Here is a 113,274-nt window from a genome sequence, read left to right on the forward strand (position 1 = left end):
CGGGCACGAGATCCGCCGTGGCGACGGAACCACCGGTGGCGCCCGCCGCGACGAGCTCACGGTCCTGGACCGCGCGGGCGCGCATCGAGGCGTACCGGGCGATGAGCAGCACCGTCGCGAGCGCGTAGATCGCGAAAGCCGACTCGAACGACCAGTCGCTGTAGCGAGCGAGTGTCTCGTTGATCGTCATATTCATCTCCTGCGCGTCGCGCGCTCGTCGTCCAGCAGTCGGGTGCACAGTCGATCGAACTCGTCGCCCCAGCCGGCCTGATCGGTCCGGGCGAGTCCACCGAGCTCTACTACGGTACGTCGTTCACCCTCGGCCAATGTAGCCGACACGGTGTCGGCATCCTTGCCGGGGCCGGTCGCGGGATAGATCCGGACCCACACACGACGTCTCTTGATCACCAGGGAGACCAGCAGGCCCGCCATCATCACGATCGACGACACCAGCACCCACTGCTGCGCGGGGTCGTGCGAGACCTGCAGATTCACGAAGTCGACGGCACCGTCGAACCGCACCTGCGTGCCGTCCGCGAGGGTCTTCGACTCGCCCGGGAACAGGTTCACGCGCTCCTGCTTGACCAGCCGACCCTGGTTGATGAGCTCCTTGTTCAGCGAGAACAGACTCTGCGGGTTGCCGGTGTCGAGACCGGTGTCGCCCTTGTAGATGTCGATCGCGACGGCCGGATCGTTCATCGCCGGATAGCCCGACGACAGCAGATTCCCGTGGAACACCGCGGTCGGGGCGAACAGACCCTCGATGGCGATCTGGTTCTTGCGGCGTTCGTCCTCGTCGGCGTACATGCCGCCGGGCGGGTCGAAGCGCATGGCACCGCTGGACAGGAACGTCGTCGCGTCGTCCGGACGCCACTGCAGCGTCTCGGTCCGGGTCTCACCGTTCGGGAACGTCACGGTGAACGTCGGCGCGTAGCCGTGGCCCTGCAGGTAGACGCGGTCGCCGGCGACCCGCAGCGGGTGGTTGACCTTGAGCTGCGCGTCCCGCCAGGTGTTCGACTCGAGGTCGTCGCCCGACTGGTAGGAGATGTTCGACGTGAACATCTCGGCCTGGCCGTTGTCGAGGTAGTCCGCGGTGAAGTCCTTCACTCGCACACACAGCGGGGTCATTCCGGTGCCGTCGCGCTCGTTACCGGCGCGGAAGGAATCGAAGACCGCGGGTGAGGTCGTGCAGAGGCCGGCTCCGTCGTTGGCGATGACGATCACGTTGCCCTCGTAGCTGTTGAGCTTGCCGACGGCCAGCGAGACCAGCAGCGCCACGAGCGAGAGGTGGAAGACCAGGTTGCCCGCCTCGCGCAGGAAGCCCTTCTCCGCGGAGAGGGTGATCTCCTCGGGGTGCTTGGCGCGGGCGCCGCCGACGCGCTGGACGACGCGCCATCCGCGCAGTTGCCCCCGCACCCGCTCGGCAACCGCTTCCGGATCCTCGTCGACGGTCTCGCTGCGGTGGTGCGGCAGCCGGCCGAGGTTGCGCGGCGCCGCCACCGGCTGCGTGCGCAGCGCCTTGGCGTACTCGACGCATCGCGGCAGGATGCAGCCGACCAGCGAGATGAACAGCAGCACGTAGATCGCGGTGAACCAGTAGCTGCCGAACACGTCGAACAGCTCCAGCTTGTCCATGATCGGACCGAGGGTGGGCCGGGCCGCGATGTAGTCGTTGACCTTCCCCTCGTTGAGGCTGCGCTGCGGCAGCAGCGCGCCCGGGATGGCCGCGAGCGCCAGCAGGAACAGCAGCACCAGCGCGGTCCGCATCGACGTCAGCCCGCGCCACGTGTTGCGGGCGAGAGCGGCGGCGCGGCCACCGGCCGACTGCCGCGGCGGGCGAGGCGGATTCGTCGGGGCGTCGGCGGGTGTGCCGCCGTCGCTCACTGTGTCTCGAACCGTCATATCGGCAGGGTCACCTCCGAGATAAATGCGTCACGGACCCAGCCGACGAACTGGTCCCACGCTCCGGTGACCAGCGCGATGCCGACAGCCACCAACATGATTCCGCCGATGATCTGGATGGTCCGGGTGTTTCGACGCAGCCAGCCGACGCCGCGCAGCGCGCGCGCCGAACCGAGCGCGACGATCACGAACGGCAGTCCCAGACCGAGGCAGTACGCCACGATCAGCGCGACACCCCGGGCCGCGGTCGCGCCCTCGGTGCCGGACGCGACCGAGATGACGCCCGCGAGCGTCGGGCCCAGGCACGGCGTCCAGCCGAGGGCGAACACACCGCCGAGCAGCGGGGCGCCCGCCAGGCTCGAGATGCGGCGCGGCTCCATCCGCGTGTCCTTCTGCAGCGCGGGGACCAGGCCGATGAACACCAGGCCCATCACGATCGTCACGACACCGCCGACCCGCTGCAGCACGTCGCGGTTGAGGGCGAGCGCCTCGATCGCGCCGAACACCGACACCGTGGCCAGCACGAACACGACCGTGAAGCCCGCGACGAACAGTCCCGCCGCTCCGGCCACCCGCAAGCGTCCGTCGCGCAGCGTCCTGGTGCGGGTGGCGGCTTCCGCTTCCGACACGGCGGGAGCGTCGGCGCCGACGACACCGGCCAGGTACGACAGGTAGCCGGGCACGAGCGGGACGACGCACGGTGATGCGAACGACACGAGGCCCGCGAGCACGCACGCGCCCAACGCGAGCAGGAGCGGTCCACTCGCCGCCGCCGACTGGAAGCTGTCGCCGACACCTGCGAGGAGGACGGTATCGGCGGTCATCCCTGGTCCTGCGGTTCCTGTGCGATCCGCTCCACGACCGGTTGGAGATCCTCGACCAGCAACTCCTTGAGGAACACCGCGGCCACCCGGTGCTCGCGGTCGAGCACGATCGTGGTGGGGATGACGCTGGTCGGGTAGTTCTTGCCGAGGGTGAGGAGCGTCCTCATCTCGGGGTCGTAGATGGACGGGTAGCCCACCTTGTTGTTGACGACGAAGTCCTGCGCCTTGTCCTTGGTGTGGTCCCGCACGTTGATCCCGAGGAACTGGACGCCCATGTCCTTGGTGTTCTCGTAGACCTTCTCGAGATCGTCGGCCTCACCACGGCACGGTCCGCACCACTGGCCCCACACGTTGAGCACGACGACCTGGCCCTCGTAGTCGGTGAGCGACGTGGTCTTGCCGTCCGTCATCAGGTCCTCGCCGGACACCTTGCCGACGGCGCCGCGCTCGGACGGCGGATCGTAGAACAGTTCGGTCTTGCCGCCGGGCGAGACGAAGACGAACGTGCCGCCCTGCGCGACGGCGTCGTCACCGGTCGCGCAGCCCGCGACGGTGGCCGCGACAACCAGCGAGCACGCCGCGGCCGCCAGTCGGAGGGACGGGAACTTCATGCTCCGGTCACCCTCGGGTCCGACGATCCGGCCGGCTCGGAGTAGACGATGTCGACGAGGGTGTCGCCCTCGTAGACCAGGGACGTCAGGGATGCGAGACCGCACTGACGGTTGCGGGGGTCGTGCCAGAGGCGCTCGCCCTGCAGGAAACGCCGCAGCGTCCACACCGGCAGCTGGTGGCTCACGCACACGGCCTCGTGGCCGACCGCGGCGACACGCGCGGTGTTGACCGCGGCGAGCATGCGGTGCGCGATCTGCAGGTAGGGCTCGCCCCACGACGGCGTGAACGGGTCGCGCAGCTTCCACCAGTGCCGCGGGCGGCGCAGCGCACCGTCGCCGACGGCCACCTTGAGGCCCTCGAAGTCGTTGGCGGCCTCGATGAGGTTGGCGTCCGTCGCGATCTGCAGGCCGTGCTTCTCCGCGATCGGCGCAGCGGTCTCCTGTGCGCGCTGCAGCGGCGACGCGACGACGTGGGTGATGTCGTGGTCCGCGAGCGCCGACGCGACGGCACGGGCCTGCGACTCGCCGTTCTCCGACAGCCGGAAGTTCGGGAGGCGTCCGTAGAGGATGCCGCTCGGGTTGTGGACCTCGCCGTGCCGAAGCACGTGAACGATGGTCCGGGTCTCGGAGTTGTCGGAGGTGTCGGCAGCGCTCGCGTTGTCGGCGTCGGTCACGGTGGTGGTCCCTGCGTTTCGGTCGGTCGGCCGGTGTCCGGTCGATCCGGGTCTGGTCAGTTCTGGGCTGCGGCGGCGGCCTTCGCCGCGTGCGGTGCGGCGTCGGCGATCTTCGAGAAGGCGTCGTCGTCGAGGGCCGACGAGACGAACCATGCCTCGAACGCGCTCGGCGGCGCGTAGATGCCGCGCGCGAGCAGAGCATGGAAGAAGTCCGGGAAGCGCCACGTGTCCGCGGCCTTGGCCTCGGCGTAGTTGGTGACGGGGTTCTCGGTGAAGAACACGCTGACCAGCGTCCCGGCGTACTGCACCCGGTGCGGGACGCCCTCGGCGGTGAGCGCGGCACCGAGCAGCGTGCCCAGGGTCTGCGCGTTGCGCTCGAGCGCGGCGTAGACGGCGTCGTCGGCGGCGCGCAGGTTCGCCAGGCCCGCGGCGACGGCGACGGGGTTACCGGAGAGCGTGCCGGCCTGGTAGACGGGGCCGGCCGGGGCGAGCTTGGCCATGACGTCGGCGCGACCGCCGAACGCGGCGGCCGGGAGGCCACCGCTCATCACCTTGCCGAACGTGTAGAGGTCACCGGCGACGCCGTCGCGGCCGTACCAACCGGAACGGCTGACGCGGAACCCGGTCATGACCTCGTCCATGATCAGCAGCGCACCGTGCTCGGAGGTGAGTGCGCGCAGGCCCTCGTTGAAGCCGGGCAGCGGCGCGACCGCGCCCATGTTGCCGGCGGCGGCCTCGGTGATGACGCACGCGATCTCGCCGGGATTCGCGGCGAACGCGGCGCGCACCGCCTCGAGGTCGTTGTAGGGCACGACGATGGTGTCCTCGGCCTGCGCGCCGGTCACACCGGGCGACGTGGGCAGCCCGAACGTGGCCAGGCCCGAACCGGCGTCGGCGAGCAGGGCGTCGACGTGGCCGTGGTAGCAGCCGGAGAACTTGACGATCTTGGACCGGCCGGTGAAGCCGCGGGCCAGCCGCACGGCGCTCATGGTGGCCTCGGTGCCCGAGTTGACCAGGCGGACCTGCTCGACGGGCGCGACGCGGGAGACGATCTCCTCCGCGAGCGCGATCTCGCCCTCGGTGGGGGCACCGAACGACAGACCGGTGGTCGCGGCCTTCTGCACGGCCTCGACGACGGCCGGATGCGCGTGTCCCAGGATCATCGGACCCCACGAGCACACCAGGTCGACGTAGTCGTTGCCGTCGACATCGGTGAGGGTGTAACCGGACGCCTTCTCGATGAACCGGGGTGCGCCGCCGACCGAACCGAACGCCCGAACGGGGGAGTTCACGCCGCCCGGGATCACCCTGGACGCCCGGTCGAAGAGTTGGGCGGAACGGGCGTCACGAAGATCGGGTCCGAGGCCGGACCCGCTGGAGGCAGCAGTCACGGTTTCCAGTGTCCCAGTTCTGTCGAATTTGCCAACGACAGGGTGTAGGAGGTGGCCGGAATCACATCGGCTCGATGTGTCCGTTCACGCAGGTCGGGTGCCGGGCAGTTCCCGGGCAGGACCCGCCGGACCGCACTACCGTCGGGTCATGGCGACCACTGCGGATCATCTGCGAAGCACCCTCGACGGCCGATGGGCGGAGGTGCGCGAGAAGGCCCGGATCGACCTGTCGACGGACGAGTTCCGGCCGCACTACACCCCCGACATCGCGCAGGCTCGGGCGAAGACACTCGAACAGATGCGGGTCCTCGCGACCGGCGGCTTCGTCGACCGAGGCTTCGGCGTCGAGATCGGTAGCGGCGCGGACCCGGGCGCGGCGGTGACCGCCATCGAGATGCTCGCGATGTCGGATCTGTCGCTCATGGTGAAAGCCGGCGTGCAGTGGGGTCTGTTCGGCGGCGCGATCGAGAACCTCGGCACCGAGGACCATCACGCCGAGTTCCTGCGCCCGATGATCGACCTCGAGTTACTGGGCTGCTTCGCGATGACCGAGACCGGGCACGGCAGCGACGTGCAGAGCCTCGAGACCACCGCCACGTACGACGCCGCCACCGACGAGTTCGTGGTCCACTCCCCCACCCCGTCGTCGCGCAAGGACTACATCGGCGGCGCGGCCGAGCACGCCCGCGTGGCGGCGGTGTTCGCGCAGTTGGTGGTCGGGGACGAGTCGCACGGCGTGCACTGCCTGCTGGTGCCGATCCGCGACGCCGACGGCAACGACCTGCCCGGGGTGACGACGTCGGACTGCGGCCTCAAGGGCGGTCTGCCCGGAGTCGACAACGGGCGCATCATGTTCGACCACGTCCGGGTGCCGCGGACCAACCTGCTGAACCGGTACGGGTCCGTGGACGCCGACGGCGTGTACTCGTCGCCGATCGAGAACGAGAACCGCCGCTTCTTCACGATGCTCGGCACGCTCGTGCGCGGGCGGATCACGGTGGGGGGATCGGCGGCCGCAGCGGCGCGGGTCGCCCTCACGATCGCCACCCGGTACGCGTTGCAGCGCAAGCAGTTCAGCGCGCCGAGTGGGGACGACGCGACGCCGGATTCCGAGGTGCCGATCATGGACTACCTGGTCCACCAGCAACGCCTGCTCCCGCACATCGCCCGCGCCTACGCACTCGGGTTCGCGCAGAACGAACTCGTCGCGAAGATGCACGACATCCAGACCGCCGACGAGGTCGACTCCGCCGAGCAGCGCGAACTCGAGTCGCGGGCCGCGGGGCTCAAGGCCGCGAACACGTGGCACGCCACGCGGGCGATCCAGGAGTGCCGGGAGGCGTGCGGCGGTGCCGGTTATCTCGCCGAGAACCGCCTCACGGCCCTCAAGGCCGACACGGACGTGTTCACCACCTTCGAGGGCGACAACACGGTGCTCACCCAGCTGGTCGCGAAGGAGCTGCTCACCAAGTACGCCGACGAGGTGCGCGGGATGAGCCCCGTCGAGTGGATGGCGTTCGCCGCCAGCGCTTTCGGTGACGCGGTCCGCTCTCGCACGGCAGCGCAGCAGATCATCCAGACGATTCTCGACACCCGCCAGGACAACGAGGAGGACGGCAGCCTCTTCAACCGCGGCACCCAGTTGACGATGTTCGAGGACCGCGAGGAGTATCTGCTCGCGACCGCCGCGCGGCGCCTGCAGGCGGCCCGCAAGCGTGAGGACGACCCCTTCGACGCCTTCAACTTCGTGCAGGACCATGTGCTGCACGCGGCCCGCGCCCACATCGACCGGGTGGTGCTCGAGGCGTTCATCGCGGGCATCGACGAGTGCGAGGACGAGGCCGCGCGCGACCTGCTGAGCGAACTGTGCGACCTGTTCGCGCTCACCGTGATCGACGACGACAAGGCGTGGTTCATGGAGCATCGCCTGCTCTCCGTCGAACGCGCCAAGGCGGTCCGCCGCGGCATCAACGAACGCTGCCGGACGCTGCGCCCGCACGCGGCCACCCTCGTCGACGGCCTCGGTGTGCCCGACGCCCTCGCGGGCGCCGCCATGCTCGACGGTCAGTAGTCGGCCGGCCGGATTCCCACGACCACGGTGGCGTCCAGCTCGTCTGAATGGACGATCTGCGCGAGAAGTACTGCGCGCGTGAATATCCCGACCGAGCTGGACGCCTGGTGGATGCTGGTCTCCACCAGCAGACGCCCGCCGGGGCTCAGCCAGCGCGGCGCCGCTTCCGCGACGGCCCGCTGAACGTCGAGGCCGTCGGGGCCGCCGTCCAGCGCCGCACGCGGTTCGTGATCGCGCGCCTCCGGCGGCATCAGCGCGATCGCATCGCTGGGCACGTACGGGACGTTGGCGACCACGACGTCGACGCGCCCCCGCAGTTCCTCGGGCAGTGCGTCGAACAGGTCTCCCTCGTGCACGTGCCCGCCGACCGGTTCCACGTTGCGGCGCGCGCACCTGACGGCGACGGGATCGAGGTCGGCGGAATGGAGTTCGACACCGGGTGAATCGGCAGCGATCGCGACTCCCAGCGCGCCGGACCCGCAGCACAGGTCGACGACGACGTCACCCTGATCCACCAGTGCCGCAGCCTCTTGCACCAGAAGTTCGGTCCGTCGACGCGGCACGAACACGCCCTGTTCGATGTCGATTCGCCGGCCGCAGAACTCGACCCAACCGAGGACGTGCTCGAGGGGCACACCGGCGGAGCGACGTTCGACCATCCGAGCCAGGTCTCCGGCGCGCGCCGCTTCCGCGACCAGAAGGCGCGCCTCGTCTTCGGCGAACACGCATCCGGCCGCGCGCAGCGTCGCAACGACCGTCGCCGGCGCGAGATGCGGAAGGTCGGGTTCAGGAGTTCGCACGAAACGCCTTTCGAGATACCGAAGAGGCTCGTCCGGCGAGACTACCGCGGCTCGCGGCGCTTCTCCCTACGATTCGGCCCAGCCCGGCCCGCCTCGACCCACCCCTCCCGTCCCGCGTTTTGCGCACTTATCGCGGGTTCCCGGGCGCAGGTTCCCGCGTTTCGCGCACTTGTCGCGGGATTCCGGGCGCAGGTCCCGCGTTTTGCGCACTTATCGCGGGCTTCCGGGCGGGGTGAGCTACCGGGCCTGCTGCCCGTCCGGTCAGTCCACGAACGCCAGCACCCGGCACGGCCCGCCGGATCCGCCGCGATGCTTGGGCGCCCCGACCACCACGGTCGCCCCTGCCGGCGGCAGCGCGGACAGGTTCGCGAGGGATTCGATGCCGTACTTGCCCGCGCCGAGGGCCGCCACGTGGGCGCCGTAGGTGCGGCTGCGCGCGGCGTCCAGGCTCAGTGTGTCGACGCCGATCGCCACGATGTCGCGTTCCTCGACGAGGAAGGAGACCGCGTCGGGGTCGAATCCCGGCGAGTGCGGGGTCCCGGTCGCATCCAGGCCCACGTACTTGCGCGGGTTGGCGACATGCGCCGCCCAACCGGAGTTCATCGCAATCAGTGATCGGGCGGGCAGCCGCCCGTGTGCGCGTTCCCACGCCTCGATGTCGGCAACCGTCAGCACCGCGTCAGCGTCGGTGCGGGCTCGCTCGGAGATGTCCACGACGGCGATGGGCGCGACGAAGTCCTCGATCGGTAGTTCCTCGACCGTGCGACCGCCCACGATTTTGTGGGCGGGCGCGTCGATGTGGGTTCCGACGTGTTCGCAGTACGAGACGCGGTTGACGTGGAACTCGCCGCGCGCCGGGCCGGACGATCCACCCAGTACACCTGCGACGGAGCCGAGCGGGCTCGGATCGATCACGACGACCGGTGCCATCGTGAAGGCCTCGCTCCCCGGCCACACCGGGAAATCGGGAGTGAGAGTATGCGTGAGATCGACCACCGAGCGCGCCCGGATCGAGATCGCAGGCTCTGCGGGCGTGGCCACAGCGGCGCGCGGAGCCAGTACCCCGCCCAGTGCCGCCAGGCCTGCGGCGCCCAGGAGTCCCCGTCGGGTCACCCTCGGCCCGCCCTCCCCGATCGTCCGGTGCACATGCGTCATCACCTCGGGAGCACACACGACCTACTGCTCCTACGACGTGGTGGGAGCGACGCGGAGCACCTTGTCGCCGGTGCCGTTGTCGGTGGTCACGAGCAGGCTGCCGTCGGGCATCCGGGTGGCCGACCGGAGGCGCCCCTGATCGGTGAGCACGGAGTCCGTCTCCGTCACCGCTGTTCCGTCCGCGGTCAGCTTCAACAGCAGCATCTCCCGGCCCTGCTGGGTGGTCACGGCCAGTGCGCCGTCCCACTCCCCCCATGCGGCGCCGGAGACGAAGGTGCCGCCCGGGGTGGCGAGAGTGGGCGCGCCCGAACTCCACACCGCGGCGACCGCGCCGGGAACACGGACCGGATCGGTCATCGGAACGCTCTCGTCGTAGATGAACGGCGCCCGATCGGGTCGATAGCCGTAATTGTTTCCGGCATCGAGCAGGTTCACTTCGTCGTCCCGGCTGGTGCCCTGCTCGATGCCGTAGATACGCCCGGTGCCCGGCTGCAAGGCCAGGCCCTGCACGTTCCGATGCCCGAGCGTGAAGACCGGACTGTCCGGGAACGGGTTCCCCGCCGCGGGTGAGCCGTCGGCGTCGACGTGCAACACCTTGCCGCCCAGCGAGTTCCGATCCTGCGGGACCGTGGGGCTCGCAGTGTCCCCCGTGCCGATGTAGAGCGTGCCGTCCGGATGCGCGAGGATTCGGCATCCGCCGTGGCGACCGCCCGCACCGGTCGGAATCCCCGTGAGAACAACCCCGGTGCGGGTCAGCGTCGTCCACTCCGGGTCTGCCGTCCACGACACGACGCGGATGTCGGTGCCGGCGTCCGCGCTCCCGAGCGAACCGGCCCCGAGCGAACCCCCGCCCGCTTGCCGGTGTCCCTGACACGTGTAGACGGTGCGACTCGTCGCGAAATCCGAGGCGAGCGCGATACCCATCAGCCCGGTCTCGCCCTCCGCGTACAGGTCCGACAGGTCCGCGGTCATCTCCCCGACGGTGCCGTCGGGACGCTTGACGACGAAGCGTCCGGCACGTTCACCTGTGAGGATCGCGCCGTCGGGCGCGACCACTACGTCCCAGGGCTTCGCGAGGCCGTCCATCACCGTGGTGACCTGAAGTGGCGGCGCCGGTTCGGCACACGCTGTCGGCGCGACCCCGATTCCGATGATCGCTGCCGCGACGGCAGCTCCTGCTCCGAGCGTCGACCTGCGCACGAAAGACCCCTCCCTGTCTGCCGGTGATGTGCTGCTCACCCTACGCGGAGTAACCGACGAGTCGGTCCGAAGCCGGCAGACGATCCGACGGCGGCCGCAACGAGCGGGCGATCAGGAACAGGCGGCCACAGCCATGTCGAGGATGCGCGAGGCCTGCTCGTCGGACGGAACCGTCGTGCCGTTGGCCGCGAGACCCTTGACCGCTTCCTTCAATTCGTCGTCGGTCGCACCCTTCTCGCGGAGCGCGCACGTGTCCTCGGTGATCGCCTTGATCGAGTCGTCGTCGCGATCGGTCGCCAGGTCCGAATACGAGGCACGGAAGGTGGCGACGAACGCCGCCTGCTTGGCACTGTCGACGGCGTCACCGGCCTGGGAGGCCACGCTGGACGCAGCACTCGACGCCGAGCTCGCCATCTCGGAAGCCTTGTCTCCGAGGTCGTCCGACGCCGACGAGGCGGTCGTCGTGGCCGACGCCGTCACCGATGCGTCGGTCGAGTCGTTGTCGTCGTTGCTGCACGCTGTGGCGAAACCGACTGTGGCAGCGGCGATCATGATTGCGGAGGCGATCCTGTTCCTGTTCATGACGTCGAGTCTCGCACCGCTGGGGCATTTCTGCCGGGCAACGGACCCCGACGCTCGATCGACCCGTAACAGTCTGCACCGCAACCAATTCCGAAAACGGCCGAACGTTCAGCGGGAGGGCAGCAGGAGTGCCGACGCTGCGACGACAAGGGCGGTGAGCGCGACGACGGTGACGGCTTCGAGGACCGAGCGCCCCAGCAGCATCGTCACGGCGCCGGGCACCACCGACGCGGCCACACCGAGCAGCCAGCCCGGCGTGGACGCCGGATCCTCGTCCGTGGCCGAGTCCTCGGCCCACGACAGCCCACGACTCGCGGCGACCTGCGTTCTCACCGAACTCATCGGCGGCAACCTCCCGAACGGACGACGACGGTCCCTGGCGACCACTGCGGTCCGGGACCCTGCACAGGTTCGGTACCCACTGCCGACCGGTTCCATACCTGTGATGTCGTCCGGACCGGTCTCGGTCAGCGGAAACGCCGCAACCGCAGACTGTTGCCGACGACGAACAGCGACGACAGCGCCATTGCCAGGCCTGCGATCATCGGGTTGAGCAGTCCCGTCGCCGCCAACGGGATCGCCGCGACGTTGTAGGCGAACGCCCAGAACAGGTTTCCCTTGATGGTGGCGAGTGTGCGCCGAGACAACCGGATGGCGTCGGGCACCGACCGCAGGTCGCCGCGCACGAGTGTCAGGTCGCTCGCCTCGATCGCCGCATCGGTGCCCGTACCCATCGCGATCCCGACGTCTGCAGTGGCGAGCGCTGCGGCATCGTTGACGCCGTCGCCGACCATCGCCACGGCGCCGTCCTCGCGCAGTCGGGCGATCGTCGCCGCCTTCCGGTCGGGCAGCACCTCGGCGATCACCCGGTCGATGCCGACCTCACGCGCGACGGCGGTCGCGACGGCCTCGCTGTCGCCGGTCAACAGGACCGGTGTCATCCCGAGACCGCGGATCTCGCGGATCGCCTCTGCGCTGGTGGGCTTGACGGCGTCGGCGACCACCAGCGCGCCCCGTACCCGGCCGTCCCACGACACGATCACCGATGTCCGGCCGTCGGGCAGCCGGCTCTGCACCTCCGCGGGAACGGCGCCCTGGGCACGTCCGACACGGACGTCGTGACCGTCGACGACACCCTCGACGCCGACACCGGGGCGGTTCACGAATCCGGTGACGGTCAGCGGTGCCGGCACCGCGCGCACGATCGCCTGCGCGACCGGATGCTCCGACCCGGATTCGACAGCGGCGGCCAGCGCCAGCACCCTGTCCCGATCCTCCCCCCGTGCCGCGATCACGTCCTCGAACTCCATCCGGCCGGTGGTGACGGTGCCGGTCTTGTCGAGGACGACGGTCTCGATGCGTCGGGTCTGCTCGAGCACCTCGGGGCCCTTGACGATGATTCCCATCTGGGCGCCGCGCCCGGTGCCGACGAGCAGCGCGGTGGGTGTCGCCAGACCGAGCGCGCACGGGCACGCGACGATCAGGACCGCGACCGCGGCGGTGAACGCCTCGGTGGCCTGATGTCCGAGGAGCAGCCACACCGTGAGGGTCGCCGCCGCGACGGTCAGCACTACCGGCACGAACACCGCCGAGACCCGGTCCGCGAGACGCTGCGCGTGCGCCTTGCCGCTCTGCGCCTCGGTCACCAGTTTCGCGATGTGCGCCAATCGGGTGTCGGATCCGACGCGGTCGGCCCGCACCGTGAGCAGGCCGTCGTTGTCGAGCGTGCCCCCGACGACGGTGTCGCCTTCGCCGACCTCGACGGGTACGGACTCGCCCGTGAGCATCGAGGTGTCGACGGCCGCGCGACCGCGCACGACTTGCCCGTCGGTGGCGATCTTCTCCCCCGGCCGCACCACGAACTCGTCGCCGACCCGCAACGCCGACACCGGAATCCGCTGTTCGACGCCGTCGCGCAGCACCGACACGTCCTTGGCGCCCACCTCGAGCAGGGCGCGCAGCGCGGCTCCGGAACGACGTTTGGCCCGCGACTCGGCGTACCTGCCGGCGAGCAGGAAGGTGGTGACCCCGGCGGCGACCTCGAGGTAGATCTGTCCGGAGGGATCGTGCGCGCCGGGCCGGAACGTGAACGCGTGCGTCATCCCGATGCGCCCGGCGGTACCGAACACCAGCGCCCACGTCGACCATCCGTACGCGGCGAGCGTGCCGAGCGAGACGAGGGTGTCCATCGTCGCCATCCCGTGCCGGGCGGTGACGGCGGCGGCACGGTGGAACGGGTAGCCGCACCAGAACACGACCACGGTGGTGAGGGCGAACGCGATCCACTGCCAGTAGTCGAACTGCAGCGACGGGATCATCGACACCACGACCACCGGCACCGATGCGGCGGCCGCGATCGTGAGCCTGGCCCCGAGGCGGTCGCGACCCTCGTCCGTCTCGGCCGGCTCCTCGGGAGCCGCCACCGCGGCCGTGTATCCGGTCTTCTCGACGACGTCGATGAGATCCTGCAACGGCATGCCGTCGGGATACTCGACGTGCGCCTGCTCGGTGGCGTAGTTGACGGTGGCGGTGACCCCGTCGAGTTTGCCGAGCTTGCGCTCGATTCGTGCCGCGCACGACGCGCACGTCATGCCCCCGACGTCGAGTTCGACGGTGCGCGGTGCGGTGGTGGTCACTACAGGACCAGTTCGTAGCCCGCCTCGGTCACTGCCGCGGCGACGGCGATGGTGTCCAGCGGGGACTCGCTCTCCACCACGACCCGGCCGGCGTCGACGTCCACGTCGACGCTCGTGACTCCGGACAGTTCGCTGATCTCCTCGGTGACCGCGGCCGCGCAGTGCTGACAGGTCATGCCCTTGACGAGGTACGTGTGTTCCATCGAAGACCTCCCGATGTTCAGAATCGCATCGGACTCAGGATCGCACCAGGCGCGCGATGGCGTCGGACGCTTCCTTGACCTTGGCGTCCGCCTCCGGGCCGCCCTTCTTCGCGGCCTCGACGACGCAACCCGCGAGGTGCGCCTCGAGCAGCTTGAGCGAGACCGACTGCAGAGCAGACGTCGCGGCCGACACCTGGGTGAGGACGTCGATGCAGTAGCGGTCGTCCGCGATCATCCGCGAGATGCCCTGCACCTGGCCCTCGATGCGCCGCAGGCGCTTGAGCAGGTCTTCCTGCTGCGGGCTGTATCCGTTCATGTCAGCCATGATACCCCCTACGGGTACTCGCGCGGCGACGACGGCGTGCGACGTCGCACACCAGCAGTCCCGCCACCAGTACCGCGACGAACGCTGCCGCGATCCAGGGACCCGAATAGTCCGTGGAGGTGAAGGCGGGCCCATCCGGCACGACGGGCGCGAACTCGTGGTCCGTCACGCCGCGGGCCCAGCACCACACCGCGACGGCGAGCAGCGCGAGGACCCCCACCGACTCTGCGACCGGCACCAGGGCAGCCCGGTTCACGACCCGGCGCCCTTCGCACGCGCGACAGCCGCGGTCAGAGCGGCTCGCAATCCCTCGTCGTCACGCGCCCACGCCTGCGCGAGGCTGCCGTCCCGCAGGCGCAGGCCGATGCCGGTGCGGCGGCGCGGCACCGCGGACAGTTCGCCGAGGCTGCGCGCGCTCTCCCACGGTTGCGGTTCGTCCGCATACGGATCCGCCTCCGGGAGCACCTCGTCGATCTCGTCGAGTGGCACCTCTTCGGCGCCCTGTCGCAGCAGCGAGTCGGTCAAGAGCACGCTCACGTGCCGCCGCGCCGCGGCCACCTGCACCGAGACGATGCCGGCCAGGATCGCGGCGAACAGTGTCAGCGCGAACCAGTGCACCACCGGCCCGGTCGCCAGTTCGATCACGAGCGCGATCACACAGAAGACGGGGCCGTACGCCACCGTCCGCCAGCGGGCGCCCTCCTCGAGGAACAGCGGCGTCACCGCGTCGCCAGCCTCGGGCACTTCGTTCGGCTCAGGCACTCCGTTCGATTCAGGCACTCCGTTCGATTCAGGCACTGTGCTCGAACCACTCACGCGCACCCTCCCGGTAAACCAGCACAGTCGCCACCGTCAGCAGCACCGGAATCGTCAGCAGCACCGGGGCGACGACACCGATCGCCACCATCGCGACGACGGCCAGCGCGAACACGCCACACAACACCGCGACAACCGTCCGCAGGCGGCGATCTCCCGCGCGCACGGGCGCTGCGAGGAACCCGATGGCGACACCGAACACGACGGACCCGATGCCGATGCCGCGCAGCAACCAGACGAACGAGTCGACGTCGGAATCGAGACGACCGCGGATCGCGTCGGCGGACGTCGTCGCCGCGAGCAGACCGAGCAGCACCATCACGGCGGCGCACAGCACCCAGATCCAGTAGGCGACCGACACCGGGCGCGGGGAACGTTCGATCACGACCCCATCCTGGGGCAGCGCGCAGGCCGGCGCATCACCGAGGTCGCGCGAGCGGCCGAGGACGTCATGCAGCGAGGACGCCCGGCACGATCAACAACAGCAACGTCGCGATTCCGAACAGTGCGACCAACGCGATCCACACCAGTTCCCGTCGCCCACCGGTCCGATGTTCGACGCGCATTCCAACCCCCTGGAGCCTGACCCGACACCCTGTTCATGTGACTCGATTCACACTACAGCGGAGGGGCTGGAAGACCGAATCGGGCGAACCGCTCAGCGCGCGGGCGGAGCGGGCGGCAGGTTCAGGAAGTATGCGTTGGATTCCTTGCGGTGCATCAGCACGATCGCGCCGATCGCGGCCACCGCCTGCAGGATTCCCGCGCCGCCCATCAGCAGCGCGGCGGTCCCGCTCCCCTGCCCGGCGCCGAACACCGTCGGCAACGCGGAGAAGACCGTGAACACGCCGGCCATGGTGAGCAACATGCGGGCCCAGTTCTTGCCCTTGCGCATCTTGAAGGCGAACAGAATCGTCAGCCCGCCGAGTACCAGCGTCAGGATGACGCCCGTGGCGACGAGGCCCAACGTCAGGAGTTGATCGACCTCCGCGCGCGTCGGCAGCGGATCGATCTGCTGCTTGGCGAACTCGTCCATCAGCTGGTCGACGAACGACGCCCGGTCGCTGTGCACGAACAGCAGTGCCGCGACCAGGTACACCACGCCCAGCGCCGCGACGACGAACCACAGCTGGAACGCCGTCAGGACGTCGGCCGGGACCGGGCGCTTCTCCTGCTGGACCGGCGGCATCGGGTACTGCCCCTGCGGCTGTCCCGGGTACTGGGGCGGGCCCGACGGGTACTGCGGGGTGCCGGGCCACTGGTCGGGCTGACCGGGCTGCTGCGGCGGCGGCCACTGTCCGGTCATGCCAGCCACCCCGCGGCCTCGGCCGCCCAGTAGGTGAGCACGATGTCGGCGCCCGCGCGGCGGATGCTCAGCAGCGACTCGAGCACCGCGGCGTCCCGGTCGATCCAGCCGTTCTGCGCGGCAGCCGTGATCATCGCGTACTCGCCGGAGATCTGGTACGCCGCCACCGGGACGGTCGAGCGGTCGGCGACCTCGCGCAGCACGTCGAGATACGACATCGCGGGCTTGACCATCACCAGGTCGGCGCCCTCGGCGAGGTCGAGGTCCACCTCGAGCAGCGACTCGCGGCGGTTCGCCGGATCCTGCTGATAGGTGCGGCGGTCGCCCTCGAGCGAGGAGCCGACGGCCTCCCGGAACGGGCCGTAGAAGGCCGACGCGTACTTCGCCGAGTACGCCAACTGCCCGACGTCGGTGTGGCCGGCGGCGTCGAGCCCCGCACGGATCGCGGCGACCTGGCCGTCCATCATGCCGCTGGGGCCGAGCAGGTGGGCGCCGGCGTCGGCCTGCGCCACCGCCATGTCGACGTAGCGAGCCAGCGTCGCGTCGTTGTCGACGCGGCCGTCGGAGGTCAGCACACCGCAGTGCCCGTGCGAGGTGAACTCGTCGAGGCACGTGTCCGCCATCAGAACCGTCGCGTCACCGAGCTCGGCCTTCAACGCGGCCAGACCGCGGTTGAGGATCCCGTCCGGATCGGTGGCACCCGAGCCGTCCGGGTCCTTGTCCTCGTCCCGCGGAACGCCGAAGAGCATGAGCCCGCCCACGCCGGCCGCGACCGCGTCGGTCGCCGCGTTCCGCAACGAGTCCAGCGTGTGCTGGACGACGCCCGGCATCGACGAGATCGGACGCGGCTCGTCGATGCCGTCGGCCACGAACATCGGGAGCACGAGATGCCGTGGCTCGAGCGACGTCTCGGCGACGAGGCGACGCAACGCGGGCGTGCCCCGCAGACGACGAGGACGGTGAACTGGAAACACGGCTCTCCCGAGGTGGATCAGCGGCGGGCGCGGGACTTCTTACGCGGAGGCGGCAGCGCGCCCTCGGCGCGCAGTCGGGCCGCATGCTCGGCCAGTGCCTCGACGAGCGGTCCCATCTGCGCCGTCTCCGGCTGGACGTCGACGCGCAGACCGAACTCGATCGCGGTCTCCGCGGTCTTGGGCCCGATGCACGCGACGATCGTGCGGGCGTGCGGCTTGCCGGCGATGCCGACGAGGTTGCGCACGGTCGACGACGACGTGAAGCACACCGCGTCGAAGCCACCCGTCTTGATCATCTCGCGGGTCTCGGCCGGCGGCGGTGCCGCCCGGACGGTGCGGTACGCGGTGACGTCGTCGATCTCCCAGCCACGCTCGCGCAGACCCTCGGCGAGCGTCTCGGTGGCGATGTCGGCGCGGGGCAGCAGGACGCGGTTGACCGGGTCGAACACCTCGTCGTACGGGGGGAAGTCGGCCAGCAGGCCCTCGCTGGACTGCTCACCCGACGGGACCAGTTCGGGGGTGATGCCGAACGAGCGCACCTTCTCGGCCGTGGCCTCACCGACGCACGCGATCTTCACGCCCGAGAACGCGCGGGCGTCCAGACCGAACGCCTCGAACTTCTCCCACACCGCGCGGACCGCGTTGGTGGAGGTGAACACCACCCACTGGTAGCGGCCGTCGACCAGACCCTTGACCGAGCGCTCCATCTGCGCCGGGCTGCGGGGCGGCTCGACCGCGATGGTCGGCACCTCGATCGGGATGGCGCCGTGCGTGACGAGGCGGTCGCTCATGTCGGCGGCCTGCTCCTTGGTGCGCGGCACCAGGACGGTCCAGCCGTACAGTGCGCGCGACTCCCACCACGACATCTTGTTGCGCTGCGAGACCACCTTGCCGACCGTGACGATCAGCGGACCCACCAGCTCGGAACCAGCGTCGTTGAGCGTCGCGAGGGTGGCCTCGACGGTGCGCTGCTGACGGGTGGTGCCGCGGACGGTGATCGCGGCCGGGGTCTGCGGCGCGAGGCCGTGTTCGACCAGCGCGCTCGCCGTCTCGGCCAGGTGCGCAGACGTGGCGTGCAGCACCAGCGGGCCAGGAGCGGCGGCCAGCGCGGCCCAGTCGACCTCGCCGCGGACGTCGGCCTCGGTGTGGCCCGAGCCCAGCGCCATGCCGGCGTAGCTGGGGACGGCGGATCCGGACGGCAGACCGGGCAGCACCTCGAACACGACCTGGGTGCGGGCGACGGCCGAAACCTCGGCGATCACCGAGTCGGTGGTCAACGGGTCACCCGAGACGAGCCGAACCACGTCGTGGCCGTTCTTGGCCTCGGCGACGAGGGTCTTGGCGACCTCGGCGGGCTCGCCCAGCGCAGGGCGGACCTCGGCGATCGGCAGATCGGTCTCCGGGTCGCGGCCGAGCGCGGTGCCGACGAGCGCGGTCACGCCCTTGTCCACGTCGGGATCGGTGAACGCCAGCGCGGCCGACGCGAGCACGTCGTGCGCGCGGACGGTGAGCAGCGCCGGATCACCGGGTCCCGATCCCACAAAGAGGATCCGTCCGGGGCTGTTCTTACGGACTCGGCTCATCGGTAGTTCTCCAGTGCGGTCTCATGTCGATAGGTAATAGAAAGCGTGAAATCGGGCCTCGGGGCAACCAGGTCAAGCATCGGCATCACCGTCCTCGGCAATCGTCATCAGATCGCGTGCACCCAGGTCGAGGAGTTCCCGTGCAACCGCACGCCCCAACTCGTCGGCACGCTCGGGCGACCCCACCAGGGACGCCCGAATCACATCGGAGCCGTCGATCGCGGCGGCGCAGCCGCGGATGGACAGTTCCTCGAAAACTCTGCCGTCGTCGTCGAGCGACTCGACGACCTCGGCGATCGCTCCCACCGGCGCGGTGCAGCCTGCCTCCAGCTCGGCGAGCAACGCACGTTCGGCGACCACCGCGGCACGGGTGGCGTGATCGTCGAGCTCACCGAGAATCGCGATGAGATCCGGGTTGTCGGAGCGGCACTCGACGGCCAGCGCGCCCTGCGACGGCGCGGGCAGCATCTGGACCGGCTCGAGCGTCTCGGTGATGCGCTCGGTCCGGCCGATGCGGGACAGGCCGGCGCGGGCGATCACGATCGCGTCGAGCTCACCCGACGCGACCTTGCCGAGGCGGGTGTCGATGTTGCCGCGCAGCGGCTCGATCTCGAGCCCCAGACCCATCGCGCGAAGCTGCGCGCGGCGACGGGGCGCCGACGTGCCGATCCGCGATCCGGGCGGCAGCTCGCCGAGCACCAGGCCGTCGCGGGCGACGAGGGCGTCGCGTGGATCCTCACGGGTCGGGACTGCGGCGATCGTCAGATCGTCGGGCTGCGCGGTGGGCAGGTCCTTGTAGGAGTGGACCGCGACGTCGACCTCGCCGGCGACGAGCGCCTCGCGGAGTTCGGCGACGAACACGCCGACACCGATGCGCTGCACCGGTCCGGCGGTGACGTCACCCTTGGTCTTGATGATCACCAGCTCGGCGGGGTGTCCGGCGGCGATCAGCGCATCGCGCACGTGGCCGGCCTGCGTGGTCGCGAGCAGACTGCCTCGCGTGCCGATCCGCAGGGTACGGGAGTCCGGACCGACGTTCAGGTCGGTGGCCGGCGACGCGGCCGCATCGGTGCTCATGCCTGCGCATCCTTTCCTGTGGTGTCGGGTCCGGAGGCGAAATCGCCCAGATCGATCGGCGCGGCAACCGCCTCCGCCGATCCGGGGCGCAGCTCGAACAGTTCACGCAGCGCCGCAGCGTACGTGTCGCCGCCGGGGGTGGACGCGAGTTGCTTGACCCGCACGGTCGGCGCGTGCAGCAGCTTGTCGACGACGCGCCGGACGGTGCGCGCGACCTCGTCGCGCTGTGGGTCCTCGAGCCCCGGCAGTCGGGAGTCGAGACGCAGCAGTTCGGCCTCGACGACCTCCGCCGCGCGCTGACGCAGCGCGGTGACGGTCGGGGTGACCTCGGCGAGACGCTGCGAGGCCAGGTACTGGGACAGTTCGGAGGCGACGATGGCGCGGGCGGCGTCGGCGTCGGATGCGGCGGCACCGGCAGCCGGATCCCGTTGCAGCGCAGCCATGTCGAGCACGACCACCTCGGGCAGTCCGGCGACGGCGGGTTCGACGTCGCGCGGCAGGCCCAGGTCGCAGATCACGAGCGGGCGGTTCGGCTCGCGCTCCGGCGCCGCGAGGGCGCGGTGCGTGTCGGCGAGCGTGACGACGGAACCGACCGCGCCGGTACAGGTGACCAGGACGTCGGACTGGGCCATCGCGTCGGAGAGGTCGTCGAAGTCCATCGCGACCGCGTCGACGCCGTTGCCCACCGCGGTGGCGGCGAGGTGCTCGGCCCGCTCGCGGGTCCGGTTGACGACGAGGATGCGTCCGATGCCGGCGCGGGTGAGGTGCGCGACCGACAGGCTGCCCATCGCGCCGGCACCGAGGACGACGGCGGTGCGGCCGACGAGTCCGCCGTCGCCGAGGATCCCGGCGGCGCGGTCGAGGGCGACGGACACCACGGACGCGCCCGCGGCGTCGATCCCGGTCTCGGAGTGCACACGCTTGCCGACCCGCAGCGCCTGCTGCGCCAACTCGTGCAGCGCGCGGCCCGCGGCCTGCTGCGCGTCGGCGGCCGCGTAGGCGGTACGGATCTGACCGAGGATCTGCTGCTCGCCGATGACCATCGAATCGAGACCACTGGCGACCGCGAAGAGGTGCTCGGCGGCTGCCTCGCTGTACCGGACGTACGCGTGCTTGTGCAGTTCGGTCAGATCGAGTCCGGAATGCGCGGACAGCAGGTCACCGATCTCGGTGAGCGCGCCGTGGAAGGCGTCGACGACGGCATAGATCTCGATGCGGTTGCACGTCGAGACGATCATCGCCTCGGAGATGTGCGCCGAGGCGAGCATCCTGTCGGTCAGCTTCGGACGGTCGGTGTCGGTCACCGCGATCCGCTCGAGGACGGAGACGGGAGCACTGCGGTGCGAGATCCCGACGAGAAGCACACTCACGGCCTGATCACCGATCCGTTTCTGGTCGAAGCGCCAACCGCCACGGATGCAGCGGAGACCTGCTGGGGAGACTGTTCCTCGTTACGCGCCAGGTTGAAGGAGAGCACCTGCATTTCCATCGCGAGATCCACCCGGCGCACCTCGACGTGATCGGGGATCTCCAGCGTGAGCGGGGAGAAGCTGAGGATGCAGCGCAGACCGGCGCCGACGAGCTGGTCGCACACGTCCTGCGCAGCACTGTCCGGAGTCGCGATGACGCCGATCGTCGCGTCGAGTTCGCGGCAGGCGTCGGCCAGCTCGGCGACGTCGCGGACCGTCAGGCCCCCGATGTCGGCGCCGATCAGGGCGGGATCGCGGTCGAACAGACCCACCATCGAGAATCCGCGGCGATCGAAACCGCCGTACCCGGCCAGCGCCCGCCCCAGGTTGCCGATCCCCACCAGCACCACGCGGTGGCCCCGATCCAGCCCGAGCGCCGATTCGATCCGCGCCCGCAGCCGCGTGACGTCGTAGCCGACTCCACGAACGCCGTTGGGCCCCAGGAACGACAGATCCTTGCGGAGCTTGGCCGATCCGACGCCGGACGCGGTGGCGAGTTCCTCGCTGGAGACGATGATGGCGCCCTCGTCCGCGAGCAGTCCGAGGACCCGCAGGTATGTGGCGAGACGCGTCACCGTAGCCTGGGGGATGTCGCGGTGCTGTGCAGCGGCAGGCGTTCCACGCCGGGAGGCGGACGGAGCAGCCCCGGAAACGCCGCGGGTCACTGCCCCCTGCGTCTCGTGCTGTTCACTCACGTCGATGGTTCCTCGTCCGGTCGGCCGTGTACCCCGGCCTTCACGCGAAGGTCCGGGGCGTTTGTTCACACCACGGTAACCGCTTGTGAAGCCATGCACAAAGTTGCTCGACCGCCCTCACACGTGCTCTCACCTGCAAAGCGACCGAACCCGATGGTCCGGCGTGACCCTTCCCACTCGGCGGCGCGAGCGGCGCCCGAGGCCCGGAATCAGCCTGCCGAGAGGTCCGCGCGCAACCGGTCCTCGTCGACCTCCCAGTAGCTGTGCTCCTTGCCGTCGAGGAGGACGACCGGCAAGCGGTCGCCGTACTCGGCGCGCAGATCAGGGTTCTCGGCCGCGGCCTCGTCGACGTCGACGCAGGTCAGTTCCAGTTCGAAGTCGCGGCAGACGACGTCGAGGACCTCGCGCGCCGGCTGACAGGCACCGCAACCGGCGCGAGTGAGCAGAGTGATCCGATGTCGCGACTGATCCATGCGCACCAGTCTTCCTCGAGGCTCGCGGCGGCATTCGGGGAGCGCCCCACCCCGCGGGTTCCGGACCGTTCCGTTTCGAGACGAACATCACACGCCGCAGACAGCCGGACCATCCAGCGGGATCGGCATCGACACGCGGGCTAGGGTGAGCCAGAGGTGAGCCGGAGCTGTCTTCGACACGGGAGGTGCGAGTGCCTGGACGATCACTGCCGAACGGCGCGAGATTCGGTGTGGGTCTGTCCGGGATTCTGCGCCCGGGCCGCCGCAGGATCCGTAACCTGCTGGGCCCGAGCGAGGCCGAGCTGCGCGCCAACCTCGCGGGCGAGGCGAGCGCCGACGCCGCACTCGCGATACAGGAGGCCGAAGCCGCCGAGGCCGCGGAAGCCGCCGAGGCCGCGGCGTCGCTCGAGTCCGTCGAACCTGAAATCACGCCGGACCTCGAGGTCCTCGAACCTCCCACCGCGCCCGTCGTTCCGCGAGACCTCACCGCCGCGGCATTCTTCGACGTCGACAACACGATGGTGCAAGGCGCGTCGATCATCCACTTCGCGCGCGGTCTCGCCGCCCGTAAGTACCTTCGCACCTCCGACCTGGTCGACTTCGCGTGGAAGCAGGTCAAATTCCGCATCACCGGCAAGGAGAACAGCGACGACGTCGCGGAGGGCCGGGAGAAGGCGCTGTCGTTCGTCGCGGGACGGTCCACCGCCGAACTCGCCCGTCTCGGCGAGGAGATCTACGACGAGGTCATCGCCGACAAGATCTGGGCGGGCACCCGTGCCCTCGCGCAGATGCACCTCGACGCCGGGCAGCAGGTGTGGCTCGTGACCGCCACCCCCGTCGAACTGGCGCAGGTGATCGCCAAGCGCCTCGGGCTGACCGGCGCGTTGGGCACCGTCGCGGAGAGCGAGGACGGCGTCTTCACGGGCCGGCTCGTCGGCGACATCCTGCACGGCCTCGGCAAGGCTCACGCCGTCCGTACCCTCGCGGTGCGTGAGGGTCTCAACCTCAAGCGCTGCACCGCGTACTCGGACAGCTACAACGACGTCCCGATGCTGTCGCTGGTGGGGACCGCCGTCGCGGTCAACCCCGACGCGGACCTGCGGGAGCTCGCGAAGAACCGGGGTTGGGACGTCCGCGACTTCCGCACCGGGCGCAAGGCCGCCAAGATCGGCGTGCCGACCGCACTGCTGCTCGGCGCCGTCGGCGGTGCCGTCGGGGCGATCCTCAGCCGCCGTCGCGAACGCGCGCTGCTGGCGCAACTGGTCGCCGACAGGGCCGCGTCGGAGTCCGGGCGTCAGCCCATGAAGATGTTCCGGCGCTGCGCCAACAGCCGGTAGAGCGTCTGCTGGATGATCTCCCGGACGTGGTCGGTGACCTCGAAGAGCACCATCGGATCGTCGGCCTCCGCCGCGTCGTAGGTGTCGGTGGGAATCGGCGTCCCGAACTCGATGAACCACTTGGACGGTAGCGGCACCAGCCCGAGCGGACCCAGGTGCGGGAACAGTGGCGTCACCGGGAAGTACGGCATGTTCAGCAGCCTGGCGAGCGGTGCGATGTCGCCGATCTTCGGGTAGATCTCCTCGGATCCGACGATCGAGCAGGGAACGATCGGCACACCGGCGCGCATCGCGGCGGAGACGAATCCGCCCCGGCCGAACCGCTGCAGCTTGTACCGCTCGGAGAACGGCTTGCCGATGCCCTTGAAGCCCTCCGGGAACACCGCTGCCACCTCGCCGCTCCGCAGCAGTCGTTCGGCGTCGGGGTGGCACGCGAGCGTGTGACCGGCCTTGCGGGCGATGTTGCCGACGACGGGCATCTCGAACGCCAGGTCTGCGGCGAGCATCCGCAGCGCGCGGTGCCGGGGGTGATGGTCGTGCACCGCGACCGACGTCATGAGGGCGTCGATCGGCACCACCCCGGCGTGGTTGGCGACGACGAGCGCACCCCCGTCGGCCGGGATGTTCTCCACACCGCGGACCTCGACCCGGAACCACTTCTCGAACAGTGGACGCAGCGCCGGGAGGAACACACCGTCGGCGAAGTGCGGGTCGTACCCGAATTCGTCCACCTCGTAGTCGCCGGCCAGCCGACGGCGCGCGAACTCTGCGGCACCGGCCACCTGACCGGCGACGCGGGCCCGCAGGCCGCTGCCCGGCGCCTCGTCCGCCGGTGGTGTGCCGTGGTCGACGTCCTCCGCGAAGGGCGGTTCGGGGAGCGTGCCGGGATCGGCCGCGGGACGGGACGGGCGTGGGTCCACCGGCCGGTCACGCGTCGACCGTGCGCGCGCGTCCGCGTGCAGTGGGATCACCTTGGCCACCTCGTTCACGACACTCCCCTTCGTTCCGACCCCACGGCATTCCGGCCCCCGGCACTCCGACCCTCGGCTTTCCCGCTGTACCGAGCCGTCACCTGCGCCCGCCGCCCGCCCCGACGACGCCGAGCGCCGTGGCCTCGGCACGGTCGACCCACTCCGGTCGGATCACGGGGGTCAACCCGGTGCCCCGCACGAAGTCGTCGAGCGCCTCGACGGTGGTCCAGCGCGGCTCGAATCCGAGTTCGGCACGCATCCGAGTGGTGTCGAGCCCGCACCCGAAGTGGAAGTAGTCGAGTTGCTCGTGAGTGAAGGACCGCATCTGCGATCCCATCAGAGCCCGTCCGGCGCTGCGGAAGAGCGCGAACGGCATCGGGACCTCGACGCGACCGGCCCGGCGCACGGCCTGCGACATCATGACGATCCCGTCACCGGCGACGTTGAACGTGCCGGTGGGCCCGGTGACCGTGGCGCGGTGCAGCGCCGCCAGCGCGTCCTCCTCGTGCAGCAACTGCATGCGGGCGTCGCGGCCGAGGATTCTCGGCACGATCGGGGAAGACAGGTATCGCGCCACCCATCCGTGCCGGTGCGGGCCCATGAGCGGCGCGAGCCGCAGGATGGAGACCGCGATGTCCGGACGACGTCGGCCCATCGCCCGCGCGTAGCCCTCGATGTCGATGCAGTCACGGGCCCAGGCGCCCCGCGGTGGGCGGCGCGCCCCCATCTCCTCGGTGAACTTCGCCGGGTCGCCGGGGCTGCCGCCGTACACGGCCGACGCCGACCGCAGCACCACCTTGCGCACGCTGGGCGACTTCTGGCACACCGCGAACAACTGCATGGCGCCGATGACGTTCATGTCCTTCATGGCTGCGCGACTGCCCGAGCGCGGGGCCTGCGCGACGGTGGCCGCATGGACCACGGTGTCCACCTCGGCGCCCCTGATCACCTTGCCGATCAACGAGTTCCGGATGTCGGCACGGACGAACTCGGCCCGGCCCATCCGCCGCATCATGTCCTTGCTGGGTGAGACGGCGTCGACCGCGACGACGCGCTCGATGCTCGGATCCTGGACCAGCCGTGACACCAGGAATCCTCCCGGGAACCGGCTCGCGCCGGTCACCAGGACCACCCGGGGAGGCTGCACACCCCGATCGTCAGGACTCACCGCTACCCCCGTCCATTCGCCCCTTCGGGGAGCCTAACGAATCCGCGGGGTGGGGCAAGGGTTCCGCGTAAGCCTTTACGTCCCGGCAACACGCCACCCACCGCGCGGGCCGACGCCCGCCCCCGAACACACGGATGCCCGCCACCGCGAGGTGACGGGCATCCGTGTGCAAGTTCTTACTTACCGAGCTTCCGACGCTGGACGCGCGTGCGGCGGAGCAGCTTGCGGTGCTTCTTCTTCGACATACGCTTGCGGCGCTTCTTGATCACTGAACCCATGGTGGGTGTCCCTCACAGTCTTCTCTAGCGTTCAGCGCACGCCGGTCACGTACGCCTGTGTCTGCCTCTGGCGCTGAGGCCTCGTTGCCATGGCCGCTTTCACGACCCCAGCGCCTGACGACACCGGCTGGCTGGTACGACGACTAACGATCGTACCGGGACGGATCGCCTCGGCGAAAACCGAGGCCCATCCTTTTCGGCTCCGACGGGTCAGCCGGCGTCGAAATACGAGGTCTGCAGATAGTCGTGCACAGCTTTCGCGTGGACACGGAACGACCGCCCCACACGGACCGCGGGGAGTTCCCCGCTGTGCACCAGGCGGTACACGGTCATCTTCGAGACCCTCATCAAGGCCGCGACCTCCGCGACCGTGAGGAACTGCGTCCCGCCGAGACCGGACTGCCCTTCCTGTTGTCCCCGGAGGGACCTGTCAGGTTTGTCGATGGATCCCATCTCTTCAATTACCTCCGGCACGTGTCGCGCCGCCGGCTTCCCCTCCGGCGGACCAGACACGCACGTGCTGACACGAGCTTAGCGGGACCAGAGGGATTGATGCGACGGGTGTTGCAAACAAGATCGACAATCGCGGTGGTGGCGGCCCCTCGAGGCCCGCCGCCGGATCCGGCCGGTCAGCTCTGGACGGTGGCCGGCGCGGCGCCCGCGTGCCCGGACCGTTCGACGTCCCGCCGCTTGACGAGCAGCAGGATGGCGATCACCGGATAGGCCAGGATGGGCGCGAGGGTTCCGGGGTAGAACGCCTGGTCCAGCAGGATGGCGGCGCCGCTCAACAGCGCGAAGTCGAAGAGGCCGTGCATCACCGAGTTGAGCGCGTTACTGCCCGAGACGCGGCGGATGAGGTAGAAGAAGTAGCCGGCCAGGCTGACGACGACGGCCTGCGGGATCGCGGATGCGCCGCCGTGCCCGAAGACGTTGGACAGATGGACCAGGCCGAAGACGATGCTGGACCACAGCGCGACCTGACCCTCGCGGAGACCGTGCCGGCGCAGCACCGTCACCCCGATGCCGCGGAACATCCCCTCCTCACCCCACCCGACGAACTGGGTGGCGACGAGCAGGACGACCACGAACAGCCACCCCTTCTCGGACAGGGCGCTGTAGTCGATTCCGACGAGGATCGCGACCAACAGGATGGCGGGCACGGCCCACACCCACCGACTGACGGGCCGGTCGTCCTTCAGGACGGGACGCCACCAGCCGAGTGCCGCGACGACGCCGTAGGTGAAGACGAGGGCGATCCCGAGCGGGATCACCATCGTGAAGAACACCCCTCGGGTAGTCAGGGTGTCGCTCTCGTCGGCCCAGTTGCCGATCAGTCGGCCGCCGAACTGGATGATCGCCAGATAGACGACCACGATCACGGCGAACGCCGCATAGGAGAGGCTACGTCCGGCGCTTCGAGGCGAGACCTCGCGATTGCGTGTGTCCACGGCGCCACAGTAGAACTCCGGCATGCCTGTTCGCGCGTCGTGGACAGGCGCGCGTCACCGCGGCGGGCCGACGCTCACCGCGCCGGCCCGACCCGCAGATCATTCGGGGGCGACGCCCAGTTCCGCCGACCGGTCGCGCGCTGCCGCGAGGGCCTCGTAGAACGCGGTCCGGAGCCCGCACCGCTCGAGTTCGCGTACCGCGGCCGCGGTGGTACCGCCGGGCGAGGTGACGGCGGCGCGCAGGTCGTTCGCGCTCTCGCCCGACTCCGCGAGCATCGCGGCCGAACCGATCATCGTCTGCACGACGAGTTCGCTCGCTGTCGCGCGGGTCAGGCCGAGGGAGACGCCGGCGTCGATCATGGCCTCGGCCGCGAGGAAGAAGTACGCCGGTCCGGAACCGGATACCGCGGTCACGGCGTCGATCTGCGACTCCGGGACGGTGGTGACGGCGCCCACCGTCGCGAGGATCCCGCGGACCAGGTCGAGGTGCTCGGGCTTGACGTGTCGTCCGGGCGCGATGGCGCTGGCACCCTGCCCGACGAGCATCGGGGTGTTCGGCATCACCCGCACGACCGGGAAACCGGCCGGCAGCTTCGACTCGTACCGAGCCGTGGAGATACCCGCGGCGAGCGAGACGATGATCTGCTCACGTTCGCCGTCGAGGTCGACCTTCGACAGCGCAGCCAGCACCGCGTCGACGTCGGTGGGCTTGACCGCCACGACGATGACGTCCGCACCCTCGGCCGCGTCCTCCGGGGTCGTCACCCGGATCGAGTAGGCCGCGGCCAGTTCCTCGGCGCGAGGCTCGTACTGCTCGGCGACCACCAGGTCACGGGTCGCGTGACCACCCTGCAACAGCCCAGAGACCAGCGCCTCACCGATCTTGCCGCCACCGATCACCGCAATTCTCGTCATGCGGACAGCTTAGGCACTGCGTGCCCGTGCGCCTTTTCGGTAGCCCCCACTACCGAAAAGGCGCACAGGCGCCGAAGGCGCCTACCGCGGGATCATCGCGAGCTGACGGCTCTGCACGACGACCGCGCCGGTGGAGTCGAGCACCGTGTGGTCCTCCTCGAACCACGTGTCCCCCAACACCGTCGAGCTCGCCATGACGCGCAGCCAGCCCGGCGCGGGACGGCGCCGAAGGTACGTCGTCAGCTGGACGGTGGGCGCCCAGCCGAAGATGCCGCGGTTCATGGTGACCGGCGCACAGATGTCGCCGGTCATGATCGCGAACAGCGCCGCGGTGGCCGGGTCCTGCTCGTCGTCGGCCCACGGCCGCGCCCACATCCGGACCTCGGGTTCGCCCTGCCTGCCGCTGAGGAAATGCGCCGACGCGCCGTCGACCCGCAGATCGCAGCCCTGCGAGACGTGCACGATCTGCGCCATCGGATGGTCGGCGACGAGCGCGTGCGCCTCGGCGGGCGGCTCGGCGGGCAGTTGCGCGAGCGCCTGCTCCTGCGCGTAGTGCGGCTCCCCCGCGTCGGGGACGCCCAGCGTCACCGCGGCGTGCACGGCCGGGCGACCGTTCTGGGACAGCTCGACGTCGACGAGCGAGACCTGACGGCCCCGCTTGCGCACGGTTGCGACGATGTCGACGTCGCCGGGGTCGGGTGCGGCGAGATAGTTGGCGCTCACGGCGAGCGACTGGACGGCCGGATCGACGGGCATGTCCGACGGCGCGGTCGCGGTCAGCTCGCGCCGGGCCGCGGCCGCGCAGACGGCCATCATGCAGCCGCCGTGCACCTTGGGTCCGATGGTCCAGATCGGGTCGATGTGGGCCGAGTACCGGCCGTCGGCACCGGTACCGCTCGGGGTGACGGTGGTCAGGTCCCGGAACGGGTGAGTGGTCACGGCTGGTCCTGTCTGTCGGGGGTGTCGAAGTCGTCGAAGGTGCGGCCCGCGAAGCGAGCCGCACCGATGTCCTGGTGGGCGAGCCGGCGCAGCGCGGCCAGCACGGGTTCGTAGATCGCGGTTCCGAGGACGGCGTACTCGATCGCGGATTCCGCAGAGTCCGTGGGCATGAGGTCCAGGTCGATCTCGGCGATACCGCGGACGTGCCGCGCGTAGGCGTCGAGCCGCTCGTCGGTCATCCGGATGCCGACGTCCTCGGCCGCCGCCAGCGCCCGTTCGAGCTGCGCGACAACGGGATACGCCGGTTCGTACACCTGCCCCAGACGTTCGAGCACGGCGCGGGCCCGCGGGTAGTCGCCGGACCGCTCCTCCCCCTCGGCGGGGTACGGCGGAAGCGCGGCGAGCGCCCGCCCGATCGTCTCGAAGACGGTGTCGGCGGGGTGGTCGACGAGTCCGACGATCGTGCGGATCCTGCCGAGCGGCAGTCCGACGCCGGCGAGCGCCTTGACGAGTGCGAGGCGCCGCACGTGCTGCTCACCGTATTCGGCCTGCGTCGCACTGCTCGCCGCGCCGGGCATCAGCAGTCCCTCGCGCAGGTAGTACTTGACGGTCGCGAGCGGCACGCCGCTGACCGCGACCAGTTCGGACACCCGCACGTCGAGCCTCTCCTGCTTGACACCCGGCCGCACCGGGTCGACCATGAAACCCGATTGGATAGTTGAACTATCCAATCTGGGATCGAGCCTACCCCACCCCCAGGAGCTCCCATGATGGATCCCGTTCTCACGATCGTCGTCGGCGTCACCGTGCTCACCGTGGTGGGTATCGCGTCCGGCGGCGCGTTCCTGCTCCGCATCCTCGCGGGCGACCAGGGCGCCAACGCCCTGCAGAAGAGCTTCTTCCGCGCCGGTCACGCCCACGCGGGGGTGCTGGTCACGCTGGGCATCCTGCTGGCGACGCTCACCGCGGTCGTCGACGCCAGTCCCGGGTGGTCCGCGGCCGGCGCGATCGCGGTCCTCGTCGCCGCGATCTTCATCCCTGCCGGGTTCTTCCTGTCGGTCCTCGGCCGGGATCCGGCGAAGCCCGGACCGATGGTCGCGGCGATCTGGCTGGGCGCGGCCTGCCTGGTGACGGGCCTGGTGATCTCGGGGATCACGGTGATCGGCGCGGGCGTGTCCGCGCTGTAGGAACCGGCCGACGTGGGCAGCAGCCGGCCGGAGTCAGCGCAGGTTCGCGCGGGCGAAGCTGAGGGCCTGGCCGAGCATCGACGCCCGCTCCGGTCGGGTCCGAGCGTTCTGGGTGTTGATCTCGACGACCACCTGTCCGCCGAAGCCACTGTCGCGCAAATGCCGGAACACCTCGACGCACGGCTGACTCCCGTGGCCGGGGATGAGGTGTTCGTCGACCGAGGCACCGCGGCCGTCCGCCAGATGCAGGTGCGAGAGCCCGCTGCCCATCCGGTCGGCCAGCTCGAGTGCATCCATACCCGCGGTCGCGGTGTGCGAGAGGTCGAGCGTGTAGTGCCGGTAACCGGAGTCGGTGGGGTCGTACGACGGGCTGAACGCGGACAGGGCCGCACCCGGGCCGCCGCGCCTGCGCAGACGCTCCGCGCTCCGCTCCTTGCCGCCGAAGAAGCTGTCGGCGCGCATCGGGAACATGTTCTCCACGGCCACGATCGCCCCGGTCTTCTCCTCGAGACGCTCGACCTGTTCGGCGAATCCGTCGGCGTACCGACGCTGCCACCGGAACGGTGGGTGCACCACGACGTTCGACGCGCCCAGCGCCTCCGCGGCCTCCACCGACCGGTCCAGCTTCGCGACCGGGTCCGCACCCCACACCCGTTGGGAGATCAACAAGCACGGCACGTGGACGGCCTGTACGGGCACCGCATACTTGCGGACCAGACGCTTGACGGCGGAGATGTCCTGGCTGACGGATTCGGCCCACACCATGAGCTCGACGCCGTCGTAGCCGACCTCCGCCGCGTAGCGGAAGGCCGCCTCGGTGTTCTCCGGGTAGACGGACGCAGTGGACAGTCCGACGAGGACCTTCCGGTCCGACATGCGCGCCCTCCCCACGATCCCGCTCCGCCCGTGTCCGGTCAGCTCGTGCTGAGCAGGAAGGCCAGGGGCCCGAGTGTCACGAACACACCCGCGACGACGGCGATGACCAGGCTCGCGATGTCGTCGGTACGGCGCAGGATCCGCACCATCGCCACCAGTCCGACGATCACCAGGACCGCGAGGATCAGCGCCACCATCGGCAGCATGTCCCACAGCTTCTCGAAGCCCTTGAACATCAGCGCGCCCGCGACGACCGCGACAGCACCCTGCCCCAGCAGCACCGCCCACTGCTTCGCGGCGCTCGCCTCCTCGGGCAGGTCCTCGGGGTCGGCGGGGCTCTCGTCGTCGAGGTCGGTGTCCGCCGCAGCGGCCTCTGCCTGAGCGGGCGCTGCCGCGTCGTTCCGTCGGAGCAGATCGCCGGCGACGCTCTGGCCCGAGAGCAGCCGCGGCTCCGGGTCCACACTGTGCGCGAGGGGCTGCGCCGGGACGGGCTCGAGGACCGTGGTCGCCGCCGACCGCCAACCGGAGTCGAACTTGTGATCGTCGGCCTTGCGGTCGTCGGCCCTGTGATCGTCGGCCTCGACGGCTCGCGAGATCAGGGTCGGGGTCTCTTCGGCCTTCGCGGCGGCGTCCTTGCCGGCCGCGTCGGTGTTCTCGTCCGCCTTGTCGGCAGCGTCCGCGTCCTTACGGGCTGCGACGGCGTCGGCCGACGAGAAGGCGACAGTGGCGTTCGCGTCCTTCGAGTCCTTCGAGTCCTTGGCGCCCTTCTCGTCCGAGGACTCGGGCTTCTCCGACTCGGGCTTCTTCTTCGGCTCGGCGACCGCGGTCGACTCGACGGCAGGAGTCTCGGGGGCGGGAGCGTCGTCGACAGGGGCCTCCGCCGCCGGCGCCTTCGTCTCTGGAGTCGTCGCCTCGGGAGCCTGCGTGTCGGGAGCCTGCGTGTCGGGGGTCTCCGCGTCGGGCGTCTCCGGCGTCGCGGCACGGACGGCCTGGAACTCGCCGGTCAGCTCCGCGACGGAGATGCCGCCCTTCACACCGCGACGACGGCGTCCGCCGCCACCGGCACCGACGCGCTGGCCGTTGCGGGCCAGCAGTTCTGCAACCGAGATTGCTTGGCTGTCGCCTTCGGGCTCAGTCATCGAGCGCTCACCACCAGTTCTCCACCCATGTCCGTATCGAGCTTGCGAAGAATCAGACCCTCACGCAGTGCCCACGGGCAAATCTCGAGAGTGTCGATCCCCAGCGCGCGCATGCTGGCCTCCGCAACGAGAGCCCCGGCGACGATCTGCTGGGAACGGTCGGAGCTCACGCCCTCCAATTCTGCACGGTCCGCCGTCGTCATCCGTGAGATGAACGCGATCAGCTGCCGCAGCCCGCTCGCGGTGAGGGTGCGCTTGACGCGCGGACCTGCACCGGAAGGCGCTGCGCCGGTGAGGCGGGCGAGGGATCGGAAGGTCTTGGAGGTGCCGACGCGCAGGTCCGCGGCGCCCGCGGCGCGCAACTCCTTCGCGGGGGTGGCCAGTTCGGCGTCGAGCCAGTCGCGCAGCACGGCGACACGGCGCTTGCCCGGGGGATCCTCCTGGAGCCAGTCCCGGGTGAGCCGGCCGGCGCCGAGTTGCAGCGAGAACGCGACGTCGGGATCCTCGTCGCCGCCGCACGTCAGCTCGAGCGAACCACCGCCGATGTCGAGGTTGAGGATGCGCCCGGCGCTCCACCCGTACCAGCGGCGCACCGCGAGGAAGGTCAGCCGCGCCTCGTCGACGCCGGAGAGCACCTCGAGGTTCACGCCGGTCTCGGCGCGCACGCGGGAGAGGACGGCCTCGGAGTTGTTGGCGTCGCGCACGGCCGACGTCGCGAAGGCCATCAGCTCACCGCACCCCGACGACCTGGCGATACCGGCGAAATCGCCCACCGTCTCGACCAACCGGTCGGCACCGAACGCGGTGATGTCCCCGCGGTCGTCCGTGTTCTCCGCAAGCCGTAGAGCGGCTTTCGTCGAACTCATCGGGGTGGGGTGCCCACCACGATGTGCGTCCACCACGAGCAGGTGGACGGTGTTGCTTCCGACGTCGAGTACCCCAAGGCGCACACGGTTACGGTACTGGGTCTACCGTCGGGCACTGTGACAGCAGGCAGCACCGACAGGTCCCACAAGTTGGCTCCCGCGCCGGAAGTAGATCTCGATTTCCCCCGCGAGTGGGTGCAGTTCGTCGATCCGGAGAACGCCGAGCACACCATCAAGGCCGACATGACGTGGCTTCTTTCGCGCTGGACCTGCGTGTTCGGCACCCCCGCATGCCAGGGCACGGTCGCCGATCGCCCCGACGACGGCTGCTGCTCGCACGGCGCTTTCCTGTGTGACGACGAGGACCGCGAGAAGCTCGACAACGCGGTGAGGATGCTCACACCGGACGACTGGCAGTTCATGGAGAAGGGTCTCGGGAAGAAGGGGTACCTCGAGGAGGACGATCTCGAGGACGAGCCCGCGTTGCGAACCCGCAAGTACAAGGGCGCGTGCATCTTCCTCAACCGCCCCGGACATCCCGGCGGCATCGGATGCGCGCTGCACCAGATGGCGCTGCGCAAGGGCATCGAGCCGCTCGAGGTGAAGCCCGAGGTGTGCTGGCAGCTGCCGATCCGCCGCACCCAGGAGTGGGTGGACCGGCCCGACGGCGAGCAGATCCTCGAGACCACGATCACCGAGTACGACCGTCGCGGCTGGGGCGAGGGCGGCGAGGACCTGACGTGGTACTGCTCGGGCTCGCCCGACGCGCACGTCGGCACCCGTCCGGTGTGGCAGTCGTACGCCCCGGAACTGACCGAACTGTTGGGCAAGGCCGCGTACGCCGAACTCGCGTCGCTCTGCCGCCGCCGCGAGGGATTGGGCCTCATCGCGGTGCACCCCGCGACCACCGCCGCGCAGGCGAAGGCGCAGCGCGACTGACCGCCCGGGCGGCCGAATGTCACACGCGTTCAGCCCGACTGGACGCGTGTGACATTCGGCCACGGAAAGCTCACTCCTCGAGCTTGTACCCCAGGCCGCGCACCGTGACCAGGTGCTTCGGCTTGCCCGGATCGCCCTCGATCTTGGCGCGCAACCGCTTGACGTGGACGTCGAGGGTCTTGGTGTCGCCCACGTAGTCGGCGCCCCACACCCGGTCGATCAGCTGGCCGCGGGTGAGCACCCGGCCGGAGTTGCGCAGCAGATACTCGAGCAGGTCGAACTCCTTGAGCGGCAACGTGACCGGGTCGCCGTTCACATGCACCAGGTGGCGCTCGACGTCCATCCGGACCGGGCCGGCCGCGAGGACGCCGTCGTCCACGTCGGTGGCGGCCTCGTTGTCCGCTCCGCGGCGCAGCACCGCGCGGATGCGGGCGATGAGTTCGCGAGCCGAGTACGGCTTGGTGACGTAGTCGTCCGCGCCGAGTTCCAGACCGACCACCTTGTCGATCTCGCTGTCGCGGGCGGTGACCATGATGACCGGCACCGACGACTTCGCCCGCAACTGCTTGCAGACATCCGTTCCGCTCATGCCGGGCAGCATGACGTCGAGCAGGACGATGTCGGCGCCGGAGCGCTCGAACTCGGCCAGCGCGGACGGACCGTCACCGACGACGGTCGTCTCGAAGCCCTCCTTGCGGAGCAGGAACGCGAGCGGATCGGCCAGCGATTCCTCGTCCTCCACGATCAGCACACTCGTCAACGGTTGGCCTCCAGGCTCGTGGCGGCGGCGCCTCGCGCCGCGGCCTTCTTGTCGATCATCGATGAATCACGGTTCTCGCCCGCCGCGGCGGGCTCGGGTGGAACGGTCTCGAAGTGGGCGGGGATCCGCAGGGTGAACGTGGACCCGGTGCCGGGCCGGCTCCACAGGTCGATGGATCCGTTGTGGTTGGCGGCGACGTGCTTGACGATCGCCAGCCCCAACCCGGTGCCGCCGGTGGCGCGGGAGCGGGCCTTGTCGACGCGGAAGAACCGCTCGAAGACGCGTTCCTGGTCCTCCTTGGCGATGCCGATGCCGCGGTCGGTGACCGCGATCGCGACGTCGTCGCCGCGGACGGTGCGGCTCACCGAGACCGGGGTGCCCTTCGGCGAGTAGGCGATGGCGTTCTCGACCAGGTTCGACAGGGCCGTCACGAGCAGGGTGCGGTCGCCCATCACCTCGAGCCCGCTCGGGGCGTCGGCGTGGACGGTGATGTCGGCGGCCTCGGCGGCCACGCTGGACCGGCGCAGTGCCTCGGCGATGACGTCGTCGACGTCCACCACCTCGAGGTCGGGCAGTTTCTCCGCCCCCTGCAGACGCGACAGCGCGATCAGTTCGGTGACCATGTTGCCCAGGCGGGCGGACTCGCTCAGCACCCGCTGACCGAAGTAGCGGACCGAGTCGGGGTCGTCGGCCGATTCGAGTAGCGCCTCCGCGAGCAGACCCATCGCGCCGACGGGGGTCTTGAGTTCGTGGCTCACGTTGGCGACGAAGTCACGGCGCGTGGCCTCCATGCGGACCTGCTCGGAGTCGTCGTCGGCGAACACCACGACGAAGCGGCGGTCCTCCTCGCTCAGCAGTCGCGCGACGCCGCGCACGGCGATCTTGTCGCGTCCGCGTTGTGGCGTCCGCGCAGTCAGGTCGACCTCGACGGGCTCGCCCTTCGCGAGCACCTCGGTGGCGGCGACCCACGCTCGGTCGTCGAGCATGCGGTTGCGGACCAACCCGAGCTCCTCGGCCCGCGGGTTGACCAACACGACGTCGTTGAACTTGTCGACGACCGCGATGCCGCTCTCCGAGGTGAGAACGATCAGGTCGAGCACCTGGGACATCGTCAAGCCCGCCTGGGCCTTCTGCCGCTCGGCGTGACGCCTGCTCAGTCGGGGAACGACGACCCCGCCGACGACGTAACCGACGATCGCGGTCGCGACGGCCAAGATTACGGCCTGAACAACAGTCACACGTGAATCGTACGTTCGCACGGACGACGCACGAAGGCGGGTGTGACCGTTTTCTCGCACGTCACAGGCCCGAGAGCTGGCGTTATCCACCTGTTCACCGTTTGTTTCCCGCTCCCCTCGCGTTTTGCGCACTCATCGCGTTCCGGGCACGGAAAACCCCGCGTTTCGCGCACTTGACGCCGGCCGGGAGGGGCCGTCGTCGCGACAAGTGCGCGAAACGCGGGGTCGAGAGAGAACCGCCGAGGACTCCCTGGAACTACTTGGCGCCCTGGTTCGCGACGGCCGCGGCACCGGCCGCGGCGGCCGCCGGATCGAGGTAGGTGCCACCCGGGTTGAGCGGCTTCAGGTTCTCGTCCAGGTCGTAGCGCAGCGGGATGCCCGTCGGAATGTTCAGACCCGCGATGTCCTCGTCGGAGATGCCGTCGAGATGCTTGACGAGTGCGCGCAGCGAGTTGCCGTGCGCGGTGACCAGGACGGTCTTGCCCGCCTTCAGGTCGGCCGCGATGGTCTCCTCCCAGTACGGGACGAGACGCTTGACGACGTCGAGCAGGCACTCGGTCAGCGGGACCTCGGGCAGGGCGGCGTAGCGCACGTCCTGGTCCTGGCTGTACTCGCTGCCGGCCTCGATGGGCGGCGGCGGGGTGTCGTAGCTACGACGCCACAGCATGAACTGGTCCTCGCCGAACTCGGCCTTGGTCTGGGCCTTGTTCTTGCCCTGCAGCGCGCCGTAGTGACGCTCGTTGAGGCGCCAGTCGCGGATGACGGGGATCCAGTGGCGGTCGCAGGCGTCGAGCGCGAGGTTCGCGGTGCTGATCGCGCGACGCAGCAGCGACGTGTAGAGCACGTCCGGGAGCAGGTTGTGCTCGGCGAGCAGTTCACCGGCACGCTTGCCCTCGGCCATGCCCTTGTCGGTGAGGTGCACGTCCACCCAGCCGGTGAACAGGTTCAGCGCGTTCCATTCGCTCTCGCCGTGGCGGAGCAGCACAAGTGTTCCGGTACTCATACCCCCAATCCTGGCATGACGGGTGTTCGGGCTCGCGCGACCCGTCCGCATCTCCGCCGGTCGTGCGACGTAGCGCACCCTCGACGGGACCGCTCGAGTTAGGTTAGCCATTCCTATATCTACTCGAGAGGTTCGTCATGAGATTCCCCCGCGCGGCCGCGATCGCCGCCCTCATCGGTGCCGCCGCTGTCGTCGCGGCAGGCTGCTCGTCGGCCGAGTCCACACCCACCGCCGCCGCCGAAGGCGACGGCTGGAGCTACACCACCGGATACGGCAACACCATCGATCTCGATGCAGCGCCCCAGAAGATCGTCGTCGACACGTACTCCGCGGCCGCACTCTGGGACTACGGCATCCGTCCGGCCGGAATCTTCGGCTACGGCATCACCGGCGGTCAGGCCACCGGCAACGCCGACGTGTCGACGATGAAGGTCGTCGGTACCGACGGCGAGATGAACATGGAGGCCCTCGCCGACCTCGACCCGGATCTCGTGATCGGCTACGGGAACTCCGACGACCCCACGTCCTGGACGTGGTGGGACGAACCGATGGCACAGAAGGTCAACAGCGTCGCTCCGTTCGCGGCCGTGAAGTTCTCGGGCGTCCCACTGCCGGACGTGCTCGCCGAGTACCGCAACCTGGCCGCCGCACTCGGCGGGGACGTCGACGGCGATGCCGCGAAGTCGGACAGAGCCGCGTTCGACGCGACCTCCGACCGCATTCGCAAGGTTGCCGCCGAGCGACCCGACATCTCACTACTTCCCCTCAACGGCGACAACAGCTCGCTGTACGCGGGCACCACCAAGCTCGCCCAACTCGGCTACCTGAGCGGGCTGGGCGTGAACTTCGTCGGCCCGGACGGCGACAAGGGATGGGCGGACCTGAGCTGGGAGCAGGTGCCGTCCTACCCGGCCGACATCGTGATGCGGTACGTGCAGTCCCACGAGGCGTTCGCCGCCTCCCCCATCTTCGTCCGACTGCCCGCCGTCGCAGCCGGGCAGGTCATCGACTGGGACGACAAGCGCCCCAATACCTACGGCAACTACGCGGCGTGGTTCGCGGAGCTGGCCACCGTGATGGAGAACGCCCGCGAGGTCGCCTGACCTCCGACGAGACGCGGCCCCCGGTGAGTTCCTCCCGGGGGCCGAGTCATGTGCCGGGTACGAATCGGAACATCTGCGCGCCCTGTTCGCGGACGTCGAGGAACACAGCGCGAGCGAGCGGCGTGAGCCGATCCACGATCTCGGTCCACTCTCGTTCGCACACAGAATGATTGGCGAGCAGCGTGGTCATGACACCTCTTCCGGGGTTCGCGGCCGCCCGAGGGGAATCACGAGCGGTGTGTGGGTGACGGGGTCGTCGATGATGCGGCACGGCAGGCCGAAGACGTCTTCGACGAGGTGCTCGGTGACGATGTCCGAGGGCGCGCCCTCGGCGACGATCGCACCTTCCTTCATGGCGATGATGTGGCTCGCGTAGCGGCACGCGTGGTTGAGGTCGTGCAGCACCGCGACGAGGGTGCGGCCGCCGGTCTCGTTGAGTTCGCGGCACAGCTCGAGCAGTTCGATCTGGTGCGCGATGTCGAGGAAGGTGGTGGGCTCGTCGAGCAGGACGAGCGGGGTCTGCTGCGCCAGCACCATCGCGACCCAGACCCGCTGGCGCTGCCCGCCGGACAGTTCGTCGACCAGCCGGGCCGACAGCTCCGTCACACGAGTCGCTGCCATCGCACCGACGACGGCATCCTCGTCCTCTCCGGACCACTGCCGCAACAGTTTCTGGTGCGGGTACCGTCCACGGGCAACGAGATCGGCGACGGTGATGCCGTCCGGCGCGATCGAGGTCTGCGGCAGCAGCCCCAGCCGGCGCGCCACCTCCTTCGCCGGGTACGACGAGATCGCGCGGCCGTCGAGCAGCACACTCCCCGACTGTGGCGTCAACAGCCGCGCCAGCCCGCGCAGCAACGTCGACTTGCCGCAGGCGTTCGGCCCCACGATCACCGTGAAACCTCCGTCCGGGATCTCGACGTCGAGGTGCTCGGAGATCACCCGCTTGTCGTAGCCGATGGTGAGGTCCTCGGCGCGCAGCCGAGTGGGCGTCCCCGCGGCTTCCACTGTCTTGCCGGGCATCTCGTCCCTCGTCAGCACCCTGGTTCGATCCGTCACTGTTTCCGTGCCTCTCGTGCGAGCAACCATGCGAAGTACACGCCGCCGATCGACACCGTCACCACGCCGACCGGTAACTGGTGCGGTGCGAAGGCACGCTGGGCCACGACGTCGCTGACCGTCAGCAGCGCGGCACCCATCACCGCGGCGGGCACCAGCGCCACCCCGGCGCTACGGGTCAGCCGACGAGCCAACTGCGGGGCCGCGAGCGAGACGAAGCCGATCGGTCCTGCGGCAGCTGTCACCAGCGCGGTGAGTGCGACGCCGAGGACGACCAGGCCCAGCCGGGTCGGTTCGGCTCGCACACCGAGTGCCTTGGCGGCGTCGTCGCCCATCTCGAGCATCCGCATCCGCCTGCCCAGCACCAGGATCGCGGGGACCAGGACCAACAGCAGGATCGTGACAGGCCCCACCTGGCTCCAGCCGAGCGCGCCGAGCGAGCCGGCGCCCCACACCGCCGCGGACATCGCGGTCTCGAGGTCGGCCTTCAGGATCAACCACGTGTTCACCGACGCGAGCATCGCGCTGATGCCGATGCCGACGATGATGAGCCGGAACCCCTGCACACCACGCTTGGAGGCCAGCAGGTACACCGCGGCCGCGGTGGCGATGCCGCCGATCAGCGCGCCGGCGCCCACCTGGTGGTAACTCCCGCCGACGATGAGGATCACCACGAGTGCGCCGGTGTAGGCGCCGGAGTTGAAGCCGATGATGTCGGGGCTGCCGAGCGGGTTCCGTGTGAGCGACTGGAAGATCGCGCCGCTCATTCCCAGCGCGGCACCGAGCAGGATCGCGAGCAGCACGCGCGGCAGTCGCCATTCGACCACCACCATGTGGATGCGCGCCGGGACGTCCCCGAACAGTGCCTGCACCACCTGTCCCGGGGGCACGTAGTAGTCGCCGCTACCGAGCGCGAGCACCGCGACGGCCGCTGTGCTCGCGGCCAGCACGAGACAGACGACGGTGCTCCGCACGTCGATGCGGCCCGACCAGGGGCCGGGCCGGACGACGCGCGTGCGACGCCCGAAGTCGATCCGAGTTTCGGTCTCGGTGCTCACAGTCCACTCACCTTGCGTCGTCGGACCAACCAGATCAGGACAGGAGCGCCGACGAAGGCGGTCACCACACCGACCTGCAGCTCGCCGGGCCGGATCACGATGCGGCCCAAGATGTCCGACGTGAGCAGCAGCATCGGCGCGCACACCACGGTGTACGGGAGGATCCACCGCTGGTCGGGTCCCACGAACCATCGCGCGACGTGGGGGACCATCAGTCCGACGAACCCGATCGGGCCGGCCGCCGCGGTGGCGGCGCCGCAGAGCAGCGTCACCGCGATCACGCCGACCACCCGGGTGCGCAGGATGTGTGCACCGAGGGTGCGGGCCAGGTCGTCGCCCAGGGCGACGGCGTTGAGGGGGCGGGCGATGACGAGGGCGAGCACGAGGCCCACCGCGATGAACGGCGACCCCCCGAGCGCAACCTCCATGGACCGCCCCGACAGGCTGCCGGCGTTCCAGTTGCGCATCTGGTCGAACGCGGACGGATCGAGCAGCGTGATCGCCGACGACACACCACCGAGAACGGATCCGATCGCGACACCGGCCAACGTGAGGCGGATGGGCGTCGCACCGCCCCGTCCCACCGAGCCCAGCGCGTACACCACCACCGTCGCGACCACGGCGCCCAGGAACGCGAACCAGATGTACGACCAGATGCTGGTGAGACCGAACACCGCGACGGCGATCACCACGGCGAACCCGGCGCCCGCGTTGACGCCGAGGATCCCGGGATCGGCGAGCGGATTGCGCGTCATGGCCTGGATCAGCGCGCCCGCGATCCCGAGCGCGGCACCGACCAGCAGGCCCAGCACGGTGCGGGGCACGCGCAGCTCGCGCACGATCACGTGATCGTTGGAGTCGTCGAAGTGCACGAGAGCGTCCACCACGGTGCCCAGCGGAATCCCTTTGGAGCCCAACGCGATGCTCGCGAGAACCACGACGACGAGCACCGCCGCGCACACGAGCAGCCCCGCGGTCCGGCGGGCGTTGGTGCGGGCGAGACCCTGCGCCCGCTCCGCCGTCTCCGGAGTCTCGCTGAGAACTTCCCCCTCGGTCGAGACGGTGGTGGTCACAATCCCGCGTTCTCCAGCGTCCGGTCCACCTCGTCACGGATGTCCTCCTCGTCGCGGTCGGTGTCGTCCCACACCGCGTCGAGGCGTGCCTTGACCGTCTCGTCGAGGGCGTCGTAGCGTGCCCGCCACTCCTCCGCCTTGTACGTCCAGTACCCGATCACCTTGTAGGCGTCGGCCGCGAGTCCCAGGTCGTGGCGCAGATACTTGCGGATGTCGCGGAGCATCGTCGATTCCCCCGCGACCCAGATGTAGCCGGTCCCCTCCGGAATACTCAGGCGGCGAATCGCTTCCGGCAGCGCACTGGCGGCGATGCCGTTGCCGGTGCCGTGCAGCCACACGAACTCGACGTCCGCGGCCGACTCGATCCGCTGTTCGTGGCTCGGATCCGCAACCTCGACGATCGCGGTGGCCCGCACGTGCGCGGGCAGGTTCTCCACGAGCCGTCCGAGCGCCGGGAGTCCGGTGGCGTCGGTGACGAAGATCTGCCATTCGGTGTGCGCCGGTGGCTCGTACAAGCCGCGGGACGCTCCGAGGTACAGCACGTCGCCGGGCTGCGCGGCCTGGGCCCAATCGGAGGCCACACCGCCCTCGTGGACGACGAAATCGATCGTCATCTCGCCGCGCCCGCCGTCGAATCGACGGACCGTGTACGGCTGGCACGGTGACGGTTCCTTACCTTCCGGATAGATCCACCCGCGGCCGTTCGTCGCATTCGGGTCGATCTCCGGGAGGACGAACTCGCCGGTTGCCGGCACCGGGAAGTGCAGGCGCAGGTATTCGTCGCCGACCCCGGTGGACGTGAAGCCGTTCAGACCGCCGAAGACGATCCGAATCATGCCGGGGGTGAGGGCGGTGGCGTCGACGACGGTGGCGCGGAACAGTTCCATGAGAGTGAAGCCTCGTTTCGGAAAGGTGTTGCGGCTCAGCCGAGCCGGGAAAGAAGAGTGTCGAACTGGGCAACGAGTTCGATGGCGGAGTACACCGATCCGAACTGCAGCCGCTGATCGATCGCCTGGACGCGGCCGGCCGCCACGGCGGGGACGCGCTGCCACAGCACGTCGCCGGCCAGCGCGCCGAGATCGCCGCGCGGAGCGAGCACGATCAGCCCGTCCAAACCGTCCAGCAGTTCGAGCGACTCCATCCCGAAGCTGTCGGAGTCGGAAAGCCCACCGATACTGCCGAGCGTCCCACCGACATCCGCGAGAACCTGCGGCGGGAGGCGCGAGCCACCGTTGTGAACCAGATAGAACTGGTCCTGTTGCAGACTGACGATCCCGAAGCGGGCGCGCGCGAGCGTGTCCCGGTGCCGGGCGCGGAACGCTGCCGCCACCGCGTCGTACTCGGCCAGAACGCGGTCGAAGGTCGCGGTGCGTCCCAGCCAGTCGGCCAACCGGGTCAGGTTCTCCTTCCACGGAACCGTGAACTCGGTGGTGATCACGGGCGCGATGTCGAGCAGCTTGGGCGCAGGCCACATTTCGCTGTCGAGGTTGACACATACGATCAGGTCCGGTGCGAGTCCCAACACTTCCTCGAGATCGACGGGCGCCGTGAGTACCCGAGCGTCGACCGGCGGCAGCCAGGGCGCCGGGGTGTCGTAGCTGGTCGCGATCACCGGAAGCTCCAGCGCCAGAGCCGGTTCCAGATCGAGCCGGGAGTCGATCACGACCACCCGCTGTGGCGCGACCGGGATGTCGTAGGTTCCGAGCGGCGTGGTCACGGTCCGGGTCGCGGCGGAGGCAGTGTCCGATCCGGACGACGTTCCGCATCCCACGGTGAACGCCGTCGCCCCGAGGGCAATGGCCCCCAGGAAGCCTCGACGCGACAGGGCTGCGGTGAGCTCCGCCCACTGCCGGTCCACGCCGACGGCATCGAGGTGTGGCCGCGCCGGGTGCGGGGGCGACATCAGTGGGGTCACAACGTCTCCAAGAGGGTTCGGGGCACCATCCCGAGGGACAGGCAGGCGAGGTAAGGCTCACCTGAAAGTACGGGAGGAGTCTCGACAGCGCGATGCCCTGAACTGCGCGAACACGCCAACCGATATCGCAAATCGGCCACATCCCGCCGAATGTCCACATTGGAACAGCCGCTGGCCATTTCGGTGCTACCGAGGCTGCGAGCCGGTCCCTAACGTGGCCGCCGTGCCCGACACCGAAACATCCGCGACGTCCGCAGCCGTCGCGACGTCCCCCTCCCCGACCCCCCGATCGGTGATCCGCACCGCGATCACCGCCGACGGCCGTGCCCGCCGGCTCGCCGGTGCGTCGGTGGGCTTCACCGGCCACCAGGTGGCCGAGGCCCTGGTCCCGGTCGTCATCGGTGCCACGATCGACCGCGCGGTCGCGACCGGGGACGGCGCCGCGTTCGGGCGGTGGGTGCTGGTGATCGCGGTGCTGTTCGCCGGCCTGACCCTGAGCTGGCGGCTCGCGGCACGCACCGCGATGAAGGTCAACGAGCAGGGCGCGCACTCACTCCGGATGGCGATCACCCGACGGACGCTCGACCCGCACGGCATGAGCCCGCGTCGCCCACCGGGCGAGGTGTATTCGATCGCCACCTCCGACGCGGGTGCCGTCGCCGGCTTCACCCACACGCTCTCGACCAAGCTGGCCGCCGCCCTCGGTGTACTCACCGCGGCGGTCTCGCTGCTGTTGATCTCGGTGCCGCTGGGTCTGCTGGTGCTGCTGGCCACTCCCCCGGTGCTGCTGCTGATGCAGTGGCTCGCCAAGCCCCTCGAGCGTCGCAGCGAGGCCGATCAGGCCGAGGGCGCGCGCGCCGGTGCCGTCGCCACCGACCTGATCGGGGGGCTGCGGGTGCTCGTGGGTCTCGGCGCTGCCCCACAGGCCGAGCAGCGGTACCGAGCCGCGAGCCGCGGCGCGCTGGCCGCCACCATGCGGACCCAACGGGCACAATCCCTGTACTCCGGAGCGAATACTCTCGTGGGCAGCGGTTTCCTGGCGTTGATCGCATTCGTCGGCGCCCGCATGGCGATCTCCGGATCGATTTCGGTGGGGCAGTTGATCGCGGTGGTCGGCCTGGCGCAGTTCCTGCAGGGCCCACTCGTGGACGTCGCCTACTTCGGCGCCGGCCTCGCCCGCGCCCGAGCGTCGGCGGGACGCGTCGCCCGGTTGCTGGGCACCGGCTCGGCGGTTGCACCGGCAGTCGACCCGGGCGGCGTCACGGACGCCTCGGTCGTCACCGTCGACCGCGTGACCACCGACAGCCTCGCCGGGGTGAGCCTCACCGTCCGCCGCGGCGAGATCGTCGGTGTCGTCACCGAGAACGGCCGGCAGGCGAAGGATCTGGTCGACGTACTCGCACGACGGATCAACCCACTGTCCGGAACCGTCTCGATCGACGACACCCCGGTCGATCTGCTGGCGATCGACGAACTCCGCGCCAACATCTTTGCACCACCTCATGATTCGGCCCTCTTCTCCGGATCCGTCGCCGACAACGTCGCGGCCGCCGCGCAGCCGGGCGCCGACCTGGCCGCGGCGGTGACGGCCGCGGCCGTCGACGAGATCGAGACGGCACTGCCCGACGGCCTGAACACACCGGTCTCGGAGCAGGGGCGTTCCCTCTCCGGTGGCCAGCGCCAGCGGGTTGCGCTCGCGCGAGCCCTCGCCGCCGACCCGCCCGTCCTGGTCTTGCACGATCCGACCACCGCGGTGGACTCGGTGACCGAGGCCCGTATCGCAGACGGCATCAGACGGCATCGCCGCGGCGGCGCGACGCTGTTGCTCACCACGAGCCCCGCACTGCTCCGAATCTGTGACCGTGTCGTCGTCCTCTCCGGCACCGGCACGGTCGAGGGCACCCACGCCGAACTGCTCGACGCCACCACCAATCCCCGCGCCGGGGCCTACCGATCGCTGGTGACTGCATGACCACGACCGAACGCATCCTGCTGCCGACGGCGTCGCCGGCCCGGACCCGGGCCGAACTGTGGCGGCTGTTGCGCCCGCACCGCGTCGGGGCGGTGGCCGCGATCGTCGCGCTCACCGCGGCCACCGCGGTGGGTCTGTGCACGCCACTGATTCTCGGAGCGATGGTCGACGCCGTGACCGACGGCGGTTCGGGAGTGGTCGGGCGGATCGGGTGGCTCGGCGGTGCGCTGGTCGGCATCGCGGTCGGCCAGTCGGTGCTGGTGACGGTCAGCAACTACCTGATCGCGCGCGTGGGCGAGACGCTCGTCGCGGACCTGCGCGAGGAAGTCGTCGCCCACGCACTCGACCTCCCGCTGCAGGACCTCGAGGACGCCGGTCACGGGGACGTCGTCTCCCGCGTCACCGGCGACGTCCACCTGGTCACCGAGGCCGTCTCCCGCGCGGTGCCGGTGTTCGCGACGGCAACCCTGACGATCGGGCTGACGCTGGCAGGGCTCGCCGGACTGGACTGGCGCTTCGCGGTGGCGGCGGTGATCGCGGCACCTGTCCAGATCGGGGCGCTGCGCTGGTATCTGCGTGCGTCGGCCCCCGTCTACCGTCGTGAACGCGAGGCCGAGGGCGCCCGGGCCCAGCAGATGCTCGATTCACTCACCGATGTCGACACCGTCGGTTCGTTGCGCCTGGCCGAGACACACGAGCGGGCCATCGAGTCCCGGTCCCTCGCGGCCGTCGACCTCAGCCTGCAGGCGACGCGGCTGCGCACGCGGTTCTTCGGCCGCCTCAACGCCGCCGAGGCGATCGGGCTCACGGCGGTCCTCGGTGTCGGGTTCCTACTGGTGCAGCAGGGGCAGGTCACGCTCGGCGCCGCCACCGCCGCCGCACTGTTCTTCCACCGCCTGTTCGACCCGATCGGCTCCGCACTGCTGGTCTTCGACGAACTCCAGGAGGGTTCGATCGCGCTGTCACGGCTGGTCGGCGTCACACTCGCACCGGGCCGGGCGGAACCGCCGGATCCAGCTGTGCCGGAGGATGGTTCGATCGGCCTGCACGGGGTGTCGTTCGCGTACCGCACCGGCGGCCGTTCCGTGGTCGACGACGTCGACGTCCGGATCGCGCCGGGCAGCAGCGTGGCGCTGGTGGGCCCGACCGGCGCCGGGAAGTCGACGCTGGCGAAGCTGGTTGCCGGCATCCACGACCCCGTCCGCGGCCGCGTCGAGATCGGTGGAGTGGAGCGCGGGCGCATCCCTACAGCGGACGCCGTCCGCACGTGTGTCCTGGTCTCCCAGGAGACGCACGTATTCTCCGGAACCGTCGCCGACGACCTCCGGCTGGCGGCACCCGATGCCACCGACGACGAATTGACGGCAGCGCTCGCCGCGGTGGGCGCGGACGACTGGGTCCGGTCCTTGCCGGACGGACTGGCCACGGTCGTCGGTGCGGGCGGCACGGCCGTGACCGCGACGGAGGCCCAGCAGTTGGCGCTTGCCCGGGTCGCCCTACTCGATCCGTCGGTGCTGATCCTGGACGAGGCGACCGCGGAGGCCGGCAGCGCCGGGGCGCGAAGGCTGGACCGAGCGGCGGCAGCGTTGGGACGTGGCCGCACGACCGTGACGGTGGCACACCGTCTTTCGCAAGCGGCACTCGCCGATCGGATCCTCGTCGTGGAGGACGGCCGGATCATCGAGGACGGGTCGCACACGGACCTCGTCGCCGCCGGCGGGACGTACGCCCGGTTGTGGGCGGCCTGGGATTCGGCGCGCTGATTCCGGTCAGGCCAGGGCCACGGTGTGATTCGACTCCCACCGCTCGATCACCGGCCCGAACTCGGCGAGGAACGCCCGGACGTGCGCACGGGCGCCCTCTCGACGGCTGTTCTGACGGCCGCCCCACGCTGAGCCGCTCGAAACGAACTGCGGCACCGAACTTCCCGCCGAGCGGGAGGAGCACTCACGCCGTCGACCGGATCCGTCCCTCGGCGAGGACGGTGCCGGGGGTCCGGCCGGTCGCGCGCCGGAACACCGCGACGAAGGCACTGGCAGTGTCGTAGCCGACCCGGCGTCCCACCACCGACACCGGCACACCGGCCTCGAGATACCGGACCGCGGCACGCATCCGGACGTCGGTGCGCCACTGCGCGAAAGTCATCCCGGTTCCCTGCGAGAACACCCGCGTCAGCGTCCGCACGCTGGCTCCTGCCGTCTCGGCCCATTCGGCGAGGTTCCGCCGGTCCCCCGGGTTGGCCAGCAGTGCCTCGGCCACCAGCCGGGCCCGCGGATCGGCGGGTAGCGGCACCACGTCGATCCGCTCGTCGAGCGGCGCGAGCATGTCGAACGCGACCTGCTCCGCTCGCGCTCGCGCCTCGTCCGGCATGTCCTCGCGGTGCATGTGGAGCAGCACCTCACGCAGGAGCGGGCTGACCCCGAACAATCCGGGGCGCGTCCAGGGGCACGCCCGCGCCTCGGGCCGGAAGTACGTGCAGTAGAAGGTGGTACCCGGTGCAGCCGACGCGGCGTGCACCAGCCCAGCGGGAACCCAGAGACCGGTGTCGGGCGGGACGATCCAGTCAATCCCGTCGACAGCGACCTGCAGGCTGCCGCCCGTCGGCCCCCACAACAGTTCGTGTTCGGGATGGCTGTGCGGTCGCCACGAACGCCGGACGGGGCACCGGTGTGCTCCGGTGGTCATCGAGTACGGATACGCGACCGCCCGCGGCCCGGGCGCGGGCCGCGACTCGCATGCAATCGACATGCGCGCAGTATACAAACTTATTTAGGTAAACCTAAGTGCTTGCGGGAGATCAGGAGATCAGGTCGCGAGGCCTTCCGCTCGCCCCAGAATGGCTGAAGGGTCCCTTCGTGCGCTGGTAGCGCACGAAGGGACCCTTCAGCTCGTCCGCGGGGGCTCAGCCCAGCCCCACTGTCGAACTCGGTGGTCGATCAGAGGTACTGACCGCACACCGGCCATGCACCGCGACCCTGACCGGCCAGGACGTTCTCGGCGACGCGGATCTGCTCTTCGCGCGAGTTCTGGTGGGCCATGCCCGAGCCGCCGAACGACTGCCAGGTGCTCGCGGTGAACTGCAGGCCGCCGTAGAAGCCGTTGCCGGTGTTGGCGGCCCAGTTGCCGCTGCTCTCACACTGCGCGACGGCGTCCCAGTTGCCGGAGGCGGCGTTGGCGGTGCCGGTGCTCAGGGCGAAGGGGGCGGCGACGAGGGCCGCGGTCGCGGCGACGGTACCGATGGTGCGCTTGATGTCGAACTTGGCCATGGGGGGTGGATCCTCTCCGTATTGCGGGCGAGGCGGCCTGCGGACGACGACGTCGATCCGGGCTCGGGTTGGGCCTCGCTTCTGCCCCTCGAAGGTCTTGCTCCGTCCGATCCCGCGGGGCAGAGCCGGCGGCGGCGGGTCGGGGTCTTGCTTCCTTGCGGTTGTTGCTTCTCGAGTTCGTTCGTCTCGAGCTGGTTACAACCGTAGGCACCGATTACGGAAAGGTCACGGGTCGATTTTGTGGGACACCCGTACGTGAAATACGCCATGAGCTGGTAAAAGTCGCAGCTCAGCGGTGCAGAATTGCCGTCGAGTACCGGCGTCGTTGCATAACCGTAATGTGACTCAGGTCACTCGGATTTAGTGAACGCGGTCACGAAATCTCGGCCGGATAACGAGCCGGGCCGCCCGTGAGTCGTTACTGCGACCGGGGGTCGGGACCCCATCCGGCTCCACTCGGTGCGTCCTGCGCATCCTCGACGAGGTGCTTGAACGGCTCGAGGTTCGCGAGCGATTCGCCCCGCGACACCCGCCAGGCCCACTCGCGCTTGATCGACGACGCGAATCCCAACTCGAGCAGCGTGTTGAAGTCGCCGTCCGCCGCCTCGAGGATCGAGCCCAGCACTCGGTCCAGCTCGGCGCCGGTCACCGCGTGCGCGGACATCCGGCCCACCAGGTAGATGTCGCCGATCTTGTCGATCGTGTAGTAGGCCCCGTACAGCCGGCGGTTGCGGCGCAGCAGGTACTTGTAGACGCCTTCGAAGTTCTCGTCCGGCTTGCGACACACGAACGCCTCGACCCGGACGCCGTGGTTGCCGACCGTGAGCAGTGTGGTCGTCTTCAGCTTGTGCTCGCCCGGCAGTTCCACGACGAACTGGTTCTCGCCCCGGCGGCTGTAGTCCAGTTCGCGTTCCTTCAGGGCTGCATCGATGATGCCGCTGACGGCGTCCGCCGTCGGTTCCTGTTCGCTCACGCTCGCACTCCGCTCGTCCGACGCAATTTCCACAACCCGCGTGGCCTACGCTGCCAGAGTTCGCCGCCCTCCGCCCGGTGATACATCGCGGTCGCGGCCCGATAGCTCGCGAGCAGCGCGTCCGCCGTGTGCTCCCACGAGAAGTTCTCGGCGTGCCGCGGCGCGCGGGCCGCCAGTTCGTCGAGTCGGTCCGGCGACGCGACGAGCGACTCGAGCGCCGCCGCCCAGTCGTCGATGCGATGCCCCTGGACGAGCATGCCTGTCAGGCCGTCGCGCACGGCCACACCGAGACCGCCCACGTCGGCAGCGATCACCGGCGTTCCGCACGCCTGTGCCTCGATCGCGACGAGCCCGAACGATTCCGAATAACTCGGTACCGCAACGAGATCCGACGCGCGATACACGTCGGCGAGCCGGTCGGGCGGCTGGGGCGGCAGGAACGTCACCCGTGCGGTGATGCCGAGCGCCGCGGCCAGCTCGATCAGCGAATCAGGTCGGTCGAGCCCGGTACCGGACGGCCCGCCCACCACCAGTACCCGCAGCGGCAGGTCCGGACGCCGGCCGGCCACCTCGGCCGCGGCGCGCAGCAGCACGTCGGGAGCCTTGAGCGGCTGGATCCGGCCGACGAACGTCACGATGGTCTCGGACGGGTCGAGGCCGAGCGCAGCGCGGGCGGCGAGACGGTCGCCAGGCCGGTAGCGCGTAAGGTCGGCGCCCGGCGCGACGATGTCGATCTTGTCTGCCGACGCGCCGTACGTGGCGGTGAGCTGCGCGGCCTCGTCGACGGTGTTGGCGGTGAGCCGGTCGGCCTCCGCGACCACCTGCTGCTCACCGATCTGCCGGGCGGCCGGCTCGGGGGTGTCGCCCTCCGCGAGCGACGCGTTCTTCACGGCGGCCAGGGTGTGCGCGGTGTGCACCAGCGGCACCCCCCACCGGTCGCGGGCCAGCCAGCCGACCTGCCCGGACAGCCAGTAGTGCGAGTGCACGAGGTCGTAGTGGCCGGGCTCGTGCCGAACCTCTTCCCGCAGCACACCGGCAGCGAACGCGCACAGCTGCGTGGGCAGTTCGTGCTTGTCGAGACCCTCGTACGGGCCGGCCGCGACGTTGCGCACCCGCACACCCGGCGCCGCGTCCTGCACCACCGGCGTGGCCGACGACGTGGCGCGGGTGAAGATGTCGACCTCGACACCGCGGCGGGCCAGCTGGATGGCGGTCTGCAGCACGTACACGTTCATTCCACCCGCATCGCCGGTGCCCGGCTGGGCCAGCGGCGACGTGTGTACGGACAGAACCGCGACCCGTCTCGGCGTCGCACTGTGCTTGGGTGTCACGCGTCCATACTGCCCTGTCGCTCTGTCAGGAGGTAATTGCGCCCGCGCTGTTCTCGCCGACCGGGACACCCTCCCCGAGGTCCGACAGGAATCCGTCGACCTCGCTCACGAACCGCGCCGGATCCTCGACGAACGGGCCGTGCCCGCAACCCTCCCAGTACGACACACGGGCCTGCGGGATCAGCTCGGCGGCGTGCTCACCTGCAGAGACGTCGACGACAGCGTCGGCGGTGCCGTGCAGCACCAGGGCGGGGACGTCGAGGGCGCGCAGCACGTCGTCGTGGCTCGCAGCCCGCCGGAACAGCGCCGACCGCACCCGCGGCGGGGTGGACAGGCTTGCACCGAACAGCGCCTGCGACAGAGCGCCCCGGGCCGCATCGCCGCCGAGCGGACCGGTCAGCGCCGTCCCGAAACTGCCCAGGGCCCGAACCGCGACGTCGGGGTCCTCGGCCATCGCGGCAGGGATCGCGGCCTTCATCGCCGGTCCCACCGCGCCGCCGCGCTCACCGCGTCCGATGCTCGTGATCGCCCCCACGAACACCACGGCGTCGACCGCTCCCGTCCCGTGCGCGGCGAGATAGTCGCAGATCACCAACCCGCCGTACGACCAGCCCAGCAGCGCCGCGCCCGCGGAGATCCCCTCCGCGGACAGCACCGCGTCGACGTCGGCGGCCCAGTTCGCGGAGTCGTCGTAGCCCGCAGCGGGGACGCCCGAACAGCCGTGTCCACGCAGGTCGAGGGCGATCACGCGGTACCGCTCCGCCAGCGCGTCGACGACCTGCTCGCCCCAGCAGCGCGACGACTGCGCCCATCCGTGGATCAGGACGAGCGGCCTGGAGGCCACATTACCGAACGCTCGATAAACGATGGTGGTGCCGTCGGCACTGACGGTTTCGCGAATGGCCATGGCGTCACCATAAGGGGCCGCGGTCACCGGGCGCTGCGCGCGCGGTGCAGGAGGTAGGCGGTCAGGGCGACGACCAACGCCGTCGCGCCCGCGACCACCACCACCGCGAATCCGGCCCGGGTGCCGAAGCCGTCGATCATCTGCCCGGCGAGCGCCGAACCGACGGCGACCCCTACGCCGAGGCCGGTCACGGTCCAGGTGATGCCCTCGGTGAGTTTGTGCTGCGGGACGACCGCCTCCACGAGGGTCGTCGCGATGATCAGTGTCGGCGCGATCGAGATGCCGGCAAGCGCGAGTGCCGCGGTGAGCATCGGGATCGAGTCGACGAGCAGCAGCGGCCACACCAGGACCGCGACGACGACGGTGGCGAACACGAGCTGGCGCCGCAGCGCCGCACCGGGACGCAGCGCACCGAAGACGATGCCGGCCACCGCGGACCCGCCCGCGAAGAGGGCCAGCGCGATCGTCGCGGCGGCGGGAGCTCCCCGGTCCGTCGCGAAGGCGATGCTCGTGACGTCGACGGCACCGAAGATCGTGCCCATCCCGAGCATCACCGCCACCAGCGCCCAGATCGCCGGGTTCCGGACCACCGAGGCACCGGCATGCGCGTCCCGCTCGGCGACGGCCGGTTCGGTGCCGCGCTGCGCGACGAGGGCCAGCGTGCCGACCACCAGCAGGATCAGCGCCAGCAGCGGACCGGCCTCCGGGAACACCGACACCGACAGACCCACCGAGATCACCGGGCCGGCGATGAAGCAGACCTCGTCGAGGACCGACTCGAAGGCGAACGCGGTGCGCAACTGCGGTTGCCCGCGATACAGCTCCGTCCACCGGGCGCGGACCATCGCCCCGATCGTCGGCATGCAGCCGGCCGGGATCGCGAGCAGGAACAGCACGAAATCGGGTGCCCCGATGCGCACACACAGCAGCAGCGTGGCGAGCGCGCCCGCGCTCACCGCGGATGCGGCCGGCAGCACCCGACGCTGCCCGTACCGGTCGACGGCGCGCGACACCAGTGGCGTGATCGCGGCGTAGGACAGGGCGAACACCGCCGAGAGTACACCGGCCACCGCGTAGTCACCCCGCAACTGCGACAGCATGGTCACGATGCCGATGCCCACCATCGCGATCGGCAGGCGCGCGACGAACCCGGCCGCGGAGAACGCGGCCGACCCGCGGGCGGCGAAGATCTCCCGGTACGTACCGATCATTGCCGGTGTCTCTCCTGAACCATCCGCGACGAGGCGCGCCGCGCCGGCCGGTAACCAGTTGTCGGGAGAAGTCTCGCACCCTTGCCCCCGGGTCCGACCGGGGTGTAAGCATTCTCCGCATGAGCGTTCTGGTCTGCTTCCATGCACATCCCGACGACGAGGTCTTCGTGACCGGCGGCGTGATGCGCCAGGCCGCCGACGCCGGGCACCGGGTCGTGGTGGTGACCGCGACCGACGGAGCGCTCGGCGAGGTGCCGGATGGCCTGCTCGGCGACGGCGAGACGCTGGCGCAGCGTCGTCGCCGCGAGCTCGAGGCGTCGACGACCGTGCTGGGCGCGCATCGGGTGGTGATGCTGCACTACGCCGACTCCGGTATGGCCGGGACGCCGGAGAACGCGCACCCGGACGCCTTCTGCAACGTCGACGTCGACACCGCCGCGGCCCGCCTCGCCGAGATCCTGGTCGAGGAGGGCGCGGACGTCCTGACGATCTACGACCCCAACGGCGGCTACGGCCATCCCGACCACGTGCAGGTCCACCATGTCGGCGTCCGGGCGGCCGAACTCGCGAACGTCGCGCACGTGTACGAGGCCGCGGTCAGCCGCGACCACATCCGACGCATGATGGCGGCGAACCCGGAGTGGAGCGAGGAGGCGACTCCGCCCGACTTCGAGACCTTCGGCCTGTCGGACGACGAGATCACGACGGTCGTCGACGTCACGGCCGCGCTCGCTGCCAAGCGTGCCGCGATGCTCGCGCACGAGACGCAGATCGGCGATTTCGGCCCGTTCCTGCAGATGCCGGAGGAACAGCTGCACGCCGCGTTCGGCCAGGAGTGGTTCCGTCGCCGTGGCGCACCGAGCGGACTGGCCGAGACCGCGCTCCCCCTCTGATACCGCCAACTGCCTGCGGATTCACCCCGGGCCGACCTAGCATCGGCTCATGCCCGGTCTCCCCGCGCGCTACCGACGGACCGGCGCCGACGTGCCGTTCGGGAATCCACTCGCCGCGCACGGCGTGGCGATGGAGGGCTACTTCTGGCGCTTCACCCAACGCGACACCGGCCGGGTGCTGATCGCCCTCGCCGGCATCAACCGCGCCGCCGACGGGCCGTGGGCCACCCTGGGCCTGGGCGCGCATCCGGGCGGATTCCTCAGGAGTGCAGCACATCCCGTCGCGTCCGCCGATCCGCACGGGCTGGGCGCGTTCGCGGGCTCGGCGTTCCACGGCACTCGGGACCGCCTGCGCGTGGACCTCGGACCGGGCGCGCGCATCGACGTCCGGATCACCGACCGGTTCGAGTGGCCGCGCCGACGGCTGGGCGGGTCGAGCGTCTTCCACACGGTGCCCGCGCTCAACCAGTACTGGCACCCGTGGCTGCTCGGGGGCCGCGCCGAGGGGTGGGCCGACGTCGACGGCGAACGCTGGGATCTCGACGGCGCCCAGGTGTACGGCGAGAAGAACTGGGGCCGGGGTGGTTTCCCCGAGGCGTGGTGGTGGGGCCAGGCGCAGGGGTTCGACGACCCGCGGGTGTGCGTCGCGTTCGCCGGTGGCGTCGTCACGGCCGGCCCGCTGCGCACCGAGGTGACCGCTGTCGTCGTGGCGTTGCCCGACGGCACCGTGGTCCGGGTCGGGAATCCGGTGCTCTCCCCGGTCCGAGCGCGGGTGGACGACGAGTCGTGGCAGCTCAGCGGTGGTAGCCGCCGGTGGTCGGTGGAGATTCGAGGCGAGGCGAGGCGCGGCGACGCCCACGTATTGCCGGTGCCGCTGCCCAACCAGCACCGCAACGTCCCGGGTGCGCTCGAGCACCTCGGCGGCAGGTTGTCTGTAACGCTGAGTCACAATGGTCGATGTCGTCTGTCGGGTGCATCACACCTGGCGGGGCTCGAGTGGGGTGGGATCTCTCGGGCGCACGACGAACTCCGACGGCGCGAACGCGCGTGCGGGGACACACAGAACTGAAGAATTCGAGGGGGGGATCCTTGCGCAGGCTTCGATCGACACTCGCGGCGACCGCGGTCGCCGCGGCGGCGCTGCTGGTCGGCGCGCCGACGGTGGCGGCGGCACCGGCGGCACCGGCGGCACCGGCGGCACCGGCGGCACCGGACACGGTGGACATGGGCGACGTGTTCGGGCCGTTCGTGCTCGACACGTTCCGGGACGGCCGGATCGCGCCGCCCGAGCAGTGGCGGCCCCGGCACCCCGTCACCGATCCGTGGTTCCAGGCCCCACCCGTCGCCGACCTCGCCCCCGGAACGCTACTCAAGGCCCGCCCGGCGACCGTCCAGGTGTACGGCGTGCAGCCGGCGCACGTGCGCGGGTACCAACTGATGTACGTCACAACCGATTTCGACGGTTCCCGGGTGGTGAGCACCGGAATCCTCATGATTCCCGAGGACGGCACCGCGCCGCAGGATCGCAAGCTCATCGGCTACTCCGAGGCCAACGACAGCCTCGGACCGGGCTGCATGCCGAGCGCGCAGTGGACGGGCACCGACCAGGACGACCCGTCGCTGTTCTCGGCGCTCGGGCCCGTAGCGCAGATGTTCGGCAACGGCTGGGCCGTGATGATGAGCGACACCGCCAACGACGGCGATCCCGCACCCAACGGGTTCTCGATCGGCCAGTTCTCCGGCGCCGCAACGCTCGACGGCCTGCGCGCCGCGATCGCGCTACCCGAGGCCGAGTTCGAGCGGGACGTCCCGATCGGGATCTACGGCATCGCCGGCGGCGGCGTAGCTGCCGGATTCGCCGCGGAGAAGCAGGCGTCGTACGCGCCGGAACTCGACGTCGTCGGCACGGTGCTGCAAGCCATGGTGATCGACAGCGCCACGTTCGAACGCAAGGCGGACGGCGGGATCGGTGCGGGCTTCGTGTTCGCGAACTCCCTCGGCTACGCGGCCCGCTACCCCGAGATCGACCTCGACAGGGAGCTGACCCCGCTCGGCAAGCAGGTCGCGGACCTCTTCAACCGCACGTGCCAGCAGACCTACCTGCTGATGCCCTTCATGCCGCTGAGCGCGCTGTACACGCACGGGCGCCCCGCCGACAATCCGGCCTTCGCCCGGGCCTACGCCGAGAACCGCATGGGTCAGCAGGCACCGAAGGCGCCGGTGCTGATCACCTCGTGCCGGGACGACTTCCTGGTCCCCTACTCCGACGTCGAGAACCTGATCGCCGCGTACCGCGCGGGCGGTACCGACGTCACGGTGGAGCCGAGTCACTGCGGCGTCACCGACGTCCTGACCGACCCCTACCGGGTGGGCACCGAAATGCTCGGCATGCAGAACGTCGACTGGTTCGTCGGCAAGTTCGAGGAGACGACTCGATGAGGAAACTGCTCACCGGCGCGCTCGCCGCCGCGCTCCTGTTCGTCCCGACGGCGGTGGCAACCGCCGACCCTGCGCTGGACGGAAAGCTCGACGGCTACCTCGACGCCCCGCTGTCGAACGAGAATGCCGAGTCGAACGGCGGCGTCAACCCGTCGTTCTCGACCGACCCCGACGAGCTGGGCGCCCTGCTCGACCGGGCGCGCACGCAGGGTGTCGAGCCGACGCGGTACAAGGCTCTGCTGCAACAGTTCTGGCTCGCAACGGCCACTCGCAAGGCCGGCCTGGATCTGAACAACTGGGACGCGGGTCGGGGCCTGGCGGCGAACGAGCAGAACCTCGCCAACACGTTCCGCTACTACGAGCGCCTGCAACTCGAGAATCCGAACTTCCTGTGGACCGGGCAGGGCGGCATGGCCGGGCCGTCGTTCGCCGCGGGCATCATGGATGTCGACCTCGGGCGCGTCGTGCTCGACGTCCGCGCGGTGCGGGACGCGATCGCCACCGTCGTCGGCGCGCTCGACTCCGCCGCGGCACCGGCCACCGCGAACCTGCCGGAGGACGTGCGCGCGGTCCTCGAGGTGGGTGCCGTCGTCACCGCCGACGACATCGCCCACTTCCAGACGCAGGTCATCGCGATGAGCAAGCACATCTTCATGGACCTGATCCCGCAGCACGAGGCCTACCTCGCCGGTGGCATGACGGCGATCGACGAGTACCGCGACGCCGGCCTGATCGACGAGAACGCCTATCAGGCCTGGCGGAAGGTGGACACCGGCGACCCGGACAAGGTCGTCGAGGGCAACAAGGATCTCCTGTATCGCGAGCAGTACCAGTCGATCGGCGCGCAGTGGGACGCCGCCCGCAACTACCGGGGGGCGGTGGGCCGGGCGTTGACCTACCTCAGCACCGTCGCCGCCGATCCCGCGATCCCGGGCGTCGTCCCACCGCGCGAGGCCGATCCGCTGGTCCTGACCGCCGGTCATCTCACGGGCACCGTCGCCGACGGCCCGCAGTGGCGTCTGCAGACCCCGCTGCCGGCGTTCAACTGGTCGGACCGCGACGCACGCTGGACGTACATCACCGAGCAGATGCTGCCGAAGTACCGCGCGCTCAAGGACACTCAGCCCGACCTGTGGCGAGCGACGCTGTCCAAGCCGATGGAGCAGCAGATCGGCGACCAGCGGGCGCTGGCGCGGCTGCCGCAGATGCTGCTGTCCATGGCTCGGACCACTCAGGCTCAGTACTTCTGAACCCGCGCGATGCGGAGGGTCACACCCGGACGGTGGCCTTCCGCATCGCCGCCAACGGGTTCGAGTACAGCGAACTCAGCGACACGACGCCCGCAGCATGCTCCTGGACACGGTTGCCGAATCCTGTGATGCGCACGTCGGCGCCGGCGACGCGGGACGCCTCCGACAACGCACGCGCCACCTGCGGTGCGGCCTCGGGGTAGTCGGTGAACGCCTGCCCACCCAGGATCACCCGATCCGGATTGAACAGATCGCGGACCATCGCCACCGCCCGACCCAGGACCTGCGCCCGCTCGGTGAGAATCTGCTGCGCCGCAGCCGACCCCGACCGTGCGGCCCGGTAGACCGTCGCCACGGGCGGCAACGGCCCGTCGGCCGGGAGCACCTCGGCTCGTCGCGCCGCGAGCAGCACTCCACGGTCACTGACCGCCGCCTCGAGGCAGCCGGTCGCACCGCAGTCGCACGGCGCGTCCGACGCCGTCGGCAGGTGCACGATCGACCCGGGACCGGCCGTGGGGGTGTGCACCTTCCCGTCGAGTGTCAGTGCCAGACCGACGGTTTCACGGGCGTAGAAGTACAGTCCGCCGCCGCGCGCGTCGGCGTTGTCGGCGCGTTGTGGAGTGAGCAGCAACTCGGATGCCGCCATCGCCTCTACGTGCGCCGCCACCGAGACGGGGAGACCGAACCCCGCCCCGACGATGTCACCGACGCGGGCCCCCGACCACCCGAGCCGCGGGTGCTCCACCAGTCCGGTCTCGGGTTCGACGCGGCCACCGATCGCGACGCCGACCCACAGCGGCCGGCGGCGGTGCCAGCGCGCCGCGAAGCCACGCGCGCTGGCCGTGATCGTCGCGAGCGCGGCGTCGGACGCGCCACGCGGGGTGGGGATCTCGATTGCACCGAGGATTCGTCCACGCAGGTCGGCGGTGATGACGCTGGTGACGACGGCACCGATGTGGATGCCGACGGTCAGGTGCGATTCGTGGTCCACCTCGAACGGGACGCGGGGCCGCCCGACCGCGCCGGCCGCGACGAGGTCGGGGCGTTCGCGCAGCAGCCCGGCCGCGATCATCGCGGACACATGCCGGTTGACGGTCGCGATGCTCGAACCCGTTGCCCGCGTGGCCTCGTCGCGGGAGATGGGTCCACCGGCGGCGGCCACCCGGAACACCGCGGCGGCGGGGCCGTCGGCGATGCCGAGGGTCGGCGGCACGATGCGCGACCGGGTCGCGGGCCGGGGCGGGGTGCTGCGGACGGTACGGGAACTGGTGGTGCGGGCGGTCACAGATCTTCCGGTGACGGGAGGCGCTGCGGTGAGCATGGCATGTCCTTGCCTCGTCCCCGAGGGGACGGATGTCGACGCGGTATGGGAGACGCGCTGCCGACGGCGATCGCTACCGACGAGGGCGTCGGTGGACCGGCACGGATCTACGGTGTGAGCAGCGCGGAACTAGCGGCGAGCGATGCGGCAGGGACAACAGAGTTCCCGCGGGTGCGGCAGCCGGGAACCCAGCGCGGCGGTCACGTAGGTGACCCGCGGTGCGGAGGTGGCGCCGGACGACATGACGATCAAGTTAGCATCCCGCGGGCAACCGGGGCCTCCCCCGTCCCGGACGACGCCCGGGTGTCGGCACTACGATCGGGTCATGAGCCTGCCACTGGACACCCGCGTCGCAGTCGTCACCGGAGCCAGCTCCGGCATCGGGGAAGCCACCGCCCGCACCCTCGCCGGCCAGGGATTCCACGTCGTGCTCGGCGCGCGGCGGCTGGATCGGCTCGAGGCGATCGCGGCGGAGATCGGCGGCACCGCCCTCGAACTGGACGTCACCGACGAGGACTCCGTGGACGCGTTCTGCGCCGTCCTCCCCCGCGTGGACGTGCTCGTCAACAATGCCGGCGGCGCGAAGGGCCTCGCCCCGGTCATGGACGCGGACCTCGACGATTGGCGGTGGATGTGGGAGACCAACGTCCTCGGCACGCTGCGCGTGACGAAGGCCCTGCTGCCGAAGCTTATCGCGTCGGGTGACGGGCTGATCGTCACCGTCACGTCGGTGGCGGCGTTCACCGCGTACGACAACGGCGCGGGCTACACGTCGGCCAAGCATGCGCAGGCCGTGCTGCACCGCACGCTGCGCGGCGAACTGCTCGGCAAGCCGGTGCGTCTCACCGAGATCGCCCCCGGCGCCGTGGAGACCGAGTTCTCCCTGGTGCGGTTCGACGGCGACGCCGAGCGCGCCGCGAAGGTCTACGAGGGCATCACCCCGCTGATCGCGGAGGACATCGCCGAGATCGTGGGATTCGTCGCGTCGCGCCCGCCGCACGTGAACCTGGACCAGATCATCGTCAAGCCACGAGACCAGGCCGATACCGGACGATTCCACCGCACCACCGGTTAACCTCGCGGCATGCAGCACCGATTGCAGCCGGGACCGCTCCTCGACGATCGCGGACACCTCGCCGAGGCCGGGTGGGCCGACGCCGAGGTCCGCCGCTACGACCGTGCGGCGGTGACCGCGCCGTCGTGGCGGATCAAGGAGTGGGACTACTACTGCGTCCTCACCCCGGAGCACGGCTTGGCGCTGACGGTCGCCGACAACGGCTACATGGGGCTGCTGGGCGTCTCCTGGCTCGACCTCCGCAACCGGCGCGAGGTCACCGAGAACGTGATGCTGCCGTTTCCGCTGGGCCGCATGGGCCTGCCCGCGAGCGCCGACACCGGCGACGTCGTGGTGGAGCACAAGAAGATGCGGATCGCCTTCCGGCACGACGCGGGTGGCCGCGTGCTGAGCATCGACCACCCCGGATTCGACGGCGGCCGCGGCCTGCGCGGCGAACTACGTCTCGCCCGGCCCGACACGGCGTCTTCGGGCCGCTCCGCAGGCTCCGCTCCTGCCCGAATGGTGATCGCCACGCCGTTCCCGAAGGCGCCCAAGGCTTTCTACTACAACCAGAAGATGAACTGTCTGCCCGCGACCGGCCAGGTGACGGTCGGCGGCGACACCGTCGTGTTCGAACCGGAGTCCGCGTTCGGAGTCTTCGACTGGGGTCGGGGCGTGTGGACGTACGACAACACGTGGTACTGGGGGTCGGCGTCGGGTGTCGTCGACGGCCGCCCGTTCGGCTTCAACATCGGGTACGGCTTCGGTGACACGTCCGCGGCGAGCGAGAACATGGTGTTCGTCGGCGGCGTCGCGCACAAGCTGGACCGGGTGATGTTCCACCTGCCCGAGGGCACGTACGACGGTGCGCCGTGGAAGTTTTCGAGCAACGACGGCCGGTTCGAGATGGTTTTCGAACCGATCCTCGACCGCGCCGCCGCGGTGGACTTCAAGGTATTGAGGTCGATCCAGCATCAGGTCTTCGGACGGTTCACCGGCCATGTCGTGCTCGACGACGGTAGCCGGATGGAGGTGACCGACCTCCTCGGGTTCGCCGAGGAGGTCCGCAACCGCTGGTGAGCGGGCGCCGTCACCACTCCGTGTAGGTCGCGGGCGGCGGCGGTTCCGCGGCCGGAGCCGGGACGCCGTCGATCCGCGCCCGGTGTTCGCGGTCGGCCTGGCGCACCCGGTACGCGGAGTGCCCGACCAGTGCGACGAACAGTGGTACACAGACGAGCAGAATCGCGGGAATCATGTTCGCGCTCCTCCTAGTTCATGTTCAGCGAGCTCGATGGGGGCGATGCCGGTTCGGGCACGCGGCCGCCCTCACGCATCCCGTCGGACGCCTCGAGGACCGCGCCCTTCAGCACGCTCTCCACGCTCACGTCTTCACCTTTGACGAGGTCGCCCGCGGCCGCGCCGACGCCGCCGGTGGTGAGGTCCACGGCGACTCCGGTCGCGACGCGGCGGCCGGCGTTCTCGACGCCGTCGAGCACCATCCCGCCGGCGCCCTCCCGGCCGAGGAGGCCGGTGACCACACCCTCGGCCGCGGCGCCGAGGGCTTCCTTGCCGAGCGCCCCGAAATCGAGTCCGTCCCGCTGCCCCTGCGCGAGTTGGTACACCTGGATGCCGCCGGCGATCGCCACCTCCCGGACGACGCTCACCGCGACCTCCTGAGCTACCCGGCGCAGCAGTTCCGTGATGATGGTGCGGATCGTGAGCTGCGTGGCGACCTGGGCTGCCGGGATCGCGGCGGTGCTGGCACCGAACGTGGCGACGGCCGACGCGGTGAGCGCCGCGATCTGCGCGGCGAGCGCCACGAGTGCGGCGATGATGGTGAGCTTGGCCTCCTCGACGTCGGCCGCCGTGGACTCACACGCATCGGCGAGTTCCCGGCACAGCCCGACGAGTTGTTTGATCGCGCCGTCGCTCCCACCGACCGTCGCCCAGTGCGAGGTCATCGCCTGGTTCACCGCTCCGGCCACACCCGCGAGCGCCGCCTGCATCGCGTCGTCGCCACCGGCACCGATCCGCTCGACGTCGGTCGCGACGGATTCCCACGCGTCCGACAGCCGGCGCAGCGATGTCTCGTCCGCCTCGGGCCAGTCCTGTCCCGAGGCCAGCGACGCGACGGCCCGTAGCGATCCGGGGATCTCGATGCCCATCAGCGGCCCCCGCCCAGTGTGCGGGAGAAGCCGGTGTCGGTGTTCTCGAACGCCGCGGCCGTGTCCCGCAACCCGCCCGCGATGCCGGTCAGCACGTCGGAGAGGTTGCGCAGCGCGGCGAGGGCGCCCTCCGCGCCGGGCACGTAGTCGGCCGCGAAGGCGGCACCGGTCGCGTCGGAGCCCCAGCTCGCTCCCTCCGCGTCGAGCGCGAGGTCGAGCTGCCGCCGCACGTCCACCAGGTTGTCGGAGACCCGGTCGAAACGTGGTGCGGCCGATCGCACCCGGTCCACCTCGATCCACATGCCGTCAGTCACGGTGCGCCTCCCGCAGGATCGGCGCCCGCCAGTCGTGGCGGTCGTCGGCGTCAGCGGCGTCCTGCGGCGTGGCGGCCGCGAACCCGGTCGCGACCGTGGGCACGAGGTTCCGAATACTCGGTGCCCCGGGGACCAGGTCGGTGAGGTCCGGGAACTCCGCGGCCATCGCCGCCACCGGAGTCATCAGTTCGGTTGCGCGAGTTCGTACCTCGTGCGACGCCGCTTGCGCTGCCGCACTGAACGAATCCGCGAGACGTTCCGGTGTGGATCGCGAGAAGGCCGCCGGATCGAGCCTCGTCGACACCACGGTGCCGGACGCGTCCACGGTCACCCGGACCAGCCCGTCCGCCGACGCGCCCTCCGCCTTCAGGTTCGCGGCGGCCCCCTGCGCCGCCGCGAGTGCCGCGGTCTGCTCGTGCAACCGCTCGAGCATCGTGTCCACCCGATCACGTAGGACGGTGTTGCCCTCCCGCAGCCGCTGCCGCGACTCCTGCCGCTCGTCCCCTCCGTTGTGAATCATCGATCCCCCTCCGTTCGATCCCCTGCGAACCCCTTCGCACCCCTCTGTCTCCTTGGACGCGGGTGGCGGCAGTTCGGTTCCCCTGCATCCGGAGTCGATCAGCCCGCCGCGACCCGCACCGTGTCGAGCAGCGCCCGGACCTCGGCCGCGACGTCGGCCGGCCCCGCGGGCCGGACCACGACATCGGCGTCGCCCCGGAGGACGTAGCGGCCGTCGCCGTCGAAGTCGAGCCAGTGCAGCGCGACGCCGTCGTCGGTGGGGCGGCTGTCGTAGGCGACGCCCGCGAACGCGGTGATCTCCCCGGTGCCGCTGCGGGGCCGACCCAGCAGGGCGCGTACCTCGTCGCGCAACGCGACTGATCCTGCGGACGTGAGCACCGAGCCCGGACCGGAGTGCAGGTCGGCTCGGCCGAACCGGACGGGCGACCGCGACCCGGCGGGGATGCGCGGCAGTGCCGATGCGATGGCGTCGGGGATCCGCGTCGGCGCGACACCTCGGAGCAGCACGTCGCCGCCCGTGTCGACGTCGGGGCCGGGCAACTGGATCGCGAGCGTGCCCGTGTCACCGCGGATCCCGGCGTGCAACCGCACCGGTGCGGTGTCGGGCCGGCCGGCGAAACCGAACACCTCGATCCGCTCCCTCGGCTCCGCGAGCGCCACCAGGTGCCGGTGGAGGGCCTCGGTCAGCCGGGGCAGCAACGCCGCCGACGCGTCCCGACGCTGCCGGTCCAGGTCGTCCTGGGTCTCGGCGACCGGGCGGTAGCGCAGCGGATACGGCAGCCGGTCGAGCCCGAGTTGCCGCCACAGGACCTGGAACTCGAGCCCGGTGAACCGCCACTCGCTGCCGGACGCCGGTCGATTCGAATACTCAGCCACGAAGGGGTAGACGCAGCCCGACGTCGTTCGGTTCCCTCGGTCACCGATGTCGGGACAGTTCCCGATCCACCCAGTCCTCGACCTCCGCTCGTGACTGCAGACGGACGATCACCAGATCCTCCCACCGCTCGCGCACCTCGGCGATCTTCCGCGCCCCGTCGGCATGGGTCCGCCACGCCCAGCGGATGATGTGGTCGCGCTCTGTGAAGACGGTCCACAGCGGTGGCTCGACGTTTCCGTTCCAGAGCACCTCGCGGCGCATCCGCCGGCGCAGTGTGCGGACGGTGACCTGTCGCATCACCGTCGAACGCGGAAGGTCGAGCCACACGAGCAGGTCGGCCCTCTCCGCCAACAGCGGACGCGCCGCGCCGTACTGCCATTCGGTGGCCCACCGGTTCCCTGACGTGAACGCTTCGACGTCGGCGAGGAACTCGGGGCGCGGTGTCCAGCCCGGCCCGTGGTGCAGGGCGTCCATCTCGGTGAACGGAAGATCCAGCGCTGCCCCGATCCGGGCAGCGAGGGTCGTCTTGCCCGAACCCGACGTCCCTGCGACCAGCACTCGGTGGGGTCGGCACGGGAGAGGAGAAGTGGCGTCGAGAAGTGGCACTTCGACGAGGTTAGGCGTCTCCGGCGCGAGCGCCCACTCCTTTTCGTCTCCGGCGGATAGCCGCAGATTCGGGCCAGGAGTGGGCGCTCCGGCTCACACGGCCGCGGCGGCGCGCTCGATCACGTCCGCTACCTGCGCGGGCTGCGACACCAGGACCGCATGCGAGGCTCCCGGGATCTCGGTGATCTGCGCGCCTGCCCGTTCGGCCATGAAACGTTCGGACGCCGGCGGGATGACACGGTCCTGGTCGGGGATGACGGCCCAGGTCGGCAGGTTTCGCCAGGACGGGTCCTGTGTCGGTTCGAGGTTCGCCGCCAACGCGATGGATCGCTGATGCGCGAGCATGTCGGCGGCCGTGGAATCGGAGACGTCCTGACAGAACGCCTCGTGAAAGCTGTCCGCAGCGATGTAGCCGTCGAGGTTCTTACCGATCGGGGTGGTCGGGTCGTCGACCACTCCGACCTGCAGCACCGGCGGCAGCAACTGGCTACCGGGGAACGTGATCGGGTTGAGCGCCGCCTGCGCGGGCTCACCCTGGTCGGGGGCGAAGGCGGCAACGTAGACCATGCCGACCACGTTGGGGGCGTGGGTGTTGGTGATGACGACACCGCCGTACGAGTGCCCGACCAGCAGCACCGGACCCGGGATGTCGGCGAGGGCCTTCTCGATCGCGGCCGAGTCGTAGCCGGGCCCGCGCAGCGGGTTCGACGGCACCACGACGTCGTGACCCCGGGCCCGCAGTTCCGCGGCAACGGGGTCCCAACTGGTGGTGTCGGCGAACGCACCGTGCACCAGCACGAGCGTCGGCATCGATTGCGCGGCGGCGGGCGACACCCCCACCGACAGCACCGCTGCGAGCGCGAGTACGCACATCGCCGTCAAGGTCCGAATCCTGCGCATTCTCATGGCGGATCTCCTCGTGTGGGAAGTCTTCGGATACTCCCACGCAGGGTGGACGCGTCAGTTCCGTTCGGCGCAGCCGAGACTCAGCCGTGCCTCACCCGAGACTCACACGAGCGCGGACATCGACGTCCACGTCGGCCAGTCGATCGCCCAGTCGTAGATGTCGCCGTCCGCGGCGGACAGGTCGATCCGGGTGCCGCTGACCTCTACCGGATCTCCGTACATGGCGGTCCCGAAGTATTCCTGGGCGTCCGACAGCGACAGGTTGATGCATCCGTTCGTCACGTTCGAGGCACCCTGCACGCCGACGGTGAGGGGGTTGGCGTGGATGAACTCTCCGTTGTTGGAGATGCGGACGGCCCACCGCTCGCGGACGTTCTCGTAGTACGGCGGATTCGACATCAGGAAGTCCTCGTGCATCTCGGACACGACGTGGATGCCGCTGCGGGTGACGTTGCGGTTCTCGTTGCCCTCGCCGTAGCTGACGGGGATGTCCATGACGGTGACGCCGTCGCGCACCACCTGCATGCGGTGGCTCGGCGCGACGGCCTTGACGATCTGGCTGCGGCCGATCGTGAAGTCCAGCGACACGTCGCCGGCCCCGTAGGCGCCGTCGCCGAAGTCGAGTCCGTAGAGCTGGGCGTCGACGTGGACCGCGGTCCCGGGCGCCCAGTAGTTCTGCGGTCGCCAGTGCACCCGGGCGCCGTTGTCGTCGGGCAGCCACGCCCAGGAACCGATCGTGGGCGGGACCGTGGTGATGTGCAGGGCCTTCTCGACGGCCGCCTTGTCGGCGATCGGGCCGTCGAACTGCAGGATGATCGGCGCTCCCACGCCGACGACCTGTCCGTCACCGATGTTGGTGCGCACCGAGATCTGGGTGTCCGGGTCGATCGTGGTGAAGCTGCCGGTGACGGGCACCGTCTTGCCGTCGGTGCCGAGCGCGGTGCCGGACCACGTGTACTTCGCGTCGTAGCCGAGCGGTTCGGTGACCGTGTACGACGTCCGGTCGGGGCTGAGCAGGCCCTGGACCACCTTGCCGGACGCGTTCGTCAGCGCGACGTCCTGCAAGGTCCCCTGCGTGACGCTCACCGAGATCGGCTGCGCCGGGTTCACGCCCTGCGCGTCGGGCGCCGGATTCTCGACCACCTGCGCGACGGGGCCGGCGGGCACCGGGGTGCCGTCGGCGGCGTCCCCGGTGGGGATGGTGCAACCGGCGAGGAGGGTCAGCCCGAGCAGCGCGGCCACCACCATCAGTAGCCGCGTCCGATTTACCCGAATCCCCTGTTCACGCACGAAAACCACGGTACTCCCAGTGCGACAGTGGCTTTCGTCACACAGAGACGATCGGGCCACGATCCGGGCACGATCGGAACCGCGTCAGATGGTGCACCCGACGGTCACGGGTTCCGGTTCGAGCCGGACGCCGAACTCGCGCTCGACGCCGTCCCGGACCGTGCGGGCCAGTTCCACCAGGTCACCGGTCCGCGCGTGCCCGCGGTTGGTCAGGGCCAGAGTGTGCTTGGTGGACAGGCGGACCCGCGCGTCCTCGCCGGGGTAGCCCTTGCCGAACCCGGCGCGTTCGATGAGCCAGCCGGCGGACAACTTGGTCACCTCGGCCCCGACCGGGCCGGGGAACTGCGGGATCCGCACGTCCGCACCGACCTTCGCCCGGATCGCGTCGAGCACTGTGGGCAGGCTCACGTCGGGAATCACCGGGTTCGTGAAGAACGACCCCGCGCTCCACGTGTCGTGGTCGGCGGCGTCGAGCACCATGCCCTTGCCGCGGCGCAGGCCGAGCACGACGTCGCGCACCTCGGCGGTGGGGCGGCGCTCGCCCTCCTGCGCGCCGAGCGCGGACGCGAGTTCGCGGTAGCCGAGGGGTGCGCTGGTGCCGTCGGGGCGGACCGTCATCTCCACGGCCAGGACGAGGGCGTCGTCACGGTGCTTGAGGACACTGGTGCGGTAGCCGAGCCCCAGCTCGGACGGCTCCACCCAGCGCACGTCGCCGGTGGTGCGGTCGAGCAGTTGCACTCGGCGCAGCAGCGCCCCGACCTCCACGCCGTAGGCGCCGACGTTCTGCACGGGCGTCGCACCGGCCGAGCCCGGGATGCCGGACAGGCATTCGAGCCCGCCCAGGCCGGCCGCGACGGTCTTGGCGACGACGTCGTCCCACACCGCACCGGCCTGCGCGAGCACGGTGTCGTCACCGAGCTCGACGCCGGCATCGGCGACCCGGACGACGACGCCGTCGAAGCCGTCGTCGGAGATCACCAGGTTGGATCCGCCACCGAGGATCAACGTGGGGACCCGGGCATCGTCGAGGACACGGACGACATCGACGAGGGCCCGGGTGGACGGGCAGTCGGCGAGGACGGCGGCGGGGCCGCCGAGGCGCAGGGTGGTCAGCGATGCCAGCGGCACCTGCTCGGACAACTGCGCACCGGCCTGCTCGAGATGTCCCCGGATGAGTGGATCCAACACGTGGAAACGGTAGCGTGCCCGACATGGCCCGACACATCGAGCATTCCGCGCAATACCCCCACCCCGTCGCGACGCTGCACGCCGCGCTCACCGACGAGGGCTACTGGCAGGCCCGGTTGCAGCAGGTCGGCGGGCCCGGGGCAGCGCTCGAGAGCGTGACCGTCGGGGACGGCGCGATCGAGATCGTCCTGCAGCAGGCAGTACCGGCCGAACATCTGCCGTCGATGGTGACCTCGATCCGTCAGGGTGACCTGATCATCCGGCGTACCGAATCGTGGGGTCCGCTACAGGACGGCCGGGCGCACGGCACCTTCTCGGCCGAGGTCGAGGGGGCACCGGGACAGGTGCGCGGCACCGTCACGATCACCGCGGACGGCACCGGATCGCTGCTGGTCATGGCAGGTGAGGTCGAGGTGAGGATCCCGCTGATCGGCGGCAAGATCGAATCCGTCATCGCCGGCCAGGTGCTGGAACTGCTCGATGCCGAAGAGGACTTCACCCGCGACTGGGTGGCGCAGGCCGGGTAGTCGCTTTCTCCGACCGACGGGCCGCCAGCCGGTAATCTGCCGGTCATGGCCCGTCGCGTCGACTACTCCGCCAGATTCGAGCATCCCGTTGAAGTCGTGTACGCCGCTCTCGGCGACGCCGACTACTGGGAGGCGCGGATGGAAGAGATGCGCAAGTACAGCGAGAACCACGTCGAATCGCTCGACGTGACCGACGACGGGATCGATCTGGTGCTGCACCACGTGCTGCCGCGCAAGGATCTGCCGGACATCGCGCAGACGGTGCTCAAGAAGGACCTGATCATCACGCGCAAGGAGAAGTACACGTCGTTCGGCGAGCCCGTGACCGGCACGTACGAGGCCTCGATTCCCGGCGGGCCGGGCAGCCTGACCGGGACGATGGAACTGTTCAGCACCGACACCGGGTGCACGCTGCGCACGACGTCCGAGGCCAAGGTGTTCATCCCGTTCGTCGGCGGCAAGCTCGAGCAGCTGATGCTGGTGAACCTGGTCGACCTGTTCCGCACCGAGGCCGAGGTCACCGCGTCCTGGCTCGCTCGGCAGTAGCCGGCGTGCGCGAAGGGAAACCCGTCGGCGTCATCACCCGCGGCACCACAGGCATCAACCGGTTGCGTCGCAGCGACCGCTGGCTCGTCCACAGTCCGGTCGTCACGCGCACGCTGCGCGACGCCCCCGACCCGCTGGTCGTCGACCTCGGCTACGGCGCGATGCCGGTCACCACGCTGGAGATGGCTGCGCGGCTGCGGACCGTGCGTTCCGACGTCCGCGTCGTCGGGCTCGAAATCGACCCCGCACGGGTGGTCGAGGGGCGCGACGGGGTCACCTTCGCGCGGGGCGGCTTCGAACTCGCCGGTCTGCGCCCGACGTTGATCCGGGCGTTCAACGTGCTGCGGCAGTACCCGGAGGACGCCGTCGACGACGCCTGGGGACGGCTGCGCAGCGGCCTCGCACCGGGCGGGCTGATCGTCGACGGCACGTGCGACGAACTCGGGCGGCGCTGCGCGTGGGTACTCCTCGATCGGGACGGCCCCCGCTCACTGACCCTCGCGTGGGACCCGTTCGACGTCGATCGCCCCAGCGACATCGCCGAGCGGCTACCCAAGGCGCTCATCCACCGCAACGTCGCGGGCGAGCGGATCCACGACCTACTCGTCACCGCCGACCGGGCGTGGGCGACGGCCGCGGGCCTCGCGCCGTTCGGCCCCCGCATCCGGTGGCGGGAAACCCTGCATCTGCTGTCCGACCTCGGAGTGCCCGTCACACCGCAGCGACGACGGATCCGGGACTGCGTCGTCACCGTGCCGTGGAGCTACGTCCGCCCCGGCGGGTGAGCGGTTCTACTGGCACGCCCCCAGCGCGTGCTCGATGCGCTCGGCGACCTGCTGCGGCCGTCCGATGCACTCGGCCCGTAGCTTCTCGGGGTCGATCCGGCCGATCGCGACGCCGTCGCAGACGACCTCGTCGAACAGGTCCTGGGCGATGCCGCCGGTCGCGAGATCCAGGGCGGTACACAGCGGCGTGGTGATGCCGAACGTCCCCACCACCTCGTAGTCCTGGGCACGCAGTTCCCGGCGGTGCAGCGCGAGCCGGCGGGTCGGTGCGGGCGCCGTGGCCTGGGTCGACAGGTGCACGAAGCTGGGGTGCAGGTGCCCGAGGCCGTGCAGTTCGGCCGCGCTCTGGTGGGAGACGACGGCGGCGCCCTCGAACCACGCACACCACTTGGCGAACTCTTCGAGATCGCTGCGTGGGAACGAGGCCAGGCGGAACAGATCCCGTTCGATACGCAACCAGGACCCCTCGGCCAGGCGGCCGCCGATGTCCTCGGTGGTACAGCCGAGGCGCAGCGCCTGCCCGGTCGTGAAATACCCCGCTTGCCGGAGCGCAAGACGACGGAGATCCTCTCCCGTGTCGGGAGTCGGTTCACGTCGCGGATCTGTCCAGCCCGCCATGCAGTAACCCTACTGCGCCACTGTGGGCCGGATCACAGCTTTTCGGGTCGCTCGTGTCCATACCGAGTCCGAAGCCGTGGCCCTTTCACAGAAACCGTTCAGAGTCTTCCGGGAGAATCACTGTCATGTCGGCACCAGTGAACGCACCCCAGATGCCCACGCCCCCGAAACCCAAGCGGCGCAAGGCGGTCACGATCTCGCTCATCGTGGTCGCAGCCCTCGTGGTCGCGTTGGTCGGCGGAGAGCTGTTCCTCCGCCAGCGCGCCACCAGCTGCATGGAGTCCCAGTTCGAGAGCCAGCTCGGTTCCCCGGTCGACGTCAGCCTCAGCTGGAAGCCGGTGCTGCTGCAGATGACCGGCAAGAACGTTCCGTACGTCGAGATCGACAGCAAGGGCTCGGCGTTCGGGCCGGCGCAGGGCATGGAGGTCCGCGCCCGCGCCAACGACATCAAGATCACCGACTCCGCCGACAGCAGCGGCACGATCGGCAGTTCGTCCGCCGACGTCACCTGGTCCACCGACGGGATCCTGGCGACGCTGCAGGCACAGCCGCTGGGCGGCATGATCACCGCGGTCACCGCCGACCCCACCGCCGGAACCCTGAAGGTCTCGGTGGGCGGTTTCGCGGACATGACGGTGCAGCCGAAGGTGCAGGACGGGAAGATCGACGTCGAGACCGTGAGTGCCGCGATCCTCGGCCTGGGGCTGCCGACAGCACTGGTCGACGGCATCGTCCAGGCCCTCACCGACGGTCTGCAGCAGTACCCGCTCGGCATGGAACCGACGGCGCTGACCGTCACGGACAGCGGCATCGACGTGAACCTGCAGGGTGGCGAGTACGTGATGCCGGCCGCCGACCCCAACGCGCAGAGCGGCTGCAGCCTGCTCTGACGCCGGGTCAGGACTGGTCGGGCAGCCCGTCGAGCACGGCGCGGGTGCCCGACAGTCCCAGCCGGGTGGCGCCCGCGTCGATCAGCGCGAGCGCGGCGTCCGCGGTCCGGATGCCGCCGCTCGCCTTGACGCCGAGCCGTCCGCCGACGGTGTCGGCCATGAGCCGCACCGCGTGCACGCTCGCCCCGCCCGCCGGGTGGAAGCCGGTGGACGTCTTGACGAAGTTCGCGCCGGCCTGTTCGGCCGCGCGGCACGTTTCGACGATCGCGTCGTCGCTCAGCGCGGCCGACTCGACGATGACCTTCAGCACCGGCTCCGGACCCACGGCGTCGCGGACTGCGAGGATGTCGGCGAGGACCGCGTTGTACTCGCCGGCCACCGCGGCGCCCACGTCGATCACCATGTCGATCTCGGTCGCGCCCTGGTCGACCGCGAGCCGCGCCTCGGTGGCCTTGATCAGCGAGTGGTGCTTGCCCGACGGGAAGCCGACGACGGTCGCGAGCACCAGGTCACCGAGGTCCGCCGAGCGCAGCGGCAGCATCGACGGGGACACGCACACCGCAAGCACGCCCAGGTCGTGCGCCTCGGCGACGAGGGCCCGCGCGTCGGCGTCCGACGCCTCCGGCTTGAGCAGTGTGTGGTCGACCATCCCGGCGACGAAGGTGCGGTTACGCGCTGTCTCGGACATGCCCCGAAGCTTGGCACAGCTCGCTAGCATCGGTTCCATGGCAGCCCCCCGCGCCGAGGAGGTCGCCGCGACTTTCGACGCCGCCGCGGTCGATTTCGATCGGGTCGCGCCGCAGGTGTGGGACCCGGCCGGCCAGGCGCTCGCATTCCAGGCGGGTCTGCGGCCCGGTGACGCCGTCCTCGACATCGGCAGCGGCACCGGGGCGTCGGCACTCCCGGCCGCGGCGGCAGTGGGCCCGACGGGCCTCGTACATGCCGTCGACCTGTCCGACGAGATGCTCGAACGCGGCCGGGTGAAGGCGTCGGATCGGGCGTTGCTCAACGTCGAGTTCGTGTGCGCCGACGCCACCACGTGGGAGCCGCCGAGCGCCGTCCCCGACGCCGGGTACGACGCGTTGCTCAGCTCCTACGCGGTGTTCTTTTTGCCCGAGATGGACGCGGCGTTCGCCCGACTGGCCCGCTTGGTGCGGCCCGGCGGCACCGTGGGTGTCACGGCGTGGCGCGAGTCCGCACTGCGCGAGTTCGCTGCCGCTTTCCTCGCGGCGCTCGGCCCGCTCGCGCCCGAGCAGCCGCCGGATCGCCCTCACGTGATGGCGCCGGCCCAGCGGCTCGACTCCCCCGCCAAGCTGCGCGGGTGGCTCGCCGATGCCGGGACCGAGCACGTCGAGGTGCGCGAGCTGTCGAACCTGATCCCGGCGACGGAGGAGTTCTGCTGGAACTTCGTGGTCGGCAGCGGGTTGCGGGCGCTGTTGACCGGTCTGGGCCCCGACGTCGTCGCGCAGGTGCGCCGCGATTTCCTGGGGCAGATCACCGAACGCGGCCTGCACACCGTCGACGCGACGACCCTCGTCGGCACGGCGAAGGTTGTCGGCTTTCCGTGACCTGACAGACTGGGGCGCATGAGTTCGACTGCCTCGACCGACGACCGTCGTTACGTCCTGTCTCTGGGTTGCCCCGACCGCACCGGCATCGTGGCGCGGATTTCCGCGTTCCTCGCCGAGATCGGCGGCTGGATCGTCGAGGCCGCGTACCACGCCGACGCCGACACCGGCTGGTTCTTCACCCGGCAGGCGGTCCGGGCGTCGTCGATCAGCCTGAGCCTCGAGGAGATGCGCGAGAAGTTCGCTGCCGTCGCCGAGGAGCTCGGCCCCGAGACGGAGTGGACGCTCACCGACACCGGCGAGCGCAAGCGCGTGGTGCTGCTCGTCAGCAAGGAAGGCCACTGCCTGCACGACATCCTTGGCCGCGTCGCCGCCGGTGAGCTGCAGTGCGAGATCGCCGCGGTGATCGGTAACCATCCCGACCTCGAGCGGGTGACGAAGCGGCACGGCGTCGACTTCCACTACGTGTCGTTCCCGAAGGATCCGGCCGAGCGCGGACCGGCGTTCGAGCAGGTCCGCAAGCTCGTCGACGCGCACGATCCGCACGCCGTGGTGCTGGCCCGGTTCATGCAGGTGCTGCCCGCCGAACTGTGCGATCACTGGGCGGGCCGGGCCATCAACATCCACCACAGCTTCCTGCCGTCGTTCGTCGGCGCCCGCCCCTACCACCAGGCGTTCACGCGCGGTGTGAAGCTGATCGGCGCCACCTGCCACTACGTGACCGCCGAACTGGACGCGGGCCCGATCATCGAGCAGGACGTCATACGAGTCGACCACACCGATCAGGTGTCGGACATGGTCCGGCAGGGCCGGGACATCGAGAAGCTGGTGCTGGCCCGAGGCCTGCGGTGGCACCTGGAGGACCGCGTCCAGGTGCACGGCCGCAAGACCGTCGTGTTCAGCTGACGGACCTCAGTTCAGGCTGCGGAGCCGGTCCACTTCGGCATTGAAGTCGGCGACGGCCTCGACCGACGTCATGTGCCCGATCCCGCGGAGCACGATGAGCCGTTCGAGGTGGTCGGCGTCGTCGAGGATCTGCGCGACCCGACGCGCGTGCGACGGCGGGGTGAGCCGGTCCGCGGTACCCACCAGCACCGTGGTCGGCACCGTCAGGTTCTGCAGCCCGTCCTTGATGTCGAGGGCGCTCAGGGCGGCACCCCACCCGCCGCGGGTGCGGGGGTGACATTCGCTGACGATGCGCTCACAGAACGCGACCTCGGCGGGCGTCGAACCCGGCGCCATGGCCACGTACTTGATGGCCCGGGTGGTCATCGGTGACGACGGCATCGGCATCGCCGAACCGAGGACGGCGCGGCCGACGGGCACGGGCACCCGCGGGAACCGTTGCGGCAGCGGGATCACCGTGGTCTCGGCGACGAGGCTGTCGGTGCCGGTGCTCGCGAGCAGCACCGACGCCGCGTACCGGTCCACTTCCTCGGGGTACTTGCCGGCCCACGCGACGATGCTCATACCGCCCATGCTGTGCCCCACGATCTCTGCCTTCCGCCCGTCGCGCACGGTCGCGGCGAGGACTGCGGACAGGTCGTCGGCGAGGACGTCGGGGCTCAGCGGGGTCCGGCCGATATCGCTGCGGCCGTGCCCACGCTGATCGTAGGTGATGACGCGGTACTTCTCGGCGAGCTCGTTGACCTGCGGATTCCAGAAGTCGGCCGAACAGGTCCAGCCGTGGCTGAAGACGATCGGCGGGGCGTCGGGCGACCCGTAGGCCCGCACGTGCAGTTCGGCGCCGTCGGAGCTGACGACGGGGACGATCTCGGGTTCGATGCGCGGGGTCGAGAACAGTTCGGCCTCGGTCTCGGGGCCGCCGCCGACGGGCCCGGCCCCGCGGGATCGGGCCGCGACGGCGACACCCGCCAGCGCACCGAGCCCCGCGATTCCCAGCAACGTCCACAGCTTCCTGTGCGACTTCCGTGCAGCCACTTCCACTCCCCTTGCTTCTAGCCTGCGCGCGTCGAGTCCGTCTCGGGCGCGATCTGTTCGAGCTGACTCGCGGCCTTCGCGAGTGCCTTCGAGATCTGTTCCTCCATCGCCTCGGCGAACAGCGCGTGCACCGCGTCGTGCGCGAGTGGGCGCACCTGGTTCACCAGCGACGCCACTTCCGAGACCTTCGCCTCGTCGAGGTCGAGCGTGCCGCCCTCGGGCGCGAGGTAGCGCGCCGAGACCAGTTCGACGAACCGTCCGGCGACGTCTCCGAGGTCGCGGCGCACCGCCTCGGTCTGTTCGAGGATGTCCGCCAACGGGATGCCGGCGTCGACGAGGACCTGTGCGGCCTCCATCAGGCGCGGATTGGCGACCGAGAACTCCTGGCCGGCCTTCGCGAGCACACCGAGCCGGGTACCGAGCGCGATGTTCTCGTCGGTGGTCTGGTCGCCGAACATGCGGCGCAACTCCGCCATCGTGAGTTTGGCGGCCCGCCGATACTTCTTCCACCGCCCGCCGGGATCGTCGGTTTCGAGGACGTCGCGCACCTGCAGGCCGTACTGCGCGGCGGTGAGCAGTTCGCTGATGGTGGCGAAGGTGTAGCCGCGGTCGAGCATCCGGCCGATCAGATTGAGCCGCGCGAGGTGCGATTCGTTGTACCAGCCCGCGCGGCCCTCCTTGCGGGGCGGGGGCAGCAGACCCCGATCCTGGTAGACCCGAACGTTCCGCACGCTCATACCGGCCTCGCGCGCGAGGTCGTCGATGCGGTACTCCGTCATGTTCCGCCTTCCCCGTAGGAACCGCGACGACGTCGGCGGTTCCGGCGAGGTCGACGGTGAGGGGAATTCTATCGCGGAGAGTGTGGGCACTAGATGACGTGCGCCCGGCGCAGAAGGGCCTTGGACGGGCCTTCGATCAGCCCGCATTCGTCGAGGAATTCGACGGTCTTGCGGGAGCCCTCACGGATCATCTCGTGGTAGTGGACGTTGCTTCGCGCCGCCCGCTTGGCCTCTTCGACGTCGAGCCCGGCGGCGGCGTACACCTGCTCGTTCACGAGGCACGTGACGATGAAGTACGCCGTGACGCCGAGCACCAGCCGCTGGTACGCAAGCTTGGCGCGGGACAGCGACCGGACACGGCGCACCGTCTCCTCACGCGCGAACTTGATGTGCCGGGCTTCTTCGAGCACATGGATCTTGCTGACCGTGCGGGTGAGCGGCTGGACGCGGGCGTCCCGCATGAAGTCGCGCTGCATCATGTCGAGGATCTCCTCGGCGAACAGCGTTCCGCCATACGCGAGCGAGCCGGACGCTGTCGACTTGAACAGCCGGGCGGTGTTGCGGATCCACCGCTTGGGCCGGTACGACGGGATCCCGAAGCGTTGCGCCGAGCGGGCGAACATCGTGGAGTGCCGGCACTCGTCGGCGATCTCGTTGAGCGCGAACTGGACGTGCGGGGTGGCTGGGTCGTGCGAATAGATGTCGCGCAGCAGCATCTGCATGAGGATCATCTCGAACCAGATGCCGGTGCCGGCGACGCTCGCGGCCTCGTGCTTGGTGAGCGTGATCCGCTGCTCGTCGGTCATCCGGTCCCACAGTTCGGTGCCGTAGAGGCTGCACCACTCGGGGGTCATGCCGTAGAGATCGTCGGGGATGGGCGCCGCCCAGTCGACCTCGACCAGCGGGTCGTACGACTTGCGGGCGGCGGAGGCGAGCAGACGCTCGGCGGTGTCCTGACGGTCGCCCACCCGCATGTGCCGGGACGGAGGTACCTCGACTGCTTCGCGATGGATGATGGACATCGTCAACTCCTGCTCGACTGGTGTTCATGCAGGTCATGCCCAATTTCGGGCGTATGTCGACGATAGCATCGTCACAACGAGCATTGTCAAGGTTTATCTGTAACTGTTCGTGAACAGATGCAGCCGCCGACCCGTGCAGGCCAGGCCGGGGCAGCTACCAGCGCGGGCCGCGCTGGATGTCGTCCACCCGCGGGCGGACGTCCACGAGGTACACGCAGATCGCGACGACGGCGATGATGCCGAGCATGTGCACGGCACCGAACAGGAACACCACGAGCAGCGACGCGATGAGGATGCCCAGCCAGATCGGCTTGCTCAGCTTGTCCACGGCGGTGAACGCGTCCTTACGCTGACGCGCCGCATGGAAGATCGCGAAGACCGCGCCGGCGAGAGCCAGGAGCTGCAGCGCGAAAAGGATCAGTCCGGTGACGCCGTGAATGTTGAACACGTTTCCATCCTACGAATCGGGCGGAGATGCGCGCAGGCCCCCGCGCAACGAAGTGCGCGGGGGCCGATCCCCGATGGTGGTACGCGATCGGTGTCCGATCAGTTGGTGGGCTTCTTGGCGGGCGCCTTCTTGGCCGGAGCAGCCTTCTTGGCAGCGGGCGCCGGGGTGGCCTTGGCCGCGGGAGCCTTGGCAGGCGCAGCCTTCTTGGCCGGAGCGGTCGGGGTGGCCGGCTTCGGGGCCGGAGCCTTGTTGGCGGCGGCCTCGACACGCTCGGCGGCGGCCTCGGACGTGGCCTCGGCCCGCTCACCGGCGTCGACGACGCGGCTGGCGACCGAGTCACCGGTCTCGGACAGACGGTTCGCGACGGTGTCACTGGTCTCGGAGAGAACCACGGCGGCCTCGTCGGCGACGTCACTGATGCGTCCGGCCGCGCGTCCGGCGAGCTTGGCGGCCTGCTCACCGAGTTCACGCGTCTGACGCGCCACCGTGCCCAGCGCCTCCTCCGTGAGCTCGACGGCGTCACCGAACACGGCCTCGGCGCGTCCCAACTGCTCCTCGACGGCCGGCTGCTTACGGATACGCTCGACAGCCTCCTCGCCGCGCTCGGCGAGTGCGACGTACAGGTCGGAGGCGACCTTCAGGTACGCCTCGGCGACCTTGCGCAGCTCCTCGGGGGTGAACCGCTCGCGCAACTCGGCGAGCTCCTCGGGCAGCTCGGACGGCAGCGCGGCGAGACGCTCGCGGAGCTGCTCGACGCCCTCCGACACCTCGGTGGGGAGGTTGGCCCAGCGTTCCCGGGCCTCGTCGATGCGGCCGGACACGTCGGTGTTGGTGTTCTCGGCGCGGGCACGCACCTGGGACACGACGTCGGCGACGGCCTGGACCACCAGGTCACCGGTGCCGACGGCAGCGTAGAACGGGGTCTTGATGTTTTCGACGATCTTCGGATCGGTCATTCTCGGATCTCCTGTCGAGGTGGATCTGCGATCTCGTGCTCTTCTTCGTCCGAGGCGTCGGCCTGATCGGCGGATTCGGACTGGTGCGGGTCGTTCTCACGGCGGAACGACTCGTAGATCTCGAGAAGCACCTGCTTCTGCCGTTCGGTGATGGCACCGTCGGCCAGCAGCGCGTCCCGGACCGGGCTGTGCGGGCGTTGCTCGAGGATCCCGGCCTGCACGTACAGGACCTCCGACGACACCCGCAGACCCTTCGCGATCTGAGCGAGGACGTCGGCGGACGGCTTGCGGAGTCCGCGTTCGATCTGACTCAGATAGGGATTGCTGACGCCGGCGAGTTGCGCGAGCTGCCGTAACGAAACCTGTGCGGCCTCACGCTGTGAGCGGATGAAGCTGCCGATGTCCTGAGCGGCCCCTGCGACCACTCGGGCGGCACTGCTCATGTCGTCGGGCTCGTCGACCATCAGTACTCCCTGTTCTGTACGCAAATCCCACGGTAGAACAGGGTGCTAACTATTGCAAGCACTTTGCTAGCACTTGTCGGCACCGAAGGCGAAAGACGCAGATCAGGCGAACATGAGCTGCGAAATCGTGTAGATCGCAAGGCCCGCGAGGGCTCCGACGACGGTGCCGTTGATCCGGATGAACTGCAGATCGCGACCGACCTGCAGTTCGATCTTGCGGCTCGCCTCCTCGGCGTCCCAGCGCTCGACGGTCTCGGTGATGACGGCGGTGATCTCGTCCGTGTAGTTCTCGGCGACGTAGCGCGTGCCCGACAGCAGCCAGCCGTCGACCTTCGCGCGCATCTCGTCGTCGTCGCGCAGGCGTTCGCCGAACGCGACGACGTTCTCGGCGACCTTGCGGCGCAGGGTGCTGTTCGGGTCGTCGACCGACTCCATGACGAGTCGCTTGGCGACCTTCCAGGTGGCCGCGGCGAGTCCGGTGATCTCCTCGCGGCCCATGATCTCGGCCTTGATGGACTCGGCCTTGGCGATGGTGGCGGGGTCGTTCTGCAGGTCGTCGGCGAAGTCGATCAGGAACCGGTTGGCCGCCAGACGCACCTCGTGCTCGGGATTCGAACGCACCTTCCACGTGAACTCGACGAGTTCGCGGTAGATCTTCTCGCCGAGCATCGCGTCGACGAACTTGGGCGACCACGACGGCGAGTCCCGGCTGATGATGCGGTCGATGGTCTCCTGACTGTTCAGCGCCCACTGGTGCGCCCGCTCGGCGAGCAGGTCCAGCAGCGGCAGCTGGCGGTTCTCGCGCAGCAGCTCGGCGAGGACCTTGCCGATCGGCGGACCCCAGTCGGGTTCGGCGATCCGTCGGACGATCGTGTTGTCGATGATCGCGGTGACGTCCTCGTCGTTGAGGACCTCGACCACGCCGCGCAGCAGCGTCGCGGTCTCCGCGGCCACCCGCTGCGCGTGCTCGGGTTCGGCCATCCACGTTCCGACCCGGAGAGGGATCTGTGCGTTCGCGACCTTGGCGGACACCACGTCGGGTGCGAGGAAGTTGTCGCCGACGAAGTTGCTGAGGCTCTCGCCGAGCTGGTCCTTCTTGCGCTTGATGATCGCGGTGTGCGGGATCTTCAGCCCGAGCGGATGCCGGAACAGCGCCGTCACCGCGAACCAGTCGGCGAGCGCACCCACCATGCCGGCCTCCGATGCGGCCCGCACGTAACCGACCCACGCGCCCGCTCCCCGCGTCTCCTGCCACCGGCAGAAGAGGTAGACGACGGTCGCGAACACGAGGAAGCCGGTCGCGACGAGCTTCATCTTCCGTAGGTCGCGACGCTTCTCGGGATCGTCGAAGACGCCCGCGAACGACGACGGCGACGGCGGCTGCGGCTGCGCCGGGCGCGGCCGGGCCGGGGCGGGCGGCTGAGCTGACTGGACGGGCTGCACACCGACATTGTGCCCGGATACCGGGCCCGGCTGCCGAGATAGAGATCACCTCCGGCGCACCCGCCCATTAAGCTGGCCTTCTGGTTCAACCTCGAACGGATGTGGCGAAACGTAGTGCCGAAGCAAAGCGCAGATCTGCAGACAACCGAAGACAGCCGACCCGAGACCGGGAAGCCCGACGGGCGCAAGCGGCGCTGGCGCGAACACAAGATCGCCCGCCGCGAGGAACTCGTCGACGGCACGATCGCGGCCATCCGTGCGCGGGGCCGCGACATCGGCATGGACGACATCGCGTCGGAGATCGGCGTCTCCAAGACGGTGCTGTACCGGTACTTCACCGACAAGAACGACCTCACGAGCGCGACGATGATGCGCTACGTCGAGACCATCCTGGCGCCGCGGATGTACGCGGTCATCGGCGAGGATCTCGACGAGTACGACCTCACGCGCGTCGCGATCTCGGCCTACGTCGAGACGGTCGCGGCCGACCCGGACGTCTACCTGTACGTGATGGCCAACAGCGCGGGCCCGAACCGGGACGTCGTGGCCGATTCCGAGCGGATGATCGCGGAACTGCTCGCGACCGTGCTCGGCGAGCGGCTGCGGAACATGGGCATGGACTCGGGCGGCTCGGTGCCGTGGGCGTACGGCGTCGTCGGCGCGGTGCAGCTCGCGACGCACTGGTGGATCTCCAACAAGTCGATGTCGACGGACGACCTCATCGACTACCTGGTGATGATGACGTGGGGCGGAATCTCCGGTATCGCGGCGTCCAGCGGTTCACCGGCCCGCTTCAAGTCGGTTCCGCATCCGCTGCTGGAGAAGGCGACCGAGTCGGACGGGGCGCCCGGGGACGCCTGACCCCTCTTGTGTTACCAGCGGTAACAGGTATCGTTGTCGTGTGACTCACTTCACGGACGACGCGGACGGGCACGACCACGACGAGCCGGACGGCTACCGCGGGCCGGCCCACGTGGTCGTCGGGCAGCGCCCCCCGGTGATCGTCGACGTCGAACTGTCGGGCAACTTCGAGCCGATCAGCGGTCGGTTCGTGTGGCGGGGACGTGTCCGCGAACTGACGCACGCTCTCGGCGAGGACGCGGCGCCCGTCGGCACCGACCTGACGATCACTACGTCAGAGGGCAGTGGCACCGCCCGCGTGAGCGGGCTGGACCTGTGGGGCAGCCACATGGTCGACGGACTCACCCGGCCACCGTTTCCCGTCATGGAGGACACCGAGGGACTGCTCTAGTGTGACGTGTGGCACGTCGCCACCGAACACATGTTGCAGCAGTCCCTTGTCGCTTCTCGCATCCGGAGGTCCAGTTGGCCGACAAGGTTCCCACGTCCCGCCTCGTCCGGGGTTCGAAGCTCGGGCAGGTCGCGGCGGGCCGCGTGATCCGCAACGCCGGCACGCGCGTGTCGATGGTCGGGCGCTCCGAGGAGGTCCGTGCGCGGATCGCCGAGAATTCGGTGCTGGCGGCCGCCGATCAGCTCGTGACGGTGCTGGGCAGCATGAAGGGCGTCGCGATGAAACTCGGGCAGATGCTCTCGATCCTCGATCTCGATCTGGTGCCGGAGGCTCATCGCGAGGAGTTCCAGCGCAAGCTCGCCGCACTGCGGGACCAGGCTCCCACCGCACCGTTCGAAACCATGCGCCGGGTGATCGAGGCCGACTACGGCCGTCCGACCTCCGACGTGTTCGCCGAGTTCGATCCCACACCCGTCGCGGCCGCGTCCATCGGTCAGGTGTACCGCGCCCGCCTGCACGACGGCCGGGACGTCGCGGTCAAGGTGCAGTATCCGGGTATCGACGCCGCGATCCGCGCCGACATGAAGAATCTGACGATGTTCCTCAAGGTGTGGAAGTCGACGGTTCCGACGCTGTCGACGCCCGCGCTGCTCAACGAATTGCGGCTGAACTTCGAGGGCGAACTCGACTACGAGCGCGAGGCGCGCACGCAGCACGCGATCGCGCAGCTGTACGCGGGCCATCCGTTCGTCGCGGTACCGGACAGCATCCCGGAGCTGAGCACGCGGCGGGTGCTCGTGAGCGAGTTCTTCGAGGGATCTCCGTTCACGAGTATCTGCGCGCTCCCGCAGGACGAGCGAAACCGCATCGGCGAGATCATCTTCCGCTTCTACATCGGGTCGCTGTACCGGTACCACGAGTTCTGCGGCGATCCGCATCCCGGGAACGTGCTGCTCGGCACCGACGGCCGGGTCGCGTTCGTCGACTTCGGACTGTTCAACCGCATGGACGCCGAACACGTCGAGTTCGAGAAGCAGTGCCTGCGCGCCGCGACGGAGGGACGCAGAGACGATCTCTACGCGCTGATGGTGCGCCGCGGTGTCATCGCGCCGGACGCCGACGTCACGCCCGACGAGTGCCTCGAGTACGTGTACGCGGCCGCCGAGTGGAATCTGGTGGACGAGGAGATCGCCATCACCCCGGAGATGGCGAGCACCGGGTTCCTCCTGGCGATCGATCCGCGGGCGTCGGAGTTCTCGGGCATGAAGAGCCAGAACCTGCCGCCCGAGCACCTTTTCTCGCGCCGCGCCGATTTCCTCACCTTCGGCGTCCTGGGTCAGCTCGACGCGAGCGCCAACTGGCACCGCATCGGCCGCGAGTGGGTGTACGGCGACGCGCCTGCCACGGAACTCGGCGTCGCCGAGGAACGCTGGCGTTCGGACCGCTGAATCCACCCTCTGCGGCAGTCGTTGTGGCACAGTTCGGTCCATGCCTGCGGACGCGAGTGACCTGTGGACCACCCCCGCCGTCGAAGCGCTCCGCGCAGGACCGCACACCCGGGTCTCCGAGATCGACCCCCGCGCCACACCGGGGTTCACCGGGAACAAGGCCGACGGCGAGCGCATGCTCGAGGAGCGCGGCGCGGTGCTGTCGTCGCTGCAGGAGAAGCTGTACGCCAACGGCCGCTCGGGAGACAAGCGTTCGGTACTGCTGATCCTGCAGGGCATGGACACCGCCGGGAAGGGCGGCATGGTCCGGCACGTCATCGGCCACGTCGATCCCCAGGGCGTCGACCACGCCGCCTTCGGGGTCCCGACGCCCGAGGAGAAGCGCCATCACTACCTGTGGCGGATCAACAAGGCACTGCCTCGCGGCGGTCAGTTGGGGGTGTTCGACCGCTCGCACTACGAGGACGTGCTGGTGGTGCGGGTGCACAATCTGGTCCCGCCCGACGTGTGGGCCGGTCGCTACGAGGAGATCAACCAGTTCGAACGCGAACTGGTCCACAACGGCACCACCATCGTGAAGGTCGCGATGTTCGTGTCGCTGGACGAACAGAAGCGCCGGCTGGCCGAGCGACTCGAGCGCCGCGACAAGTTCTGGAAGTACAACCCCGGGGACGTCACCGAGCGCAAGTTGTGGCCGCAGTACCAGGAGGCCTACCAGGCGATGCTCGACAAGACGTCGACGGAGCACGCACCGTGGTACGTGGTCCCGTGTGATCGCAAGTGGTACAGCCGCATTGCCGTCACCGAACTACTGATAGACGCACTGCGGCGGCTCGACCTCGACTGGCCTCCGGCCGAGTTCGACATCGAGGTCGAGAAGGAGCGGTTGGCACTGTCGTGACGAGCGCGTGCCGTCAGAGCATGTGCGGGGTGCTGTGGTGCATCTTCTGATCGTGTCGGGTGACGCCGCCGAAGATCGCGGCGGACCCGGACAGCAGGGCCAGTGAGGCCAGTCCCGCGATGACCGCCCACCCGGCGAAGCCTCCGCCCGCCGCGACCAGGAACAGCCCGGCCGCCGCGATGCCCGTCAGGGCCAGTCCGTACCCGGCCCACCCAGCGAAGTCGTTGAGAGTCATTCGCTGTCCCTCCTCCGTGTCGGCATAGAGGTCCGTGCTTCGACGCTACGCCGCCCGAACGCGCTGCGCGAGAAACCGACCGGTCGATGCCGCTCCCGAAAGCCCTCCCGCGGAAGCGATCGCATCCGCGGGAGGTCAGGACGAAGGCGCCCGTCAGAAGGTCGAGGCGTCGATCACGAAGCGGTAGCGCACGTCGCTGGCGACGACGCGGTCGTAGGCCTCGTTGATCCGGTCGGCGGGGATCACCTCGATCTCCGCGCCGATACCGTGCTGCGCGCAGAAATCCAGCATCTCCTGCGTCTGCGCGATGCCACCGACCAGCGACCCGGCCAGGCTGCGACGATTCTTGAGCAGCGAGAAGCCGCGGACACTGATCGGGTTCTCGGGCAGGCCGAGCTCGACCAGCGTGCCGTCGATCGCGAGCATCGACAGGTAGCGGTCCATGTCGAGGTTCACCGACACGGTGTTGAGGATCAGGTCGAACTTCCCGCGCAGCGCCTTGAAGGTCTCCTTGTCGGCGGTCGCGTAGTAGTGGTCGGCGCCGAAGCGCAGGCCGTCGTCCTTCTTGCTCAGCGACTGGCTGAGCACGGTGACCTCGGCGCCCATCGCGTGCGCGATCTTCACGCCGACGTGGCCCAGTCCGCCCATACCGACGATCGCGACCTTCTTGCCGGGGCCGGCGCCCCAGTGCGCGAGCGGCGAGTACAGCGTGATGCCGGCGCACAGCAGCGGCGCCGCGACATCCAGTTCGAGACCGTCCGGGATCGACAGGACGAAGTCCTCGTCCACGACGACGTGCGTGGAATACCCACCAGCCGTGCGCTTTCCGTCCCGCCCGACGGTGTTGTAGGTGTCGACGACGCCGTTCTCGCAGTACTGCTCCTCGCCGGCTTCGCAGCTGGCGCACGTGCGGCAGGAGTCGACGAAGCAGCCGACGCCCACGCGGTCCCCGACGGCGTGCCTGGTGACCTCGGACCCGACCTGCGCGACGACGCCGGCGATCTCGTGGCCCGGAACGACCGGGTAACTGGTGCCGCCCCACTCGTTGCGGGCGGTGTGGATGTCGGAATGGCAGATGCCGGCGTACTTGATCTCGATCAGGACGTCGCGCGGCCCGACGTCGCGGCGTTCGATGGTGGTCTTCTCGAGAGGGGCGTCGGCGGAGTTCGCCGCGTAGGCGGAAGCGGTAAGCATCCCCCATGCCTACCCGTTACCGGCGAGTACGCGCAAAGAACCGGGACTGACCTGCACCGGAGAAATGGACCGTTTCCCCCGAAACGCTCCGCGCGGACCGCGATCCGCCTTACCATCCCCGACAACTGAACATGTGTCCATATCCGCTGGGACCATCCGACGCGAACCGAGGGATCGAATGCGCAAAACCGTTGTCGCATTCGCTGCGGCGATCGCAGCGTGCTCAGCCGTCCTGTCGTCCACGACCGCTTCCGCGGCGCCACCGGCCACGCCGATCACCACGCTGCAGGCCGACGGCACCCACCTCGTCGACGGCTACGGACGCACCGTACTTCTGCACGGCGTCAACAATGTCGACAAGGATGCGCCCTACCTGTCCGCGGGTGAGACGCTCACACCGCAGGACATCGACATCCTGGTCCGGCACGGCTTCAACACGGTCCGTCTGGGCACCTCGTTCGACGCGTTGATGCCGCAACGCGGGCAGATCGACGAGGCGTACCTCGACCGGCTCACCGGCGTGGTCGACGCCCTCACCGCCCGCGGGATCCACGTCCTGCTCGACAACCACCAGGACGGTCTCTCGAAGGCATGGGGTGGCAACGGCTTTCCCGAGTGGGCCATCGAGTCCCGACCGCGCGAGTGGGAACCGAACCCCGGGTTCCCGCTCTACTACCTGATGCCGAGCCTCAACGCGGGCTGGGACGAGGTGTGGGGCAACACGCACGGCGCGCTCGACCATCTCGGCACCGCGCTCGGCGCACTGGCCGAGCGCGTGGAGGGCAAACCGGGCGTGATGGGGATCGAGCTGTTGAACGAGCCGTGGCCCGGGTCGCGGTTCCTCTCGTGCTTCCCGAACGGGTGCCCGGATTTCGACCGCACGTACCAGGCCACGATGCAGAAACTGACCGACGCCGTTCGCGCACAGAACCCGACGATTCCGGTGTACTGGGAGCCCAACGTCACATGGAACCAGATGATGCCGTCGAATCTGTTCGCTCCACCCGTCACACCCGCCCTCACCACCGCCGACGTCGTCTTCGCGCCACACGACTACTGCATCCCCAGTCAGCTCGCCATCTATCTCGGACTGCCGCAAGCGCTGCGCGGGTTGTGTGTTCCGCAGCAGGACCTCACGTGGTCGAACATCGACGCGATCACCGAGCGCGCGAACGTCCCGACCGTGGTCACCGAGTTCGGCGACGGTGATCCGACGGTTCTGAAGAACACGCTCGCGCGTGCCGACGAACGCTTCATCGGTTGGCAGTACTGGCATTTCGGTGCCGGCAACGCCACCGACCCGTTCCTCGGCGAGGTGGGACGTAAGCTCGTACGCACGTATCCACAGGCCACGGCCGGTGAGCCCGGGCGGATGATCTTCGACGCCGACAACGGCGACTTCGCGTACCGCTACACACCGCGGGCGGCGACGCGGCCCACCGAGATCTTCGTGTCGGATCTGCACTACCCGGACGGATACGCGGTGCAGGTCGACGGCGGACAGGTCACGTCCGCGCCCGGCGCCCGGATCGTCACCGTCGTCGCCGACGGCAGCGGACCGGTCACGGTCAAGATCAACCGTCCGGGCTCGGCGGGCGCCGAGGTGCCCGACGGTCCCATCGAGACGAGTTCGTCGGGCAGCTCCGGAAGCTCCTAGGACCTTCCGAACGCAGCACACCGGGAGCGGATCCGCAGACGATCCGCTCCCGGTGTGCTGCAAGGGTCGGCGTGCCTACCCCTGCGCGGCACGCCGCCGCAAACGCCGAGCCGCAGCCACGAGGTTGCGCAGCGACGGCTCGAGCTGCCAGTAGTGGCGGGTCTTGAGCCCGCCGTCGGGGTTGGCCCACAGCCGGTCGAGATCCACGGATTCGGCGGCCTCGGTGAGCAGCGCGTCGAGTTCGTCGATGTCGGGGATCCGGGCCGAACGGCTCTCGTACACACCGGGTCCGACGCCGTGCGTGAGCGCCTTCTCCTTGATGGCCTCGAGCACCCAGCTGATCGACCGGGTCGCGACGATCGCCGTGACGTCGGCGTCGAGTCGTTCGATCGCCTCCACGACGGACCGCTGACCGGAGTAGGTCAGGTGCGTGTGAATCTGGGTCGCCGGCTTGGCGCCGCCCGTCGCGAGACGGAAAGCGTCGACGGCCCAGTCCAGGTACTCCTTGCGCCCGGTCTCCCGCAGCGGCAACAGTTCCCGGACGGCCGGCTCGTCGACCTGGATGATCGCGATACCGGCGGCCTCGAGATCGGCGATCTCGTCCCGGATGGCCAGCGCCAACTGGTCGGCGGTCTCGTGCAGCGGCTGGTCCTGGCGCACGAACGAGCGCGCCAGCATCGTGACCGGTCCGGTGAGCATGCCCTTGACCGGCTTGTCGGTCAGGGACTGCGCGTACGTGATCCATTCGACCGTCATCGGCTTCGGACGACGGACGTCGCCGTACAGCACCGGCGGACGGGTGCACCGTGAGCCGTACGCCTGCACCCAACCGTTGTGGGTGAACGCGTAGCCCTCGAGCAGTTCGGCGAAGTACTGCACCATGTCGTTGCGCTCGTGCTCGCCGTGGACCAACACGTCCAGGCCGATGTCCTCCTGCAGCGCGATCGTCTTGGCGATCTCGTCCTGGATCCGCTTGTAGTACTCGTCCCAGTCGAGGCGTCCTTCACCCAGTTCGTAACGGGCCTGGCGGATCTCGTCGGTCTGCGGGAACGAGCCCAGCGTGGTCGCGGGCACGGGCGGCAGGTTCAGGCGTGCCTGCTGCGCGATCCGGCGCTCCTCGTACGGGGCGCGGACGCGATGCTCCGACTTGATCGCATTGACCCGGGCGCGGACGTCGTGCTTCTGCTTGAAGTGCACCGACGTCGGCTTCTTGCGCCACCGCTCCGACGGCCCCTCGGTGAGTGCCTTCGCGAGCGAGACCACTTCGCCCACCTTCTGTTTCGCGAAGGCGAGCCGGTCGGCAACGTCGCCCGGCATGTCGTACTCCATGAGCACGTCGTACGGGACGTGCAGCAGTGAGCACGACGTCGAGACGACCAGATCGGGGGTGACGTCCTTGATCTGGTTGAGGTACGTCAGGGTGTTGAACCGGTCGACACGCCACACGTTGCGGCCGTCGACGATGCCCGCATAGATGCGCTTGCGGCGAATACCCGGCACCTTCGCCAGTTCCTCGGCGGTGATGCGCCCGTTGATCAGGTCCAGACCCAGCGCCTCGACGGGTGTCGCCGCCAGGATCGGCAGGGCCTCCCCCAGCGACCCGTACGGGCCGGTGACGAGGATGCGCGGACGCAGCGGCGCGTGGGCGAGCTTGTCGTACGCGCGGCCGAGAGCGGCGAGCTCATCCGCGGTCCGGTCCTCGGTGAAACACGGCTCGTCCAGCTGGACACACGTCGCGCCGGCCTTGGCCAGCTGCGCGAACAGCTTCTCGTACTCGGGCAGCAGCCGGTCGAGGAGGTCGAGGGGCGCGAAACCCTCTGCAGTGGAATCGGGCGCGATCTTCGACAGCAGCAGCAGCGAGAGTGGGCCGAGGACCACCGGGCGCAGCTCGATGCCGCGGGCCTTGGCGCGCTCGAACTCGTCGAGCAGCGTCTCCGAATGCAGCTCGAACGTCGTGTTCTCCGACAGTTCGGGCTGCCGGTAGTGGTAGTTGGTGCCGAAGAAGCGCACCAGCTCGAGCGGCGGGAAGTCGGGCCGGCCGCGAGCCATCGTGAAGTAGAAGTCGAGCGGGTCCAGCTCACCCTCGAGCGGAGCGAACCGCTCGGGGACCGCGCCGAACAGCAGCGCGTTGTCGAGCACGTGGTCGTAGTAGGAGAACGTGTTGCCGGGGACCTGGGTCAACCCGGTGGCAGCCAGCTCGCTCCAGGTCTGCTCCTGCAGTTCCCTTGCGACGGAGACGAGTTCGGCCTTGGAGCCGGTGCCGTGCCAGTAGGCCTCGAGAGCACGCTTGAGTTCACGGCGGGGCCCGATGCGGGGGTATCCGAGGACGCTGGATCCGTACCCGGCGGTGTTTGCGGCGGACATGCGGATCGACCTTTCGTAGGCGGCTACGCCGCCCGTGCGCCTTTCCGGTAGCGGGAGCTACCAAAAAGGCGCACGGGTGCGGAGCGCTTGTTCAGCTTGCCTTCTTCGTGACACGGCCGTTGTCGGCGTATTCGTAGAAGCCGGCGCCCGACTTCTTGCCGACGAGCCCTGCCTCGACCATCCGCAGCAGCAGTGGCGGGGCCGAGTACAGCGGCTCCTTGAACTCCTCGTACATCGAGTCGGCGATCGACTTGACGGTGTCAAGTCCCACCAGATCGGTCAGCGCGAGCGGACCCATCGGGTGCGCACATCCGAGCACCATCGCCTTGTCGACGTCTTCCTTGGTGGCGAAGCCCGACTCCACCATGCGGATCGCGGAGAGCAGGTACGGCACGAGCAACGCGTTGACGACGAAGCCGGACCGGTCCGCAGACCGCACGACCTGCTTGCCGAGCAGCTCGCTCGCGAACGCCTCCGCTCGTGCCGACACCGCGGGGCTGGTCTTGAGCGTGGTGACCAGTTCCACGAGCGGGAGGACGGGAACGGGGTTGAAGAAGTGCATGCCGATGACGCGTTCCGGCGCACTCGTCGCAATCCCCAGCTTCATGATCGGGATCGAGGACGTGTTCGATGCGAGCACCGCGTCCGGATCCGTGACGATCGAGTCGAGTTCGGCGAAGATCTCGCTCTTGATCTTCTCGTCCTCGACGACGGCCTCCACTACGAGCTGCCGGTCGGCGAAGTCGCCGAGGTCGGAGGTGAAGCGCAGCCGCCAGGCGGCCTGCTCCCGCTCGCGTTCGGTGATCTTGCCGCTGCTCACGCCACGGTCGAGCGAGCGCAGGATGCGCGAGCGTCCTGCTGCCGCGAGTTCGCGGCTCGGCTCGTACACCAGCACGTCGACGTGTGCACGGGCGCACACCTCGGCGATTCCGGAACCCATGATGCCGGCGCCGATCACGCCGACGCGCTGAATCTTTTCGCTGGTCACGTCAGCTCCTTTTTCGGAAGTGGAGGTCGGGTCCCCGGGAGGGATCGACGTGGAGGACACCCCGCCGATCCCTCCCGAGAGGTCGAGAGGCCTAGTGGAACTGGCCCTCTTCGGTGGAGCCCTTGAGGGCTGCCGTCGAGGTGTTGGGGTCGACGGTGGTGGCGATGCTGTCGAAGTAGCCGGCGCCGACCTCACGCTGGTGCTTGATGGCGGTGAAGCCGCGCTCCTCGGCAGCCTTGAACTCGCGCTCCTGCAGGTCGACGAAGGCGGTCATGCCCTCGCGGGCGTAGCCGTGCGCCAGGTCGAACATGCCGTAGTTGAGCGAGTGGAAGCCGGCCAGGGTGATGAACTGGAACTTGAAGCCCATCGCGCCGAGCTCCTTCTGGAACTTCGCGATGGTCGCGTCGTCCAGGTGCGCCTTCCAGTTGAAGGACGGCGAGCAGTTGTACGCCAGCAGCTGGTCCGGGAACTCGCTGCGGACGGCCTCGGCGAACTTCTTGGCGACCTCGAGGTCCGGCACACCGGTCTCCATCCAGATGAGGTCGGAGTACGGGGCGTAGGCCTTGGCGCGGGCGATGCAGGGCTCGATGCCGTTCTTGACGCCGTAGAAGCCCTCGGCGGTGCGGGTGCCGTCGAGGAACTCGCGGTCACGCTCGTCGACGTCGGAGGTCAGCAGCGTGGCGGCCTCGGCGTCGGTGCGGGCGATGACGACCGTCGGGACGTCGGCGACGTCGGCGGCCAGACGCGCGGAGGTGAGGGTGCGGATGTGCTGCTGGGTCGGGATGAGCACCTTGCCACCGAGGTGGCCGCACTTCTTCTCCGACGCGAGCTGGTCCTCCCAGTGCGAACCGGCGACACCGGCCGCGATCATGGCCTTCTGCAGCTCGTAGACGTTGAGGGCGCCACCGAAGCCGGCCTCACCGTCGGCGACGATCGGAGCGAGCCAGTTGTCGACGGAGGTGTCACCTTCGACCTTGGCGATCTCGTCGGCGCGCAGCAGCGCGTTGTTGATGCGGCGGACGACCTGCGGAACCGAGTTCGCCGGGTACAGCGACTGGTCCGGGTAGGTGTGGCCGGAGAGGTTGGCGTCGCCGGCGACCTGCCAGCCGGAGAGGTAGATGGCCTTGAGGCCCGCGCGGACCTGCTGGACGGCCTGGTTGCCGGTGAGCGCACCGAGCGAGTTGATGTAGTCCTCGTTGTTGACGAGATCCCAGAGGATCTCGGAGCCGCGACGAGCGAGGGTGGCCTCTTCGACCACGGTGCCCTGCAGCTTGACGACCTGCTCGGCCGTGTAGTTGCGCGTGACGCCCTTCCAGCGGGGGTTGGTGTCCCAATCCTTCTGGATCTCTTCTGCGGTCCTCGGGGTGCCGGTGGTCGACATCGAAAGCTCCACTTCTTGTCTGCTGCTTCGACCGGTACGGATGTACTGCTTCACATCGTTGCCAGGCCGTTCGGATGTACGAACCGAGAATGACACAGCCGAAAACCGCCGTCTACCTGTTGCTAATGCCAATCTTCGCTAGCTTTTCATTTCAATCTGCAAAGCTTGCTAATTTTCGCAGCGCCAAGCAGTTGCTTGGGTTACCGATCAGTAGCAATGAAAGTTACCCGCAAGTAGGCCCTCACCTCGGGGTTAGCGCGAAAACCGGACAGGACCCCGAGAGGTGAAGTTGGACACGTCGGACACCCGAACCGGACAGCGCCCTCACCGAACCGTACGCAGGCTTGTGAGGGCAATCACAGGAATCGGACAGCGTTCCGTACACCGGAACGGTCGGGAATCGGCGTCACAGATACTTCGGGCCTCGCGGGTAGCCGCGACGGCGGCGCTACTGCCGGCCGAGAATGGCCACGCGCGCGAAGCCGTACCGCGCGTCGAGGGCAGCCGTCGACCCGGACAGGTCGTAGGCATGGGAGCCGAACTCGGCACACTCGATGACTGCGGAACCCGTGACGATCGGCGACAGCCGCGTGACCTCCCACTGGGTGTGGACCAGTGTCGGCATCTCCGCACCGGTCCCCGAGCCGCTCACGACGTCCTCCCGCCACGACTGACACGCGAGCCAGTCGGGGGTGAGCTGTACCTGTTCGCCGTCGCATTCGGCCAGCTCGACGTGGCCCACCACTCCCCTGCCGACCCCGTCGACCGGGGGGATGGAGAAGCCCATCCCGCCGACGCCGTTCACCAGGCTCAGCGCCGTGTGCGGCAGGTCCGGCAGCGAGAACGGGTCGCGGTCGCCCTCCTCGATGGGGGCGCCGACGAGGAAGTCCGACGTGTACGCGCTCTCGTCCTGCTCTCCCGGCAACAGACAGTTGCACGACATCCCGGCGAACAACCGACCGACCGGAACACCCACGGTGTCCGAATCCGCGGACAGTGGTTCGACGATCCACACCGCCAGTTGGGGCCGATCCGCGACCGCAAACGGCTCGGGCAGGAGCGCGCGGGCGAATCCCCGGCTCACGTCTGTCGTGAGGACGAGCCAGCGGGCGGCCACGGCTACCGCGTCGGCCTCCGTCGCCGGCCCGGCGGTCTCGTCGTCCGGCGCTGCCGCCACCTCGACGGGGCCGACCGCGTCCGACGGCTCCACGGACCCCGACGCCACGGAACCGGATTCCACGGCGTCACTGGACGGGAGGAGTGTCGAAGCGCGAAGTCCGACGCGAGCTCGGCGCTTGGAGGTGAAGATCATCGTGGCCTCTGGCGGTTCCTGGTCGAATGCCGGGCCGACGCGGGGCCGACCGGCGACACTGCAGCAGAGAACGGCCCACGCCCGGTGCGGAGGGCGAGCGTGAACCGGGGGCTCCCGCCCTGCGGAGGGCGCCCACGTCCGTGCGCTCGGGACGCGCGAGCCCCCACCGCTCGCCCCAAACTGCCTAGCAACCAATGCTTTACACAATCGATCAATGACTGTCGCCAAGCTTTTGCCACCGTCACCGAGATGTCAAGGCTTGTGCCTGAAACGTCATGTTCGGTCTGTTGTTCGTTTCGTCCGTGAACACCTCTCGGCGTGCCGATGCTAAGCCGAGCCTTTGCACGGTTAGCAGGGCGCTCGTACGCTGGCGAGCATGTCCAAGACCTTCGTCGGCGCCCGGCTGCGACAGCTCCGCACCGAGCGTGGCCTGAGCCAGGCCGCCCTCGCCAAGACGCTGGACATCTCGGCCAGCTACCTCAACCAGATCGAGCACGACGTGCGCCCGCTGACCGTGCCGGTGCTGTTGCGGATCAGTGAGGTGTTCGGGGTCGACACCACGTTCTTCTCGTCGCAGGACGACACCCGGTTGATCGCCGAGCTGCGCGAGGTGGCTCTCGACAAGGACATGGGCATCGACGCCGATGCGCAGGAGATCGCGGAGATGGTGTCGTCGCATCCGGGTCTGGCCAAGGCGATGGTGAACATGCACCGCCGCTTCCGGAACACGTCGGCGCAGTTGGCCGCGGCCACCGAGGACCGGTTCAGCGACGGCAGCGGCAGCGGGTCGATCACGATGCCGCACGAGGAAGTGCGCGACTACTTCTATCAGCGGCAGAACTACATCCACGACCTCGACACCGCCGCGGAGGACCTCACCGCGCGCCTGCGCTTCCACCGCGGCGACATCGCCGACGGGATCGCCCGGCGGCTCGAGAACCTGCACGACGTCCAGATCGTCCGCCGCATCGATCTCGGCGAGAACGTGCTGCACCGCTACGACCCGGAGACCCGGGTGCTCGAGATCTCGCCCGCGCTGTCGGGTGGGCAGCAGGTGTTCAAGTTCGCGACCGAGCTCGCCTACCTCGAGTGCGGCGATCTGCTCCGCCGGCTGGTGGACGAGGGCAACTTCACCTCCGACGAGGCCCGCTCGCTCGCGATGCTCGGCCTCGCCAACTACTTCGCGGCGGCCACGGTGCTGCCGTACGGCCAGTTCCACGAGATCGCGGAGGACTTCCGGTACGACATCGAGCGGCTGTCGGCGTTCTACGCGATCAGCTACGAGACGATCTGTCACCGGCTGTCGACGCTGCAGCGCCCGAAGCAGCGGGGCGTGCCGTGGTCGTTCGTCCGAGTCGACCGCGCCGGCAACATGTCGAAGCGTCAGTCCGCCACCGGTTTCCACTTCTCGTCCAGCGGCGGCACGTGCCCGCTGTGGAACGTGTACGAGACGTTCGCGTACCCCGGCAAGATCATGACGCAGATCGCGCAGATGCCGGACGGCCGCAACTACCTGTGGGTGGCGCGCACCGTCGAGCGCCGCGCGCAGCGGTACGGGCAGCCCGGCAAGACGTTCGCGATCGGTCTGGGATGCGAGCTGCGGCACGCGCCGCGGGTGGTCTACGCCGACGGTCTCGATCTCGGTGGCAGCACCGCCACCCCGATCGGTGCCGGCTGCCGTGTGTGCGAGCGGATGAACTGCCCGCAGCGGGCCTTCCCTCCCCTGGGCAAGGAACTCGACATCAACGAGCACCGCAGCTCGGTGTCGCCGTACACGATCCTCTGATCCACCAGCACCTTTCCCGATAGTCGGGTCTCGTCCGTCGAGGCCGCGTGAGCTCCTGTTCATGCGTACGTAATACGCGACACGAACTCGTGATCCACAGACATTCCGGCGCAACAACTTCCGCCTACTGTCTCGAATCACGGATACAGCGTCGTATACGTACCTCTCCGCAGCTCAGCGTCATTCCTCTCGACGGAAAGGCTCGTTCATGCCCACGTTCTCGAAGCGTGCTCTCACCGCCCCGGCCGCACTCGCGGCCCTCGGCCTGGTTCTCACCGCCTGCGGCAGCAAGGCGTCGGACACCTCGGCCGCCGGTACGACGTCCACCGCGTCCTGCGTCGACACGTCGGGCGACACGATCAAGGTCGGTTCGCTCAACTCGCTGTCCGGCACGATGGCGATCAGCGAGGTCACCGTCCGCGACTCCATCGCCCTCGCGGTCGAGGAGATCAACAACGCCGGCGGCGTGCTCGGCAAGAAGATCCAGATCGTCGCCGAGGACGGCGCGTCCGAGCCGACGGTGTTCGCAGAGAAGGCCGAGAAGCTCATCAGCAGCGACTGTGTCGCAGCCGTTTTCGGTGGTTGGACGTCATCGAGCCGCAAGGCGATGCTGCCGGTGTTCGAGGACAACAATGCGCTGCTGTACTACCCCGTGCAGTACGAGGGCCTCGAGGACTCCCCCAACATCTTCTACACCGGCGCGACCACCAACCAGCAGATCGTTCCCGCGCTGGACTACCTGAAGGAGAAGGGCGTCAAGTCGCTGTACCTGGTGGGCAGCGACTACGTCTTCCCGCAGACCGCCAACCGGATCATCAAGGCGTACGCGGCCGCCAACGGCATCGAGATCAAGGGCGAGGACTACACGCCGCTCGGTTCCACCGACTTCTCGACGATCGTCAACAAGGTCCGCACCGCCGACGCCGACGCCGTCTTCAACACCCTCAACGGTGATTCGAACGTCGCGTTCTTCCGCGAGTACGCCAATGTGGGTCTGAAAGCCGCTGACATGCCGGTGGTCTCGGTGTCGATCGCCGAGGAGGAGGTGGGCGGCATCGGTGCGCAGAACGTGACCGGTCAGCTCACCGCCTGGAACTACTACCAGACCGTCGACTCCCCCGAGAACAAGAAGTTCGTAGACGCATACAAGGCGAAGTACGGAGCGAACAAGCCGACGTCGGATCCGATGGAGGCCGCCTACACGTCGGTGTACCTGTGGAAGAACACCGTCGAGAAGGCCGATTCGTTCGCCGTGGCCGACGTCCAGGCCGCGGCCGACGGTGTCAGCTTCCAGGCGCCCGAGGGTCTCGTGACCATCGACGGCGACAACCACCACATCACCAAGACCGCACGCATCGGCGAGATCCGCGGCGACGGCCTGATCTACACCGTGTGGGAGTCCGACGGCCCGATCCAGCCGGACCCGTACCTCGAGAGCTACGACTGGGCGAAGGACCTGTCCGGCTCGGGTAGCTAGCTCACGAACAACGACGAGGAAGGGCGGGCACCGATGGATGTCGTTATCGGGCAGCTGTTCACCGGCCTGAGCATCGGGTCGATCCTGTTGTTGGCGGCACTGGGCCTGTCGCTGACCTTCGGCCAGATGGGCGTGATCAACATGGCCCACGGCGAATTCATCATGACCGGCTCGTACACCGCGTACGTGGTGCAGCAGGTCGTTTCGAGCGCCGGGGCGTCGCTGCTGATCTCCCTGGTGGTCGGCTTCGTGGTGGGCGGCCTGATGGGCGTGCTGCTCGAGGCCACCTTGATCCGGCGGATGTACCACCGCCCGCTGGACACCCTGCTGGTGACTTTCGGTGTGGGACTGGTACTCCAGCAGCTCGCCCGCGACATCTTCGGCGCCCCCGCCGTCAACGTCGTCGCACCGTCCTGGCTCACCGGCGGCGTCGAGATCCTCGGCGCCGTCGTACCCAAGACCCGCATCTTCATCCTGGTCCTCGCGATCGTCGCGGTCGCGGTGCTGTCCTTCGCACTGGCGAAGACCTCGATGGGTCGCCGCATCCGCGCCGTCGTGCAGAACCGCGACCTCGCGGAGACCAGCGGAATCTCCTCGCGGCGAACCGATGTGACGACATTCTTCATCGGTTCCGGTCTGGCCGGCGTGGCCGGCGTCGCCCTGACGCTGATCGGGTCGACGAGCCCGACCATCGGCCAGTCGTACCTGATCGACGCGTTCCTCGTGGTCGTGATCGGCGGACTGGGCCGGCTGTCGGGTGCGGTGGTCGCGGCCTTCGCGCTCGGCATCCTGAACTCGTTCATCGAGTACTCGACCACCGCGTCGATCGCGAAAGTGATCGTGTTCGTGCTCATCGTCATCTTCCTGCAGGTCCGCCCGCAGGGACTGTTCGTCGCCAAGACAAGGAGCCTGGTATGACCGTGCTCAGTCGTTACCGGGTGTGGGCTGGATTCGCCGTCGCCGCGATCGTCCTCTTCGGCGTCGCACCGGCCCTGCTGTCGGACTTCAGACTCAACCTGCTGGCCAAGTTCCTGTGCTTCGCGATCGTCGCGGTCGGCATCGGATTGGCTTGGGGCCGTGGCGGAATGCTCACCCTCGGTCAGGGCGTGTTCTTCGGCCTCGGCGCCTACATCATGGCGATGCACCTCAAGATCGCCGACGCGGAGCTGCGCGGGGACGCGGTGCCGGACTTCATGCAGATCGCCGGCATCCGCGAACTCCCCTCCTACTGGACCCCATTCTCCGATCCGTTCACGACCATCGCCGCGATCCTCCTCGTCCCCGCGTTCGTCGCGTTCCTACTGGGGCTCGGCGTGTTCAAGCGCCGGGTCAAGGGCGCGTACTTCGCGATCCTCTCGCAGGCCCTCGCCGCGGCATTCGCGATCCTGCTCATCGGCCAGCAGTCGATCGGAGGCTCCAACGGCCTCAACCGGTTCCGCACGTTCTTCGGCTTCAACCTGTCCGACCCGGCGAACAAGCGGATGCTCTTCTTCATCGCCGGCGCGGTGCTGCTCCTCGTCGTCGCCGCGACCCGTCAGTTGATGAACTCGCGCTACGGCGAACTCCTCGTCGCGGTCCGCGACCAGGAGGAGCGGGTCCGGTTCCTGGGCTACGACCCCGCGAACATCAAGGTCGTCGCCTACACCGTCGCCGCCTTCTTCGCCGGCATCGCGGGCGCTCTGTTCGTCCCCATCGTCGGCATCATCTCGCCCGCCGATGTCGGCCTCGTCCCGTCGATCGCGTTCCTCATCGGCGTGGCGATCGGCGGCCGCACCACACTGCTCGGTCCGGTACTCGGCGCGATCGGTGTGGCGTGGGCGCAGACCACCCTGTCCGAGAACTTCCCGTCGGCATGGACCTACGCGCAGGGCCTGCTGTTCATCGTCGTCATCGGATTCTTCCCGGCCGGCATCGCGGGTCTCGCCAAGGTGGTCAAGCGCCGCCGCCGGGCCGCCCCGACCGAGCCCGAACCGGAATCCGCCCGCGAACTGGAGGTCGCCCGATGACCGAACCCCAACCCACCCTCGGCGGCAACGCCGGGATGTCCAGCCAGTACCTCGAGATCCGCGACCTGCGCGTCACGTTCGACGGTTTCACCGCCGTCGACAGCGTGGACCTGACGCTCTTCCAGGGTGACCTGCGCTTCCTCATCGGCCCCAACGGCGCCGGGAAGACCACGCTGGTCGACGCGATCACCGGCCTGGTGCCGGCCACCGGTTCGGTCACCAAGTCCGGTGTCGAACTCCTGGGGCAGAAGGTCCACAAGATCGCCCGGATGGGCGTGGGCCGCACGTTCCAGACCGCATCGGTGTTCGAGGACCTCACGGTGCTGCAAAACCTCGACATTGCGGCCGGCGCCGGACGATCCGCGCTGACGCTGCTCCGCCGCCGCAAGAACGTCCTGCCACAGATCGAGGAGGCCCTCGAGACCATCGGGCTCACCGACCTGCGGGACTGCAAGGCGGGCATCCTGCCGCACGGCCAGAAGCAGTGGCTCGAGATCGGCATGCTGCTGGTGCAGGACGCCGACGTGCTGCTGCTCGACGAACCGGTGGCGGGCATGAGCCACGAGGAACGCGAGGACACCGGAAACCTGCTGCGGCGCATCGGCGCCGAGCGCACCGTCGTGGTCGTCGAGCACGACATGGACTTCATGCGGGCCTTCGCGACCTCCGTGACGGTCCTGGCCCGCGGCAAGGTCATCGCCGACGGCAGTGTCGAAGAGATCCAGGCCGATCCGATGGTGCAGCAGGTGTACCTCGGCACCGCGGCCGCCGCCGACGTCCTCGAGGAGGCCTGACCATGCTGGAACTCGTCGACATCCGGACCGGCTACGGCCGCACCGAGATCATCCACGGCGCCACCGTCACCGTGCCCGCCGACGGCGTCGCCGCGGTCATGGGACACAACGGAGCCGGCAAGACGACGCTGCTGCGGGCCGCGGTCGGGCTGGCGAAGGCGACGTCGGGCAAGGTCCTGCTGGACGGCCAGGACGTCACCAAGCTGCGGCCGAGCGCCCGGGTGGCCCGCGGACTCGCGTACGTCCCGCAGGGGCAGCAGTCGTTCGGCCAGCTGACGTGCCTCGAGAACATGCAGGTGGTCGCCGACGGCCGCAAGCGCGGCAAGGCGCTCATCGACGAGCAGCTGGCGCTGTTCCCGGCGCTCGAGTCACTGCTCGACCGGCGCGCGGGCCTGCTGTCGGGCGGCCAGCGGCAGCAGCTGGCGATCGCGCGAACTCTCATCACCGAACCACGCGTACTGGTCCTCGACGAACCGACCGAGGGCATCCAGCCGTCCGTCGTCGCCGAGATCGAGTCCGCGATCGTCGAGCTCACCCGACGCGGCAACCTCGGTGTCCTCCTGGTGGAGCAGCACATCGGGTTCGCCCTGCAGTCCGCCCAGCGCTACTACATTCTCGAGTCCGGCCGCGTCACGTCGAGTGGCGCCGGAGGCGCGGACGCCGAGTCCGTCGTGCGCTCCGCCATGGCCATCTGACCGGCCGTCCGACGCTCCCTCCCACCGAAGGAGACCACTTCGTGTTCCCCGCTTTCGACACCCTCCTCATCGCGAACCGCGGCGAGATCGCCTGCCGCATCATCCGATCCGCGCGCGAACTCGGTCTCAAGACGGTTTCCGTGTACTCCGACGCGGACGCGTGCGCCGCGCACGTCGAGATGGCCGACGCCGCCGTCCGGCTGGGTCCCGCCCCCGCGGCCGAGTCGTACCTGTGTACCGACAAGGTCATCGAGGCGGCTCTCGCGACCGGTGCCGGTGCCATCCATCCCGGCTACGGGTTCCTCTCGGAGAACGAAGAATTCGCAGCGGCTGCCGAGCGGGCCGGCATCGCGTTCGTCGGCCCCACCCCCGATCAGCTCCGGGTGTTCGGCAACAAGCACACCGCCCGCGAGGCGGCGCGTGCCGTGGGTGTCCCGCTGGTGCCGGGCAGCGGCCTGCTCGAATCGGTGGAGGACGCGGTCGCCGAGGCCGAGCGGATCGGCTACCCGGTGATGCTCAAGGCGGTCGGTGGCGGCGGCGGCATCGGCATGCAGGCGTGCTTCACACCGGAGGCGCTGCGCGCCGCGTACGACACGGTGCAGCGGATGGCGGCGGCGAACTTCTCGTCGTCGGGTGTCTTCCTGGAGCGTTTCGTCGCCCGCGCCCGGCACATCGAGGTGCAGGTCTTCGGCGACGGCGCGGGCCGCACACTGAGCCTGGGTACCCGCGACTGCTCGCTGCAGCGCCGCAATCAGAAGGTGGTGGAGGAGGCACCTGCGCCGGGACTGCCCGCGCACGTGGTGGAGCAACTGTTGCGCTCGTCGCGCGATCTCGCGTCGTCGGTGAACTACCGTTCGGCGGGCACCGTCGAGTTCGTGTACGACGTGGACCGTGGCGAGGCGTCGTTCCTCGAGATGAACACCCGCCTTCAGGTGGAACATCCGGTCACCGAGGAGGTGACCGGTGTCGACCTGGTCGAGTGGATGCTGCGTCTGGCCGGCGGCGACGCGTCGATGCTCGACGGGCTGCCCGACTCCGGTCCGACGCTGACCGGCCACGCCGTCGAGGCCCGGGTGTACGCCGAGGATCCCGGGCAGGACTACCGGCCCAGCGCCGGAACCATCACTTCGGTAGGGTTTCCCGCCACCGCGCGGGTCGAGACGTGGGTCGACACCGGCACCGAGGTGAGCGCCCACTACGACCCGATGATCGCGAAGATCGTCACCCGCGGCGACACCCGCGAGGAGGCACTGGCGAAGCTGGGCGACGCACTGGCCGAGACGCATCTCTACGGCGTCCAGACCAATCTTCCTCAGCTGCGGCACATCTGCGCCCAGCCGCTCGCCGAGCACACGACGTCCGCGCTCGCCGACATCCCGGCCACCGGACCGCGGATCGACGTCCTGCGGGCCGGCACCATGACGACGGTGCAGGACCTGCCGGGCCGGATCGGATTGTGGGAGGCGGGCATTCCGCCGTCCGGACCGATGGACGATCTCTCGTTCCGGCTCGCCAACACCGCCGTCGGCAATCCCGTCGGGGCGCCCGGGCTCGAGTGCACGCTGCAGGGTCCGCGACTGGAGTTCTCCGCGCCGACGGTGATCTGTGTGACCGGTGCCGATGCCCCGGTCACCGTCGACGGGCTCGCGGTGCCGATGTGGGAACCGATCGCGATCGCTGCCGGCTCGGCGCTCGACATCGGCACCCCCGCCGACACCGGACTGCGCACCTACCTCGCGGTGCGCGGCGGGCTGGACGTCCCGCTGTTCCACGGCAGCGCCTCGACGTTCACGCTCGGCGGCTTCGGCGGAGTCACCGGCAGCGCGGTCGCGACCGGCGACGTGCTGGGCATGCTCCCCGAGACCGACGCACTCACCGAACCGGCGAGCGTCCCGGCCGACGTGCGGCCCGAACTGACCCGCACCTGGCACCTCGCGGTCACGGAGGGTCCGCAGCCGTCGCCGTCGTACTTCACCGACGCCGACATGACGCAGTTCTACGAGACCACCTGGACCACCGCGAGTCACGCGAACCGCACCGGTATCCGGCTCGACGGACCCAAGCCGACGTGGTCGCGCACCGACGGCGGCGACGCGGGACTGCACCCGTCGAACCTCCACGACAACCCGTACAGCGTGGGCGCGCTGAACGTCTCGGGCGACACCCCGATCCTGCTGGGCCCGGACGGCCCGAGTCTCGGCGGGTTCGCGTGCCCGCTCACGGTGGTGAGCGCGCACCGCTGGAAGATGGGGCAGATCCGCCCGGGCGACGCCGTGCGCTTCGTTCCCGTGCCCGACGCCGACGCCGACGCGCTGCGCCGCTCCGACCAGTTGCGGTCGAAGGACGTTCCGGCCGTGCGGATCTCCCGCGGTGACGGCGGCGTACTCGGCCGTGCAGAGGCCGGCGACGACCGCCCCGAGGTGGTGTACCTGCGCGGCGGAGACGACAACATCCTCGTCGAGTACGGGCCGATGGCCCTCGATCTCGGGCTGCGGATGCGGGTGCACGCGCTGTCGGAAGAACTGTCGCGACTGCAGGTCTCGGGGCTGATCGACGTCACCCCGGGCGTTCGGTCGCTGCACCTGCACTTCGACCCGGACGTGCTGCCGCAGTACCGCCTCCTGGGGCTGCTGCAGGAACTCGAGGGCCGGCTCCCGGCGACGCACGACCTGGTCGTGCCGAGCCGTACCGTGCGGCTGCCGCTGTCGTTCGACGACCCGTCGATCGACGACGCGCTGGCCCGCTACCGCAGCGGCGTGCGGGACACTGCGCCGTGGTTGCCGTCGAACACCGAGTTCATCCGGCGGATCAACGGACTGGACAGTGTGGACGACGTCCGCAAGGCCGTGTTCGACGCCGAGTACCTGGTGCTCGGGCTGGGCGACGTGTATCTCGGTGCGCCGCTGGCGGTTCCGCTCGATCCGCGGCACCGGCTGGTGACCACCAAGTACAACCCGGCCCGCACTTGGACGCCGTCGGACGCGGTCGGCATCGGCGGCAAGTACCTGTGCGTGTACGGCATGGAGTCGCCGGGTGGCTACCAGTTGATCGGGCGGACGGTGCCGATCTGGTCGGGCTACCGGCAGCGCGCGCCGTTCGAGGCCGGCAAGCCGTGGCTGTTCCGCTTCTTCGACCGGATCGTGTGGGAGCCCGTCACCCCCGAGCAGCTCGCGGAAGCCCGGGCCGAGTCCCGCGCGGGACGCTTCGACGCCGACGTCAGCGAGGGCACGTTCGCACTGGCCGACCACCTGCGGTTCCTCGCGGACAACGCGGACTCGATCGCCGAGTTCGAGGAACGGCAGGGCGCGGCGTTCGAGACCGAGAAGCAGGCCTGGCACGCGGCCGGCGAGTTCGACCGCGTCGATGTCGCACCGGCACCCGAGCCCGAGACCGCCGACCTGGACGTCCCGCCCGGCGCCGTCGTGGTGGAGGCTCCGATGGTCGGCAACGTGTGGCGGGTGGAACTCACACCGGGACAGCAGGTTTCCGCGGGCGACCCCGCGGTGATCCTGGAGGCCATGAAGCTCGAGATGCCGGTTCCGTGCCCGGCCACCGGCACGGTGCTGCAGGTGCTCGCGGAGCCGGGCGCCAAGGTGGCGCCCGGGACTCCGCTGGCCGTCATCGGCTGAGGCGCTGCTCCGCGAGGACCTTGACGGATCCCTTGGCGACCTTGCCGCCGGGCGCCAGGGGGAGCTCGTCGACGGTGACCACGTGCTCGGGGATGTACTCGCGGGTCACGCCCTGCCCGGCGAGCCACACGGACAGCTCGTCGGCGGTCAGTTCGGTGCCGTCGGCGGTCACCACGACGGCGCACACCTTCTCGCCGAACAGGGCGTCGTGCACGCCCACCACGGCCACCATCGTGACCGCCGGGTGGGCGCGCACGTACTCCTCGACCTCTACGGCCGAGATGTTCTTGCCGCCGCGGATGATGATGTCGGCCTTGCGGCCCACTACCTTCAGGCGTCCGGCCGCGTCGATCTCGACGATGTCGCCGAGCAGCATCCAGCCGTCGGCGGTGTACAGCTCGGCGTTGGCCGCATCGTCGTCCCAGTAGCCGTGGCATATCAGCGGGCCGTTCACGCCGGGCTGGCCGCGACGCTCGTCGCCGAGCACCTCGGCGCCCGCGTCGTCGAACACCCGGACTCGCGCCTCGTCGACCACGTGCCCGCACGTGCGCAGGCGGGTGTCCGCGTCGTCGTCGACGGTCGTGACGCTCACCGCACCGGTCTCGTTGGAGCCGTAGAACTGCAGCACCGCGGCGCCGGTCCGCTCCTCGAACGCGAGCGCCTCCGAGTACGGCACCGCCTCGCCGCCGGTGAACATCGCACGCAGCGCGCTCAGGTCTGCGGCCTGCGCCCGCTCGGACCGCAGCAGCATCTTGAACTGCGTGCTGACACAGTTCAGTACCGTCACGCGCTCCCGCTCGAGGAGGTCGATCATGGTGTCGGCACTGAACCGCTCGACCACCACGTTGGGCGCGCCGAGGAGGGCCGGCAGGAAGTGCGAGGTCCACAGTCCGAAGCCGAACGGCGCGGGCACCGCACCGAAGAAGACGTCGTCGCCGGTGATCTTTCCGGCCCGGACGGCCACCTCGGAGAAGCCGATCCAGCGCCGCTCGGTCTGGGTGACCAGCTTGGGCAGCCCGGTGGTGCCGGACGTCGAGTTGAGCAGCGAGACGTCGTCGACGCCGAACCGCGGGCTGGTTGCGTCGAAGCGCCGGTCGGTGATCTCGACCGGGTTACCGGCGGCGTCCTCGACCTCGACGGAGCCGAGGTCGTCGACGTAGATCACGTGCTCGGGTCCGCCGGTCCGCTCGCGCAGTTCCGCGACGAGAGCCGCGGTGTCCTGACCGCGCAGCAATCGCGTGGTGACCAGTGTCCGGCACCCGGCGCGGGTGCTCAGGTGCGCCACTTCCTTGACACCCGAACGCGATCCGATGCCGACCGCGATCCGCCCGACGCGGTACGCAGCGCACAGCGCGGCATGGAAGACCATGGTGTCGGGCAGGTACAGCGCGACGGCGGACTCCTCGCCCACCGTCGCCAGCGCGGACGCGATCCGATCGGCGGTGGCGTCGTAGCTCGCCCACGAGATGTGGGCCTCCGGGGTGATGAAGGCGGGGCGGTCACCGATCGTGAGCGCCCAGTGCCGTACCAACTCGCTCACGCTCAGACCGTCGAGCCTGCGCGGGTCGGTTGCGAAGTCGCCGACCGCGACGTCCAGGGTGGTCGAGAATCGTCCGGTCACCGTCACTGCTCCACCGTCGCTTCCAACATGCCCATCGACTGCTTGTACGCGGCGTCGAGCGACGCCGCGTCGTCCCGGGTGTCGACGATCCGGCCGCGCTGCATCACGTACCCGCGCTGCACCACCGACTTCAGCGCCGCGAGCGCGGGTTCGGCGACCAGCACCGTCACGCCCTCGGCCGCGAGACCCGCGACGAGCGAACGAAGTTCGGCGACGATCTTGGGCGCGAGGCCCGTCATCATCTCGTCGAGCAGCAGCACCTTCGGCGTCGCCAGCAGGGCCCGGCCCAGCACCAGCATCTGCTGTTCGCCGCCGCTGAGGACGCCGGCGTAGCTGCCGGACCGCTCGCGCAGCACCGGGAACCGGTCGAACGCCGAGTCGATCGCGTCCTTCTTCATGCCGAGCAGGTCGGCGCCCACCTGCAGGTTCTCGCGCACCGACATCTTCATGAACAGCTGCCGGCCCTGCGGGACGTACGCGAAGCCCTCCCGGACCCGCTGCAGCGCGGACATGCCGTCGACCCGGCGGCCGTCCATCGTCACCTGCCCGGTGCCACGGACGGAGCCGTAGACCGCCCCGAACAGGCTGGACTTGCCGGCGCCGTTGGGGCCGACGATCGCGGTCACCGTCCCGGACGGCGCCGTGAACGAGACGCCGTCGACCGCGACGGCCGATCCGTACCGGACCTTCAGGTGCGTCACCTCGAGCGTGGTCATGACACTTCCTCTCCTGCACCGAAGTACACCTCACGCATGGCGTCGCTCGCGAGACATTCGGCGGGCGCGCCGTGGAAGGCGACCGATCCGAAGTCGAGCAGCACGACGGTCGTCGCGAGTTCGGCGATGAGGTCGACGTTGTGGTCGACCAGCACGACGCCGCGTCCCTGCGCCTGGATCTTGCGGACCGCCCCGGCGATCGCTGCGATGCCCGTGTGGTCGGCGCCGGCGAACGGCTCGTCGAGCAGCAGCACCTGCGGATCCGTGGCCATCGCGCGCGCCACCTCGACCAGGCGCTGCCCGCCGAGGCTCAGTTCGCCGCAGGCGCTGGTGGTGTCGTCGATCGCGTACTCGTGTGCGACGGCGCGCGCCCGGTCCGCGGTGGCGTCCCAGTTCTCGAACGGCCCCTTGAGCGCCCACCACAGCGAGTGCAGGGGCGTGCGCATCCGGCGGCCGTACAGCGCGGGCACGATGTTCTCGACGGCGCTCAGTTCCAGCGCCAGCTGTGGGTGCTGGAACGTGCGCGACAGGCCCTGCCGGGCCCGCTTCTCGCTGGGCCCGGTCAGCGTGCGACCGGCCAGTTTCACGGTGCCGGCGTCGGCCCGCTGCGTTCCGAAGATGCAGTCCACCAGCGTGGTCTTGCCGGCGCCGTTGGGGCCGACCAGTCCGACCACCTCGCCGGGGGCGACGGTGAACGAGACGTCGTCGACGGCGCGGACACCGCCGTAGTTCTTGGTGAGGCCCGAGACCTCGAGCAGCACACTCACGTCCGATCACTTCCTCGCTCGTTGGAACCGCCGCGGCCGGTTACCTTGGTGAACGCCGCACCCGCCCAGCCGATCACGCCACCCGGCGCGACGATGAGGATGAGCAGGACCGCGGCCGCGAGCAGTAGTTCGCCGCTGCCCTGGTAGCCGGGCATGTTGAGGGTCACGATCACGACGATGAGCGCACCGAGCGGGGCGCCCCACGCGCTGTTGCGTCCGCCGATGATCGGCATGAAGATCGCCAGGAACACGATGCTGAGCGTGAAGGTCTCGGGCGTGACGGCCTGCACGGACACCGTGAACAGCGAGCCGCCGGTCGACGCGATCGCCGCGCCGATCGCGAGCGCGATCACCGTCAGGTGGGCAGGGTTGACGCCCGACGACCGGGCGGCGTTCTTGTTGTCCCGCGCAGCCCGTAGGGTCAGGCCCCACACCGACTTTCGCATCCGGTCGACGATCACCGCGATCGCGCAAACGAACAGGATCGCGAGCACGACCAGCGTGTACCGCGGTGGCTGCCACCCGAACAGCGTGACGGCCTCGACGCCGGAGATGCCGGCCGAGCCGCCGGTGAAGCTGGGGCCGTCGATGAGCCAGTGCTCGAACGCGATTCCGAACAGCAGCGTCACGGCGGCCAGGTAGAAGCCGGACAGCTTCTGCGTCGCGAGCGCGAGGATCACCGCGACCACCGCCGCGACGAGGGCGCCGATGATCCAGCCCCACCACATCGACAGTCCGGTCTTGACCGAGATGAGAGCGACGGCGTACGCACCGATCGCGGCGTAGGCGCTGTACGCCATCGACAGCGAACCGGCCATGACGAACGGGATGTACATACCGAGTGCGATCAGCGAGTACGTCGCGGCCAGGAACACGAGGTCCTGCCGGTACAGGCTCGGACCCATCCACACCAGTACCGCGGCGACGACGACGAGCGTGATGCCCGCCTCGATCGCGATGTTGGTGAGCGACCGGCGGGCCCGCGAGGGACGTGCCGGCGCTGCCGCCTCCGACGGCGGTGACGTGAGAGTCGACATCAGACGCGGACCTTCCTCGAGAGCAGGCCCTCCGGCCGGAAGGCGAAGAACACCAACGCGATCAGCAGGATCGCGGTCTGTGCGGCACTGGCACCGAAGTAGTACGGCGCGAACACCTGCACGAAGCCGAGCAGCAGGCCACCGATCAGCGGCGCCCAGCTGCGTCCGGTCCCGCCGATCACGAGGGCGATGAACGCGGTGAGCGTCCACGACAGTCCGCTCGTGAACTGGACGCCGGCCTTGGGCGCGAACAGCAGTCCGGCGATGGCGGCGATGAGTCCGGCGACTGTGAAGGCCACCAGCCGCACCCGGTTCACCGGCAGGCCGAGGATCCGGGCGGCCTCGGGGTTGTCACCGACCGCGCGCAGCAGCCGACCCGTCTGCGTCGCCTGCAGCCACAGACCCACCACGACGAACACCACGACGGTGCCGACGATGAGGACGATCGACGAGCTGTCGACGGTGGCGCCGACGACGGTGATCGGTTGGAAGTCGAACAGCTTCTGTCCGGGCAGCGGGGTCCGGCCGAAGATCGTGCCGGCCAGCTGCTGCACCGCGAACAGCACCGCGGTGACCGCGACGAGGGCCGGCAGTTCGCCACGGCCCGAACGCTTCTGGACCTGCTGCACGACGAGCTTCTCGGTGATCACCGACAGCGCCATGCCGACGGCGAGGCCCAGCAGCAGCGCGAGCCACAGCGGCACACCGTGGTCGACGACGACGAAGCTGCACGCCATCGCGGCGGCCATCGCGTAGGGGCCCATCGCGAAGTTGAAGAAGTCCGCCCCCACCACCACGAGGTACATGCCGAGGGCGATGAGCGAGAAGAAGGCGCCGATCTCGAGCGCGGCGAGCCAGAGTTGAGGATCAGTCATCTGTTCTCTCCTTCGTCAGCCGCACGGGGGCTGGTAGGACGCCCACGGCCCGGCCGGCTTGTTGTCGGCGCCGAACTCGACGAGCACCAGGCCGCACAGGCTGTCGGGGGCGAGGTGGTCGTCGGGGCCGTACGACAGCGTCAGGCCCTCCTGGCCGAACGTCGCGGGCACGTCGGAGACCTGCTGCAGCGCATCGCGGACCTTGGTCCGGTCGGTGTGGTCGCCGGCGATCTCGAACGCGCGCTCGAGCATCATCACGGCGTCGTAGGCCTGCGCGTCGTACGCGGTGAGCTGGTAGTCGGCGCCCTTGACCGCGCGGATCTTCTCGGTCAGCTCGGCGGTGCGCGGATTGTTCGCGCTGAGGCTGCCCATGTAGACCATGCCGGTGAGCGCGCCCGGGTCGGCCAGCGCCCACGACTTGGGCTGGTTGCCGATCGAGGCGAGCGAGAAGCGTTGCGCGTCCGGGTAGATCTTGGCGAGCGTGTTGTGGGCGAGGATCTCGAAGTGGCCACCGATGCTGGCGACGAGGATCGCGTCGGGCTCGGTGCCGGTGACCCGGGAGGCCTGCGCGGTGAGGTCCGCGGCGTCGACGGGCGCCTTCTCGACGGCGGTGACGGTGGCGCACTTCTCGAGCGCGGGCCGCAGCGTCTTGATGATGCCGTCGATCGAGGCGCTCGCGTCGCCGAGGATGCCGAGTGTCTTGTAGCCCATCTGCTCGAACGCGCCGCAGTACACCTCGGCGTACTGCTTGAGGGAGTTCGGGATCATGAACGAGTAGCCGTTGTCCGGCTTGTTCGCGAAGGCGTCGGACAGCACGACGGGTGCGATGGCCGGGATCTCGGACTGTTGCAGCACCGACTTGGCCTGGATCACCGAGCCGGACCCGGTGGCGAGCAGGACCGCGCTCGCGCCGTGGTCGACGAGCTTGCGGATGATCGACGGCGTCTTGGTGGGACTGGACTCGTCGTTCTCGACGACCAGGCGCACCGGCTTGCCGTTGATCCCGCCGTCGGCGTTGACGAGGTCGACCGCGAGCCGGATCGTGCTGCCGGCGATGGTGCTGTACGACGCGCCGGGCCCCGTCGAGTCCTCGTCGAGGCCGATCACGATCTCGTCCGGCGACATCTCCCCCGCGGATCCGCATCCCGCGACGCCGAAAGCTCCCACGGCGGCGGCCACCGCCGCAGCGACGACCCTTCCGATTCTCACAACCGACTCCCGTCTGACGCCGACCTTCAAGCGTTTGGTCAATCAAGCAATTGCTTGATTGACTATTGGCGACAGGAGTATGCCCCGCGTCACACCGCGAAGTCAACGCCGAGGACCGACGACGAGAGGGAACTTCAGTTGCCGCGCAGCAGGCGCAGTTCGCGGATCGCTTCCTTGAGCTCGCGGACGTCGCGCCGCAGATCGTCGAATTCCGAGTCGTCCGCCCCGGGAAGCTCGACGGCAGCGGCCCGGTCGGCGATCTCGGACCGGCGCACGGGCCCGGGCGCAGCCTTGGCGGATGCCGATCCCACCGGCCCGCCCGCCGCGAAACCGTCGAGGAACACCGCGATCAGGTCGTGCCGCAGGCGCTCGGCGTCCTGGGCCAGTGAGGCCCGGTTGAATCGCACCGTCGACCAGACGGATTCCCGGAGCATGCGATGGAAGTGCTGCTGGTCGATGTCGACACGGAACTCGCCCGACCGGACGCCGCGCGAGATCGCGTCGGCCCAGTAGTCGTGGGCCCGGCGGACCGCCACGGAGATCGGACTATCCTCCGGCTGCGACGACAGCGCGCTCTCGTTCTGATAGATCTCGGTGGCGAAGGGATGGTCCGCCGCGGTCTCGAACGAGACGGCCACCATGTGATCGATTCGCTCCCTGCCGGTTTCACCCGGGACCTGAGCGGCCTCGTAACGCTCGTTGAGGTCGTCGACGAAGGCGATGACGATCTCGAAGACGATCGCGTCCTTGGAGCCGAAGTAGTGGTAGAGGCTGCCCGAGAGGATGCCGACCTCGTCGGCGATGTCCCGCACGGTGGTGCCGGCGACGCCGCGCTCGCTGAACAGCTTGGCCGCATGAAATAGAATTTCTTCTCGCCGGGTCGATGCCACCTGACGACTCCCCCCAGGAACGGTGATGCAGTGTCGACCGATCCCGATCGAACGCTTGCTTGATGCCCGTCAATGCTACACGGCGCCGCCGACCTGCCCGGTAGATCCGACCTGCGGTGCTAGCGTCTCCTTACCGTGGGGTAACCGAGGGGCGGGGGCAGCGCGATGGTACGAACCGGGACGAGACAGTCGCTCGAGGAGCGCCTGGAGGGCCGTCGCGTCCTGGTCACCGGCGCGGCCCGCGGGATCGGCGCATCCCTCGCCCGGCGCCTGTATGCGCGCGGCGCCCGGGTCGCGCTACTCGGACTCGAACGCGAACTGCTCGAACAGGTCGCGACGATGTGCGGCGGCGCTCCGTGGCGGGTGTGCGACGTCCGCGACGGCGAGGCGGTGCAGCGGGCCGTCGACGCCCTCGCCGACGACCTCGGCGGGCTGGACGTCGTGGTGGCCAATGCCGGTGTGGCGGCGCAACTTCCCCTGCTCGGCGGCGACCCCGACGTCATGACCCGCACCGTCGAGGTGAACCTGCTCGGGACGTACCACACGGTGCGCGCGGCGGGGCCGCTCGTCGCGCACCCCGGCGGGTACGTGCTGCTGGTCGCGTCGGCCGCGGCGGGAGTGCAGCTGCCGCTCATGGGCGCGTACGCCGCCAGCAAGGCCGCGGTGGAGGCGCTCGGCAATACGTTGCGCCTCGAGACGAAGCACCTCGGGTTGCGGGTGGGTGTCGCGTACCTCGCCGAGGTCGACACCGACATGACCGCGATCGGATTCGGAACCGAGGCCGCCGCCCAGATCAAAGGGCTCGGACCGTTCACCCGGGTCGCCCCACGCTCGGTGGGGGTGGACGCATTCGAGCGAGGCATCGCCACGCGCGCCCGGCGGATCTACGCGCCCCGCTGGGTGGCGCCGACGATGCGCCTGCGCATGCTCGTGCAGCGGGCGGTCGAGCTGCGCCCGCAACCGCGGATGGCCGCAGCCCTCGACGCTGCCCGGGCCGAGCACGCCCGACTCACCACGCCACTGCCGGACCGACCCGGGGAGACCGAGTGACCGCACACGACGAGAAGACCGGCAACCACACGGCGCCGCGCGTCCGGCCGGGACGTTTCAAGGAACTCGGGCCGGTGAACTGGGCCGGGTGGCGGGTACTTTCCCTCGGCTCCCGCACGCGCGACGCCAAGCTGTTCAGCACCCTCGGCCGCACCGGAGGGCTGTTCCGCGGCTGGTTGCACTACTCGGGCGTCCTGATGCTGCTGCCCGGCACCAAGCTGTCCCGGTTCGAGATCGAACTCGTGGTGTTGCGGGTCGCCCACCTGCGCGGATCCCGCTACGAATGGCAGCACCACGTGCGGCTCGGCCGGCGTGCCGGCGTCACCCCGCAGATGCTCGACCGCGTCCTCGCCGGCCCCACCGACCCCGACTGGTCGCCGCGGTTCCGGGCGATGCTGGCGGCGACGGACCAGATGGTCGTTACCAAGAACGTCGACGACGCGACGTGGGCCACGCTCGCCGAGCACCTCGACGATCGGCGGCTCGTCGAGTTCTGTCTCCTGGTGACGCAGTACGACGGTTTGGCCACCACCATCGACACCCTGCGAATCCAGCCCGACTTCTGATTCGCCGGCGGTGGCACACTGGTGGCGTGGATCCTGAGCAACTCCGAACCGACTTCTCCCGATTCATGATGACGTACCGGTTCGGCATCACTCAGCTGCTGACCAAGGTGAACATCCTCAAGGACGAGTTCACGCACATCAATCTCTACAGCCCCATCGAGCACGTGACGTCGCGGCTCAAGACGCCCGAGAGCATCATCCGCAAGGCGAACCGCATCGGCTGCCCGCTCACCCTCGACGACGTCCGCGAGCAGATCCTCGACATCGCCGGGGTCCGGATCACGTGCAGCTTCATCGCCGACACGTACCGCATCGCGGACATGATCACGAGCCAGCCGGACATCGAGGTCCGCGAGGTCGAGGACTACATCGCCAAGCCCAAGCCGAACGGCTACAAGAGCCTGCACCTGATCGTCGAGGTACCGGTGTACCTGAGCGACCGCGTGCAGCAGGTGCCGATCGAGCTCCAGATCCGCACCATCGCAATGGATTTCTGGGCCAGCCTCGAGCACAAGATCTACTACAAGTTCAATCGCGAGGTGCCGCCGGAACTGCTCGCCGAACTCACCGAGGCCGCGGAGACCGCACACCGGCTGGACATGAAGATGGAGCGGCTCAACGAGGAGTTCGCGAAACTCAAAGCGCAGGAGGGTGTCGCCGACGAGGCCCCCGCGCTCGAACTGCCGCCGCAGTTGCTCGACGCATTGCAGGTGCGCCTGTCCGAATGACGCGGCCCGCGCGCTGCTCATAGTTGTCCCGCGGTTGCAAGTCTCCGGACCGACATGTGACCATTCCGACGATGGGCGGTATTCGATTGCTGCCGTTCCCTGTTCGCCGGTAGCGTCTGCACGTTCGGCCGCGACAGTCGTCCGTGCCACCGATCCGGTAGGAACTGCATGTCCCAAGACGTCCA

General features: G+C 69.5%; 118 protein-coding genes (2 of these 118 running past the window's edge). 35 read left to right on the forward strand and 83 right to left on the reverse strand.

Annotated features, from left to right (window positions below; translation table 11 throughout):
• The 6 genes in view from ccsB to hemL are tightly spaced (at most 56 nt apart) and all read right to left on the reverse strand, a layout consistent with a single transcriptional unit that may run on beyond the window.
• Positions 1-190, reverse strand: partial view of a c-type cytochrome biogenesis protein CcsB gene (gene ccsB / locus A6I89_RS14665; protein ID WP_022597501.1) — the beginning only. Its footprint begins 785 nt before the window's first position; the window shows 190 of its 975 coding nt (coding positions 1-190); its start codon is at positions 188-190; its stop codon lies beyond the left edge, outside the window.
• A gap of 2 nt (positions 191-192) precedes the next feature.
• Positions 193-1,884: a cytochrome c biogenesis protein ResB gene (locus tag A6I89_RS14670; RefSeq protein ID WP_041674418.1), complete on the reverse strand. Its 1,692-nt coding sequence runs from the start codon at positions 1,882-1,884 to the stop codon at positions 193-195.
• Between the two features lie 14 nt (positions 1,885-1,898).
• Positions 1,899-2,726 (reverse strand): cytochrome c biogenesis CcdA family protein, encoded by an 828-nt coding sequence (locus A6I89_RS14675; protein WP_005518133.1) that lies wholly within the window; start codon positions 2,724-2,726, stop codon positions 1,899-1,901.
• Positions 2,723-3,337: a TlpA disulfide reductase family protein gene (locus A6I89_RS14680; RefSeq protein WP_005518132.1), complete on the reverse strand. Its 615-nt coding sequence runs from the start codon at positions 3,335-3,337 to the stop codon at positions 2,723-2,725. Before A6I89_RS14680 ends, A6I89_RS14675 begins: the two co-directional genes overlap by 4 nt.
• Positions 3,334-4,011: a histidine phosphatase family protein gene (locus A6I89_RS14685; RefSeq protein ID WP_005518131.1), complete on the reverse strand. Its 678-nt coding sequence runs from the start codon at positions 4,009-4,011 to the stop codon at positions 3,334-3,336. The genes A6I89_RS14680 and A6I89_RS14685 overlap by 4 nt, the downstream gene beginning before the upstream one ends.
• Positions 4,012-4,067: 56 nt before the next feature.
• Complete coding sequence (hemL, locus tag A6I89_RS14690) at positions 4,068-5,402, reverse strand: glutamate-1-semialdehyde 2,1-aminomutase (protein WP_044991343.1); 1,335 nt, start codon at positions 5,400-5,402, stop codon at positions 4,068-4,070.
• Positions 5,403-5,550: 148 nt separating this feature from the next.
• Here hemL and A6I89_RS14695 point away from each other — a divergent pair, with 148 nt between their 5' ends.
• On the forward strand, positions 5,551-7,473 hold the full coding sequence (locus tag A6I89_RS14695) for an acyl-CoA dehydrogenase family protein (RefSeq protein ID WP_022597503.1): 1,923 nt from the start codon (positions 5,551-5,553) through the stop codon (positions 7,471-7,473).
• Here A6I89_RS14695 and A6I89_RS14700 read toward each other — a convergent pair.
• The 18 genes from A6I89_RS14700 to A6I89_RS14785 all read right to left on the reverse strand — a co-directional run bounded on the left by A6I89_RS14700 (position 7,467) and on the right by A6I89_RS14785 (position 22,767).
• Positions 7,467-8,273 (reverse strand): putative protein N(5)-glutamine methyltransferase, encoded by an 807-nt coding sequence (locus A6I89_RS14700; protein ID WP_022597504.1) that lies wholly within the window; start codon positions 8,271-8,273, stop codon positions 7,467-7,469. The two genes, A6I89_RS14695 and A6I89_RS14700, sit on opposite strands and share 7 nt — an antisense overlap.
• Before the next feature lie 261 nt (positions 8,274-8,534).
• Complete coding sequence (locus A6I89_RS14705; protein WP_044991344.1) at positions 8,535-9,446, reverse strand: cyclase family protein; 912 nt, start codon at positions 9,444-9,446, stop codon at positions 8,535-8,537.
• Between the two features lie 12 nt (positions 9,447-9,458).
• Complete coding sequence (locus A6I89_RS14710; RefSeq protein WP_022597506.1) at positions 9,459-10,628, reverse strand: PQQ-dependent sugar dehydrogenase; 1,170 nt, start codon at positions 10,626-10,628, stop codon at positions 9,459-9,461.
• A gap of 111 nt (positions 10,629-10,739) precedes the next feature.
• Complete coding sequence (locus tag A6I89_RS14715; protein ID WP_044991345.1) at positions 10,740-11,210, reverse strand: hypothetical protein; 471 nt, start codon at positions 11,208-11,210, stop codon at positions 10,740-10,742.
• A 108-nt stretch (positions 11,211-11,318) separates the two neighbouring features.
• Positions 11,319-11,552, reverse strand: a complete 234-nt coding sequence (locus A6I89_RS14720; protein WP_022597508.1) for a hypothetical protein — start codon at positions 11,550-11,552, stop codon at positions 11,319-11,321.
• Between the two features lie 125 nt (positions 11,553-11,677).
• Complete coding sequence (locus A6I89_RS14725; protein WP_022597509.1) at positions 11,678-13,846, reverse strand: heavy metal translocating P-type ATPase; 2,169 nt, start codon at positions 13,844-13,846, stop codon at positions 11,678-11,680.
• Complete coding sequence (locus tag A6I89_RS14730) at positions 13,846-14,049, reverse strand: heavy-metal-associated domain-containing protein (RefSeq protein WP_013416994.1); 204 nt, start codon at positions 14,047-14,049, stop codon at positions 13,846-13,848. Before A6I89_RS14730 ends, A6I89_RS14725 begins: the two co-directional genes overlap by 1 nt.
• A 34-nt stretch (positions 14,050-14,083) precedes the next feature.
• Positions 14,084-14,365 carry a metal-sensitive transcriptional regulator gene (locus tag A6I89_RS14735; RefSeq protein ID WP_013416995.1) on the reverse strand — a complete coding sequence of 94 codons (282 nt, stop codon included), beginning with the start codon at positions 14,363-14,365 and terminating at the stop codon, positions 14,084-14,086.
• 1 nt (position 14,366) lies between these two features.
• The gene (locus tag A6I89_RS14740; protein WP_013416996.1) at positions 14,367-14,630 is read right to left on the reverse strand and encodes a hypothetical protein; all 264 of its coding nucleotides are present in this window, start codon (positions 14,628-14,630) and stop codon (positions 14,367-14,369) included.
• Complete coding sequence (locus A6I89_RS14745) at positions 14,627-15,136, reverse strand: hypothetical protein (RefSeq protein ID WP_232244775.1); 510 nt, start codon at positions 15,134-15,136, stop codon at positions 14,627-14,629. Before A6I89_RS14745 ends, A6I89_RS14740 begins: the two co-directional genes overlap by 4 nt.
• A gap of 28 nt (positions 15,137-15,164) precedes the next feature.
• Positions 15,165-15,575: a hypothetical protein gene (locus tag A6I89_RS14750; protein ID WP_005518103.1), complete on the reverse strand. Its 411-nt coding sequence runs from the start codon at positions 15,573-15,575 to the stop codon at positions 15,165-15,167.
• 273 nt (positions 15,576-15,848) lie between these two features.
• Positions 15,849-16,496, reverse strand: a complete 648-nt coding sequence (locus tag A6I89_RS14755) for a hypothetical protein (RefSeq protein ID WP_022597511.1) — start codon at positions 16,494-16,496, stop codon at positions 15,849-15,851.
• Entirely contained in the window at positions 16,493-17,470 is a 978-nt protein-coding gene (gene hemB, locus A6I89_RS14760; protein ID WP_005518101.1) for a porphobilinogen synthase, read from the reverse strand. The genes A6I89_RS14755 and hemB overlap by 4 nt, the downstream gene beginning before the upstream one ends.
• Positions 17,471-17,487: 17 nt before the next feature.
• Positions 17,488-19,053, reverse strand: a complete 1,566-nt coding sequence (locus A6I89_RS14765) for a bifunctional uroporphyrinogen-III C-methyltransferase/uroporphyrinogen-III synthase (RefSeq protein ID WP_005518100.1) — start codon at positions 19,051-19,053, stop codon at positions 17,488-17,490.
• Positions 19,054-19,125: 72 nt separating this feature from the next.
• A complete protein-coding gene (hemC, locus tag A6I89_RS14770; RefSeq protein WP_005518099.1) occupies positions 19,126-20,130 on the reverse strand; it encodes a hydroxymethylbilane synthase in 1,005 nt (334 codons plus the stop codon).
• Complete coding sequence (locus A6I89_RS14775) at positions 20,127-21,500, reverse strand: glutamyl-tRNA reductase (RefSeq protein ID WP_005518098.1); 1,374 nt, start codon at positions 21,498-21,500, stop codon at positions 20,127-20,129. The genes hemC and A6I89_RS14775 overlap by 4 nt, the downstream gene beginning before the upstream one ends.
• Complete coding sequence (locus A6I89_RS14780; protein WP_080668424.1) at positions 21,497-22,294, reverse strand: redox-sensing transcriptional repressor Rex; 798 nt, start codon at positions 22,292-22,294, stop codon at positions 21,497-21,499. The genes A6I89_RS14775 and A6I89_RS14780 overlap by 4 nt, the downstream gene beginning before the upstream one ends.
• A gap of 209 nt (positions 22,295-22,503) precedes the next feature.
• Entirely contained in the window at positions 22,504-22,767 is a 264-nt protein-coding gene (locus A6I89_RS14785; protein ID WP_022597515.1) for a glutaredoxin family protein, read from the reverse strand.
• Positions 22,768-22,958: 191 nt separating this feature from the next.
• On the opposite strand from A6I89_RS14785, the gene A6I89_RS14790 reads away from it, so the two are divergent.
• A complete protein-coding gene (locus A6I89_RS14790) occupies positions 22,959-24,104 on the forward strand; it encodes an HAD family hydrolase (RefSeq protein ID WP_013417003.1) in 1,146 nt (381 codons plus the stop codon).
• Here the strand turns inward: A6I89_RS14790 and A6I89_RS14795 are convergent.
• From A6I89_RS14795 to A6I89_RS14830, 8 genes are all read right to left on the reverse strand, one after another.
• Positions 24,062-25,093 carry a lysophospholipid acyltransferase family protein gene (locus A6I89_RS14795; RefSeq protein ID WP_022597519.1) on the reverse strand — a complete coding sequence of 344 codons (1,032 nt, stop codon included), beginning with the start codon at positions 25,091-25,093 and terminating at the stop codon, positions 24,062-24,064. The two genes, A6I89_RS14790 and A6I89_RS14795, sit on opposite strands and share 43 nt — an antisense overlap.
• 79 nt (positions 25,094-25,172) lie before the next feature.
• Positions 25,173-26,222, reverse strand: a complete 1,050-nt coding sequence (locus A6I89_RS14800; protein WP_037084934.1) for an NAD-dependent epimerase/dehydratase family protein — start codon at positions 26,220-26,222, stop codon at positions 25,173-25,175.
• Positions 26,223-26,419: 197 nt separating this feature from the next.
• The gene (locus A6I89_RS14805) at positions 26,420-26,521 is read right to left on the reverse strand and encodes a 30S ribosomal protein bS22 (protein WP_003402602.1); all 102 of its coding nucleotides are present in this window, start codon (positions 26,519-26,521) and stop codon (positions 26,420-26,422) included.
• A 210-nt stretch (positions 26,522-26,731) separates the two neighbouring features.
• A complete protein-coding gene (locus tag A6I89_RS14810) occupies positions 26,732-26,974 on the reverse strand; it encodes a helix-turn-helix domain-containing protein (RefSeq protein WP_005518088.1) in 243 nt (80 codons plus the stop codon).
• Between the two features lie 176 nt (positions 26,975-27,150).
• Positions 27,151-27,969 (reverse strand): CPBP family intramembrane glutamic endopeptidase, encoded by an 819-nt coding sequence (locus A6I89_RS14815; RefSeq protein WP_315851600.1) that lies wholly within the window; start codon positions 27,967-27,969, stop codon positions 27,151-27,153.
• A gap of 99 nt (positions 27,970-28,068) precedes the next feature.
• Entirely contained in the window at positions 28,069-28,884 is an 816-nt protein-coding gene (gene proC, locus A6I89_RS14820) for a pyrroline-5-carboxylate reductase (RefSeq protein ID WP_044991348.1), read from the reverse strand.
• An 81-nt stretch (positions 28,885-28,965) separates the two neighbouring features.
• Positions 28,966-29,823, reverse strand: coding sequence for a thioesterase family protein (locus A6I89_RS14825; protein ID WP_022597525.1), 858 nt, complete (start codon positions 29,821-29,823; stop codon positions 28,966-28,968).
• The gene (locus tag A6I89_RS14830; RefSeq protein WP_044991387.1) at positions 29,820-30,479 is read right to left on the reverse strand and encodes a MerR family transcriptional regulator; all 660 of its coding nucleotides are present in this window, start codon (positions 30,477-30,479) and stop codon (positions 29,820-29,822) included. The genes A6I89_RS14825 and A6I89_RS14830 overlap by 4 nt, the downstream gene beginning before the upstream one ends.
• Positions 30,480-30,593: 114 nt before the next feature.
• Here A6I89_RS14830 and A6I89_RS14835 point away from each other — a divergent pair, with 114 nt between their 5' ends.
• Positions 30,594-31,010 carry a hypothetical protein gene (locus A6I89_RS14835; protein ID WP_172504602.1) on the forward strand — a complete coding sequence of 139 codons (417 nt, stop codon included), beginning with the start codon at positions 30,594-30,596 and terminating at the stop codon, positions 31,008-31,010.
• A gap of 33 nt (positions 31,011-31,043) precedes the next feature.
• On the opposite strand, the gene A6I89_RS14840 is transcribed toward A6I89_RS14835, so the two are convergent.
• The 3 genes from A6I89_RS14840 to A6I89_RS14850 are packed head-to-tail and all read right to left on the reverse strand — an operon-like array spanning position 31,044 to position 33,975.
• Positions 31,044-31,886: a sugar phosphate isomerase/epimerase family protein gene (locus A6I89_RS14840; RefSeq protein ID WP_005518077.1), complete on the reverse strand. Its 843-nt coding sequence runs from the start codon at positions 31,884-31,886 to the stop codon at positions 31,044-31,046.
• Between the two features lie 38 nt (positions 31,887-31,924).
• Positions 31,925-33,025, reverse strand: coding sequence for a hypothetical protein (locus A6I89_RS14845; protein ID WP_022597531.1), 1,101 nt, complete (start codon positions 33,023-33,025; stop codon positions 31,925-31,927).
• Positions 33,022-33,975 carry a Ppx/GppA family phosphatase gene (locus A6I89_RS14850; protein ID WP_005518075.1) on the reverse strand — a complete coding sequence of 318 codons (954 nt, stop codon included), beginning with the start codon at positions 33,973-33,975 and terminating at the stop codon, positions 33,022-33,024. Before A6I89_RS14850 ends, A6I89_RS14845 begins: the two co-directional genes overlap by 4 nt.
• Positions 33,976-34,041: 66 nt before the next feature.
• On the opposite strand from A6I89_RS14850, the gene A6I89_RS14855 reads away from it, so the two are divergent.
• Positions 34,042-34,830 (forward strand): DUF3109 family protein, encoded by a 789-nt coding sequence (locus A6I89_RS14855; RefSeq protein WP_044991388.1) that lies wholly within the window; start codon positions 34,042-34,044, stop codon positions 34,828-34,830.
• A gap of 70 nt (positions 34,831-34,900) precedes the next feature.
• Here the strand turns inward: A6I89_RS14855 and A6I89_RS14860 are convergent, their stop codons facing one another.
• From A6I89_RS14860 to A6I89_RS14870, 3 genes are all read right to left on the reverse strand, one after another.
• Entirely contained in the window at positions 34,901-35,590 is a 690-nt protein-coding gene (locus A6I89_RS14860; protein ID WP_005518073.1) for a response regulator transcription factor, read from the reverse strand.
• The gene (locus A6I89_RS14865) at positions 35,587-36,828 is read right to left on the reverse strand and encodes a sensor histidine kinase (RefSeq protein WP_005518071.1); all 1,242 of its coding nucleotides are present in this window, start codon (positions 36,826-36,828) and stop codon (positions 35,587-35,589) included. The genes A6I89_RS14860 and A6I89_RS14865 overlap by 4 nt, the downstream gene beginning before the upstream one ends.
• Positions 36,829-37,084: 256 nt before the next feature.
• Positions 37,085-37,840, reverse strand: coding sequence for a phosphoglyceromutase (locus tag A6I89_RS14870; RefSeq protein ID WP_172504603.1), 756 nt, complete (start codon positions 37,838-37,840; stop codon positions 37,085-37,087).
• A gap of 128 nt (positions 37,841-37,968) precedes the next feature.
• Between A6I89_RS14870 and A6I89_RS14875 the strand changes: the two genes are divergently transcribed.
• Positions 37,969-38,934 carry an ABC transporter substrate-binding protein gene (locus tag A6I89_RS14875; RefSeq protein WP_022597536.1) on the forward strand — a complete coding sequence of 322 codons (966 nt, stop codon included), beginning with the start codon at positions 37,969-37,971 and terminating at the stop codon, positions 38,932-38,934.
• Between the two features lie 46 nt (positions 38,935-38,980).
• Here the strand turns inward: A6I89_RS14875 and A6I89_RS24630 are convergent, their stop codons facing one another.
• Genes A6I89_RS24630 through A6I89_RS14900 form a run of 6 tightly spaced genes read right to left on the reverse strand, consistent with a single transcriptional unit; the run spans position 38,981 to position 44,039 of the window.
• A complete protein-coding gene (locus A6I89_RS24630; RefSeq protein ID WP_157349031.1) occupies positions 38,981-39,124 on the reverse strand; it encodes a hypothetical protein in 144 nt (47 codons plus the stop codon).
• Entirely contained in the window at positions 39,121-39,957 is an 837-nt protein-coding gene (locus A6I89_RS14880; RefSeq protein ID WP_022597537.1) for an ABC transporter ATP-binding protein, read from the reverse strand. The genes A6I89_RS24630 and A6I89_RS14880 overlap by 4 nt, the downstream gene beginning before the upstream one ends.
• 32 nt (positions 39,958-39,989) lie before the next feature.
• Positions 39,990-41,051, reverse strand: coding sequence for a FecCD family ABC transporter permease (locus A6I89_RS14885; RefSeq protein ID WP_022597538.1), 1,062 nt, complete (start codon positions 41,049-41,051; stop codon positions 39,990-39,992).
• Positions 41,048-42,124, reverse strand: coding sequence for a Fe(3+)-siderophore ABC transporter permease (locus tag A6I89_RS14890; protein WP_022597539.1), 1,077 nt, complete (start codon positions 42,122-42,124; stop codon positions 41,048-41,050). Before A6I89_RS14890 ends, A6I89_RS14885 begins: the two co-directional genes overlap by 4 nt.
• The gene (locus A6I89_RS14895; RefSeq protein ID WP_022597540.1) at positions 42,121-43,011 is read right to left on the reverse strand and encodes a siderophore-interacting protein; all 891 of its coding nucleotides are present in this window, start codon (positions 43,009-43,011) and stop codon (positions 42,121-42,123) included. Before A6I89_RS14895 ends, A6I89_RS14890 begins: the two co-directional genes overlap by 4 nt.
• A 35-nt stretch (positions 43,012-43,046) precedes the next feature.
• The gene (locus tag A6I89_RS14900) at positions 43,047-44,039 is read right to left on the reverse strand and encodes an ABC transporter substrate-binding protein (RefSeq protein WP_139791938.1); all 993 of its coding nucleotides are present in this window, start codon (positions 44,037-44,039) and stop codon (positions 43,047-43,049) included.
• 223 nt (positions 44,040-44,262) lie between these two features.
• Between A6I89_RS14900 and A6I89_RS14905 the strand changes: the two genes are divergently transcribed.
• Together A6I89_RS14905 and A6I89_RS14910 are read left to right on the forward strand one after the other, a co-directional pair.
• Complete coding sequence (locus A6I89_RS14905; RefSeq protein ID WP_232244777.1) at positions 44,263-46,011, forward strand: ABC transporter ATP-binding protein; 1,749 nt, start codon at positions 44,263-44,265, stop codon at positions 46,009-46,011.
• Complete coding sequence (locus A6I89_RS14910) at positions 46,008-47,774, forward strand: ABC transporter ATP-binding protein (RefSeq protein ID WP_022597545.1); 1,767 nt, start codon at positions 46,008-46,010, stop codon at positions 47,772-47,774. The genes A6I89_RS14905 and A6I89_RS14910 overlap by 4 nt, the downstream gene beginning before the upstream one ends.
• Before the next feature lie 6 nt (positions 47,775-47,780).
• Here the strand turns inward: A6I89_RS14910 and A6I89_RS24635 are convergent, their stop codons facing one another.
• The 7 genes from A6I89_RS24635 to A6I89_RS14940 all read right to left on the reverse strand — a co-directional run bounded on the left by A6I89_RS24635 (position 47,781) and on the right by A6I89_RS14940 (position 53,699).
• Complete coding sequence (locus A6I89_RS24635; RefSeq protein ID WP_005518055.1) at positions 47,781-47,930, reverse strand: hypothetical protein; 150 nt, start codon at positions 47,928-47,930, stop codon at positions 47,781-47,783.
• A 28-nt stretch (positions 47,931-47,958) separates the two neighbouring features.
• Positions 47,959-48,759 (reverse strand): helix-turn-helix domain-containing protein, encoded by an 801-nt coding sequence (locus A6I89_RS14915; protein ID WP_022597547.1) that lies wholly within the window; start codon positions 48,757-48,759, stop codon positions 47,959-47,961.
• Positions 48,760-48,947: 188 nt separating this feature from the next.
• Positions 48,948-49,277: a transglycosylase family protein gene (locus A6I89_RS14920; RefSeq protein WP_005518053.1), complete on the reverse strand. Its 330-nt coding sequence runs from the start codon at positions 49,275-49,277 to the stop codon at positions 48,948-48,950.
• 418 nt (positions 49,278-49,695) lie between these two features.
• Positions 49,696-50,250, reverse strand: coding sequence for a type III secretion system chaperone family protein (locus A6I89_RS14925; protein WP_022597549.1), 555 nt, complete (start codon positions 50,248-50,250; stop codon positions 49,696-49,698).
• Complete coding sequence (gene mshA, locus A6I89_RS14930) at positions 50,247-51,581, reverse strand: D-inositol-3-phosphate glycosyltransferase (RefSeq protein WP_013417014.1); 1,335 nt, start codon at positions 51,579-51,581, stop codon at positions 50,247-50,249. Before mshA ends, A6I89_RS14925 begins: the two co-directional genes overlap by 4 nt.
• A gap of 25 nt (positions 51,582-51,606) precedes the next feature.
• Positions 51,607-52,488, reverse strand: a complete 882-nt coding sequence (locus A6I89_RS14935; protein WP_022597551.1) for an alpha/beta fold hydrolase — start codon at positions 52,486-52,488, stop codon at positions 51,607-51,609.
• A gap of 23 nt (positions 52,489-52,511) precedes the next feature.
• Positions 52,512-53,699: an MFS transporter gene (locus A6I89_RS14940; protein WP_022597553.1), complete on the reverse strand. Its 1,188-nt coding sequence runs from the start codon at positions 53,697-53,699 to the stop codon at positions 52,512-52,514.
• Between the two features lie 119 nt (positions 53,700-53,818).
• On the opposite strand from A6I89_RS14940, the gene A6I89_RS14945 reads away from it, so the two are divergent.
• Genes A6I89_RS14945 through A6I89_RS14960 form a run of 4 tightly spaced genes read left to right on the forward strand, consistent with a single transcriptional unit; the run spans position 53,819 to position 58,281 of the window.
• On the forward strand, positions 53,819-54,592 hold the full coding sequence (locus A6I89_RS14945) for a PIG-L family deacetylase (RefSeq protein ID WP_022597555.1): 774 nt from the start codon (positions 53,819-53,821) through the stop codon (positions 54,590-54,592).
• 49 nt (positions 54,593-54,641) lie between these two features.
• On the forward strand, positions 54,642-55,661 hold the full coding sequence (locus tag A6I89_RS14950; RefSeq protein ID WP_022597557.1) for a tocopherol cyclase family protein: 1,020 nt from the start codon (positions 54,642-54,644) through the stop codon (positions 55,659-55,661).
• A 20-nt stretch (positions 55,662-55,681) separates the two neighbouring features.
• On the forward strand, positions 55,682-57,031 hold the full coding sequence (locus A6I89_RS14955) for a lipase family protein (RefSeq protein ID WP_022597559.1): 1,350 nt from the start codon (positions 55,682-55,684) through the stop codon (positions 57,029-57,031).
• Positions 57,028-58,281 (forward strand): hypothetical protein, encoded by a 1,254-nt coding sequence (locus A6I89_RS14960; protein WP_022597561.1) that lies wholly within the window; start codon positions 57,028-57,030, stop codon positions 58,279-58,281. The genes A6I89_RS14955 and A6I89_RS14960 overlap by 4 nt, the downstream gene beginning before the upstream one ends.
• Before the next feature lie 19 nt (positions 58,282-58,300).
• Here A6I89_RS14960 and A6I89_RS14965 read toward each other — a convergent pair whose 3' ends face one another.
• Positions 58,301-59,602 (reverse strand): ROK family protein, encoded by a 1,302-nt coding sequence (locus tag A6I89_RS14965; RefSeq protein WP_232244779.1) that lies wholly within the window; start codon positions 59,600-59,602, stop codon positions 58,301-58,303.
• Positions 59,603-59,927: 325 nt separating this feature from the next.
• Here A6I89_RS14965 and A6I89_RS14970 point away from each other — a divergent pair, with 325 nt between their 5' ends.
• Both A6I89_RS14970 and A6I89_RS14975 read left to right on the forward strand, forming a co-directional pair.
• Positions 59,928-60,677 (forward strand): SDR family NAD(P)-dependent oxidoreductase, encoded by a 750-nt coding sequence (locus A6I89_RS14970; RefSeq protein WP_005518042.1) that lies wholly within the window; start codon positions 59,928-59,930, stop codon positions 60,675-60,677.
• Positions 60,678-60,686: 9 nt separating this feature from the next.
• Positions 60,687-61,739: a DUF2804 domain-containing protein gene (locus tag A6I89_RS14975; protein ID WP_022597564.1), complete on the forward strand. Its 1,053-nt coding sequence runs from the start codon at positions 60,687-60,689 to the stop codon at positions 61,737-61,739.
• Between the two features lie 10 nt (positions 61,740-61,749).
• Here A6I89_RS14975 and A6I89_RS24640 read toward each other — a convergent pair whose 3' ends face one another.
• The 9 genes from A6I89_RS24640 to A6I89_RS15015 form a co-directional block, all read right to left on the reverse strand.
• Positions 61,750-61,914 (reverse strand): hypothetical protein, encoded by a 165-nt coding sequence (locus A6I89_RS24640; protein ID WP_022597566.1) that lies wholly within the window; start codon positions 61,912-61,914, stop codon positions 61,750-61,752.
• Positions 61,915-61,927: 13 nt separating this feature from the next.
• Positions 61,928-62,824 carry a WXG100-like domain-containing protein gene (locus A6I89_RS14980; protein WP_022597568.1) on the reverse strand — a complete coding sequence of 299 codons (897 nt, stop codon included), beginning with the start codon at positions 62,822-62,824 and terminating at the stop codon, positions 61,928-61,930.
• Positions 62,824-63,138, reverse strand: a complete 315-nt coding sequence (locus A6I89_RS14985; protein WP_022597570.1) for a WXG100 family type VII secretion target — start codon at positions 63,136-63,138, stop codon at positions 62,824-62,826. The genes A6I89_RS14980 and A6I89_RS14985 overlap by 1 nt, the downstream gene beginning before the upstream one ends.
• Positions 63,131-63,658 (reverse strand): YbaB/EbfC family nucleoid-associated protein, encoded by a 528-nt coding sequence (locus A6I89_RS14990; RefSeq protein ID WP_022597572.1) that lies wholly within the window; start codon positions 63,656-63,658, stop codon positions 63,131-63,133. The genes A6I89_RS14985 and A6I89_RS14990 overlap by 8 nt, the downstream gene beginning before the upstream one ends.
• Positions 63,659-63,756: 98 nt before the next feature.
• Positions 63,757-64,533, reverse strand: coding sequence for an ESX secretion-associated protein EspG (locus A6I89_RS14995; protein ID WP_022597574.1), 777 nt, complete (start codon positions 64,531-64,533; stop codon positions 63,757-63,759).
• Positions 64,534-64,573: 40 nt separating this feature from the next.
• On the reverse strand, positions 64,574-65,092 hold the full coding sequence (locus tag A6I89_RS15000; RefSeq protein ID WP_022597575.1) for a P-loop NTPase family protein: 519 nt from the start codon (positions 65,090-65,092) through the stop codon (positions 64,574-64,576).
• Between the two features lie 141 nt (positions 65,093-65,233).
• Positions 65,234-66,046: an alpha/beta fold hydrolase gene (locus A6I89_RS15005; protein ID WP_044991351.1), complete on the reverse strand. Its 813-nt coding sequence runs from the start codon at positions 66,044-66,046 to the stop codon at positions 65,234-65,236.
• A gap of 102 nt (positions 66,047-66,148) precedes the next feature.
• Positions 66,149-67,336 (reverse strand): L,D-transpeptidase, encoded by a 1,188-nt coding sequence (locus tag A6I89_RS15010; protein WP_080668429.1) that lies wholly within the window; start codon positions 67,334-67,336, stop codon positions 66,149-66,151.
• 84 nt (positions 67,337-67,420) lie between these two features.
• Positions 67,421-68,524 carry a UDP-N-acetylmuramate dehydrogenase gene (locus tag A6I89_RS15015; RefSeq protein WP_022597581.1) on the reverse strand — a complete coding sequence of 368 codons (1,104 nt, stop codon included), beginning with the start codon at positions 68,522-68,524 and terminating at the stop codon, positions 67,421-67,423.
• A gap of 23 nt (positions 68,525-68,547) precedes the next feature.
• On the opposite strand from A6I89_RS15015, the gene A6I89_RS15020 reads away from it, so the two are divergent.
• Genes A6I89_RS15020 through A6I89_RS15030 form a run of 3 tightly spaced genes read left to right on the forward strand, consistent with a single transcriptional unit; the run spans position 68,548 to position 70,382 of the window.
• Entirely contained in the window at positions 68,548-69,051 is a 504-nt protein-coding gene (locus A6I89_RS15020) for a DUF2505 domain-containing protein (protein ID WP_022597583.1), read from the forward strand.
• Positions 69,052-69,096: 45 nt separating this feature from the next.
• Entirely contained in the window at positions 69,097-69,597 is a 501-nt protein-coding gene (locus tag A6I89_RS15025) for a DUF2505 domain-containing protein (RefSeq protein WP_022597585.1), read from the forward strand.
• Positions 69,598-69,602: 5 nt separating this feature from the next.
• On the forward strand, positions 69,603-70,382 hold the full coding sequence (locus A6I89_RS15030) for a class I SAM-dependent methyltransferase (protein WP_022597587.1): 780 nt from the start codon (positions 69,603-69,605) through the stop codon (positions 70,380-70,382).
• A gap of 6 nt (positions 70,383-70,388) precedes the next feature.
• Here the strand turns inward: A6I89_RS15030 and A6I89_RS15035 are convergent, their stop codons facing one another.
• Entirely contained in the window at positions 70,389-71,000 is a 612-nt protein-coding gene (locus tag A6I89_RS15035; RefSeq protein ID WP_005518024.1) for a type IV toxin-antitoxin system AbiEi family antitoxin domain-containing protein, read from the reverse strand.
• 152 nt (positions 71,001-71,152) lie between these two features.
• Between A6I89_RS15035 and A6I89_RS15040 the strand changes: the two genes are divergently transcribed.
• A complete protein-coding gene (locus tag A6I89_RS15040) occupies positions 71,153-71,890 on the forward strand; it encodes an LmeA family phospholipid-binding protein (protein WP_005518023.1) in 738 nt (245 codons plus the stop codon).
• Between the two features lie 7 nt (positions 71,891-71,897).
• Here the strand turns inward: A6I89_RS15040 and deoC are convergent, their stop codons facing one another.
• Entirely contained in the window at positions 71,898-72,578 is a 681-nt protein-coding gene (gene deoC / locus A6I89_RS15045) for a deoxyribose-phosphate aldolase (protein WP_022597591.1), read from the reverse strand.
• 37 nt (positions 72,579-72,615) lie between these two features.
• Here deoC and A6I89_RS15050 point away from each other — a divergent pair, with 37 nt between their 5' ends.
• Together A6I89_RS15050 and purU are read left to right on the forward strand one after the other, a co-directional pair.
• Positions 72,616-73,458: a class I SAM-dependent methyltransferase gene (locus A6I89_RS15050; RefSeq protein ID WP_022597593.1), complete on the forward strand. Its 843-nt coding sequence runs from the start codon at positions 72,616-72,618 to the stop codon at positions 73,456-73,458.
• Positions 73,459-73,476: 18 nt separating this feature from the next.
• Positions 73,477-74,364 carry a formyltetrahydrofolate deformylase gene (purU, locus tag A6I89_RS15055; RefSeq protein WP_005518020.1) on the forward strand — a complete coding sequence of 296 codons (888 nt, stop codon included), beginning with the start codon at positions 73,477-73,479 and terminating at the stop codon, positions 74,362-74,364.
• Between the two features lie 6 nt (positions 74,365-74,370).
• Here the strand turns inward: purU and A6I89_RS15060 are convergent, their stop codons facing one another.
• The 7 genes from A6I89_RS15060 to A6I89_RS15090 form a co-directional block, all read right to left on the reverse strand.
• Positions 74,371-75,405, reverse strand: a complete 1,035-nt coding sequence (locus A6I89_RS15060; protein WP_005518019.1) for an alpha/beta fold hydrolase — start codon at positions 75,403-75,405, stop codon at positions 74,371-74,373.
• Between the two features lie 11 nt (positions 75,406-75,416).
• Entirely contained in the window at positions 75,417-76,178 is a 762-nt protein-coding gene (locus A6I89_RS15065) for a MerR family transcriptional regulator (protein ID WP_022597597.1), read from the reverse strand.
• Positions 76,179-76,267: 89 nt separating this feature from the next.
• Entirely contained in the window at positions 76,268-77,200 is a 933-nt protein-coding gene (locus A6I89_RS15070) for an AurF N-oxygenase family protein (protein WP_022597599.1), read from the reverse strand.
• A gap of 154 nt (positions 77,201-77,354) precedes the next feature.
• Positions 77,355-77,648 (reverse strand): DUF2516 family protein, encoded by a 294-nt coding sequence (locus A6I89_RS15075; protein WP_005518016.1) that lies wholly within the window; start codon positions 77,646-77,648, stop codon positions 77,355-77,357.
• A 98-nt stretch (positions 77,649-77,746) separates the two neighbouring features.
• The gene (locus tag A6I89_RS15080) at positions 77,747-78,604 is read right to left on the reverse strand and encodes a hypothetical protein (RefSeq protein ID WP_005518015.1); all 858 of its coding nucleotides are present in this window, start codon (positions 78,602-78,604) and stop codon (positions 77,747-77,749) included.
• Positions 78,601-79,068 carry a helix-turn-helix domain-containing protein gene (locus A6I89_RS15085; RefSeq protein WP_005518014.1) on the reverse strand — a complete coding sequence of 156 codons (468 nt, stop codon included), beginning with the start codon at positions 79,066-79,068 and terminating at the stop codon, positions 78,601-78,603. The genes A6I89_RS15080 and A6I89_RS15085 overlap by 4 nt, the downstream gene beginning before the upstream one ends.
• Positions 79,069-79,170: 102 nt before the next feature.
• Positions 79,171-80,382, reverse strand: coding sequence for a DUF445 domain-containing protein (locus A6I89_RS15090; protein WP_172504604.1), 1,212 nt, complete (start codon positions 80,380-80,382; stop codon positions 79,171-79,173).
• A 228-nt stretch (positions 80,383-80,610) separates the two neighbouring features.
• Here A6I89_RS15090 and A6I89_RS15095 point away from each other — a divergent pair, with 228 nt between their 5' ends.
• The 4 genes from A6I89_RS15095 to A6I89_RS15110 all read left to right on the forward strand — a co-directional run bounded on the left by A6I89_RS15095 (position 80,611) and on the right by A6I89_RS15110 (position 84,112).
• Positions 80,611-81,372 (forward strand): TetR/AcrR family transcriptional regulator, encoded by a 762-nt coding sequence (locus tag A6I89_RS15095; RefSeq protein WP_005518012.1) that lies wholly within the window; start codon positions 80,611-80,613, stop codon positions 81,370-81,372.
• 40 nt (positions 81,373-81,412) lie between these two features.
• Positions 81,413-81,763, forward strand: a complete 351-nt coding sequence (locus A6I89_RS15100) for a DUF4873 domain-containing protein (RefSeq protein WP_005518011.1) — start codon at positions 81,413-81,415, stop codon at positions 81,761-81,763.
• A 74-nt stretch (positions 81,764-81,837) separates the two neighbouring features.
• Positions 81,838-83,211 carry an ABC1 kinase family protein gene (locus A6I89_RS15105; protein WP_022597603.1) on the forward strand — a complete coding sequence of 458 codons (1,374 nt, stop codon included), beginning with the start codon at positions 81,838-81,840 and terminating at the stop codon, positions 83,209-83,211.
• A gap of 40 nt (positions 83,212-83,251) precedes the next feature.
• Positions 83,252-84,112 carry a polyphosphate kinase 2 family protein gene (locus tag A6I89_RS15110; protein WP_005518009.1) on the forward strand — a complete coding sequence of 287 codons (861 nt, stop codon included), beginning with the start codon at positions 83,252-83,254 and terminating at the stop codon, positions 84,110-84,112.
• 13 nt (positions 84,113-84,125) lie between these two features.
• On the opposite strand, the gene A6I89_RS15115 is transcribed toward A6I89_RS15110, so the two are convergent.
• Together A6I89_RS15115 and A6I89_RS15120 are read right to left on the reverse strand one after the other, a co-directional pair.
• A complete protein-coding gene (locus tag A6I89_RS15115) occupies positions 84,126-84,347 on the reverse strand; it encodes a hypothetical protein (RefSeq protein ID WP_005518008.1) in 222 nt (73 codons plus the stop codon).
• A gap of 153 nt (positions 84,348-84,500) precedes the next feature.
• Positions 84,501-85,541: an NAD(P)-dependent alcohol dehydrogenase gene (locus A6I89_RS15120; protein WP_013417038.1), complete on the reverse strand. Its 1,041-nt coding sequence runs from the start codon at positions 85,539-85,541 to the stop codon at positions 84,501-84,503.
• Between the two features lie 178 nt (positions 85,542-85,719).
• Between A6I89_RS15120 and A6I89_RS15125 the strand changes: the two genes are divergently transcribed.
• Positions 85,720-87,198, forward strand: a complete 1,479-nt coding sequence (locus tag A6I89_RS15125) for an endoglycoceramidase I (protein ID WP_022597605.1) — start codon at positions 85,720-85,722, stop codon at positions 87,196-87,198.
• 75 nt (positions 87,199-87,273) lie between these two features.
• On the opposite strand, the gene metE is transcribed toward A6I89_RS15125, so the two are convergent.
• The 4 genes from metE to A6I89_RS15145 form a co-directional block, all read right to left on the reverse strand.
• Positions 87,274-89,562, reverse strand: coding sequence for a 5-methyltetrahydropteroyltriglutamate--homocysteine S-methyltransferase (metE, locus tag A6I89_RS15130; RefSeq protein WP_022597607.1), 2,289 nt, complete (start codon positions 89,560-89,562; stop codon positions 87,274-87,276).
• Between the two features lie 91 nt (positions 89,563-89,653).
• Positions 89,654-90,550, reverse strand: a complete 897-nt coding sequence (locus A6I89_RS15135) for a 3-hydroxybutyryl-CoA dehydrogenase (RefSeq protein ID WP_005518004.1) — start codon at positions 90,548-90,550, stop codon at positions 89,654-89,656.
• A 91-nt stretch (positions 90,551-90,641) separates the two neighbouring features.
• Positions 90,642-91,931, reverse strand: a complete 1,290-nt coding sequence (gene aceA / locus A6I89_RS15140; RefSeq protein WP_005518003.1) for an isocitrate lyase — start codon at positions 91,929-91,931, stop codon at positions 90,642-90,644.
• A gap of 448 nt (positions 91,932-92,379) precedes the next feature.
• Positions 92,380-93,171 (reverse strand): hypothetical protein, encoded by a 792-nt coding sequence (locus tag A6I89_RS15145; RefSeq protein ID WP_064066998.1) that lies wholly within the window; start codon positions 93,169-93,171, stop codon positions 92,380-92,382.
• A gap of 448 nt (positions 93,172-93,619) precedes the next feature.
• Between A6I89_RS15145 and ramB the strand changes: the two genes are divergently transcribed.
• The 7 genes from ramB (at position 93,620) to uca (ending at position 103,630) form a co-directional block, all read left to right on the forward strand.
• Positions 93,620-95,029 (forward strand): acetate metabolism transcriptional regulator RamB, encoded by a 1,410-nt coding sequence (gene ramB / locus A6I89_RS15150; protein ID WP_005518001.1) that lies wholly within the window; start codon positions 93,620-93,622, stop codon positions 95,027-95,029.
• A 208-nt stretch (positions 95,030-95,237) separates the two neighbouring features.
• The gene (gene urtA, locus A6I89_RS15155; protein WP_022597611.1) at positions 95,238-96,506 is read left to right on the forward strand and encodes an urea ABC transporter substrate-binding protein; all 1,269 of its coding nucleotides are present in this window, start codon (positions 95,238-95,240) and stop codon (positions 96,504-96,506) included.
• A 33-nt stretch (positions 96,507-96,539) separates the two neighbouring features.
• Positions 96,540-97,424 (forward strand): urea ABC transporter permease subunit UrtB, encoded by an 885-nt coding sequence (urtB, locus tag A6I89_RS15160; RefSeq protein ID WP_022597613.1) that lies wholly within the window; start codon positions 96,540-96,542, stop codon positions 97,422-97,424.
• Positions 97,421-98,512, forward strand: a complete 1,092-nt coding sequence (urtC, locus tag A6I89_RS15165) for an urea ABC transporter permease subunit UrtC (RefSeq protein ID WP_022597614.1) — start codon at positions 97,421-97,423, stop codon at positions 98,510-98,512. The genes urtB and urtC overlap by 4 nt, the downstream gene beginning before the upstream one ends.
• On the forward strand, positions 98,509-99,306 hold the full coding sequence (gene urtD, locus A6I89_RS15170) for an urea ABC transporter ATP-binding protein UrtD (RefSeq protein ID WP_022597616.1): 798 nt from the start codon (positions 98,509-98,511) through the stop codon (positions 99,304-99,306). The genes urtC and urtD overlap by 4 nt, the downstream gene beginning before the upstream one ends.
• A gap of 2 nt (positions 99,307-99,308) precedes the next feature.
• On the forward strand, positions 99,309-100,001 hold the full coding sequence (urtE, locus tag A6I89_RS15175; protein WP_022597618.1) for an urea ABC transporter ATP-binding subunit UrtE: 693 nt from the start codon (positions 99,309-99,311) through the stop codon (positions 99,999-100,001).
• A gap of 41 nt (positions 100,002-100,042) precedes the next feature.
• A complete protein-coding gene (uca, locus tag A6I89_RS15180; RefSeq protein ID WP_022597620.1) occupies positions 100,043-103,630 on the forward strand; it encodes an urea carboxylase in 3,588 nt (1,195 codons plus the stop codon).
• Here uca and A6I89_RS15185 read toward each other — a convergent pair.
• The 7 genes from A6I89_RS15185 to A6I89_RS15215 form a co-directional block, all read right to left on the reverse strand.
• Complete coding sequence (locus A6I89_RS15185; protein ID WP_022597622.1) at positions 103,620-105,257, reverse strand: class I adenylate-forming enzyme family protein; 1,638 nt, start codon at positions 105,255-105,257, stop codon at positions 103,620-103,622. The two genes, uca and A6I89_RS15185, sit on opposite strands and share 11 nt — an antisense overlap.
• Positions 105,254-105,967, reverse strand: a complete 714-nt coding sequence (locus A6I89_RS15190; RefSeq protein WP_022597624.1) for an ABC transporter ATP-binding protein — start codon at positions 105,965-105,967, stop codon at positions 105,254-105,256. Before A6I89_RS15190 ends, A6I89_RS15185 begins: the two co-directional genes overlap by 4 nt.
• A complete protein-coding gene (locus tag A6I89_RS15195) occupies positions 105,964-106,734 on the reverse strand; it encodes an ABC transporter ATP-binding protein (protein ID WP_022597625.1) in 771 nt (256 codons plus the stop codon). Before A6I89_RS15195 ends, A6I89_RS15190 begins: the two co-directional genes overlap by 4 nt.
• A complete protein-coding gene (locus A6I89_RS15200; RefSeq protein ID WP_022597626.1) occupies positions 106,731-107,771 on the reverse strand; it encodes a branched-chain amino acid ABC transporter permease in 1,041 nt (346 codons plus the stop codon). The genes A6I89_RS15195 and A6I89_RS15200 overlap by 4 nt, the downstream gene beginning before the upstream one ends.
• Positions 107,771-108,646 (reverse strand): branched-chain amino acid ABC transporter permease, encoded by an 876-nt coding sequence (locus A6I89_RS15205; protein ID WP_022597628.1) that lies wholly within the window; start codon positions 108,644-108,646, stop codon positions 107,771-107,773. The genes A6I89_RS15200 and A6I89_RS15205 overlap by 1 nt, the downstream gene beginning before the upstream one ends.
• Before the next feature lie 15 nt (positions 108,647-108,661).
• On the reverse strand, positions 108,662-109,855 hold the full coding sequence (locus A6I89_RS15210; protein ID WP_013417051.1) for an ABC transporter substrate-binding protein: 1,194 nt from the start codon (positions 109,853-109,855) through the stop codon (positions 108,662-108,664).
• Positions 109,856-109,989: 134 nt separating this feature from the next.
• Positions 109,990-110,745 (reverse strand): TetR/AcrR family transcriptional regulator, encoded by a 756-nt coding sequence (locus A6I89_RS15215; protein WP_005517987.1) that lies wholly within the window; start codon positions 110,743-110,745, stop codon positions 109,990-109,992.
• Positions 110,746-110,910: 165 nt separating this feature from the next.
• On the opposite strand from A6I89_RS15215, the gene A6I89_RS15220 reads away from it, so the two are divergent.
• The 4 genes from A6I89_RS15220 to A6I89_RS15235 form a co-directional block, all read left to right on the forward strand.
• Positions 110,911-111,795, forward strand: coding sequence for an SDR family NAD(P)-dependent oxidoreductase (locus tag A6I89_RS15220; protein ID WP_022597632.1), 885 nt, complete (start codon positions 110,911-110,913; stop codon positions 111,793-111,795).
• Entirely contained in the window at positions 111,792-112,361 is a 570-nt protein-coding gene (locus A6I89_RS15225) for a carboxymuconolactone decarboxylase family protein (RefSeq protein WP_022597634.1), read from the forward strand. Before A6I89_RS15220 ends, A6I89_RS15225 begins: the two co-directional genes overlap by 4 nt.
• 26 nt (positions 112,362-112,387) lie before the next feature.
• Positions 112,388-113,089 carry a GTP pyrophosphokinase gene (locus A6I89_RS15230; protein WP_005517982.1) on the forward strand — a complete coding sequence of 234 codons (702 nt, stop codon included), beginning with the start codon at positions 112,388-112,390 and terminating at the stop codon, positions 113,087-113,089.
• A gap of 168 nt (positions 113,090-113,257) precedes the next feature.
• Positions 113,258-113,274 carry the 5' end (the start) of an MFS transporter gene (locus A6I89_RS15235; RefSeq protein ID WP_005517981.1) on the forward strand. The gene runs 1,591 nt beyond the window's last position, so the window shows 17 of its 1,608 coding nt (coding positions 1-17); the start codon lies at positions 113,258-113,260; the stop codon falls past the right edge of the window.

It is taken from the genome of Prescottella equi (genome assembly GCF_002094305.1).
Classification (GTDB): Bacteria; Actinomycetota; Actinomycetes; order Mycobacteriales; family Mycobacteriaceae; genus Prescottella; species Prescottella equi.

Excerpts from the sequence above, each read along its gene's own strand:
- A6I89_RS14675 (WP_005518133.1), bottom strand. The coding sequence starts at position 2,726 with ATGACCGCCGATACCGTCCTCCTCGCAGGTGTCGGCGACAGCTTCCAG.
- A6I89_RS14680 (WP_005518132.1), bottom strand. The coding sequence starts at position 3,337 with ATGAAGTTCCCGTCCCTCCGACTGGCGGCCGCGGCGTGCTCGCTGGTT.
- A6I89_RS14695 (WP_022597503.1), top strand. The coding sequence starts at position 5,551 with ATGGCGACCACTGCGGATCATCTGCGAAGCACCCTCGACGGCCGATGG.
- A6I89_RS14715 (WP_044991345.1), bottom strand. The coding sequence starts at position 11,210 with ATGAACAGGAACAGGATCGCCTCCGCAATCATGATCGCCGCTGCCACA.
- A6I89_RS14720 (WP_022597508.1), bottom strand. The coding sequence starts at position 11,552 with ATGAGTTCGGTGAGAACGCAGGTCGCCGCGAGTCGTGGGCTGTCGTGG.
- A6I89_RS14730 (WP_013416994.1), bottom strand. The coding sequence starts at position 14,049 with ATGGAACACACGTACCTCGTCAAGGGCATGACCTGTCAGCACTGCGCG.
- A6I89_RS14735 (WP_013416995.1), bottom strand. The coding sequence starts at position 14,365 with ATGAACGGATACAGCCCGCAGCAGGAAGACCTGCTCAAGCGCCTGCGG.
- A6I89_RS14755 (WP_022597511.1), bottom strand. The coding sequence starts at position 16,496 with ATGACCGGACAGTGGCCGCCGCCGCAGCAGCCCGGTCAGCCCGACCAG.
- A6I89_RS14765 (WP_005518100.1), bottom strand. The coding sequence starts at position 19,053 with ATGAGCCGAGTCCGTAAGAACAGCCCCGGACGGATCCTCTTTGTGGGA.
- hemC (WP_005518099.1), bottom strand. The coding sequence starts at position 20,130 with ATGAGCACCGATGCGGCCGCGTCGCCGGCCACCGACCTGAACGTCGGT.
- A6I89_RS14785 (WP_022597515.1), bottom strand. The coding sequence starts at position 22,767 with ATGGATCAGTCGCGACATCGGATCACTCTGCTCACTCGCGCCGGTTGC.
- A6I89_RS14805 (WP_003402602.1), bottom strand. The coding sequence starts at position 26,521 with ATGGGTTCAGTGATCAAGAAGCGCCGCAAGCGTATGTCGAAGAAGAAG.
- A6I89_RS14810 (WP_005518088.1), bottom strand. The coding sequence starts at position 26,974 with ATGGGATCCATCGACAAACCTGACAGGTCCCTCCGGGGACAACAGGAA.
- proC (WP_044991348.1), bottom strand. The coding sequence starts at position 28,884 with ATGACGAGAATTGCGGTGATCGGTGGCGGCAAGATCGGTGAGGCGCTG.
- A6I89_RS14835 (WP_172504602.1), top strand. The coding sequence starts at position 30,594 with ATGGATCCCGTTCTCACGATCGTCGTCGGCGTCACCGTGCTCACCGTG.
- A6I89_RS14840 (WP_005518077.1), bottom strand. The coding sequence starts at position 31,886 with ATGTCGGACCGGAAGGTCCTCGTCGGACTGTCCACTGCGTCCGTCTAC.
- A6I89_RS14845 (WP_022597531.1), bottom strand. The coding sequence starts at position 33,025 with ATGACTGAGCCCGAAGGCGACAGCCAAGCAATCTCGGTTGCAGAACTG.
- A6I89_RS14875 (WP_022597536.1), top strand. The coding sequence starts at position 37,969 with ATGAGATTCCCCCGCGCGGCCGCGATCGCCGCCCTCATCGGTGCCGCC.
- A6I89_RS24630 (WP_157349031.1), bottom strand. The coding sequence starts at position 39,124 with ATGACCACGCTGCTCGCCAATCATTCTGTGTGCGAACGAGAGTGGACC.
- A6I89_RS14880 (WP_022597537.1), bottom strand. The coding sequence starts at position 39,957 with ATGCCCGGCAAGACAGTGGAAGCCGCGGGGACGCCCACTCGGCTGCGC.
- A6I89_RS14895 (WP_022597540.1), bottom strand. The coding sequence starts at position 43,011 with ATGGAACTGTTCCGCGCCACCGTCGTCGACGCCACCGCCCTCACCCCC.
- A6I89_RS14910 (WP_022597545.1), top strand. The coding sequence starts at position 46,008 with ATGACCACGACCGAACGCATCCTGCTGCCGACGGCGTCGCCGGCCCGG.
- A6I89_RS14915 (WP_022597547.1), bottom strand. The coding sequence starts at position 48,759 with ATGTCGATTGCATGCGAGTCGCGGCCCGCGCCCGGGCCGCGGGCGGTC.
- A6I89_RS14920 (WP_005518053.1), bottom strand. The coding sequence starts at position 49,277 with ATGGCCAAGTTCGACATCAAGCGCACCATCGGTACCGTCGCCGCGACC.
- A6I89_RS14935 (WP_022597551.1), bottom strand. The coding sequence starts at position 52,488 with ATGGCCATTCGCGAAACCGTCAGTGCCGACGGCACCACCATCGTTTAT.
- A6I89_RS14940 (WP_022597553.1), bottom strand. The coding sequence starts at position 53,699 with ATGATCGGTACGTACCGGGAGATCTTCGCCGCCCGCGGGTCGGCCGCG.
- A6I89_RS14945 (WP_022597555.1), top strand. The coding sequence starts at position 53,819 with ATGAGCGTTCTGGTCTGCTTCCATGCACATCCCGACGACGAGGTCTTC.
- A6I89_RS14950 (WP_022597557.1), top strand. The coding sequence starts at position 54,642 with ATGCCCGGTCTCCCCGCGCGCTACCGACGGACCGGCGCCGACGTGCCG.
- A6I89_RS14960 (WP_022597561.1), top strand. The coding sequence starts at position 57,028 with ATGAGGAAACTGCTCACCGGCGCGCTCGCCGCCGCGCTCCTGTTCGTC.
- A6I89_RS14965 (WP_232244779.1), bottom strand. The coding sequence starts at position 59,602 with ATGCTCACCGCAGCGCCTCCCGTCACCGGAAGATCTGTGACCGCCCGC.
- A6I89_RS14970 (WP_005518042.1), top strand. The coding sequence starts at position 59,928 with ATGAGCCTGCCACTGGACACCCGCGTCGCAGTCGTCACCGGAGCCAGC.
- A6I89_RS14975 (WP_022597564.1), top strand. The coding sequence starts at position 60,687 with ATGCAGCACCGATTGCAGCCGGGACCGCTCCTCGACGATCGCGGACAC.
- A6I89_RS24640 (WP_022597566.1), bottom strand. The coding sequence starts at position 61,914 with ATGATTCCCGCGATTCTGCTCGTCTGTGTACCACTGTTCGTCGCACTG.
- A6I89_RS14980 (WP_022597568.1), bottom strand. The coding sequence starts at position 62,824 with ATGGGCATCGAGATCCCCGGATCGCTACGGGCCGTCGCGTCGCTGGCC.
- A6I89_RS14990 (WP_022597572.1), bottom strand. The coding sequence starts at position 63,658 with ATGATTCACAACGGAGGGGACGAGCGGCAGGAGTCGCGGCAGCGGCTG.
- A6I89_RS15005 (WP_044991351.1), bottom strand. The coding sequence starts at position 66,046 with ATGAGAATGCGCAGGATTCGGACCTTGACGGCGATGTGCGTACTCGCG.
- A6I89_RS15020 (WP_022597583.1), top strand. The coding sequence starts at position 68,548 with ATGGCCCGACACATCGAGCATTCCGCGCAATACCCCCACCCCGTCGCG.
- A6I89_RS15025 (WP_022597585.1), top strand. The coding sequence starts at position 69,097 with ATGGCCCGTCGCGTCGACTACTCCGCCAGATTCGAGCATCCCGTTGAA.
- A6I89_RS15035 (WP_005518024.1), bottom strand. The coding sequence starts at position 71,000 with ATGGCGGGCTGGACAGATCCGCGACGTGAACCGACTCCCGACACGGGA.
- A6I89_RS15040 (WP_005518023.1), top strand. The coding sequence starts at position 71,153 with ATGCCCACGCCCCCGAAACCCAAGCGGCGCAAGGCGGTCACGATCTCG.
- deoC (WP_022597591.1), bottom strand. The coding sequence starts at position 72,578 with ATGTCCGAGACAGCGCGTAACCGCACCTTCGTCGCCGGGATGGTCGAC.
- A6I89_RS15050 (WP_022597593.1), top strand. The coding sequence starts at position 72,616 with ATGGCAGCCCCCCGCGCCGAGGAGGTCGCCGCGACTTTCGACGCCGCC.
- purU (WP_005518020.1), top strand. The coding sequence starts at position 73,477 with ATGAGTTCGACTGCCTCGACCGACGACCGTCGTTACGTCCTGTCTCTG.
- A6I89_RS15065 (WP_022597597.1), bottom strand. The coding sequence starts at position 76,178 with ATGACGGAGTACCGCATCGACGACCTCGCGCGCGAGGCCGGTATGAGC.
- A6I89_RS15070 (WP_022597599.1), bottom strand. The coding sequence starts at position 77,200 with ATGTCCATCATCCATCGCGAAGCAGTCGAGGTACCTCCGTCCCGGCAC.
- A6I89_RS15080 (WP_005518015.1), bottom strand. The coding sequence starts at position 78,604 with ATGACCGATCCGAAGATCGTCGAAAACATCAAGACCCCGTTCTACGCT.
- A6I89_RS15085 (WP_005518014.1), bottom strand. The coding sequence starts at position 79,068 with ATGGTCGACGAGCCCGACGACATGAGCAGTGCCGCCCGAGTGGTCGCA.
- A6I89_RS15090 (WP_172504604.1), bottom strand. The coding sequence starts at position 80,382 with ATGAAGCTCGTCGCGACCGGCTTCCTCGTGTTCGCGACCGTCGTCTAC.
- A6I89_RS15095 (WP_005518012.1), top strand. The coding sequence starts at position 80,611 with ATGTGGCGAAACGTAGTGCCGAAGCAAAGCGCAGATCTGCAGACAACC.
- A6I89_RS15110 (WP_005518009.1), top strand. The coding sequence starts at position 83,252 with ATGCCTGCGGACGCGAGTGACCTGTGGACCACCCCCGCCGTCGAAGCG.
- A6I89_RS15115 (WP_005518008.1), bottom strand. The coding sequence starts at position 84,347 with ATGACTCTCAACGACTTCGCTGGGTGGGCCGGGTACGGACTGGCCCTG.
- A6I89_RS15120 (WP_013417038.1), bottom strand. The coding sequence starts at position 85,541 with ATGCTTACCGCTTCCGCCTACGCGGCGAACTCCGCCGACGCCCCTCTC.
- A6I89_RS15125 (WP_022597605.1), top strand. The coding sequence starts at position 85,720 with ATGCGCAAAACCGTTGTCGCATTCGCTGCGGCGATCGCAGCGTGCTCA.
- metE (WP_022597607.1), bottom strand. The coding sequence starts at position 89,562 with ATGTCCGCCGCAAACACCGCCGGGTACGGATCCAGCGTCCTCGGATAC.
- aceA (WP_005518003.1), bottom strand. The coding sequence starts at position 91,931 with ATGTCGACCACCGGCACCCCGAGGACCGCAGAAGAGATCCAGAAGGAT.
- ramB (WP_005518001.1), top strand. The coding sequence starts at position 93,620 with ATGTCCAAGACCTTCGTCGGCGCCCGGCTGCGACAGCTCCGCACCGAG.
- urtA (WP_022597611.1), top strand. The coding sequence starts at position 95,238 with ATGCCCACGTTCTCGAAGCGTGCTCTCACCGCCCCGGCCGCACTCGCG.
- urtB (WP_022597613.1), top strand. The coding sequence starts at position 96,540 with ATGGATGTCGTTATCGGGCAGCTGTTCACCGGCCTGAGCATCGGGTCG.
- urtC (WP_022597614.1), top strand. The coding sequence starts at position 97,421 with ATGACCGTGCTCAGTCGTTACCGGGTGTGGGCTGGATTCGCCGTCGCC.
- urtD (WP_022597616.1), top strand. The coding sequence starts at position 98,509 with ATGACCGAACCCCAACCCACCCTCGGCGGCAACGCCGGGATGTCCAGC.
- urtE (WP_022597618.1), top strand. The coding sequence starts at position 99,309 with ATGCTGGAACTCGTCGACATCCGGACCGGCTACGGCCGCACCGAGATC.
- A6I89_RS15190 (WP_022597624.1), bottom strand. The coding sequence starts at position 105,967 with ATGACCACGCTCGAGGTGACGCACCTGAAGGTCCGGTACGGATCGGCC.
- A6I89_RS15200 (WP_022597626.1), bottom strand. The coding sequence starts at position 107,771 with ATGTCGACTCTCACGTCACCGCCGTCGGAGGCGGCAGCGCCGGCACGT.
- A6I89_RS15205 (WP_022597628.1), bottom strand. The coding sequence starts at position 108,646 with ATGACTGATCCTCAACTCTGGCTCGCCGCGCTCGAGATCGGCGCCTTC.
- A6I89_RS15220 (WP_022597632.1), top strand. The coding sequence starts at position 110,911 with ATGGTACGAACCGGGACGAGACAGTCGCTCGAGGAGCGCCTGGAGGGC.